Origin of the sequence: Streptomyces rubrogriseus (assembly GCF_027947575.1) — a bacterium.
In the GTDB taxonomy this organism is placed as follows: Bacteria; Actinomycetota; Actinomycetes; order Streptomycetales; family Streptomycetaceae; genus Streptomyces; species Streptomyces rubrogriseus.
Window position 1 is genome coordinate 7508385 of record NZ_CP116256.1, and the last position, 114489, is coordinate 7622873.

The window sequence follows — 114489 nt, forward strand, 5'->3', positions numbered from 1 at the left end:
GGGGGCGCACAGGAGCACAGAGGCCGCGAACGTGCACCGTCGCACGCCCACCGACCCGGGGTCCAGTGTCCCACCGGGGGTCCCGTGACCGGAACGGAACCCCCGAGAAGGCGGCGCGTAGCGGAGTAGCGGAACGGTCACTTCCGTGCCACAGCGCCCTGCCAGGCGTTGAACAGGGCGTTCGAAGTGCAGGAAGGTTGTTCCCGGCGGCGGCCCGTCCTTTCACGGGGGTGAGGACGGGCCGCCGCCCCGCGTCGCGGTCAGCTGACCGTGAAGTGCAGGGTGTCCTTGAGGAACGGGATCTCCAGCACCGGGTTCGGCTGGGCCATCAGCGCCAGCAGGGCGATGGAGAGGCCGAGGACGCCGTAGGTCGCGATGTCCGTGAAGCGCGAGCGCACGGCGAGCATGCCGACGCGGGGCATCGCCCAGCGGAGCGCGGCGCCAAGGAGCAAGGCGGCGCCGACGAGGACCAGCCCCCAGCGGAACACGTCCAGCGCGGTCAGCAGGAGCCCCACGCCGACCAGCAGTGTCACGGTGAGCACCGGCCACTGGCGGGCGGGCGCCGGGGCGTCGCCGGCCGCGGCCCGGCCGCCGCCCTCGGGCCGGGCGGTGTCACGGGTGAAGAGCGGGAACCGGCGCGTGGTGCGCCGTGGCCGCCCCTCGGCGTCGGGCGCGCTGACCGGATCGCGGACGGTGATGCCGTCCGGCTCCCCGGAGGCCTGTGCCGCCCGCGGGGCCCCGTCCTCCGGGGCCCGCGCGTCGCCCGGACGCTCGGCGTTGGTGTCCTCAGCCGGCACTGCGCTCCGCCGCCTCCACCACGTTGACGAGCAGCTGGGCCCGGGTCATCGGGCCGACGCCGCCGGGGTTCGGGGAGATCCAGGCGGCCACCTCGGCCACGCCGGGGTGCACGTCGCCCATGATCTTGCCCTCGGCGTTGCGGGAGACGCCGACGTCCAGGACGGCCGCGCCCGGCTTGACGTCCTCGGGCCGGACCAGGTGCGGGGAACCGGCCGCGGCGATCACGATGTCCGCGCGCTTGAGGTGCGCGGCCAGGTCCCGGGTGCCGGTGTGGCACTGGGTCACCGTGGCGTTCTCGCTGCGCCGGGTGAGCAGCAGCGGCATCGGGCGGCCGATGGTGACGCCGCGGCCGACGACCACGACCTCGGCGCCCTTGATCTCGACGCCGTAGCGGCGCAGGAGGGTGAGGATGCCGTTGGGGGTGCAGGGCAGCGGTGCCGGCTCGTTCAGGACGAGGCGGCCCAGGTTCATCGGGTGCAGGCCGTCCGCGTCCTTGTCCGGGTCCATCAGTTCGAGGATGCGGTTCTCGTCGATGCCCCTGGGCAGCGGCAGCTGGACGATGTACCCCGTGCAGGCCGGGTCCTCGTTCAGCTCGCGGACGACCGCCTCGATCTCCTCCTGCGTGGCCGTGGCGGGCAGTTCGCGCTGGATGGACGCGATGCCTACTTGGGCGCAGTCGCGGTGCTTGCCGGCGACGTACTTCTGGCTGCCTGGATCGTCGCCGACCAGGACGGTGCCGAGGCCGGGCGTGACGCCCCTCTCCTTCAGCGCCGCCACGCGGGCGGTCAGTTCGGACTTGATCGCGGCTGCGGTGGCCTTGCCATCGAGAATCTGGGCGGTCATGCCCCCATCCTCGCGGATGACCGGCCCCCGGTTCCAATCAGGTCGGCATGCGGGCACCGCGCGGGAACCTTCCGGACGCCGCGGGACACGTCCCGCCCTATCCGCTCATGATCGATGTTGTTGCACTTGCACAACGCCTTGCGGGCGGGCTGGACAAGTAAGAGTTCGGTCAAGAACGATTGGGCAGCACAGTGCCGCGGGGCCGTACCGGGGGGACGAACCGCTCAACAGAATCTCCTCCGAGTCGAGCCGCGCGTCGTCCCCGCACTTGACAGCGACGGAGGAAGACCCGCCATGAGTTTCGGCGATCCGAACAACCCCTACGGCCCCCCGCAGGGCGGCCAGCAGCCGAACTACGGCTACCCGCAGCAGCCCCAGGGCCAGCCCGGTTACGGGTACCCGGCGGCGCCTCCGGTGCAGCAGCCGTACGGCGGAGGCTACGGGCCGGGACCGACGGAGATGCCGGGCATCACGCGCGCGGCGCAGATCATGCTCGCCGTGATCGCCGCCGCCCACCTGATCGTCGCCGCGGTCTACGGCTACAACCTGTCCCAGTGGGACGAGGTGATGCTGGAGGCCGGCGTCACCGGGGACGCCGAAGCGGAACGTTTCCTCGAGCTGGGCAAGGGCATCGTCGTCTTCTTCCTCGCGCTGGCCGCCGTCTACGCCGTACTCGGTCTCGTCCTGGTGCTGCAGTACGCCAAGGGCAGCAACGCGGTCCGGGTCTGCTCGATCGTCTACGGTTCCCTCGCGATCGTGACCGGCATCTTCACCCTGGCCATCTACGGCCTCGGCCTGCTCATCATGATCGTCTCGATCCTGCTGATCGTGTTCGCCGCCAAGCGCGCCAGCGCCGAGTGGTTCAGGCGGCCCCGCTACTGACGGGCGCGGAGCGCTTTCTCGCCAATCACGTCACAGGGCCGTGTCTCACCCGTACGAGGGGGGCACGGCCCTGGTGCGTCGCCCTAGTCTGGCCCGGGTAGCCGTCAGGCACGGGGAGACGCACCTTGTACAGCATCATCGTGGTACCTCCGCCGACCACGGAGGTCGAAGACACCGGCACCCAGCACCGGCTCGCGCCCGGCGAACGGCTCGTCTTCGGGCGGTCCGTGCCCGGGGGCGGGCTGCGGATCGGGCACGACGGGGTGTCCCGCAGAGCGGGTGAGATCGCGGCGCACGGCACCTTCTGGACCCTGAGCAACCTCTCCGCCCACCAGACCTACGTGGTGGAGAACCCGGAGGGCGCGGGCGAGCACATCAAGGTGGCGCCCGGCCGCCTGGACGCCCCGGTGCCGTTCGAGTTCTCGCGGATCGTGCTGCCCGCCGCCGGTGACCTGCTGCCGGTCGAGGTGTGGGCGCCGCGCCACGACTACCTGCGCGGCGAGGACGGCGCCGACGGCGAGCCGACCGCCCCGGCCTTCTCCGTCGACCGCACCAAGCGGTACTTCGCGGTGCTGGCGGCGCTGTGCGAGCCGCGGCTGCGCGGGGCGCCGCACGCGCCGCTGCCCACCATGGACCAGGTCGTCGAACGGCTCCGCCCGGCCTGGCCGGCCGCCTCCCGTACGTCGGTGCAGTGGAACATCGACTACCTCGCCGTGAAGCTGCGGCTGAAGCCGGGCCCGGAGACCGCCGAGCCGGGCACCCGGCTGAACGGCAAGAAGGAGTCGCTGGTCTCGCTGGCGCTCCGCTTCGACCTGGTCCGCGAGGACGACCTGGCGGTCCTCGCGGCACCGTCCGGCCAGGCCCGGCGATGACCGAGCCGTACGCCGTCCCGGTCCCCAGGGGGTACCGGGTGGGCGTCTGGGAGGTGCACGCCCCGATCGCGACCGGCGCCTTCGGCAGCGTGTACGCGGCGCGCCGCACCAACGGGGACGACGACACGAAGGCCTCTCCGGCACGGCCCGGCGGGGACGGTACGGGGCACCGCCCTGGCAGGCCCGGCACGACCGGCGCGGACGGCACCGGCATCCACACCCCGAGCCGCGCACAGACCAGCGCGGCCCACCCGGCCGAGGGCGGCACGGACGGCCCGGGGCGTACGGGCGGGGACGGCATGACCCGCCACCCGGGCCGGCCCGGCGCGGACGGCACCGGCACCGGCACCCCCAGCCGCGCACAGACCGGTGCGGCCCACCCGGCCGAGGGCGGCACGGACGGCCCGGGGCGTACGGGCGGGGACGGCGCGACCCGCCGCCCGGGGGACCCGGTGCGGACGGCACCGGCGCCCGCACCCCGAGCCGCGCGCACAGCGGCGCGGTGCACCCGGCCGAGGGCGGCACGGACGGCACGGGGCGCATGGGCGGGGACGGCGCGACCCGCCCCGGTGCGGACGGCACCGGGCGCGGTGGCGGGGCGGGCGGGGAGGTTCCCGACACCGTCGCGCTGAAGTTCCTGCCCACCGGCACCGGCACCCCGCGGCAGCTGGCCCACCTGCGGGACCTGGTCGAGCGCGAGGTCGAGTTGCTGCGCCGGCTGCGGCAGCCCCGGCTGATCCGGATGTACGAGACCCTCACCGTCGACGACCCCGCCCACCCCCGGCTCGACGGCGCCACCGTCCTCGTCCTGGAGCGGGCCGAGGGCTCGCTGTCCGCCCTGCTCGCCGCCACGCCCCGCCCGCCGGCCGGACCCGCGCTGCTCACGCAGGTCTGCGAGGGCCTGCAGCAACTGCACCGCGCGGGCTGGGTGCACGGCGACCTCAAACCGGCCAACGTGCTGCTGATGGCGGACGATACGGCCCGGCTCGCCGACTTCAACATGGCCGCCGAGCTGGAGGGCACCCACGCCTACACGCCCGCCTTCTCCACCCCGGACTACACGCCCCCCGAGCTGCTGTGGTCCGAGATCGGCGAACGGGGCCGCCGGATCCGCCCCTCCGCCGACGTGTGGGCCTTCGGCGTCCTGGCCCACCTGGTGCTCACGGGTTCCTTCCCGCTGCCCGGCGGCACCCCCACGGCCCGCCGCGACGCCGCCGTCGCGTACGCCCGGGGCGGCCACGAGCTGCGCCTGTCCCCCGAACTCCCCCCGGGGTGGCGGGAGATCGTGCGGGCCTGCCTGACCCGTACGCACGCCGACCGGATCGGCACCGACGCCCTGCTGCGCCGCGTGACGGGTACGACGGGGGACGTGACCGGCAGGGCGGGGTTCTCGCTGCGGACCCGCGCACGCCCCCGGCGCAGGATCCTGACCGCCGTGGCCGCCGGCCTCCTCGCCCTCGCCGCGCTCGGCTACGGCGTCGCCCGCTGGGCCGGTGACGGCCGGGAGTCAGCCGCGGGCCCGCGCCCCGGCGGCACCGCGAGCGTCGCCGCCGCCTCCTACGGGGCGGCCGAACTGCGCACCGACCGGGACGTGCCGCCCGCCTACCGGCTGCTGATCGTGGAGACGGCGCACGACTGCGACCGCGAGGAGGTCAGCCCGGCCCTGATCGCGGCCATGCTGAAGGTCGAGAGCGACTTCGACCCGGATCTCGCCGACCCGGCCAAGGACGAGTACGGCATCGCCCGCTGGACGCCGAGCGTGCTGCGCTGGTGGATGAACGAGGACGGCACACCGGGCGAGACCGTGCCGCAGCCTCCGTTCCCGCCCGCCGAGTCCGTTCCGGCGATGGGCCGTTACCTGTGCTGGATCACACCCCGTCTCGACGCCGGCCTGCCGGGCGACCGCAGCGTGCTGGTCGCCGTGGCGTACCGGACGTCGTACCGGAAGGTGAACGACGCGGGCGGTGTTCCCCCGAAGTACCGCGACTACGCCGACCGCGTCGCTCACCACCTCAAGGAGTACACGCCCCGGCGGGGGAAGTGACCCTGGGAGTTCCCAGGTTCCGCACGGCGGGCCCCTGGGGGCACGGTGTGAGCACACCGCCTCGGCGGTACGACACCGACGTTCACGGGGGAACGACAATGAACATCGTCAAGCCCGCAGTACTCCTTCTCGCGGCCACCGCCCTGGCCGCCGGCTCCACGGCCGCGGCCACGGCCGCCGACAGCCCGGGCGGCACCCGGGTGACCAGCCTCCAGCAGACGGCCGACCGGGTACTGGCCGACAGCCCGAAGCCCCTGCGCGTGACCGCCGGCGCGGTCGAGTACGAGGGCCTCACCGTGACCGACGCGCCCGTGACCAAGGGCGCCCAGGACCTGGCCTGCGACTACGGCCACCTCTGCATGGTCGTCAAGGGCACGAAGTTCGACTTCTACAAGTGCCAGACCTGGAACCTCACCAACTGGACCGGCGACGGCCCGTTCACCAACAACCAGACGCGCGGCACGGTCGCCAAGTTCTTCAACAGGGACGGCAGCGTCCGCTGGACGTCGACGGCCTACCAGGCGGGCACCGCGTCCTGGGACCCGATCTGGTCGCTGCGCCCCTGCTGATCCCCCCACGGGTCCGCCACCGCGGCGGCTCCCGGTTCCCTCCGCGGAGGGGGCCGGGGGCCGCCGTTTCGCCGTCCGCACGGCCCCCGGACCGCCGACCCGCCGCGGCGTCGGAATGCTTGGGTTCCCCTCGCCTCTGCGCCGTAGGCTCCCCCCGTTGGACTGGGGAAGGTTGACCCCGAGGGGAATCGGGGGAGGGGGACGACTCCATGTACAGCATCATCGTCGTGCCGCCGTCGTGCGGCAGCGTCGCCGAACAGCTGAGGATCGGCACGGGCGAGCGCATCGAGTTCGGCCGGGCGGAATCCGGCGGCGGGCTCACCATCGCGCACGCGGGCGTGCCGAGGCTCGCCGGGGAGATCGCGGCGCACCGGACGTTCTGGCTGCTGAGCAACCTCAGCGAGGACCAGACCTACGTGGTGGAGAACCCGGAGGGCGCGGGCGAGCACGTCAAGGTCGCGCCGGGCCGGGTGGACGCGCCGGTGCCGTTCGAGCTGTCCCGGGTGACCCTGCCCGCCGCCGGGGACCTGCTCAGCTTCGACGTCTGGGCGCCGCGGCACGCCTTCCGCAGCGTCGACCGCCGGGCGCTGGACGGGGCCGGCACCGTACCGGCGTTCGCCCTGGACCGCACCAAGCGGTACTTCGCGGTCCTGGCCGCCCTGTGCGAACGGCGCCTGCGCGGGGAGCCCCGGGCGCCGCTGCCCGCGGTCGAGGAGATCGTGGAGCGACTGCGGCCGAGCTGGCCCAAGGTCAGCCGTTCCGCCGTGTACTGGAACATCGACTACCTGGCCGTGAAGCTGCGGCTGAGACCCGGTCCCGAGGCGGCCGGACCGGGGCAGCGCACGCACGGCAAGAAGGAGTCCCTGGCCTCCCTCGCCCTCCGCTTCGACCTGGTCCGCGAGGACGACCTGCTGGTGCTGGCGCCGGTGGCGAGCAGGGCGGAGCGGTGAGCGGGCGGCCGTACGCGGTCCCGGTGCCGAAGGGCTACCGGGTCGGGCCGTGGGAGGTGCGCGAGCCGGTCGCCTCCGGCGCCTTCGCCACCGTCTACGAGGCGGTCCGCGACGCCTCCGAGGGGCCGGACAGCACCTTGGACGCCGGTGAGCAGCCGAGGCGGGCGGCGCTGAAGTTCCTGCCCACCGGCACCCGCACCCCGCGCCAGCTGCATCACCTGCGCGATCTGGCCGAACGCGAGGTGCAGTTGCTGCGGCGGCTGCGCTCACCCCGGCTGATCCGGATGTACGACACGCTGACGGTCGACGACCCGGACCACCCGGAGCTGGACGGCGCGACCGTCCTGGTGCTGGAGCGGGCCGAGGGCTCCCTGGACGCGGTGCTGGCCAGGGAGCCGGCCCCGGAGTCCGGGCCGGCCCTGCTCGCCCAGATCTGCGAGGGCCTGCACCAGCTGCACCGCGCGGGCTGGGTGCACGGCGACCTCAAACCGGCCAACGTGCTGCTGATGGCGGACGGTACGGCCCGGCTCGCCGACTTCAACATGGCCGCCGAGCTGGAGGGCACCCACGCCTACACGCCCGCCTTCGCCACCCCGGACTACACCCCGCCCGAACTCCTGTGGCCCGAGGTCGACGAGCGCGGCACGCGCATCCGCCCGTCGGCCGACGTGTGGGCCTTCGGCGTCCTCGCGCACGTCGTCCTGACCGGTGCCTTCCCGCTGCCCGGCGGCACCTCGGAGGCACGCTCCGACGCGGCGATGCGCTACACCCGCGGCCGCGAGGAACTGCGCCTGTCCCCCGCCCTGTCCGACGCCTGGCGGGACATCCTGCGGGACTGCCTGGCCCCGACCCACGCGGAACGCACCACCGACACCGCCGCGCTGCTGCGCCGGGTGGAGGAGGCTGCGGGCGCCTCCCGCTCGCCCCGGCTGCCGAGGCTGCGGCCGCGCCGGTGGCGACGCCCGGTCCTGGCGGCGGCGCTGGCGGGGGCCGTGGTGGGCACGGCGAGCCTCGTCTACACCACCCCGTGGGAACCGGAACCCGCCGCCGCGGCCCCGCCCACCTGCGAGAAGCCGGTGGTGTACGAGGATGCCGACGGCCGCGGCTACCAGGCGGGCCACAGCGGCACCTGGGACTTCACCATCGCGCGGGGCGACGGCGGAAGCCAGGTCAGGGAGTTGCAGTGCCTGCTCCGGTACCTGCACGGCATCACGGCGGTGGGCGAGGTCGACGGCGACTTCGGCCCGATGACCCAGGGCGCGGTCGTCACCTTCCAGGAACGCGCGGGCCTGGACGCGGACGGGATCGTGGGTCCGGCCACCTGGCGGGCGCTGCGCGAGGCCGACGAGGCATGATGTCCGGCGCCGACGGCCGACCGCGGGCGCGGGCGCGGTGGCCGTAGCCCGACTGCCGCCGGTCGCCGGTCGCCGGTCGCCGGTCGCCGTCGGCGCGTCGAGGGCACCCTGCATCTTTCGAGGTTCCCGGTGTCCCCCTCCTGAGCGATGGTCTGGCAGCGGGGTCGTGGCGCCCCTCTGGTCTCGGACGAATCCAACGGGGGCATCTCGTATGAACGATCCCAATGTGCGGGCGGCGCAGGAATGGGTGAACGCGACGTACGACGGCGTGGCCCAGGGCTACGTCCGCTGCGCCGAGGACGGCAGCACCGGCTGGCAGACGGTGCTCAGCCTCACTCAGGGACTCCAGCACGAGCTGGGGATCTCGCCGACCGTGCAGAACTTCGGTCCCGGCACGTTCGACGCGCTGGTGGCGCGCGGCGGCATCCGTCCCACCGAGACCAACACCGACCTGATCCGCATCGTCAACTACGCGCTGTGGTGCAAGGGGTACTACGGCGCCGCCTCGGCAGGCCGGTGGACCTCCGTGACCACCGACTCCATGAACGACCTGATCGGCGACGCGGGTCTGGCGTCGGCCGCCGACGTGTCCAACATCCCCACCAGGTTGCTGGCGCAGATCGTCAAGGCGTTGCTGCGCATGGACCAGTTCCGGCGGGTGCCCGGCGGTACCACGGAGATCCAGGAGTTCCAGCGCCACCTGAACCTGACCTACGTGTACGGCGAGGACATCACCACCATGGACCTCAGTCCGTGCGACGGCGTCTACTCGCGCGACGTGCAGCAGGCCGTGATGAAGGCCCTCCAGTTCGAGATCGGCATCGAACGGTCGGAGATCGGCGGGTACTTCGGCTCCAACACCAAGGCGAGGCTCAAGGAGCAGCCCACCCTCGGCACGGGAAGCGACGGCGCCCTGGTCCACCTGTTCACGGCCCTGTGCGTCTTCAACTCGCCGGTCCTGGAGAACGGCGCCGCGATCCCGACGGCCGTCCGCAGCACCTACACCGACGCCACCGAGGAGTTCGTCCGCGCCTTCCAGAGGTTCAGCCAGCTCACCGTGACCGGCAAGTCGGACTACGACACCTGGGCCCAGCTCCTCGTCTCCACCGGCAACGAGTACCGCGACACCACCGCGTGCGACGAGGCGGCGCCGCTCACCTTCGCCCGCGCGCAGGCACTCGGCAACGCCGGGTACCGGATCGTGGGCCGTTACCTCGACGAGCACCTCGACCCGGGCGACGACGGCTATCTGGGCAAGGCGCTGACCAGTACCGAGCTGAGCGACATCGTCCGCGGCGGCCTGGGCGTGTACCCGATCTTCCAGTGGAACGGCACGACGAGGGCCAACTTCACCTACGACAAGGGCTTCGAGCAGGGCGGCGTGGCCGAGACGCGGGCACGGGAGTTCGGTTTCGGCCGTGGTACCTGCATCTACTTCGCCGTGGACTTCGACGCGACGCAGGCCGACATCGACGCGGCCGTCCTCGACTACTTCCGGGGCGTGCGCGCGGCCCTCGGCCGGACGAACCGCTACACCTTCGGTGTCTACGGTTCCCGGAACGTGTGCCGCAACGTCTCCAACCGCGTCGGAGCCACCTGGTCCTTCGTGTCCGGCCTCTCCTGGGGGTTCTCCGGCAACCTCGGGTTCCCGCTGCCCGCGAACTGGTCGTTCAACCAGATCCGCAACGGCACCTTCAGCTACGGCAGCGGAAGTTTCGGCGAGGCCTGGGAGATCGACCGGAACGTGTGGCGCCGCGGCTCCGATCCCGGCACGACCGTGCTCAATCCCGCCCGATCGCCCGCACAGGACTTCATCGACCTCGTCCAGCGCCTCTTCACGGCCGCCCTGGAGTACGACGCGGGGGCGGACCCCGCCAGACTCGTCTGCCAGTTCTTCCGGCAGGAGCAGTACAACGGCCCCGACTGGCGGCTGTCCCTCGGGGCGGTCGACCAGGGATGGACGGCGGCACTGGCGGAGCAGGGACTGACACTCACCGGACGGAGGAACCTCACCGATCCGGTGACCGGGACGTCCGTCGGTACGGAGCACCTCATGGCGACGCTGGAGATGTGCCTCGAGTACTCCTCGACGACCGATCTCGTGTCGCTGGGGGACGGTGGCGGCTGGGCCGGTGACCTCGTGACGTTCTACGGGGACTGGCGCGAGAACAAGGACCGGTACCCGAACCCCATGCTCTTCGCCCAGGACTACCTCGGAAAGCGTGACGCCGCGTCCCACTTCTCCAACGACCAGTGGATCCAGGACGCCGACGGGTTCAACATCATGCGGCTCATGCGGACGGAGTCGCTCGGTCTCCCCGCTGCCGTCGCCCGTTACTACGGCACCGACAGCCCGGGCGCCGGCGACCGGGTCTGCCAGCGGCGGTACACGCTCTTCTACGCCGACCGTTTCGACAGCAGCAGTTCGACGACGCAGACCCTGGCCAGGAACCTGCTGCTGGGGAGGAACTCCGACATCGCGGTGATCGCGGGAACGTGGTTCCTGATCAGCGGTGTCAGCCTCGATGCGGCGGACCGTCCGGAGAACATCGACCCGGCCCAGCTCAGCAACTTCGTGCTCGCGTACGCCTGGGAGCTCCAGGAACGCGTCGAGGCCGAGGAAGGCAAGTGACATGACACCGACCCGACGATCCGTACTGCTGTCCGTCGGCGCCGTGGGAGCGGGCACCGCGCTCGGTGGCGTCCTCACCGGCCCCGCGGCCGCGGCCGACGGCACATGGGACTCCCCACGCAGCGCCAACGGCTGGCCCATGGACCCCGACGCCGTCGGATCCTTCCGCGTCGAGGGATCCCCCGCGACCGTACGCCTGCACCGTGCCGCGGCCCCGGTCCTCCTGCACGTCGCCCGGCGCTGGCACTACGAGGTCATACCGTTGCGCGGCTCCCGGCACGTCCTGGGACACCGTACGGATCGAACCGTAGGGGCCGCGTACGAGTCGAACTACCTCTCCGGCAGCGCGATCGCCCTGCTCGGGGCGGGCGACGGCCTCTGGCCGCACCAGGAGGCGATCGTCCGCGACATCCTCGCCGACTGCGGCGGCGTGGTGCGCTGGGGCACGGACCTCTCCCCCGCCGACGCGTGCCACTTCCAGATCGACGTCGGCCCGGACGCGCGGGCTCTCAGGCGGCTCACGGAGATCCTCCACGCCCGCTCCGTGCACCACAACGGCCCGCGCCCCGGCGCCGTGGAGGACCCGGCCACACCGGAACGCCGCGCCGGGGCACGCCGCCTGGCCAAGGCCCAGGCCGAGAACCGACGGTGACGGTGCGACCGGCCCCGGGGCCGTGGGCGGCGTGCGCCCACGGCCCGGGGCCTGGTCCGGCTCAGTGGAAGAAGTGCCGTGTCCCCGTGAAGTACATCGTGACGCCGGCCTTCTTCGCCGCCTCGACGACCAGCTCGTCGCGGACCGAGCCGCCGGGCTGGACCACGGCCTTCACACCGGCCCCGGTGAGGATCTCCAGGCCGTCCGGGAAGGGGAAGAAGGCGTCGGAGGCCGCGTACGCCCCCTGCGCGCGCTCGGCGCCGGCGCGCTCCACCGCGAGCTTCGCGGAGTCGACCCGGTTGACCTGGCCCATGCCGACGCCGACGGAGGCGCCGTCCTTGGCCAGGAGGATCGCGTTGGACTTGACGGCCCGGCAGGCCCGCCAGGCGAAGGCCAGCTCGGCCAGCTCCGCCTCGGACAGCGCCTCGCCGGTGGCCAGGGTCCAGGTGGCGGGGTCGTCGCCCTCGGCCTGGAGGCGGTCGGTGACCTGGAGGAGGGCACCACCGTCGATCGGCTTGACCTCGACCGGGGCGGCGGGGGCCTCGGGGGCGCGCAGGACGCGGATGTTCTTCTTCTTGGTGAGGGCTTCGAGCGCGCCGTCCTCGTAGTCCGGCGCGACGATGACCTCGGTGAAGATCCCGGCGACCCGCTCGGCCATCTCCTTGGAGACCGGCCGGTTGACCGCGATCACACCGCCGTACGCGGAGACCGGGTCGCAGTCGTGCGCCTTGCGGTGCGCCTCGGCGACGTCCGCGCCGACCGCGATGCCGCACGGGTTGGCGTGCTTGATGATCGCGACGCAGGGCTCGGCGTGGTCGTACGCGGCCCGGCGGGCCGCGTCCGTGTCCGTGTAGTTGTTGTAGGACATCTCCTTGCCGTGCAGCTGCTCGGCCTGGGCGAGGCCGCCGCCTTCGGGGGAGGTGTAGAGCGCGGCGGGCTGGTGCGGGTTCTCGCCGTAGCGCAGGGTGTGGGCGCGCTCGTAGGTGGCGCCGAGGAAGTCGGGGAAGCCGGACTCGTCGACGGGGGCGTACTCGGCGGCGAACCAGGAGGCGACGGCCACGTCGTACGCGGCGGTGTGCTGGAAGGCCTCGGCGGCCAGGCGCTTGCGGGCGGCCAGGTCGAAGCCGCCGTCCTTGACCGCAGAGAGCACGTCGGCGTACCGGGCGGGGCTGGTGACGATGGCGACCGACGGGTGGTTCTTGGCGGCGGCGCGCACCATGGAGGGGCCGCCGATGTCGATCTGCTCGACGCACTCGTCCGGGGTGGCGCCGGAGGCGACGGTCTCGCGGAACGGGTACAGGTTGCTCACGACCAGGTCGAACGGGGCCACGCCCAGCTCGTCGAGCTGCTGCCGGTGGCTCTCCAGGCGCAGGTCGGCGAGGATGCCCGCGTGGACCTTGGGGTGCAGGGTCTTGACGCGGCCGTCCAGGCACTCGGGGAAGCCGGTCAGCTCCTCGACCTTGGTGACGGGGACGCCGGCCGCGGCGATCCGGCCGGCGGTGGACCCGGTGGAGACGAGTTCGACCCCGGCCTCGTGCAGCCCGCGGGCGAGGTCCTCGAGCCCGGTCTTGTCGTAGACGCTGACGAGTGCGCGACGGATGGCCCGCTTGTTGCTTCCGGCGGTGGCGGTCACTGGATAACTACCTTTCGTCCCTCAATGCGATAGCCGTTGCGGGCGAGCCGCCCCACGACATCGACGAGCAGCCTTCGCTCGACTTCCTTGATGCGCTCGTGCAGAGCGACACCTTCGTCTTCGTAGTCCTCGTCCCGGACCTCCACCACGCCCTGCGCGATGATCGGCCCGGTGTCGACGCCGTCGTCGACGAAGTGGACGGTGCAGCCGGTGACCCTGGCGCCGTACGCGAGCGCGTCCCGTACGCCGTGGGCCCCCGGAAAGCTGGGGAGGAGGGCGGGGTGGGTGTTGACGAACCGGCCGCCGAACCGCGCGAGGAACTCCTTCCCCACGATCTTCATGAACCCGGCCGAGACGACGAGGTCCGGCTCGTGGGCCGCGACGGCCCCGGCGAGCGCCGCGTCCCACTCCTCGCGGGTCCCGTAGTCCTTGACCCTGCGGACGAAGGTCGTCACCCCGGCCCGCTCGGCGCGGGCGAGCCCCTCGATGCCGTCGCGGTCGGCGCCGACCGCGACGATCTCGGCACCGTAGGCCTCGGCCCCGGTGGTGGCGATCTCGTCGAGGAGCGCCTGGAGGTTGGTGCCGGATCCGGAGACCAGCACGACGAGGCGCTTGGCTCGCCGGTCCGCGGGCTTGGCGGCCACGGTGGGGGCCTTTCTCGGGAAAGCGAATCTGTTTGTACGGTCGTACGAATGCTTCGTGCCCCGGGATACGGGGAAGTCTACGAAGCGGCCGACCGTCAGCAACGATACCGGCACACCGGACGGCCCCCTCGGGACGGGGGCGTGGCCGGAAGGTAGCGTCTGCGTGGAGCCGGAGCGGGAACGCGGCCTGTGCGTCGGGCGTTCACCAGACGTACCGACCCGTTCGCCCGTTCCACCAGCTCGCCCGTTCCACCAGCCGCCCGTTCATCGTCGCCAAGGGGAAGACGCTCAGTTGATGCCGGACCGCAGCCTGCGACTGCTCACGCTCCCCCAGCAGTCGGCGCAGCCAGGGGAGCGCAGCACCGTGTTGCTGCGGGAGCGCCCCTCGTCACCGCCCGACACGCCCTCGGACCGGAGGAACGGCGGCGAGCGGGACGGCTCCACCGACCAGGACAATCCGTTCGCACCGCCCCCGGAGGGCACGCCGGACAGCCCGTGGCAGCCGCGGCACCCGTCGGGCGACGGCGACTCCCAGGGCGCTTCCGGCTCCCAGGGCGAAGGCGGCCGTTCCCCGTGGGGCGGTCGGTGGAGCGACCGGCAGCCCGGCCGGTCCCCCGGCGGCTTCGGCGAGCGGCCCAGCGGCAGCGGCGGCCCCGAGGGTCGGGCGGCGGCCAGGGCCCGCGCTGGGACCCGACGGACCCCGCCCAGCGGCGTGCCCGCTACGCCCTGCTGAGCGGCATGTGGGCGCTGTTCTTCGCCCTCTTCACCTGGCCGTACGTGGCCCTGCTGCTCGGCGCCCTGGCCCTGTACTGGGGCATCAGCGCGCTGCGCGCCAAGCCGCGGTCCGCCGCCGACCCGGACACTCCCGCCCCGCCCGCCGAGCAGACCGGCCGCCCGCAGCGCACCGCCGCGATCAGCGGCCTGGTCACGTCGTCCCTGGCCATCCTCCTGGTCGCCGCGTCCTTCGGCGCCCAGCTGATCTACAGCGACTACTACACCTGCCGCGAGGACGCCCTGACCAACGCGGCGGAACAGTCCTGCGAGCGCCACCTGCCGGAGCAGCTCCGCCCGCTGCTGGGCTCGGAGGACTGAGCTCGCTTTTCAGCGCCGGACGCGCCTTCCAGCCCGTCCGGCGATTGAGGACAAGGCCCGTTCAGGGCCGTAAGCGGGGGTCTGGGGGCGGCAGCCCCGGGGTCGGGAACGGGAAGGGGCGGCGGGGGCGAAAAGGCCCCACCGGCACCGACGTCACTCCCCACCGCGAGGCGACGACTCCCCGGGCCCGTCGGCCGGCAACAGATCGTACGCACCCCCACCGTCGCCGTCGTACAACCCGAACGGCACCGCGCCCGGATCCTCCCCAACCCCCGCCCCCGCCTCGACGCCCTCAGCCCCCGCCTCCACCACCGCCCCCAGCCGGCACCGGCACCCGCACCCGCACCCACCAGCGCCGACGCCCCCTCCGTCGGCCGCCTCCCCGGCCCCGGCCGTCTCCTCGACCCCGGCCGCTGCCCCGACCCCGGACGCCTCCACCCCCGCCTCCCGCACGGCAGCACTCCGCCCCCGCCACGCCCGCGCCGCCACGGCCACCGGCACCGCCACCACCCCGATCCACGCCAGCGTCGCGCCCCCGGCCTGCCACCAGACAGGCCCGAACCGGGCGAGCGCGGCGCTGCCCAGCGGCCCGCCGGCGAACGCGGCCAGCAGGGCGACGAGGACCGCGCACAGAACGGCGGCCACCACGGCGGCGGCTGCGGTCCGCCGCCACGACCACACCCCGGCGGCCGGGCCCGCTCCGCGCTCCTTCGGCTCGCCCGCCGTGGCCGCCCGCGCCGTGAACCACCCCACCACCGCCCCCGCCAGCAACGGCACCGCCCCGGCCGCCCAGTGCAGCGGCGTACCGGGCCCCGCGTCCGGCACCGCCGCCAGCAGCGGGAACGGCGGCAGCAGCGGCGCGGGAGCGGAGGCGGTGGGGGCCACGACATGCCCCGACCCGAGTACGAAGCCGGGGCCGAGGGCGTAGACCGCCGCCCACACCGCCGCGTTCGGGACCAGCGTCAGACAGAGCAGCAGTACGGCGAGCCTCCCCGACCAGCCCTCGGTCAGCCGCAGGAACGCCTCACCCGCGGCGTGCGAGTGCCACACCAGCGACACGGCGAGCAGCAGCGCGCCGCCCCCGACGAGCACCGCCGCACCGGCGCCCGCGGCGCGCGTCGCGGCGCCCAGGCGCGCGTCCGGCTCGACCATCAGCTCCCGCAGCTTCCGGGGCAGCACGCGCAACGCCCGTCCCACCGGCCCGCCCGGCCGGCCGAACGCCGTCCACACCCCGGCGCCCGCGGCTCCCATGGCGACCAGCGGCAGACACACCGCCGCCCACCACGCCGAGGGCCGCAGCGCGCCGCCCTGCGCGTACAGGACGACGGGCGCGGCGACGGCGAGGTAGCCGAGCACGACCCCCGTCCAGGCCACGCGCGCGGAGACGGGCGGCGGCCCGGTGTCGGGGGCGCTCGCCATCCACGCCGGGCGCGCCCCGGGCCCCGCCTTCGGAGCCGCTCCGACGGCCACGCCCACGCCGTCCCCGGGGTCCGTGGCGTCCCGGGCGGCGCGGTGCAGCAGCCACACCGGCAGGAGGAGGAACAGCAACGGGGTGACGCCGACGGGCGCGGGGGTGCCGGAGAGCGTGTCGGCGCGCACCAGTTCGGCCCCGTGCGCCAGCACCCACAGCGCCGCGGCGACGTGGAGGGCGCCGCCGGGCCCGCTGTCCGGGTACGGCGAACTGATCCAGAGCAGCGTCACGAGCGCGGCGCACGCCGCCAGACCCAGCACGGCGGCGACCACACCGCCCAGCAGGCCGGCGGCCAGCCCGGGCGACCGGTCCCGCCACCGGGTGCGCAGCAGGGAGAGCGGGGCTGGACGAGCGGTGGTCTGGATCACGCCCGCCATGCTCCCAACGACACGCGCTTTCCGGGCGTAACGAGCCAAGCTCCGTTGTGTCGCTCAATATATGTTTATGTACTTTTTCGTACGAAGGGGTGTCCTGTGACGCGCGGCCCCGCAACTCCCCTCCCCCCTCCCAAGGAACGCCGACGTCTGCGTGAGTCCGCCGCACTGACACAGCCTCAGCTTGCGACACGGGTGGGCGTCGCCCCGGGGACGGTCCGTGCGTGGGAGAGCGGCCGCACGACTCCGCGAGGCCGGAAACGGGAGGCGTACGCGAAGTTGCTGAAGACGCTGGCCGAGGAAGCGGCGGTACAGGCACCGGAGCCGGAGCCTGAGCCGGAGCCGAAACCTGAACCGGAGTCGGAGCCCCAGCCCCAGTCTCAGCCGGAGCCGGAGCCGGAGCCGCAACCCCAGCCGCAGCCCGTCGCGGCGCCCGGGCCCGCGGCGCTGACCCCCGCTCAGGCCTTCGACGCGCTGTACGCCTTCGGCGCCCCCGCCCTCGTACGGCAGACGTTCCTGCTGACCGGCAGGCGCGAGCAGGCGCGCGAGTCGGTGGAGCGGGCCTTCCAGACGGCCTGGGAGCACTGGCCCGAGGTGGCCCGCGACCGGGACCCGGTGGGCTGGGTGCGGGCGACGGCGTACGAGTACGCGCTGTCGCCCTGGCAGCGGTTCCGGCCGCGGCACCGGCACCCGGAGCCGCCGCCCGCCGACCCCGGCGACCGCACGCTGCTCAACACCCTGCTCAGACTCCCGGCGAGGCACCGCCGCACGCTCGTGCTGTACGACGGTGTGGGCCTGGACCTGCCCGAGACGGCGGCGGAGACGGAGGCGAGCACCCCCGCGGCGGCGAACCGGCTGCTGCACGCCCGCCAGGCCGTCGCCGCCCGGCTGCCCGCGCTGGCCGACCCGCAGGTGCTGCACCGGAGGCTGGCCGAGCTGGCGTCGAACGAGCGACTGCGGGCGGCCGAGCCGCCGGCCGTACGCAGGGGCGGCGAACGCCGGGCGCGGTTGCGGACCCGGGCCGCGATCGCGTTCACGGTCGCCCTCATCGGGACCACGGCCCTGACCGTGCGCACGGCGCCCACGCACTACGAACCGCCCGTGTCACCCGGGCAGGCGGTGCGCGGTGTGCCGCACCGGGTGGCACCGGGAGCGCTGTCGGACGAGGAGCTGGAGCTGCGGCAGAAGCTGCGGGACCAGGTGCAGGACGGCCCGGAACGGCTGCTGCCGAGGCCCGAGTGAGGGAGTCCGACCGCCGGGCCGGCGCCCGGAACGCCGAGTGGCCCGCCCCCGGGAACAGGGGACGGGCCACTCGGCGTGCGACGGGCGCCGGGCCTTCGGTGCGAGGCGGTGTCAGCCGGCCAGGATGGCGCGTGCGAGCTTCGCCGTCTCGGTCGGCGTCTTGCCGACCTTGACGCCGGCGGCCTCCAGGGCCTCCTTCTTCGCCTGGGCGGTGCCGGACGAACCGGAGACGATGGCACCGGCGTGGCCCATGGTCTTGCCCTCGGGCGCGGTGAAGCCCGCGACGTAGCCGACGACCGGCTTGGTCACGTTCTTCGAGATGTACTCGGCCGCACGCTCCTCGGCGTCGCCGCCGATCTCGCCGATCATGACGATCAGGTCGGTCTCGGGGTCGGCCTCGAACGCGGCGAGCGCGTCGATGTGCGTGGTGCCGATGATCGGGTCGCCACCGATGCCGACGGCGGTCGAGAAGCCGATGTCACGCAGCTCGTACATCATCTGGTACGTCAGCGTGCCGGACTTCGAGACCAGGCCGATGCGGCCCGGCTTGGTGATGTCGCCCGGGATGATGCCGACGTTGGACTGGCCCGGGGTGATGATGCCGGGGCAGTTCGGGCCGATGATCCGGGTCTTGTTGCCCTTCTTGCCGGCGTATGACCAGAAGGCGGCCGAGTCGTGCACGGCGATGCCCTCGGTGATGACGACGGCCAGCGGGATCTCGGCGTCGATGGCCTCGACGACGGCGTCCTTGGTGAACTTCTCCGGCACGAAGATGACGGAGACGTTGGCGCCGGTCTTCTCGATGGCCTCCTTGACGGTGCCGAAGACCGGTACCTCGTTGCCGTCGAAGTCCACGGAGGTGCCCGCCTTGCGCGGGTTCACGCCGCCCACGACCTCGGTGCCGTCACCCAGCATGAGCTTGGTGTGCTTCATGCCGGTGGCACCGGTCATGCCCTGGACGATGACCTTGCTGTCCTTGTTGAGCCAGATAGCCATGGTGTGTTGGTGTCCTCGTCCTGAGTGCTTACTTGGCGGCGGCGTGAGCCAGCTCGGCGGCCTTGTCGGCCGCGCCGTCCATGGTGTCGACGCGCTGGACCAGCGGGTGGTTGGCGTCGGTGAGGATCTTGCGGCCCAGCTCGGCGTTGTTGCCGTCGAGACGGACGACGAGCGGCTTCTCGACCTTCTCGCCGCGGTCCTCCAGGAGCTTCAGCGCCTGGACGATGCCGTTGGCGACCTCGTCGCAGGCGGTGATGCCGCCGAAGACGTTGACGAACACGGAGCGGACGTCCGGGTCGCCGAGGATGATCTCCAGGCCGTTCGCCATGACCTGGGCGGAGGCGCCGCCACCGATGTCCAGGAAGTTGGCGGGCTTGACGTTGCCGTGCGCCTCACCGGCGTACGCGACGACGTCCAGGGTGCTCATGACGAGACCCGCGCCGTTGCCGATGATGCCGACCTCGCCGTCGAGCTTGACGTAGTTGAGGTTCTTCTCCTTGGCGGCGGCCTCGAGCGGGTTGGCCGCGGCCTTGTCGTGGAGGGCCTCGAAGTCGGGGTGACGGAACTCGGCGTTGTCGTCCAGCGACACCTTGCCGTCGAGGGCGATGACGTCCCCGGAGACGACCTTGGCCAGCGGGTTGACCTCGACCAGGAGGGCGTCCTCCTTGATGAAGGTGTCCCACAGCTTGACCAGGATGTCGGCGACCTTGTCGGCGACCTCGGCCGGGAACTTCGCGGCCTCGACGATCTCGCGCGCCTTCTCGGGCGTCACACCGTCGATCGCGTCGATCGGGGTCTTGGCGACGGCCTCCGGGCGGGTGGCCGCCACCTCCTCGATCTCCATGCCGCCCTCGACGGAGGCGATGGAGAGGAAGGTGCGGTTGGCACGGTCGAGGAGGAAGGAGACGTAGTACTCCTCGACGATCTCGGGGGCCGTCTCGGCGATCATCACCTTGTGGACCGTGTGGCCCTTGATGTCCATGCCGAGGATGTCCGTCGCGCGGGCGACGGCCTCGTCCGCCGAGGCGGCCAGCTTCACGCCACCGGCCTTGCCGCGGCCACCGACCTTCACCTGGGCCTTGACGACGGACTTGCCGCCCAGACGCTCGGTGATCTCGCGCGCCGCCTCAGGCGTGTCGATGACTTCACCGGCCAGCACCGGTACATCGTGCTTGGCGAAGAGGTCCCTCGCCTGGTACTCGAACAGGTCCACGCGCTTCCGTCCCTATCAGTGATCTCGCGGTTCGTTGGATGCGTGGGCGTGCCGCGAAGGGCAACGTGACGTCCGCTGTGAGTCACAAGGGGGGCGCACACGGTGTCCGAGCGCGCGGCATGTCCGTCTCGCAGGTTATCGCCGCTTGCGGGGGGTCTCTAAATCGTGGGTCACACCTGAGCGGTGATGCCTGTCACATGATGCCGCGCTCACTGGCACGCGGTGCCGTGCGTGAGGCGGATACGGGGTGTTCCGCACACCGGGTGAAGGGCCTCACCGGGCTGGGGTTGACCCGGTGAGGCCCGTGAGCTCCCGGCGGGCCGCACGGATGCGGTCCGCCGGGGTGCGGTCCGGCTGGTCCCCACCCCAATGGGGACCAGCCGGACCGGACCGCGGGGTTTCGGCCGGACGGAGGCCGACGGCTTTCGGCCGTCCGGGGCCTGCCGCCCCGCGGGGTCTGTACCCGCCGCGCAACGGGGCCACGAGGTGCCGGGGCCGGGCACCGGCCACGGAGCGACCCGCCTCGGCGCCGTCCTGTGGGGGCCGTCCCGTGGGAGCCGTCCCCGTGTGAGCCGTCCCCGAGTGAGCCGGACCGGGCACGTTCGGAACGCGGGGTCCGGGTCGCGGGGTCCGGAATGCCGGCTCCGGAACGCGGGGTCCGGGTCGGGGCCTCCGGATCGGGGGGGTCCGGACGGCGAGCGGGACCTGTCGCCCGGTGGGGCGGATGCGACGGGGCGGGCGACCGCAGGCGACTCGTGCGTCTGCCGGGGGAGCCGCGACGGTTCGGCGGAGGTGCGGCGGGGCGCGGCGGATGCGCGACGGAGGAAGCGGCCGCCCTAGGCGGGTGAGACGGGAACGTCCCGGTACGGCTCCCGGACCCCGGCCGCGTCGGTCCGCTCCGGGACGCCGGGCACCAGCCGGAACGTGATCCGGTGCAGCGGGGCGACCGCGCGGGTGTCACCATGCCGCGACGTTCCCTGGTCGGCGCCGGACGCGGTACCGAGCGCGCCGTCGGGGTCGCCGGTGGGCGCGGGGCGGGCGGGGGCGTACTCGGCGTGCGCGGTCCCGGCCGGGTGCGTGCGTGCGGGCGCGGCGGGCGCCGCTCCGGCGCCGGGCTCCGGCCCGTAGCCGACGACGCGTACCGGGACCGGGCTTGCGGCTCCTGCGACGGCTCGGGAGTCGGTGGCGTCGGACGGGGCCTCGCCGCCGGAGGCGCCCGCCACCGGCGGTGCGGGTTCGGCCCGCGGCTCCGGCACGGCCGATACCGACGCCGACGTCGACGCCGACGAATCACCGGGACCGTCGGCAAGGTCCGGGACATCGGTGAGGCCTGGCACGCCGTCGCTCGGCGCTGACGGGTCCGACGGGGCGGGGAGCGCCCGCAACGGCGGCACCTCCGTCCGAAGGGCCGCCTCGGCGTCCTCGACCCCCTCGGTCACCGTCTCCACCGCGGCACCGACCGGCCGCGCCACCCGGTCCCGCACGGCCCGGACGACTTCCTCGGCGACGGGCCGCAGGTCCGGAAGCACCGCGTCGGGACGCTCCTCCGACCGCACGGGGACGTCGAGCACTTGGCCGACCCTGCCCTTGGAACTCTCCGTCGCTCCGTCGGCCGCCTCTGCCCGCCCTCCGCAGAGCAGGCCGAGCAGGAACAGCCCGCCCGCCAGCAGTGCCACGTGCAGCGCACGCCGCCCGGCCGCCGTGCGCAGGACGCGCAGAGCGGCTCCGGGCAGGACTGCTGACCAGATCAAGAGGGGGAGCTTCCTCCCGTGCGGCGGAACGGGCCGCGTGTCGAGCAACGCCTCGACACGCCGCGCGATACTCGCACGGGAATCCGGAGGTCGCGCAAGCCCGACCCTCCGGACGGCCCGTCATATCCGTTTTGTACGCGGGAATCGGGTCACCTCGGATCGACAAATCGTCACCCGGCATCCGGTATCGGCAGGGGCCGCCCCTCGATCGCCGCCGCCATCACCTCCGGGAAGAGATCGGGCGTGCAGGCGAAGGCCGGTGCGCCGAGCGCCGCGAGGGCCGCCGCGTGATCCCGGTCGTACGCGGGCGTGCCCTCGTCGGACAGGGCCAGCAGGGTCACGAACCGCACCCCCGCGGCCTGCATCGCCGCGACCCGCTTGAGCATCTCCTCACGTATGCCGCCCTCGTACAGATCGCTGATCAGCACGACCACCGTGTCCGCGGGCCGGGTGATCCGCGACTGGCAGTACGCCAGCGCGCGGTTGATGTCCGTACCGCCGCCGAGTCGCGTGCCGAAGAGCACGTCGACCGGGTCGTCGAGCTGGTCGGTGAGGTCGGCGACCGCCGTGTCGAAGACGACGAGCCGGGTGTCGATCGAGCGCATGGACGCCAGCACCGCGCCGAACACGGCGGCGTACACGAGGGAAGCCGCCATCGACCCGGACTGGTCGACGCACAGGACGATCTCCTTCTTGACCGAACGGGACGCCCGCCCGTAGCCGACGAGCCGCTCCGGCACGACCGTGCGGTGCTCCGGCAGGTAGTGCTTGAGGTTGGCTCCGATCGTGCGGTTCCAGTCGATGTCATGGGGGCGGGGCCGGGCGGTGCGGGCACTGCGGTCCAGGGCGCCGGACAGGGTGCCGCGGGTGCGGGTGACGAGGCGCTTCTCCAGGTCCTCGACGACCTTGCGCACGACGGCCCGTGCCGTCTCCTTCGTCGTGTCCGGCATCGCCTCGTTCAGGGACAGCAGGGTGCCGACGAGGTGTACGTCGGCCTCCACGGCCTCGAGCATCTCCGGCTCCAGCAGGAGCGTGGCGAGCCCGAGCCGGTCGATCGCGTCCCGCTGCATCACCTGGACCACCGGGGACGGGAAATAGGTCCGGATGTCCCCCAGCCAGCGCGCCACCGCCGGCGCGGAGGCCCCGAGCCCCGCCGCGCGGTCCCGGCCCGCCCGGGGGGCGCCCCCTCTTCCGTACAGCGCGGTGAGTGCCCCGTCCATCGCGGCGTCCCGTCCGGAGAGCACGTGGCCGGTGCCGTCGGCCGGGTCACCGCCGAGTACGAGGCGCCAGCGCCGCAGCCGCTCCCGTGCCGCCTCGGCCTCCACCGGCTCGCTCACCGTCCCGCGTCCGGTCATGGGCTCCGTCATGGGCTCCGTCATGCGGCCGGTCATGTCTCCGGTCTTGCCTCCCGTCCTGTCTCCGGTCTTGCCTCCCGTCCTGTCTCCGGTCTTGCCTCCCGTCCTGTCTCCGGTCTTGTCTCCCGTCCTGTCTCCGGTCATGTGTCCGCCCCCACCAGGTCGTTGTCGTCCGGCGCCGGGTGCCGGCCCAGCAGCAGCCGGACCACCGGCAGCACCGCGTCGGCCCGCGCGGGGTCGAGGCCCGCCGCGAAACCCGGTACGCCGGAACCGGCCGTCGTCACCCTCCCCCGCGCCTCCGGCCCGCGTCTGACCAGCTCGCCGAGGCCGCGGCGCACTCCCGGCTCGTAGGCGGAGAACGTACGGCGCAGCAGGGGCAGTACGTCCGTGAACGCGTCGGCGGGCACGCCGGTCAGCCAGGCGTCGACCAGGGCCAGCAGCCGCTCGTCGTGCAGGAGGAGCAGGCCGCCGCCCGAGCCGCCGCCGACGAAGCCCTCGATCCAGGCCGCTGCGTCCGCCGGTGGCGTCCCCGGGGACAGCACCAGGCCCATGAGCCGGGCCGCCTCGTCCGGCGCCAGCTCGCCGTCGTCCAGCAGGAGCCGTACGGCCCGCCCGCGGACGACGCCGGGCACCGTGTCCCGCGCGGAAAGGGTGTGCAGCACGGCTCGCCAGCGGGGGTGCAGGTCGCCGCGGCCCGGCGCGGGGGCGTCACCGAGCAGGCCCACGGCCGTGTGCACGGCGTCCACGTGCCGGCGCATCTCCTCGGCCGCGTCGGCGTCCAGTGCGGCGCAGGCCGCGGGCAGGCCCACGAAGACGCGCTCGGCGAGCCCCTCGGCGACCTCCGCCAGGGCGCCGGTGTCCGTGCCGCGCACGTCGCCGTAGCGCAACGAGCGGACGAGAGCGGGCAGCGCCTGGGCGAGGTGGCCGACGTCCGTGTCGAGCGCGGCCCGGTCGGCGAGTATCCGCATCACCGGCGCGAGCGCGTCCGGCAGTTCGGCCAGCAGGCAGCGTTCGGCGAGCGCGGTGACCTCGGCGAGGCCCCGTGCGCTGACGGCGTCCGCCTGGGCCCTGGCGGTCGCGGCGGACAGCACGGTCGTGCCCCACACCCCGGCCTCGGCCACCCGCACCGACAGCTCCGGCTCCCACCGCAGCCGCCAGGTCTCCCGGAACGTGCCCGTGCTGCGCGACGCGACCGGCTCGCCCCAGCCGACGCCGAGCAGCCGCAGCCGGTGCAGCAGTCTGCTGCGCCCGGCGTCGGTCTCCTTGCGCAGGTCCAGCTCCAGCTCCCGCTCCGGCGCCTCGGGCCGCAGCCGCAGCCGCCGCTGGGCCCGGGTGAGGTCCCGCTGCAGCGGCACCGCGGGCGCCCCCACGGGCACCTCCCCCAGCACGTCCCCGACCACCAGGCGGTCGTGCACCAGCGCCAGCGGCACGTCCGAGCCGTCGCACATCACCGCCCGCACCGCGTCCGTCGCCTCGGTCAGCCCGGGCAGCGGGCGTCCGCGGATCACCGCGAGCGTTTCGGCCAGCCGCGTGGCCTCGATGACGTGGGCCGGGGAGACGATCCTGTCCTCCGCCCGCAGCAGACCGGCCACCTTGGTCAGCCAGCGCTCGACGGGCCGGTCGACCGCGGCGAACAGGTGCCCGTACCAGCCGGGTGACTCGATCCCCGCCCCGTACCCACCCGCCCGGGACAGTCTGCGATAGGTCCAGGGCACCCAGGTCATGTCCACCTTGGTCCTGGGCAGCCCCTTCAGCAGGGCCCGGTCGGCGGCGACGGTGGCCTTGCGGCGCAGCGCGGGCACGTGCCACGCCCCGCAGACCACGGCCACGCCCTCGGCGAACTCCCGGCGCGCCGCCCGGACCTGAAGCCGCATGTGGGCCTCCCGCACCAGGTCCCGTACGTCACCGTCACCCCCCTCGCGGCCCTCCCCGCCCTCCGCCCCGCCGTCCACCTCTGTCTCGCGCAGCGCCGTCATGGCCTCCTCCAGCGCAGTGAACGGTGCGAGCGCGTCCCCCGCTCCCCGGCCCCGGTGCTCGATCACGTCCTCCCACCAGCGCTCGGGGTCGTCGTGCCCGGCGGCCGCGGCGAGGGCGGCGAGCGGATCGCGGCGGACATCGGCGGGTGCGGTACCGGGTCGGCCCGGCGGGCCCTGGTCGTCCGCCTGGCCGTCCGCATCGACGTCCGCGTAGCCGTCCGCCGCCCGCCACGCCAGCGTGTGCGTGGCCGGGAGGTCGATGAAGCGGGCCGGGACGTCGTGCTCCAGGGCCCAGCGGACGGCCACCCACTCCGGGGAGAACTCGGCCAGCGGCCAGAAGGCCGAGCGGCCCGGCTCGTCCACGGCGTGGGCGAGGAGCGCGACCGGCGGCCGCATGTCCTCGTCGGCGGCCAGCGGGATCAGGGCGTCGGCCTCCGGAGGTCCCTCGATCAGCACGACCCCCGGCCGGGTCGCCTCCAGCGCGGCCCGCACCGCCCGGGCCGACCCCGGCCCGTGGTGGCGTACCCCGAGCAGCAGCGGCCGACCTCCGGGCTCACCGGCGCCGCCCTGCCCACCCGGACCGCCGCCCCCGGCCCGGTCAGTGCCCGTCACACCGTCCCCCTCGCCTGCGGCTCCAGCTCGAGTCCCCGTCGTCCCCCGTGGTGCGGGCCACCGCCGCCTCCGCCCGGCCTCGCGTCCGCACCCCCGTGCCGTTCACGCGGTCACCTCCCGGCAGGCCCGGTAGAAGTCCTGCCAGCCCTCGCGCTCGCGCACGACCGTCTCGAGGTACTCCTGCCAGACGACGCGGTCGGTGCCCGGGTCGCGGACGACCGCGCCGAGGATCCCGGCGGCGAGGTCGCCGGGCCGCAGCACCCCGTCGCCGAAGTGGGCGGACAGCGCGAGACCTCCGGTGACGACGGAGATGGCCTCGGCCGTGGACAGCGTGCCGCTGGGCGACTTGACCTTCGTACGGCCGTCGCTGGTCAGCCCGTCGCGCAGCTCGCGGAAGACGGTGACCACGCGCCGGATCTCGTCGGTGCCGTCGGGCGCCGACGGCAGGTCGAGGGAGCGGCCGATCTGGTCGACGCGGCGCGTGACGATGTCGACCTCGGCCTCGGCGCTCTCCGGCAGCGGCAGCACGACGGTGTTGAAGCGGCGGCGCAGGGCGCTGGACAGGTCGTTGACCCCGCGGTCGCGGTCGTTGGCGGTGGCGATCAGGTTGAAGCCGTGCACCGCCTGCACCTCCTCGCCGAGCTCCGGTATCGGCAGGGTCTTCTCCGACAGGAGCGTGATCAGGGAGTCCTGCACGTCGGCCGGGATGCGGGTCAGCTCCTCGACCCGGACGGTCGCGCCCTCCGTCATGGCCCGCATGACCGGGCTGGGCACGAGGGCGTCCCGGCCGGGGCCGTGGGCGAGGAGCCGCGCGTAGTTCCAGCCGTAGCGGATCGCTTCCTCGGGAGTGCCGGCCGTGCCCTGCACCAGCAGGGTCGAGTCGCCGCTGACGGCCGCGGCGAGGTGCTCGGACACCCAGGTCTTCGCGGTGCCGGGCACGCCGAGCAGGAGCAGGGCGCGGTCGGTGGCGAGCGTGGTGACGGCGACCTCGACGACGCGGCGCGGGCCCACGTACTTCGGGGTGATCACCGTGCCGTCGGGCAGGGTGCCGCCGAGCAGATAGGTGGCGACGGCCCACGGCGACAGCTTCCAGCGGGCCGGACGCGGACGGTCGTCCTGCCCGGCCAGCGAGGCCAGTTCGGCCGCGAACGCGTGCTCCGCGTGCGGCCGCAACACCTGTCGCGGCACTTCGGCCCCGGGCGTCCGTTCGACGAATGCAGGCATGGCTGATTCCCCCTCCAGCTAGGCCGGTCCGATCTGCCCTCCACGGTGCACCACGCCACTGACAATCGCTCTGACCTGCGCAAATGATCACGCACGGGCCATTGTCAGTGGGGGGATCTACCTTCGATGGCATGGCTCGGCACGGGGTGCGCCGGGGTGGGGGGCCGGGACGAGGGGGCGATGTGGGGACAGCAGTGCGAGGGCCGGGCGGGGAGGGTGGGCGCGGGTGCGCGGAGGAGGGGACCGCGGGTGCGTCCGCCCCCGCGGCCACGTCCGATCCCGAGGCGGCGCGGCGCCGGGCGGAGCGGCGGGCCGAGCGGGTCACCGCCGGTGCGACGGAGCTGGAGCAGCGGCTCGCGGACCTCCTGCGCACCGGCCTGGCCGGCGCCGAACAGGCGGGTTACGGGCTGTGGGAGGAGACGGCGGCCCGCATGGTCGACGCGCAGGCGCCGGGGCTGGCCTCGCGCGTGCGGGAGCTGGGCGCCATACCGTCGTCGGGTCCGGGCTGGCCGGTGCGGCTGCTCGAGGAGTGCGCCCTGCTCCACCTGCTCGACCGTGGCTGGCTGGGCCGCGAGCGGCTGCCGGACGGCCTGGCGGCGACGGTCCGTTCACGCGTGGGCCTGCCCACGTCCGCGGACGGACCTCCGGTGCGGGACCACTGGCTGGTCCTCGCCCAGTACGACACCGCGGACGCCCGGCTGACGACCCGTCGCATCTGGCTGTACGGCAAGGAGTCCGACCGCACGGCGCTGCTCCTCTCCTACGGCGCCGCGGGCCGGGCACCCGAGCTGACGCTGCCGGTGGGGGCGGCGCTGGACGCCGAGATCTCCGCGTATCCGGGTACGGGGCAACAACGGGCGGCCCTCGGCCGCCGGTTCGCACCGCCCGAACCCGCGCGGACACGCCCGCCCGGGGTGACGACGTCGCAGGCGGCCGTCCGGTACGGCGAGGCCCTCCGCGACGACCCGTGGCTGGACTCGGTGCCGGTGACCCTGGAGCGGGTGGTCCCCGTACCGGACGGCGACGGCTGGCAACTGGCGGACGCCGACGGGGACACGGCGCTGCCGCTCGCCGGGGCCGGGGGGAACGGACCGGGTCTGTGGCGCCTGGTCGCGCTGGCGGGCGGTGCGCCGGTCACGGTCTTCGGTGAGTGCGGCCACCGGGGCTTCACGCCGCTGACGGCCTGGCCGGCCGGGCCGGGTCCCGCGGTGCCGCTGTGCTGACCCGTCCCGAGCGTTACGAATCGGAGGCGAACGACATGACCAGGACGCCCGCACCGGCAGACCCGTCCGCACCGGCGCCGGCCACCGTGCCCGGGCCGACCGCCGAGCCCGGGTTCTCCCCGCCGGCCACCGCGCCGACGCACCCCACGGCCCCCGGGTCGGCCACCGGTCCCCCGATCGACGCCGAACCCGGCGCCGCTCCCCGGGCAACCGCCACCACCGGACCCGATCCCGGTCTCGGACCGGGTACCGCACCCGGTCCCGGTGTGTGGGAGGAACTGGTCACCTCGGCGCTGCTGGGTACGGACCGGCGTCCGCCATCGGGTGACGGGCGCGGTCCCGGGGCCGCGGCCGCGTTGCTGGACGCGGCGGCCGCGGAGACCGTCCGCCGCCGCGCCGGACTGCGACCGGCCCGCGCGGCCCGGCGCCCCGAGCCCGCGCCCGAGGACCCCCGCCCGCCGCTGCCGCCCGCCGCCGCCCGCCGGCTCACGGCGCTGCTCACCGACCGCCCCGGCGCGGCGGGCGGTGGCCGCAAAGGCAGCGCTCCCGATCTGATGGAACTGCTGCCCCAGTGGCTGGCGACGGCGAACGCCCGCGGTTTCGCGGCACCGCCCCAGGCGCTTCCCGCGCTGCTGGACGCGGCCCGGGGCCGTACGGACCTGCGGCCCGCGGCGCTGAGGTTCGCGGGGCCCCGCGCCCTGTGGCTGGCCCGGCTGAATCCGGACTGGCGGTTCGCCCTGCGCGCGACGCCCGGCGGAGGGACCGCGCTCCCGGGCTCCGATGCCACGGAGCGGGTGCGCGCGCTCTGGAACGAGGGCCTGTTCGCCGAACGGGTCACCCTCCTGGCGTCCCTGCGCGCCCGCGACCCGGCCCGCGCCCGCGAACTGCTGGCGTCGACCTGGGCGACCGAGCGGGCCGAGGACCGGCTGATGTTCCTCGACTCGCTGCGGACCGGGCTGGAGGCGGCGGACGAGCCGTTCCTGGAGCAGGCGCTGGCCGACCGCAGCCGCAACGTACGGGCCACGGCGGCGGAGTTGCTGTCCGCGCTGCCGCACTCGGCGCTGGCCGCGCGGATGGCGGCGCGGGCCGCGACGTGCGTGTCCCTCGACCGCACCCTCGCCCCGCCGGCGATCGCCGTCGAGGCGCCGCACGAGTGCGACGCGGGTATGGAGCGGGACGGCGTGGTGGCCAAGCCGCCGGCCGGGCGGGGCGAACGCTCGTGGTGGTTCGGCCAGTTGGTGGAGGCGGCCCCGCTGTCCACCTGGCCGGCCCGGCTGGCGGGACGCACGGCCGAGGAGATCGTCGCCCTGCCGGTGTCCGACGGCTGGCGGAACGAACTGCACGCGGCCTGGTGCCGCGCGGCCGTACGACAGCGCGACGGCGTGTGGGCGAGGGCACTGCTCGGCGCGCCCACGGCACCGGAGGCGGGCGGTCCGGGCGCGGTCTCGCTGGCCGAGCGGGCCAAACTGCTCGGCACGCTGGGCGCCGGTGAACGGGCCGAGTGGGTCGCCGGGTTCATCGCGACGCACGGGCTGTCCGAGGCGTTCCAGCTGCTCGGCATGTGCGGGGTGCCGTGGGCGACGCCGCTGGGCCGGGCGGTGGTCGACGCGCTCAACATCGCCCGGGACGCCGGGAGCTACCCCTGGAGCTTCAGCGGCGTCATGGGCCTGGCCGAACGCTGCCTCGACCCCTCGGAGGCGGGCCGGCTCGACGGCCTGCTGGCGATACCGGACGAGCCGGAGGACGCGTCGCCGGGGGCCGGCGGGTACTGGGCGGAGGCGTTCCAGCGGCTCGTCACCACGTTGCGCCTGCGCGCGGCGATGGCCGCGGAACTCGGGGCGGGGCCGTGAGCCCCGCCCTGTGACCGAGGCCTACGCTCCCGCGGGTTCCCGCACGTTCGCCCGGACCCAGTCCACGATGGATGCCGTGGTGGCGCCGGGCGTGAAGATCTCCGCGACGCCCTTCTCCTTCAGCGGGGCGATGTCCGCCTCGGGGATGATCCCGCCGCCGAAGACCAGGATGTCCGCGGCGTCCCGCTCCCGGAGCAGCTCGATCACGGCGGCGAAGAGCGTGTTGTGCGCACCGGAGAGGATGGACAGCCCGATCGCGTCGGCGTCCTCCTGGATCGCGGTGTCGACGATCTGCTCGGGCGTCTGGTGGAGCCCGGTGTAGATCACCTCCATACCGGCGTCACGCAGGGCCCGCGCGATCACCTTGGCCCCGCGATCGTGGCCGTCGAGCCCCGGCTTGGCCACCACCACGCGGATCGGACCGGCTGCCACACCCATCACTGCCTCCATGAAGCGACTACATCCATCCGTACCGACAAGTACCGCACACTTCACGTCCTCGCGGCGCGGATCCCCGCACCACAGCGTCCGGGGGAAGTGAACGAACGTTATCGCCAGCATCCCGCAACCGGCAGTTTCGCGGTGGATACAGAGGGGGAAATCACACGGTGGGACACGTTCGCCGGGCGCCACCCCAGGGCGCCGCGGCAACACGCGCACGGGGAGCCGTGAGCCACTCCGACCTCATCAGACGCACCGGTCTCTGATACGGCATGCCGTATCACGGGTAGGCATAAACCTCGCAAACAGCACCAGTCACTGGTGTCACGGCGCTCCACGAGGGCACACGGGGGACAGAGGCGTCCCTGCGTGCCGACAGGAGGTCGGCCCATGAAGGTCACCACGGCAGCACTGCCCCTTCTCCCGCTCTTCCAGCGTCTCCTGCCCGGGCTCCCGGGACTCCCCGGTCTGCAAGGGCTTCCCAGCCTTCCAGGGCTCCCCGCGGTCCCAGGACTGCCGGAGCTGGCAAGCCTCCCGGGCCGGCTGACCGGCCTCTCCCTGACCCTGCTCAAGGCCAGCGCCCTGGAGGCCGCGATCCTCGCCGGGCACCTCCTCCTCTACCCCTCCGGGATCATCCAGGAGCGCCACCCGGCCCAGGCCCTGCGCCCGACGGGCGCCCAGGACCCGCAGCCGTCGCCTCCGCCCCCGAGGCTCCCGGCCCCGGCCAGCCCCCCGGTCGTCCTGCTGCACGGCTTCATCGACAACCGCTCGGTCTTCCTGCTGCTGCGCCGCAGCCTGGCCCAGCACGGCAGGCACGAGATCGAGTCGCTGAACTACTCCCCCCTGACCTGCGACATCCGTACCGCGGCCGAGCTGCTCGGACGGCACATCGAGGAGATCTGCGAGCGGACCGGCAGCGAGAGGGTCGATGTCGTCGGGCACAGCCTGGGCGGGCTGATCGCGCGCTACTACGTGCAGCGTCTCGGCGGAGACCTCCGCGTGCGCACGCTGGTGACGCTCGGTACCCCGCACACCGGCACCAAGGTGGTCCCGCTGGCGAACGCGCACCCGATCGTGCGCCAGATGCGCCCCGGATCGGCCGTGATCGAGGAGCTGACCCGCCCGGCACCCGGCTGCCGCACCCGGTTCGTCAGCTTCTGGAGCGACCTGGACCGCGTGATGGACCCGCTGGAGACGGCCTGCCTCGACCACCCCGACCTGAGCGTGCAGAACGTACGGGTGAGCGGCATCGGCCACCTCGCCCTGCCCGTGCACCCCGCCGTGGCCACCGGGATCCGGCAGGCCCTCGACGCCGTCGGACCGGAGACAACCGGGCAAACAGACGTGGAACCGGGCAAACGATCCGGCGGGCTGACCGTCGCCTGAGAACGAAGCAACCCGTTCGGACTCGAACAATTCTCGAACACAAAGCCAAACCCGTGCCCGCCGTCCCCCAAAACACGGCCGATTGCCCGTTTCCTTCGCTCGCGAAACCTGACGAAGATTGTCGTGCCCGTATACCGCCGGGTACAGTCGCCGCACTGCTCTGGCAGCCCCTGTTGTCGAGGCGAAAGAGAAGTTGGTGAACGACCGTCACCCGTCGGGGCCAAGGACCGCCCCGGCTTCGGCTTCCGACGCCGCTTCGGCGCACTACGCGTCGTACGGCACGGGGGAAGCCCAGTACGGCAACCTCACCACGTACGGCGGCGGCGACGCCTCCGCCGGTTTCGCCACCGGCGGTGCCGACGGCTCCGCCTTCGACGCGGACCCCCTCTTCGGCAGCATGCCGGGCCACTACGCGGGGAGCCCCGAGGCGACGGGTTCGTACGACACCACCCAGTGGTCCACCGGCGGCGAGCAGTCCCCGCACTACGACGCGTACGCGGCCCAGCACCACGCCGCCTTCGACACCGGCGCCTACGACACGACGACGTGGACGGCCGGTTACCAGCATCCCGGCTCCGTGTCGCCGCAGGCCACGGGCGCAGAGGGGACCGGGCAGTGGGACACCGGCGCCTGGACCGGTGCCGACCACTCCGCCGCTCCGGCCGACGCGACCCAGCAGTGGGACTGGGGCACGCAGACCTGCGAAACGGGCACCTTCGACACCGGCGCCTTCGAAACCGGCGCCTTCGAAACGGGCACGACCGACACCGGCGCCTTCGACACCCGCGCGTTCGACACAAACGCCTTCCCGGCCGGCGCCTTCGAGACCAGTGGCTTCACGACCGGCACCTTCCACACCGGCGCGTTCGCGGGCGGGCCGGTGGACACCGGCGCCTACGACGCCACGCAGTGGAACGCGGACGCCGCGGTCACCGGCACGGCCGAGGATCCGGACCGACCGGCGGGGCACCCCGTACCGGACGACGTCGCCCCGGACGCCGCGCCGTCGGTCGAGGGCACCGAATCCTCCCCGTACGGGGACGAGTTGGCCGCCACGGGCGAACTCCCCGCCGTGACCGCCCTGCTGGACGACCAGGAGGAGGTCACGTCGGCCGCGCGGATCCCGGCCGCCCGCACCGGCTCCCGCGCCGGGTCGCGCTCCCGCCGCCGCCAGCCCGCCAAGCGCTCCGCACTGCTCACCATCGCCGTGCCGTCGGCCTGCGTGATGAGCGTCGCCGGTATCGCGGCCGCCTCCGTCGGCAGCCTGACCGGCGACGAGGGCACGGAGACCGCGGCGTCCGCGCCGGACCCGGGCAACGCCGAGGCCGCGCCGGTGAAACCGTCCGCCGCCAACAACAAGCTGGACACCCAGCTCACCAGCCTGGCCGCCGGGGCCGACGACTTCGCCGACCGGGCCAGCCGGACGCAGGAGCGCATCGACCTCAAGGCCCAGCAGGACGCCGAGAAGAAGCGGGCGGCGCAGGAAGCGGCCCGCAAGGAACGACTGCGCCCCAAGTTCGCGCTCCCGGTGGAGCAGCACGGCCTCAGCGCGTACTACGGTCAGGCCGGCATCAACTGGATGTCCGTCCACACCGGCATCGACTTCCCCGTGTCGTACGGGACGAAGGTGATGGCGGCGACCGACGGCACCGTGCGGACGCAGTACAACAGCGCCTACGGCAACATGATGATCGTGACCGCGAAGGACGGCACGGAGACGTGGTACTGCCACCTCTCCAGCTACCAGGTCCCCTCCGGTACGACCGTGAAGGCGGGCGACGCGATCGCGTTCTCCGGCAACTCGGGCAACTCCACCGGTCCGCACCTGCACTTCGAGGTGCGTCCCGCGGGCGGTTCGTCGATCGACCCGCTTCCCTGGCTGCGCAGCCACGGCATCAGCCCGACGTGACGCCGTAACGTCTCGGCAGCCCGAGCCGGGCCGGGCCCGGGCCGACGCCCGGGCCCGCCGTCCACACCGGGCCGCCCCGCGCCGGGCCGCTAGAGCTTCTCCACCGGCGCGTACCGCAGCAGCAGCCGCTTCGGCTTGGTGTCCCCGAAGTCGATCGTCGCCTCGGCGTTCGACCCGGTGCCCTTGACGCCGACCACCGTGCCGAGCCCGAACTGGTCGTGCGTGACGCGGTCGCCGACCGCCAGCGAGACCGTGGGCTGCTCGGCACCGGCCGACCTCCCCGTGGCGAAGCCGGACGCACCCGACGCCGAGGACCGGGACCTCGACCGGGACGACGACAGCGAGGCCGCCACGCCCGAGACCGGAGCGGAAGGCGCGGGACCGTTCGCCCCGGTCCGCTTCCATTCCAGGTGCGGGGCCGGGATCTCCTCCAGGAACCGCGAGGGCGGGTTGTACGACGGCTGGCCCCAGGCGCTGCGCAGCGTCGACCGGGTCAGGTACAGCCGCTCACGTGCGCGCGTGATGCCGACGTAGGCGAGGCGCCGCTCCTCCTCCAGCTCCTTGGCCTGGCCGAGGGCGCGCATGTGCGGGAAGACGCCGTCCTCCATGCCGGTGAGGAAGACGACCGGGAACTCCAGGCCCTTGGCGGTGTGCAGGGTCATCAGGGTGACGACGCCGTCGCCGTCCTCCTCGTCCGGGATCTGGTCGGAGTCCGCGACGAGCGCGACCTTCTCCAGGAAGTCGGCCAGCGTCCCGGCCTCCTCGCCCTCGGCCCGCTCCTGCTCGAACTCCAGGGCGACGGCCGCGAGTTCCTGGAGGTTCTCGATGCGGGTCTCGTCCTGGGGGTCGGTGGAGGCCTGCAACTCGGCGAGGTACCCGGTGCGTTCGAGGATCGCCTCCAGGACGGTCGCCGGTCCGGCGCCGGACTCGACGATCGTACGGAGGTCCTCCATGAGCGTGTTGAACCGCTTGACGGCGTTCGCGGAGCGCGCGGCCATCCCGTACGCCTCGTCGACGCGCCTCAGCGCCTGCGGGAAGCTGATCTTCTCGCGCTGGGAGAGGGCGTCGATCATCGCCTCCGCGCGGTCGCCGATGCCGCGCTTGGGGACGTTGAGGATGCGGCGCAGCGGCACCGAGTCCTCCGGGTTGGCCAGCACCCGCAGGTAGGCCAGGACGTCCCGGACCTCCTTGCGCTCGTAGAAGCGGACGCCGCCGACGACCTTGTAGGGCAGGCCGGTGCGGATGAAGACCTCTTCGAAGACACGGGACTGGGCGTTGGTCCGGTAGAAGACGGCGACGTCCCCGGCCTTGGCCTCGCCCGCGTCGGTGAGGCGGTCTATCTCGTCGGCGACGAACTGCGCCTCGTCGTGCTCGGTGTCGGCGACGTACCCGGTGATCCGGGCGCCGCTGCCCTGGTTGGTCCACAGGTTCTTGGGGCGGCGGGACTCGTTGCGCTCGATGACCGCGTTGGCGGCGCTGAGGATGGTCTGGGTGGAGCGGTAGTTCTGCTCGAGCAGGATCGTCGTCGCGTCCGGGTAGTCCTCCTCGAACTGGAGGATGTTGCGGATGGTGGCGCCGCGGAAGGCGTAGATCGACTGGTCGGCGTCGCCCACCACACACAGCTCGGCCGGCGGCACCTCGGCCTCCGGCGGCACGTCGACGGGGTGCTCCGAGGGCACGCCGACCAGCTCGCGCACCAGGGCGTACTGCGCGTGGTTGGTGTCCTGGTACTCGTCGACCAGGACGTGCCGGAAGCGGCGGCGGTAGTGCTCGGCGACGTCCGGGAAAGCGCGCAGCAGATTGACCGTCGTCATGATCAGGTCGTCGAAGTCGAGGGCGTTCGCCTCGCGCAGCCGCGACTGGTACATGGCGTAGGCCTGGGCGAGGGTCTTCTCGAAGCCGTCGGCCGCCTGGGCGGCGAAGTCCTCCTCGTCGATCAGCTCGTTCTTCAGGTTGCTGATCTTCGCGCTGAAGGACTTCGGCGGGAAGCGCTTGGGGTCCAAGTCCAGGTCGCGGCAGACCAGCGCCATGAGCCGCTTGGAGTCGGCGGCGTCGTAGATCGAGAACGACGAGGTGAAGCCGAGCTTCTTCGACTCGCGGCGCAGGATGCGCACGCACGCGCTGTGGAAGGTCATCACCCACATCGCGTTGGCGCGCGGGCCGACGAGCTGCTCGACGCGCTCCTTCATCTCGCCCGCGGCCTTGTTGGTGAAGGTGATCGCCAGGATCTGGCCCGGGTGGACGTTCCGCTCGGCCAGCAGGTGGGCGATGCGGTGGGTGAGCACGCGGGTCTTGCCGGAGCCGGCACCGGCCACGATGAGCAGCGGGGAGCCGGAGTGGACGACGGCGGCCCGCTGGTTCTCGTTCAGCCCCTCCAGGAGGGCCGCGGCGTCCAGGGCGGGGCGCGGGGCGCCGTCCCGGTAGTGGGTGTCCCGCTGCGGGGGCGCGTCGAACTTCCCGCCGAACAGATCGTGCGGAACCGGCTCCGGTCCGTGATCGTCCTCGGGCGGCGGCGGGGGTTCCTCCTCGTGACCGCGGGGGGTCTGGAGGCTCGCCAGGAAGTTGTCGTCAAAGAGGCTGCTCATCGCTCTCCGAGTCTAGGGCGCCCCACCGACAACCCGGTGCCACCCCGGAAAATGCCCACCGCCTCCCGGCGCGGACACGCCCCGCGACCAGCGGAACCACGAAGAGTGACGCCCGCGACCGGCCCGGAGACACCCGAGCAGAAGGTCACGAAAATGTATCGGGCATATCACCCACCAACCTTCACAGCGGCCACACGAGTTGGCTACGGTGCGGGGCAGGCCGCTCGACCCCCTCCGGCGAACCTCGCCGGGCCGCGCGGCCTCCGCCGAGTCCGGTACGCCGCACGGCAGCCGGAGCCGGGGACCCAACCGAGAACTTTGGGGTGAATCGGCGACACCGCCCTCCATGAGGGACGGACTCGCCGTAGGGCAACCCTTCCGCATCACACCGCCCGAACCCGACAGCTAACCCGGTAGGCGGAGCACTGGAAGGAGTCGCCTCCTTGGCGTCGCACCGCAAGTCGCGTCCCACCGGCCCCCGCGTCGCGGGCATACGGACCCCGGCCCTCGCCACCGCGGCCCTCACGTCCGTCGCCCTGCTGTCCCAGACGGCGAACGCCACGCCGTCGGACGACCGGCCGACCCTCGAAGAGGTCGAGAAGAAGGTCGACGACCTCTACCGCCAGGCCGGGTCGGCGACCGAGAAGTACAACGCGGCCAAGGAGAAGACCACCAAACAGCGCAAGAAGGTCGACACCCTCCTCGACGACGTCGCCCGGCGCACCCAGAAGCTCAACGACGCGCGCGAGGAGCTGGGTTCCTTCGCCTCCGCCCAGTACCGCACGGGCGCCTCGGTCCCGGAGACCGCGACGCTGCTGCTCGCGGACTCGCCGCAGGACTACTTCGACCAGAACCAGCTGATGAACCGGCTCACCGGCCGGCAGAAGACCGCCGTCGACGACTACGTCACACAGCAGTCCGAGACGATGAAGAAGCGCCGGGAGGCCACCGAGAGCCTCGAGACGCTCACCGACTCGCAGAAGGACCTCAAGACGGCCAAGTCGACCGTCCAGAGGAAACTCGCCACCGCGCGGGAGCTGCTCTCGGAGCTGACCGCCGAGGAGAAGGCCCGGCTGGCGGCGATCGAGAAGCAGAAGCAGCAGGAGGCCGCCCGCAAGGCCGCCGAGCTGGCGAAGCAGCAGGCGGCGCACGAGGAGGCCGAGCGCGAGCGCCGGGAGGAGGCCGCCCGGCAGCAGGAGAGCGGCTCCGGGTCCTCGGGGACCTCCGACGGCACCGGTTCGTCGGACTCCGGCTCGTCGACACCGGGCACCTCGACCGGCACCAAGGCCGAGAAGGCGATCGCCTTCGCCCGCGCCCAGATCGGCAAGCCGTACGTCTGGGGCGCCACGGGCCCCGGCTCCTACGACTGCTCGGGCCTCACCCAGGCCGCCTGGAAGGCCGCCGGCGTGACACTGCCGCGCGTCACCTACGACCAGGTCAACGTCGGCACGACCGTCTCCGTCTCCCAGGCACAACCCGGTGACCTGGTCTTCTTCTACGACGACATCAGCCACGTCGGCCTGTACATCGGCGACGGCATGATGATCCACGCCCCGAAGCCGGGCGCGTACGTCCGCGAGGAGTCGATCTTCTACGACGGCGAGTCCTCGATCTACAGCGTGGTGCGCCCGGCCTGATCGGCGAGGTACTTAGCATCGGGCGCATGTCATCGGCCACCCATCCCTCCGCGCTGCGCACCTGGTGGGCGCAGCGTCCACCGGCGGCCGGGGCCGCGGTGATGGCGACCGGCATCGTGTCGGTCGCCCTGCATCTGACGGGCCGCGAGGTCCTGTCGCGGATCGCCCTCGCCCTGGCCTGCGCCGCCTGGCTGATACTGGCGGCGAACTTCGTCTACCTGCTGCTGGCCGATCACGCCCAGTGGGTGAAGCGGGCGGGGACGCCGGGGGCGCTCACCGCCGTCGCCGCGACGACCGTGCTCGGCACGCGGTTCTCGCTGCTCGGCTGGACGCTCCTGGCGGCGGTGCTGCTGGCGCTCGCGGCCCTGCTGTGGCCGTGGCTGCTGTTCCTGGTGGTGCAGCACTGGGGGCGGCGGATGCCGGGGGCGGTGTTCCTGGGCTGCGTGGCCACGGAGGGGCTCACCGTGCTCGCCGCCACACTGGCCGCGGCCACCTCGACGCCGTGGCTGGCGCACGCGGCGCTGGTGCCGTTCTGGCTGGGGATCGTGCTCTACCTGATCGCGCTGTTCCGCTTCGACCTGCGGCAGGTGGCCCGGGGTTCCGGGGACCACTGGGTGGCGGGCGGCGCGCTCGCCATCTCCGCGCTCGCCGGTGCCAAGCTGCTCGCGGCGGCCGGGACCGGCATGTACCTGTGGAACGCCGACGACCAGGCCGTCCTGCACGACGTGACCGTCTTGCTGCTCACGCTCGACCTCGCCTGGTACGCCGTGCTCCTGGCCGCCGAGATCGCCTGGCCCCGTCTGCGCTACGACGTGCGCCGCTGGTCGACCGTCTTCCCGCTCGGCATGACGGCTGCGGCGACCCTGTCGGTGGCCGCCGCCGTCGACGTCCCGTGGCTGGACGCGCCCGGCCGGGCGCTGCTGTGGATCGCGGTGGCCGGATGGCTGGCGGTCGCGACGGGAGCGGTCCTCCGGGCCCGCTCCGGGCTGCGGTCCGCGGCAGCGGGCTCCGGGGCGGCGGTCAGGTCCACAGCACCGCGATGAAGACGTTCACCAGGGTCAGCCCGCCCACCAGGCCGAACAGCGGCTTCTCCACCTTCTCCTCGTCGCGCTTCACGTAGACCAGGCCGAGGATCACGATCAGTACGGCGAGCTTCACGCCGATCTTGACGTTGTCGACGGAGTAGTCCTGGGCCTGGTTGAGACCGACCAGGACGGCACCGGTGACCAGCATCGTCAGCGCGCCGTGCAGCATCGCGGGGGTGAACCGGGCCGCGCCCTGGCCCATCGCCTTCATCTGGGTCAGGAAGCCCCCGAGGAGCGAGGCGATACCGATGATGTGCAGGCCGACGAAGAGGTGGATGAGTACGTCCATGAGGCCGGAGCCTAATGAGGGGGCCGACACGCCCGGACACCGGCCCGCCCCGGCACTCCCATAACAGCTCACGTCCCCCACCCGCCCCCGGTCCGGCATATCGGTCATCACCCCGCGTGAAGCCGCCGGGCCTCGGAGGGCTTGCCGATCACATGCGGTCGCCGCCCGATCCCCTGCCGCCACTTCCGTGCATCCCGTCACCGGACCGTTACCGACGCGCCTAGCGTCCTGGCCCAGGCAGCCGGAACGGACCGGAGCCGACCCGGCGCCGCCGGAGTCGAGTCGTACGGAAGGACGTGGATCGCAGGTGGGAACGCACCGCAGGCCGCGACAGCGCGCGAAGGGCGGCGGCAGAGCCCGTACGGCGGCCACGATCACCCTCGCGGGTGCGGCCACCGCGACGGGCCTGGGCGGGACGACCGTGCACGCCGATCCGCAGCCGACGGCGGCGCAGGTCAGGGCCAAGGTGGACAAGCTCTACCAGGAGGCCGAGGTGGCCACGGAGAAGTACAACGGCGCGAAGGAGAAGGCGGACGCCGCCGAACGGCGCCTGGAGGACCTGCGCGACGAGGCCGCCCGCAAGGAGGACCGGCTGAACTCGGCGCGGGAGGCGCTGGGTTCGGTCGCGGCCGCGCAGTACCGCAGCGGCGGCCTCGACCCGGCCCTGCAACTGGCGCTCTCCTCCGAGCCGGACCGGTATCTCGACGGCGCCGCGTTGGCCGAGCGCGCGGGCAGCCGGCAGCAGGCCGAGGTGGGTCGCGTACGCAAGGAACTCCGCGGCATCGAGCAACTGCGCGGCGCCGCCCGCGTCGAGGCGGCCTCGCTGAAGTCGCGCCGGGCCGAGCTGAAACGTCACCGCGAGACCGTCACCGGCAAGCTGGAGAAGGCGCGCCGCCTGCTGTCCCGGCTGACCACCGAGGACCGCGCCGACGTCGGCGACCGGGCCTCCCGCTCGGCGCCGGGCCCCCGGGAGGACCTGTCCCCCTCGTCCCAGGCCCCCAACTCCCGCGCGGCAGCGGCCGTCGCCTACGCCTACCAGAAGCTCGGCAGCCCCTACGTGTGGGGCGCGACCGGCCCGAACGCCTTCGACTGCTCGGGCCTCACCCAGGCCGCCTACCGCGCCGCCGGCATCTCCCTCCCCCGCACCACCTACGCCCAGATCGACACGGGCCGCCGCGTCGCACGGTCCGAACTCCTCCCGGGCGACCTGGTCTTCTTCTACTCCGGCATCAGCCACGTCGGCATCTACGTCGGCGACGGCCGGATGATCCACGCCCCGAACCCGTCGGCCCCGGTCCGCGTCGCCCCGGTCGACGAGATGCCCTTCGCGGGGGCTGCGCGGGTGGCGTGACCCTCCGACCCGGGATGCCCGGAACCGCGGCAAGAGCTACGCCGACAGTCCGACGGCCTCGACACACCTCCGGGGGGAGGGAACCGCATGCGGTCGCCGCCGTCCGTCGGTCACACCAGCCGGCGTGCCGTCGCCCAGCGGGTCAGTTCGTGCCGGTTGGACAGCTGGAGTTTGCGGAGCACCGCGGAGACGTGGGACTCGACGGTCTTGACCGAGATGTAGAGCTGCTTGGCGATCTCCTTGTAGGCGTACCCGCGGGCGATCAGGCGCAGCACCTCGCGCTCGCGCTGGGTGAGGCGGTCGAGGTCCTCGTCGACCGGCGGGGCGTCGGTGGAGGCGAAGGCGTCGAGGACGAAGCCGGCCAGGCGCGGGGAGAAGACGGCGTCGCCCTCCTGGACCCGGAAGACGGAGTTGACCAGGTCCGTGCCGGTGATGGTCTTCGTGACGTAGCCCCGGGCGCCGCCGCGGATGACCCCGATCACGTCCTCCGCCGCGTCCGAGACGGAGAGGGCGAGGAAGCGGACGGGCCGCTCGGTGTCGCTCATCAGGGGGGCGCAGCGGCGCAGTACCTCGACCCCGCCGCCGCCGGGGAGGTGGACGTCGAGGAGGACGACCTCGGGGCGGGTCGCGGTGATGACGGTGACGGCCTGGTCGACGTCGGCGGCCTCGCCCACGACCTCGACCCCGGTCACGGCGGTCTGGCCGATCTCGGCCTGGACGCCGGTGCGGAACATGCGGTGGTCGTCGACGAGCACCACGCGTACGCGGCGCTCCCCCGCGCCGTCACCGGCCGGCTGCGCGGGCCCGGCCGCCTCGCCCGCCCCCGCCGTTCCCGCCGTTCCGTTCGCCTCGGTCGGGTCGCTCATGACGTCTTCTCCGCCCTCTCCATTTCCAGTTCGACCTCCGTGCCGCCGTCCGGCACCGCGCGCAGCCGCGCCGTGCCGCCGTTGCGCTCCATGCGGCCGATGATCGATTCTCTGACGCCCATGCGGTCGGCGGGTATCGAGTCGAAGTCGAAGCCGGGACCGCGGTCCCGGACGGACACGAAGACCGTCCTGCCCTCGACTTCGGCGTAGACCTGTACGGCGCCGCCCTCGCCACCGTACTTGGCCGCGTTCACCATCGCTTCGCGCGCGGCCTGCATCTGTGCGCTGATCCGCTCGTCGAGCGGGCAGTCGCCGACGACGACCACCTCGAGGGGGACGCCGTGCTTGTCCTCGACCTCCGCGGCGTTGCGCTTCACGGCCTCGGCGAGGGTGGTGGGCTCGTCGTCCTCGTCCTTGCCGTTGCCCTCGGGTTTGTAGAGCCAGGAGCGCAGGTCACGCTCCTGGGCCCGGGCCAGGCGGCGCACCTCGCCCGCGTTCTCCGCGTTGCGCTGGATCAGGGTCAGGGTGTGCAGCACCGAGTCGTGGACGTGGGCGGCGACCTCGGCGCGCTCCTGCGCGCGGATGCGCATCAGCCGCTCCTCGGAGAGGTCCTGCGTCATCCGCACCAGGTAGGGCCCGGCGAGGAGGGTTATGCCGACGAGGACGGCCAGGGCCGCCTGGAGGACGGAGCCGAGGTGGGCGGCGGATCCCTGGAGGACGAAGATGCCGGTGACACCGGCCGTCACCAACAGGACGCCGCCCACCGAGCGCAGCAGGGTGACCGTGCGGCGATGGCGACCCACCTCGGCCCAGCGGGCCCGGCGCGCGTTGTCCGCCTGGCGCCAGACGAGGGCGACGCCGGCGCCGACGAGCACGGTCGGCCAGAGGTAGGCCTTGGCGCCGCCGCCCAGGTCGACGTTGCCCACGAAGACCAGCGCGACGACGACCATGAGGAGCAGGGCGACTATCTGGCCCTTGTCCGGTTTGCGCGTGACGAGTCTGCGGCGGCCGTCGGGGCCGGTCTCGGAGGTGACGAGGGACGGCGGCTTCTGTGCCTCCACTCCCCCGACGCCCAGCGGCACGAAGAACCAGAAGGCGGCGTACAGCAGCGCGCCCAGGCCGTCGGCCATGAACAGGCCGACGAAGGCGAACCGGACCCAGACGACGGGCAGCCCGAGATGCCCGGCGAGCCCCCGCGCCACCCCACCGAGCCAGCGTCCGTCGCTGCTGCGGTAGAGCTTGCGCGGCGGCCGCGGTTCGACGACGGGTGCTGCTGCGGCTTCCGGCATGACACCGATATTCACACGGGTGCGGGAGCCGGGGCATCAGGGTCGTTCCCCCACTCGCCCCTGATCTTCGGGCCACGGAAGGCGGCGCGGGGCTCGAACGCTCCCCGGGCACGGAGTCAGGGCCGAAATCAGGGTCCGACCAGGGTCGAACCGGCTGCCGTCACGGCGCCGCGCCCGTCACCATGGACTCATGACCGATCACGAGCACGCCGCGACGGGTCCGGGACCCGGCTCCGGCCCGCGCCCCCCGCGGGGCGCCGGGCCGCAGGATGCCGCGCCCGCCGCGGATGCCGGTGCGGCTAGCCCGGGCGACGCCGGCGGCACGGATGCCCCCGCCCCGCCGCACCGGTTCCGGCGCGACCGGCGGCACAAGTCGCTGGCCGGAGTGTGCGCCGGCCTCGGGCGGCAGTGCGACCTGGACCCGGTGATCTTCCGGATCACACTCGCGGTCCTCTCCGCGACCGGCGGCATCGGCCTGATCTTCTACGGCTTCGCCTGGCTCTTCGTCCCCTACGAGGACGAGGAGGAGAACGAGGTGCGCAAGCTGCTGACCGGCCGGGTGGACGGCCACGCGCTGGCGGCGGTGCTCTTCGCCCTGGTCGGCTGCGGCGTCTTCCTCACCATGCTGCGCAACGGCGGGGTGCTGACCTTCGCCGTCGTCCTCTCCCTGCTCCTCGCGGGCGCCGGGTACTGGTCGCGGCACCGCAGGGCCCCCGAACCGGACCCGCTGTCGGCGCAGGCCGTGGCGGACGCCCCGCCGGAGGCCAAGGCACCGCCGATCATGTACACCTGGCCCTCCTGGTGGCGCGACCCCATCGTCAAGGACGGCACCCACGACGGCGGGACGGGCTACATGTGGGGCCCGCCGGACTCCGCGGAGCGCGACATCGCGGCGGCCGTCAACATCGGCCGCGGCATCCCGGGGCGCCGCGACCGCGCCACCGCGGGCGACCGGCACTCCTGGTCCCCGCAGACCCGCGGCCCCCGCGGCATCGGCGGCTGGGTCTTCCTCCTGGCCCTGCTCGCCGGTTTCCTCGGGACCCGGCTGACCTGGGACGACCACCCGCTCGGCACGAGTCTGCAGACCGGCCTGGCGTGCGCGCTGGCGGTCTTCGGCCTCGGAATCGCGGTCAGTTCCTTCCTCGGGCGCACGGGAGCCGGTTCGATCTTCCTGGCCGTCATCACGGCGGGCCTGCTGGCCGGGTCGGCCGCCGTCCCGGAGAACGTGGGCACCGAATGGGTGCGGACCACCTGGAAGCCCGTGGTGGCCGCCGACGTCCGCGACCAGTACGACCTCGGCACGGGCAGCGGCACCCTCGACCTGTCCCGCCTCGACCTGGCCGAGGGGCAGACGGTGACCACCAGGGCCGACGTGGGCATGGGCCGAATACGGGTCGTCGTGCCGCCGGACGTGACCGTGCGGCTGACGGTCGAGGTGGGGGTGGGCGACATCCAGCTGCCCGGCGACAACGAGAAGGACGTGGACGTGGCACCCGGCAAGCGCAAGGAGATCACCCTGCCCCCCGCCGAGGGCGCCGAGAACTCCGGCACGCTCGACCTCGACCTCCAGGTCGGCGTCGGGCAGGCGGAGGTGTCCCGTGCTGCGTCATAGGTTCCAGCCCGGACGTCTGGTGGCCGGTGTCTTCCTGATGCTGGCCGGCGTCATCTACGCGGGCGACGCGGGCGGTCTCTGGCAGACGCCGTGGTTCGTGGTGGTCCCCGTCGTCAACGGCGGGCTCTGCCTGGCGGCCGTGGTCGGGATGGTGGCCCGGTCCGCGCACCGGCGCCGCGCGGAGCTCCACACGGCGCCGCCGGACGGGACCTAGCGGTACCACCTAGCGGTATCCGCCCGTCCGCCGCCTGCGCCGGGTACGCAGCAGGGCGTCCAGGGACAGCAGCGGGGCGCCCGCGAGGACGAGAGGGAGCCAGGCCATCAGGTAGGCGAGGTCGTTGCCGTAGTAGTAGGGGTCGGAGGCCCAGCTGACGGTCAGCCACAGGCTGAGCGAGATCAGCGCACCGCCCAGCGCCGCCAGGCGCGTGAGCAGCCCGAGCAGGGTGCCGATGCCGACGGCCAGCTCGCCCAGCGCGATGGCGTAGCCGAAACCGGGCGGGTTCTTCAGGGCGAGGTCGACCAGGGCGGGGACGGCCGAGGAGTCCCGCACGGTGCGCATCATGTCGCCGACGGAACCGGCGCCGGAGTCCTTCATGAAGGCGCTGTCGGTCAGCTTGTCCAGTCCGGCGTAGACGAAGGTGACACCGAGGAAGATCCGCAGGGGCAGGAGGGCGTACCGGGCGGCGTGGTCCCGCCAGTCGCCCCCGCTCCCGGGTGAGATGTGCGCATCCGTCCGCATACCGTGCGTCATCACTGCCAGCCGCCTCTCGCCGCGCGTGCCCAGACCCCTCACCAGACCATACGTACGGCACGGCGGCCCGGCTCAACCCTCGGCGCCCGGATTCCCGACACCGGCCCCGACCGGTCGGCGACCGGGGGCGGGCGGGGTGTCAGGGGGTGTCAGTCCGTCACGTCGATCGCGTACCGGTTGGTCTCCACACCCGCGCCCGTGACCACCTGGACGTCCACCCGGCCCGGTTCCACGTCCGCCGGGACGGGGACCGTCAGCAGGTCGTCCGTGGGGTTGCTGAAGCCGCCCGTCACCGGCACCAGGGGGACGTGGACGTTGACCGCGCCGATGCGGACGACCATGCGGGACAGCCGGTCCGCCCGCTGCGCACCCGGCGGCACGAAGCCCGCCCCACGGATCTCGATGTCGTCACCCGTGCGGATCGGCGCGTCCAGGTCACCGGCCTCGCGCGCCCGGACCACGGAGAGGATCACCGGCCGGCCGCCCTCGGCGTACTTCCCAGCCACGTAGGTCGCCGCCGACACCAACACCACCACCGCGAGGCCCCAGGGCAGGTCCGGCAGTTGCTCCGGGCGCCGGGCCAGCCGTACCGCCGCGAACACCAGGGCCACGGTGCTGATCACGACGTACTGGATGTCGGCGAAGGTCCCGCGGCCCGCGTCGTCCGTCAGCAGGTCGGAGGCGCGCGGCCGGTCGGCCCGTACCTTCTGCAGCCGCTGTCCCAGCACCCTGAGGCCGACCACCCGCCGTACCAGGACCGCGATCCCGCAGACCACCGCGAGCACGGTCACCGCGCCGGTGCCGCGGCCGAGTTCGAGACCGGAGATCAGCGCGTCCCGCCGGTCGTGCCCCGAGGCGACGGCCAGTTGCCCGGCGAGCACCAGTACGGCGTAGGCGATGAAGAGGACCCAGGCGGCCGCCACGGCACGGGAGGTGGACAGGCGGTTGTCCTCGCCGATGACCGGCGCCAGCGCCCCGCCCCGGGCCCGGTGGAACCAGGACGCCGCCGTCAGCGCGCCGGCCACCACCAGCGCCGCCCCGAGTCCGGCGGTGCGCGCGGCGGACCAGCCGGTGCCGACCGCGGTGAGCGACTGCCCGAGCAGCAGCAGGACGACAGCGGCCCACACGACGGCCGCCGTACGGCGGCCCAGCGCCGCGAGCCACGCGTCGCCCTCGGCACGGCCGCGTTCGGCGACGGCCTCCGCGGACTGGGTCAGCTCCTCCGAGACCCACTGGCGCGAGGCGGAGGCCGAGTGGGCCACCGCGGCGGGCAGCCCCTGACCGGCCGCGAACTCGTCCCGCCGCAGCAGGAAGGCGGCGACCGCCCGGCGGTGCCCCTCGCGGGCGCCGTGCGGGCAGTCCCCGCAGGTGCAGCCACCGCCGTGCGCCGCCTCGTACGCGTCCCTGTCCGAGCCGCTCCCGCGTCTCGCCTCCTGCACCGCCACGCCCTACGCCCGCCTTCCCGCACCCGCTAAGTCCCTTGGAACGACAGCGAATTGTGCCGTATCCCGCCCCGCGCCCGCGCGCGGCCCCGCGCAACGTCTGCTCAGCGCCGGTGATGCGCGGATCGCCGTGTTGACGCCGCCCCGAGCCGCCTCGGACGCGGTCAGTCGAACAGGTCCGGTTCGCGTCGGGTGACCTCCTGCCACAAGGGCTGGTAGTTGATCCACGCCACCAGGTCGCCGCCGAGCTGCTCCCGGGTCGCCACGGCCTGCCGGTGGCCGATCGGCACCGGCCGCCCCGCCGCCTTCGCCAGCAGCTGCACCTGGCAGGACCGCTCCAGCGACAGGAACCACCAGGCCGCCGCGTCCACGGAGTCGCCGACCGTCAGCAGCCCGTGGTTGCGCAGCACGAGCGCCTTGCCGGAGCCGAGCACCCGTGCGATGCGCCGCCCCTCCTCGGCGTCGACGGCGACGCCCGAGTAGGAGTCGTACAGGGCGTGGTCCTCGTAGAAGGCGCAGCTCTCCTGGGTGATCGGTTCGAGCGGCTCGCCGAGGGCCGACAGGGCGCGCCCGTGCACCGAGTGGCAGTGGGCGACCGCGACCACGTCCGGACGGGCGGCGTGGACCTGGGAGTGCACCGTGAAGGCGGCCTGGTTGACGTGGTGGCCGCCCTCCACCACCTGGCCCTCGGAGTTGACCAGCACCAGATCGCTCACCGTGATGTGCGCGAAGGGCACGCCGAAGGGGTTGACCCAGAAGCAGTCGGTGTACAGGGGGTCGCGGACCGTGATGTGACCGGAGACCCCGTCCTCGAACCCGTGGCGCCCGAAGAGGCGCAGCGCGCCCGCGAGCCGCTCCTTGCGGTGCCGGCGTTCGTCCTCGACCGAGTCGTGCCTGGGCGGCATCGCGAACCGCAGCCGGTCGGTGGGCAGCGGCGGGGGCTCGGCGGCCCCGGGCGTCCCGTGCATGTGTTCTCTGTCCTTCGGCGCCGGTTGTGCCCTACGTGCCGGAAGTTACCGGCGGTGCGGCCGGGAGGACAGGTTCGGGGGCCAATACGCGACAGAGGATGTCGGTTTTGGCGTTCACACTCGGCGTATGACATCAGGCACCCCTGTGAACTGGGCCGGTTTCGCCGCCGCCGAACCGGGCCTGGCCGACACCGTCGAGGCGCGCTTCGGCGCGTACCCGCACCACGTGCTCGCCACCCTCCGCAAGGACGGTTCGCCCCGCACCGCCGGACTGGAGGTGCGGTTCCTCACCGGCGAGCTGTGGCTCGGCATGATGCCGGACTCGCTGAAGGCGCTCGACCTGCGCCGCGACCCGCGCTTCGCACTCCAGGCGAACCCGGGGGACGGCACCGGCATGGGCGGCGGGGACGTGCGGATCACCGGCCGGGCGATCGAGGTCGAGGACCCGCGGACAAAGGCCGGATACGTGCGAGAGGTGGAACCGCCGGAGCCGTTCCACCTCTTCCGCACCGAGCTGACGGAGGTCGTGCGCACCCGCGTCGAGGACGACGAGTACCTCGTCGTCGAGGTCTGGCAGCCCGGCAGACCCCTGCGCACCGTCAGGCGCGCCTGAGGGTCACTCCCACTCGATCGTGCCCGGGGGCTTCGAGGTCACGTCGAGGACGACGCGGTTGACGTCCGTGACCTCGTTGGTGATCCGGGTCGAGATCTTGGAGAGCACCTCGTACGGCAGCCGGGACCAGTCGGCCGTCATGGCGTCCTCGGAGGAGACCGGCCGCAGGACGATCGGGTGGCCGTAGGTGCGGCCGTCGCCCTGGACGCCGACGGAGCGGACGTCCGCGAGGAGCACCACCGGGCACTGCCAGATGTCGCGGTCCAGGCCGGCCGCGGTCAGCTCCTCGCGGGCGATGGCGTCGGCCTCGCGCAGCAGGTCGAGCCGCTCCTTGGTGACCTCGCCGACGATCCGGATGCCGAGGCCCGGGCCCGGGAAGGGCTGGCGCTGGACGATCTCGTCCGGCAGGCCCAGCTCCTGGCCGACCATCCGGACCTCGTCCTTGAACAGCTGGCGCAGCGGCTCGACCAGCTCGAACTCGATGTCGTCCGGGAGCCCGCCCACGTTGTGGTGGGACTTGATGTTGGCGGTGCCGGTACCGCCGCCGGACTCGACCACGTCCGGGTAGAGCGTGCCCTGCACCAGGAAGGCGACCTCGGGGCCCTCCTCCCGCATGATCTCCAGCTGGGCCTGCTCGAAGACCCGGATGAACTCGCGGCCGATGATCTTCCGCTTCTGCTCGGGGTCGGAGACCCCGGCCAGCGCGCCCAGGAACCGCTCGCTGGCGTCCACGACCTTCAGCTGCACGCCGGTCGCGGCGACGAAGTCCTTCTCGACCTGCTCGGTCTCGCCCTTGCGCATCAGGCCGTGGTCGACGTAGACGCAGGTCAGCTGGGAGCCGATGGCCTTCTGGACGAGCGCGGCGGCCACGGCGGAGTCCACGCCGCCGGACAGCCCGCAGATGGCGCGCTTGTCGCCGACCTGCGCGCGGATGGCCGCGACCTGCTCCTCGATGACGTTGCCCGTGGTCCAGTCGGGGCTCAGGCCCGCGCCCCGGTACAGGAAGTGCTCCAGCACCTGCTGCCCGTGCGTGGAGTGCATGACCTCGGGGTGGTACTGGACGCCGTAGAGCTTCTTCTCGTCGTTCTCGAAGGCGGCGACCGGGACGACGTCCGTGGAGCCGGTGACGGTGAAGCCCTCGGGGGCGGCGGAGCAGGCGTCGCCGTGCGACATCCACACCGACTGCTCGGCCGGGGTGCCCTCGAAGAGGGTGGAGGACGGCTTGGAGACGGCCAGCTCGGTGCGGCCGTACTCACGGGCGCCGGAGTTGTCGACGGTGCCGCCGAGGGTCTGCGCCATCAGCTGGAAGCCGTAGCACATGCCGAAGACGGGGACGCCGGCCTCGAACAGGGAGCGGTCCAGGGTGGGGGCGCCCGCCTCGTACACCGACGAGGGGCCGCCGGAGAGGATGATGGCCGCCGGGTTCTTGGCGAGGATCTCCTCGACCGGCATGGAGCTCGGCACGATCTCGCTGTAGACCCGCGCCTCGCGGACACGACGGGCGATGAGCTGGGCGTACTGCGCGCCGAAGTCGACGACCAGGACGGTGTCGGGGGCGGCGGCAGCGGGAGTCGCTGATGACACGGGGTGCCTTCCGGCGGTCGGGCGGGGGGCTTGTGCCCCCGATTCTACCGAGCTGGGCAGGTGGCCCCGACCCCGCCGTGGTCCCGCACCCGTCCACCGGGCGTCCCACCATGCGAACCGGCTCGGACACCGGCTTGGACACGGGCCGCCGCCGGGGCATACTGGGCCCATGCTCAAGCACCAGGCGTTCCTGTTTACCTATGGCAACCGGCCCACCGGCTGCCATGGTCGTGCTGCTTGAGCAACTGACAAGCGACTTCCCAGGCGCCCCGGGCCGACAAGGTCCGGGGCGCCTGGCGTTTGCGGACCGTGCCGGTCCGGGGTGCCGCCACCCTTCGGCGAGGAGCCACCGACATGACCGTCACCGCAGCAGACAAGACCGGCGCCCGCACCCCCGAGGCCGCCGACGTGATCACCGGCGCCCGGGAGCGGATCGACGCCCTGGACGACCGGATCATCGGGCTGATCCAGGAACGGATGGCCGTCTCCGCGGTCATCCAGGAGGCGCGGATCACCTCCGGCGGCCGACGCGTGAACCTCTCCCGCGAGATGGAGGTGCTGGACCACTACCGGGAGGCGCTGGGCAAGCCGGGCACGGCGCTGGCGATGACGATGCTGGAGCTGTGTCGCGGGCGGGTGTGAGGATCGCGACGCGGCCGGGGGGTCGCATCTGAGTTCGGGCCCCTTCTCACCCGTACGGCGCGTGACCGGCACGCGAGCGGCTTCGTTGGTCCCGGTGTCCGTGTCAGCCAGGGGCGGACCCGAAAGAACCACGCGTGGCTCGCTGGAGCGATGAGGCGTACGGATCATGCCGTGCGTCGTGGGACCTCGCTCCAGGAAGTGACCGGACGGCAGGGGACAGCAGCCCGGTCACCCATGAGAACGGCCGGCTCCGGGGACGCCCGGGGCCGGCCGACGGGACGAGTCCCTCATTCGACGCGAGCCCGTCTCCGACGGCGACGCCGCCTCCCCTTCCTGCCTCCCGCGCCCTCCCCCTTCCTGCCTCCCGCGCCCTCCCGAGTGGCACAGGCCACATAAGGATTCTGTGAATGTGGGGACAACCATTCACAGGCTTCGCCGATCAGAACAGGCATGGAGTGGGGACCCGCGCTCGGAGGGGGGTGCGGGTCCGCTACTTCTTCGGCGGCACCGTCGGCATCTCCAGGAACGGCAGGCGCAGCGCGCCGAAGGCCTGCTCCGGAACGGCCGGCGACCGGGGCGCGACGGCGGCCACCCGCTCGTACCCGGCGCCCTGCGCGGGGCGCGGGTCGCTCTCGCCCTTGTTGGGCCAGTACGACATCGCGCGCTCGGCCTGCGCGGTGATGGTCAGGGACGGATTGACGCCGAGGTTGGCCGAGACGGCGGCGCCGTCGACGACCGAGATGCCGGGGTGGCCGTAGAGGCGGTGGTAGGGGTCTATGACGCCGGTCTCGCGGGAGGCGCCTATCGGGCAGCCGCCGAGGAAGTGGGCGGTGAGCGGGGTGCCCATCAGCTCGCCGACGTTGGAGCCGGCGAAGCCGTTGATCTCGGCGGCGAGTGCGGAAGCACCGTCGGTGGCGGCCTTGATCTGCTTGGGGTTGGGCGAGCCGTGGCCCTGGCGCGCGGTGAGCAGGCCCTTGCCGACGCCCGTCGGTTTCAGGTGCGTGGTCAGGGAGTTGTCCAGGGACTGCATGACCAGGCCGATGATGGTCCGCTCGGACCACTTGCGGTTGGAGAGCGACCGCAGGACCAGCAGCGGGTGCTTGGCCGCGTGGCCGAGGAAGCCCAGGACGCGCGAGGCGCCCGAGGCGGTCTGCCCGGCGTAGGGGACCTGGAGGATGGACAGGCCGCCCATCGAGTTGGAGCCCTTGCCGTAACGGACCGGTTCGATGTGGGTGTTGGCGTCCGGGTGGATGGAGGACGTGATGGCGACGCCGCGCGTGAAGTCGGCCCGCGGCTCGCCGGTGGCGTTGCGGTAGCGCCGGTCGTCGGTCTGGGCGCCGACCAGTGCCTCGGAGTTGGTGCGGGTCAGCTCGCCGAGCGCGTCCGACAGGTACGGGAGCTGGCCGCCCGCCTTCATACGGTGCAGCAGGGTCTGGGTGCCGTAGGTGCCGGCGGCCAGGACGACGCGGCGGGCGGTGAAAGTGCGGCCCGCGTCCTTCCCGCGGTTCCCGCGCTTTCCACCCTTGCCGCGCTTCTTGTGGTCGGTGGGGAGCGTGGCGACCGCGAAGCCGCCGCGCGAGTCGTCCGTGACGGAGACGGCCGTGGTCATCGGGTGGACGACGGCACCGGCCTTCTCGGCGAGGTAGAGGTAGTTCTCGTTGAGGGTGTTCTTCGCGCCGTGCCGGCAGCCGGTCATGCACTCGCCGCACTCGTTGCAGGCCTTGCGGTCGGGGCCCGCGCCGCCGAAGTACGGGTCGGGCACCTGCTCGCCCGGCCCGGCCTTCGCCGTGCCGTCGGCGTCCTCGCCGTCGCCGAAGAAGACGCCGACCGGGGCCATGTGGAAGGTGTCGCCGCAGCCCATCCGCTCGGCGGCGGCCTTCAGGTGCACGTCGGAGGGGGTCATCGTCGGGTTGAGCCGGACCCCGAGCATGCGCCGGGCCTGGTCGTAGTACGGCGTCAGTTCCTCGTGCCAGTCGGTGATGCCGCGCCACTGGGGGTCGTCGAAGAAGGGCTTCGGCGGCACGTACAGGGTGTTGGCGTAGTTGAGCGAGCCGCCGCCGACCCCGGCGCCTGCCAGGACCATGACATTCCCGAGCAGGTGGATGCGCTGGATGCCGAACATGCCGAGCTTCGGCGCCCAGAGGTAGTTCTTCAGGTCCCAGGAGTTCTTGGGCAGCGACTCCCGGGTGAAGCGGCGGCCGGCCTCCAGGACGCCGACGCGGTAGCCCTTCTCGGTGAGGCGGAGGGCGGAGACGGAGCCGCCGAAGCCGGATCCCACGACGAGGACGTCGTAGTCGTACCCGTTCTCGTCCCGGGTCTGGACAGAGTTCTCCTGCGACACGTGCTCTCCTCGTTGAGAACGGGCGGTGGTGGGCGTTGGTCGGGCGGGTCAGCGGAAGCGGAACGCCTTCATCAGGCGCAGGCTGCGGCTCATGAACGCCGCGTACTTCTCGTCGTCCATGCCGAGCGAGGGCGCCATCGGCAGCAAGCGCTGGTGGGCGACGGTCTGGGCCTCGGTGTACTTGAGGATGCCCTCGGAGCCGTGCCGGCGGCCGAGGCCGGAGTCCTTCATGCCGCCCATCGGGGACTGCACGCTGCCGTAGGCGGGCGCGTACCCCTCGTTGATGTTGACGGTGCCGGTGCGCAGCCGGGCGGCGACGTCGCGGCCGCGTCGGGCGTCCTTCGTCCAGACCGAGGAGTTCAGGCCGTACGGCGTGGAGTTGGCGTGCTCGACGGCCTCGTCCTCGGTCGTGAAGCGGTAGACGGAGACGACCGGGCCGAAGGTCTCCTCGGCGCACACCGTCATGGGGGCCACGACGCCGTCGAGGATGGTCGGCTCGTAGAAGTACGGGCCTATGTCCGGGCGAGCGACACCACCGGCGACGAGCTTCGCGCCCCGCTCCACGGCGTCCGCCACGTGCGCCTGCACGGTCGCCAGCTGCCGCTCCCCCACCAGCGAGCCCATGTCGGCGCCGTAGGAGAGGGAGGTGCCGAGCCGCATCGCCCTGGTGCGGGCGGCGAAGCGCTCCAGGAAGGCGTCGGCGACGGACTCGTGGACGTAGAGCCGCTCGATGGAGATGCACAGCTGGCCGGCCGAGGAGAAGCAGGCGCGGACGGCGCCCGCCGCGGCCTTCTCGATGTCGGCGTCCTCCAGGACCAGCATGGCGTTCTTGCCGCCGAGTTCCAGGGAGACGCCGACCAGGCGGGCGGCGGCGCCCTGGGCGACCTCGCGGCCGGTGCGGGTGGAGCCGGTGAAGGAGACGTAGTCGGCGTGCTTGACCACCTCGGGGCCGACGACCGGGCCGTCGCCGAGGACGACCTGGAAGACCTCGGCGGGCAGCCCGGCCTCGACGAGCAGGTCACGGGCCCACAGGGCGGTCAGACAGGTCTCGGTGTCGGGCTTCATGACGACCGCGTTGCCCGCGACGAAGGCGGGGAGCGCGTCGCCGACGGACAGCTCCAGCGGGTAGTTCCAGGGGGCTATCTGGCCGACGACGCCGCGCGGGTGGCGCAGCTCGGTGACCTTGGTGAGGGTCGGTACGGCGCCGGTGTGCCGCTTGGGCCGCAGGTACGCCGGGGCCTTGCGGCCGTAGTGCCGGGCGGCGACCGCGACGGCCTGGACCTCCTCGTGGGCGTGCAGGCGGGCCTTGCCGGTCTCCAGCTGGATGAGGTCGAGGACCTCGGCCTGGCGCGCGAGGACCAGGTCGTGGAAGCGCAGCAGGACCGCGGCCCGCTGCCGCACCGGCACCCGCGCCCACACGGCCTGGGCGGCGCGGGCCCGCTCGAAGGCCGCGGCCACGTCCTCGGGCGTCGCCTCGGGCAGGTCGGCCAGCTTCTCGCCGGTGAACGGGGTGTGGTTGGCGGTGCGGCCGGAGCCGGCCACGCCCTTGGTGAGCTGGGCGACCAGCTCGGGCGTGACCACGTCGGCAGCCGTGCGGGCGCCCTCCGGGGTGGGGGCGAGGGGGTTCGTGCCGGTGAGTTCCGGGGCCTGCGCGTCCGTCATGAGCCGCAGGGTATGACGCCGGGCGGGCTTTGTGTACCCGTCGGTAATGGGGATTCACGGTGATTCACCGAGTGCTCACACACCGCCAGTGATCGCTGGCAACAAACCCGCTGATCAGGGCGTTGTGCGAGCGGAGCGCTCAGGTGCCGTCGATGTCCAGATTGGCGACGGCCGTACTGGCCACCTCGCGCCCCCGCGCGGTGAAGTCGCCCTTGCCCGGGTAGCTGACGGTGAGCTTGTACATGTCGCCCGCGGACGTGCGGTAGTAGAAGATCCGCACTTCGCGCGGGCGGGGGTTCTGGCTGTCGGTGGTGGTGTAGACGACCGTGTTCTCGGCGGACTTCCCGCCCCGGTACTCGGTCTCCCTGGGGTCGGTCTTCGGGTTCTCGGGCATGGAGAGGTCGTACGCCCCGCTCTCCTTGAACTTCCCGTCGTCGTCGTACATCTCGGCCGCGGCGGACCCGGCGATGTTGCCCAGGGTGTCCTCCGCCTTCTTGTCCAGGGTCAGGCCGATCCAGACGGCGCCGCTCTCGTCGGTGTAGGTGACCCAGTGCTGGTCGGCCTCCTCGGACACGGTGCGCTTGTAGTCCTCGGGCACCGCCAGGGTCGCGGCGAGCTGCTTCTCGTGCGGGGTGTCCCAACCGTCGGGCAGCGGTCCCGCGAAGGGCTCCGCGAGCAGCAGGTACGAGGCCACCGCCGCCGCGACGACCACCGAACCGAGGGCGATCCACGCGTTGCGGCCCAGCCGGACGCTCCAGCGGGACGCGGGCGCCGCGCCCGGCCCCTCGGGCCCGTCGAGCCGGACCACCTGGGTGGGCGGCGGCGCGGGCTGCGGCGCGGGCGGGTTCGCCGCGGCGTCCAGCAGGGCGCGGACCCGGGCGGCGTCCGGACGGCGCGCCGGGTCCTTGTCCAGCAGGCCCGTGATCACCTCGGCCAGCGGGCCCTGCGCGGAGGCGGGCGGCGCGGGCGTGGCGTTGAGCACCGACTGGAGCGTGGCGGGGGTGTTGCTGCGGCGGAACGGCGAGACGCCCTCCGTCGCGGCGTACAGCACCACGCCAAGGGACCACAGGTCGCTCGCCGGGCCGGGGCGCTGGCCCAGCACCCGCTCCGGGGCGATGTACTCGGGCGAGCCGACGAAGCCGCCGGTGTCGGTCAGGCTGGTCTCGCCCTCGATCTGGGCGATGCCGAAGTCGGTGAGGACGACCCGGTCGTGCCGGCCGAGCAGGACGTTGTCCGGCTTCACGTCCCGGTGCAGGACTCCGGCGGCGTGCGCGGCCTCCAGCGCGCCGAGCACCTCGAGGCCGATCCGGGCGGCCTCGCGGGCGCTCAGGGTGCCCTCCTGGAGGGCGTCGCCGAGCGAGCGTCCGCGCACGAGTTCCATCACGATCCACGGCTGGTCGTCCACGACCGCCACGTCGTGCACGTCGACCACCGCGGGGTGGTCGAGCCGGGCGGCGGCGCGCGCCTCGCGGCGCATCCGCTCGAAGGCGTTGGCGCGTTCGCGTTCGGTAAGGTGGTCGGGGACGCGGGGCTCCTTGACGGCGACCTCGCGGTCGACGGTCTCGTCCTTCGCCCGCCAGACGGTGCCCATGCCGCCGTGCCCGAGCTTCGCGATCAGCCGGTAGCGGCCGGCGATCAGCCGCCCGGCACCCGGCTCCGGGACCGCGGCCGCGGGAGTGGCCGCCGGGGCCGCCGGAGGTGCCGCCGCAGGAGTGGACGACGGGGACTGCGACCGCGACGGTACGACCTGGGTCGGTGTCGCGTACGGATTGCCGGGATGCGGCACCGCGGCCGGCCGGTTCGGCGGTTGCAGGTCAAAACTCGTCGGCTCGTCCGCCCCACTGCGGGGCCCCCCGTTGCTGCTCATGCGTCCATCCATATCGCGCCGGACGTGCCCCTTTCCACCGCGGATGCCCGGTGGTCACAGACCCGTGACGCACGATGCCGCTTATCTCCCGTTTAGGTGCCGTTGCCGGAACCGGAACCGGAGGCGGTCGGGGACCCGGGATCCGCCGTCGTCGGTGTCGTCGTCGGTGTCGGCGGTGTCGACGTCGGCGTGGCGGGCACCGAGCTGGTCGGCGTGCCGCCCCCGTCGTCGCCTCCGTCCGCGAACAGCGCGGCCGCGGACACGCCCGCGCCCGCCGCCGCGACGACCAGCAGCACCGCCAAAAGCACGCTCCGCTTCACGCTCCGCGGCGCGCGCAGGGGCTGGACGGTGGCGGCCTCCTCCGGTGTCGCGGGCGTTCGGCCGGTGCTCAGGAAGGCGCGCAGCATCCGCTGGGCCGACGCCGCGTCCAGCCGCCGCCGCGGATCGCGTTCCAGCAGGCCCCGTACGACCGGGAGGAGCGGCCCGGCCTGCGCCGGTGGGCGGATCTCCTCGGTGACCACGGCGTGCAGGACACCGCCCAGCGAGTCGCGGTGGAAGGGGGACGCGCCGCTGAGGACCGCGCACAGCAGCACGCCCAGCGACCACAGGTCGGACTCGGGGCCCGTCCCGGCCCCGGACATCCGCTCCGGCGCGGTGTACTCGGGGGAACCGACGAAGGAACCGCTCTCGGTGAGCGTGGTGGCGCCCGCGACCTGGGCCACCCCGAAGTCGGTGAGGACGACCCGGCCGTCGTCGGCGACCAGCACGTTCGACGGCTTCACGTCCCGGTGCAGGATCCCGGACGCGTGGGCCGTGTCCAGGGCGTCGAGCAGGGCGACGCCGATGCGGGCCGCCTCGACGGCGTCGACCGGACCACGCGCGAGGACGCGGTCGGCGAGCGAGCCGCCGTCGACCAGTTCCATGACCATGTACGCGCGTTCGTCGTCCTCGACCACGTCGTGCACGACGATGACGTGCGGGTGCCGCAACTGGGCGACGGCGCGGGCCTCGCGCAGGGTGCGCTCACGGCGCCGTCGGGCCTCGGTCGCGGAGAGGGTCTCGTCGAGCGGGAGGGCCTTCACGGCCACTTCGCGGGCGAGCAGTTGGTCGGTGGCCCGCCACACGATGCCCATGCCGCCGCGGCCGAGCCGCTCATGGAGCCGGTAACGGCCCGCGATGACACGCCCGCCCGCCCCCTCGGTCACCATGCGTCCCATCATGCCCCACCGGACGCACCGGCTCCGGGCCGCTGTCACACGGGTGGCCGACAACCGACGGGCGTGCGGACGGTGTCATGACGGGAGCACGGCTCAGCCGGTCTTCTCCTGCCAGCCCTGCAGCACCGCCTTGAACCGCCGTTGCGTGGCCGGCCAGTCGCCCGCCGGTCCCGTCATGTTGAGGGCGTACTCGACGCCGTCGCGGGACATGTACATCTGCGACACGGCGCGGCGCGGGCCGGGGAACTCGGTGTCCTTCGCCAGCGCGGTCCAGGTGTACTCCCACCGGGCGCTGTCGCGGTCGCGGTAGCCGGCGCGTTCGAGCTTGACGCGCTGGTAGTCGACGAGCCGCTGGAGCAGTTGGGCGTCCAGGTCCTGCTGGTGCGCGTACGGGTCGTTGTAGTCGGGTGCGGTGTCGATGGATATGCGCAGGACGTGGTTGCCGCCGTCGGGGGTGTAGTCGATCTGCCGGAGTTCGCCGCTGTCGCCGTCGAAGTCGCTGCGCTGCCAGTTCTCGGGCAGGTAGAGGCTGAAACCCAGCGGGTCGTCGCGGCGTGTCCAGTCGGCCGGGACGGATCCACCGGGGCCCTTGCCGGTCGTGGCGGAGGCGGAGGGGGAGGGAGCGGCCGAACCGGTCGGCCCCTGGGTGGGGTCGGGCGCCGCAGACGAGCCGCCGTCGTCGCGCTGTTGCAGCACCACGGCGGTACCCGCGCCGATCAGCGCGGCGACGGCGACGACCAGGGCGAGCGTGCGCATGCGGACCCGCCGTGCCCGCCCGGGAACGGCCCCGCCCGCCGCCGGGGCCGTCGCGTAGCCCGGCGCGGTGTACCCGCCCGGGGCGTGTCCGCCGTGGGCCTGTCCGCCGTGGGCCTGTCCGCCGTGGGTGTGTCCGCCTTGGGTGTGTCCGCCCTGGGTGTGTCCGGTCGGCGCGGGCCCGACCGCCGTGGGACCGGTCGCCGGCGGGTACGGCGTGGCGCCGGTTCCTCCGGCCTGCGGGTACGGCGTGGCGCCGGTCCCGCCGGCCGGCATCCCCTGGACGGCCGTGTCGCCCGCCCGCGGCGGCCCCGCGTACTGGGTGGTCGGCACGTAGGCCTGGGCCGCGTCCGGGCGTCGGCCCTCGGCCGCCTGGGCGAGCAGGTGCTCGGCCTCGGTCGCGTCGGGCCGCTCGGCCGGGTCCTTGCGCAGCAGGGCGCTGATGACGGGCGCGAGCGCACCGGCGTACCGGGGCTCGGTGGCCTCCTCCTCGACGACCGCCTGCATGGTGGTCAGCGGTGAGGTGCGGCGGAACGGCGACCTGCCCTCCACCGCCGTGTACAGCGTCGCGCCGAGCGCCCACAGGTCGGAGGACGGGCCGGGATCGTGGCCGCGCACGCGCTCGGGCGCGAGGTAGTCGACTGAGCCGACGACCTCGCCGGTCCGGGTGATGGTGGAGTCGCCCTCGATCTGCGCGATGCCGAAGTCGGTGAGCAGCACCCGGCCGTCGTCGGCGAGCAGCACGTTGCCCGGCTTGACGTCGCGGTGCAGGACTCCGGCGGTGTGCGCGGCGCGCAGGGCCCGCAGCACCCACAGACCGACGCGGGCCGCCTCCCGCGGCTCGACCCGCTCCTCCTCCTTGACGGCGTCGGCCAGCGAGCGGCCCTCGACCAACTCCATCACGATCCACGGCCGGCCGTCGTGTTCGAGTACGTCGTGCACGGTGACGACGGCCGAGTGGTTGATCCGTGCCGCCGCGCGCGCCTCGCCCCGGGTGCGTGCCAGGAGGATGGCCTGGTCGCTCTCGGAGACGTAGAGCGCGGCGGTCAACTCCTTGATGGCGACGGTCCGGTGCAGCACCTCGTCGTGTGCGCGCCACACCCGGCCCATGCCGCCGCTGCCGATGGCTTCCCCGAGCCGGTAGCGTCCCGCGACGAGCCGGCCCTGCATCTGATTCACGTTGCCCCGCAATGGTCTTGTCAGGGTCAGACTAGGGACCGGCCCCCGCTCGGGGAACGGGTGGGGTGGCATGGAAACCGCTCTGTGACGGTTGTCGCTTTCCGTGACGGGAGGCAACCATCGGGCCGAACTGCGTTCAGCGCGTGTACTGGTAGGTGGCCGAGGCCTGCTCGAACAGCCGGGTCACCTGGTCACGCTCCGCCTCCGGACCGCGGACCTGCACCACGTGGTAGCGGCCGTCGATGAGGATGGCGACGTTGCGCACGTACAGCTCGCCACCGGCTCCGGTCCAGGTGAACTGCCCCTCCGCCATGGTCCGTCCGCCGACCTCGATGGTCTTCAGGCCGCTGGAGGTGGCCCAGCTGGAGGCGCGGTACGAGGCCAACTCGGGTTCGCTGTCGCGCTGGTAGGTCATCGGGTCGTCGCCGAACTCCGAGGCGCGGTCGCGGCCCGGCACGACGATCAGCTCGAAGTCGCCCTTGCCGTAGACGACCTGACCGCTGCCGTTGCGGGGCGTGCGGTTCCAGCCCTCGGCGACGGCGACGCGGAAGCCCTCGGCGTCCTTGCGCAGGGTGAATCCGTCGGCGACGTTGGACTGGGGCTCGGTGGAGCCGCCCGCCGTCCGCGAGGCGCCGGGGTCGGGCTCCGGGGAGCTGCGGTCCGGCCGGGGTTCGCCGCCGGCGTCCGGTGACTTCGCGGGCGGTGCCTGGCTCGCCTCGCCGGCGGCGCCGGTGCGGTCGGCGGTCCCGGCCCCGCTCGTGTCGCTCTTGGGCATGAAGAACATGGCGTAGGCGACCGCTCCGGCCATCGCGAGCAGTATCAGCAGGAGCAGGGTCCGGCCGAGGCTGCGTGGCGAGCGGTCGGTCTCCGCCCTGCCCCGCTTGTGCCGTCCGTGGTGCGCGGGCAGTCCGGCGCGCCGCCTGCGCACCAGCTCGCCGCGGCGGCGCACGATGGGCAGCCGGCCGGTCTCGACGGGGGGCGCCGAGATGACGTGCAGACCGGCCTCCGGCTCGGGCGCGGACCGGACGAGGGAGCGCAGCCAGCCGCTCAGTTCCTCGAAGTCGATGCGTTCGGTGGGGTCCTGACGCAGCAGCGACTCCACGACCGGCCGGAGCGGCCCGCACTCCTCGGCGAAGGCGGGCGGCTCCGCGCACACGATCTGCACCAGCTCGGCGGTCGACTCCTCCGGGTAGGGCGCGTGCCCCTGCACGGCACGGAAGAGCAGCGCGCCGAGGGCCCACAGGTCGGTGGCGGGGCCGATGGGCGCGGCCAGCTGCCAGTTCTCGTGCACGGGACCGGCCTGTTCCGGCGCCCAGCGCTCGGTCACGGGGCCGACCACGGCCATCCGTGTCTGGCGGGCCCGCTCGGCGGCGAGCGCGGTGGCCGGATTTCGCTGCCCGGGCGTACGCCCGGCCAGGTCGTCCCAGCCCGCGGCGGGCCGGGACCCGCCCTCGCGCTCCGGGTCGGCCGCCCCGGAGGGTGCTGCCCGCCACGGCCCGGCGGCGGCCTCGGAGGCGCCCTCCCTCGACCGTGCGGCGGGCCCGGCGGCGGTCTCCCGCCACGGGGCGGCGGGCCCCGCGGTGTCCTCCGGCCGCGCGCCGGGCAGGGCCCGCCCTGCCGCCGGGCGGGGGGCGGGGAACGCCGGGTCGTCCGTGGGATGTGCGGCGGAGGACGCAGGATCAGGGGTACGGGGTGTGGCGCCGTGCCAGGCGGTGGTGCGTACGCCGTAGGGGTCCGTGATCTGCCCCGGCGGCACGGCGGCACCGGACGGGGCGGGGTCGCCGACGCTCTCCTCGTCCCACGGTGCGCCGGATGCGCTGTCGGGCCCTATGGCGTACGGAGCCTGGCCGGAACCGGCGGCGAAGGCGGCCCGGACGCTTCCCTGGCCGGGCCGGGCGTCCGGCGCGCCGCCGCCCGCCTCGACGCCGTGGCCGGTCCGTGCCCCGCCGGGCGCGGTGCCGTGCGGCGACCGGCCGTCGCCGTCGTACGAGGAGCCGGGACCCGTGGCGAGGCCCGGGCGTCCGCCGCTCGTGCCGGGGCCGCCGGCCTGCGTGGCGCCGTCGGGGGCGGAACGGGCGCCCGGCAGGGCCGCGCGGCCGTTCTGGGCCTCCTGGACGCGGGCCGCGGCCCTGGCTCCGGCGCGGTAGGCGGCGATCGCGCTAGCCCGGGCGGCGCGGGCGTCCGCGGCGGCGTCGAGCGAGGCGGGTGCGAGGCCCGCGGGGGCGGTGCCGGGAACCGGAGTCCCGGGCACCGGGAGCCCGCCGACGCCCCGCGCCTCGATGGCGGCCCGCCGGGCGGCCTCCGGGTCGGCGTCCCCGGACCGAAGACCCCGGCGCGCGGGACGCCGCCGCCCGCACCGGGGATCGCGTCGGGCTCGGGCGCGGCGTCCGGTTCCCCGTCGGGCGGCGGGGGCACCGGGTCGTACCCGCACAGCGCCTCCTCCGCCGCCCCGACCGCCAGGCCGGTCAGCATGACCCGCCCGTCGTCGCAGACGAGCACGGTGCGCGCGGTGATGTTGCGGTGCACCCAGCCGTACGAGTGCAGCACCCGCAGGGCCAGGAGGACGTCGGAGGCCACCTCGGCCGCCCGGTAGGGCGTCAGGGTCTGTTCGGTGAGCAGCGCGGCCAGCGGCCTCGCGGCCACCAGCTCGCTGACGATCCACAGCGAGCCGCCCTCGGCGAAGACGTCGAAGACCTGGTCCAGGCGCGGATGGTCGGGCACCGCCGCCGCGGCCTGCGCGGCCTCGACGGCGCGCCGCACCACCGGGTCGGCCGGACGCCTGGGCCCGCCGCCCGCGGCCGGGGGCCGCCTGCCGGGGTGCCGGACACCGCCGTCCCGGGCGGTGAAGCCGTCGGGCAGACCGTCCGCGTCGAGCACCTCGGCCTCGACGACCTCCGGCAACGGCACCTGCCGGACCAGGACTTCCTGGCCGCTGTAGGTGTCGAAGGCCCGGGTCTCGGTGAGTTCGTACTCGTCGGACGGCGGCAGGGGCAGGCGGTAGCGGTCGGCGAGCACCCGTCCCGCGTAGTCGTCCACGTCGCCACCCCCGGCAGCCGTCGGTCAATTCCGTTCGTCCGGCGGGCCGTTCCGGCTGCGTACGGTCCGCAACCACTCACGATACGTGCCGGAGGCAACCCGCAATGAGCTGATGCCAGATCTCGGGCGCCTCAAACCCGGGTCCCCTCGCGCCGGGGCCCGGGTCCCTCCGCTCAGGACTTGGGTTCGAAGGTCTTCGACAGGGTCCGCCAGGTGTCCCGGCGCAGGTCGTCGCCCCAGTCGGCGGCCTTCGCGGTGTACATGAGCGCGTAGCCCTGGTGGTCGTTGACGACGAACCCGCGGTCGACGGTGCGGTACTTGGTGCCGCCGTCGGTGTAGGTGAACTCCCAGTCGGCCGCGTTCCAGCCCCGGTAGCCCACCTTCTCTATGCGGACCTTCTGGTAGTTCGAGCGGACCATGTACTGCTCCTGGCTCTTCCAGTCCGCGACGGGGTCGCCCTTGGGCGTGGAGGTCCAGGCGACCAGCAACTTCTGTCCGCGGGGCCCGGTGAACCGGTCGCCGGAGGAGCCCGTGGAGGCGAACTTCCAGCCCTCGGGCAGTCCGATGCGGTAGCCCTGGCCGCCCTGGTGGGTGGTGGCCACGTCCTCGTCGTCGGACTTCCCGGCGTCGTCCGACTCGCCGTCGGTCGTGCCGGACGCGCTCGCCCCGGCGTCCGGGGCTCCGGTCGGGTCCCCGTCCGTCGCCGGGTCGGAGGCGGAGCCGTCGGTTCCGGTGCCGCTCTCCTCGTCCTGCTTGGTGTCGCCGCTCGCGCCGGCGGAGGCGACCGCCTTGCCGCCGTTGCCGCCCTCGGCGCCCTTGTCGTCGTCGCCACCGCCGAGCGTGAGCGCCAGCACGGTGCCGAGCACGGCCAGCGCCACGACCACGGCGATGATGATCAGCGTCCGGCGCGGCACCACGTCGGTGAGCGGGGCCCGGGGCACGGGCCGGGCGGGCAGGTCCGGCGGCGGTACGACGGGCCAGCCGGAGCTGCGCGCTCCCCGGCCGCGTTCGCCGCACCGGCCCCCGGGCCGACGGCACCTGGACGCGCGCCCGCACCCGCGCCAGGTCCCGCGACCGATCCCGCCCTCGGCGCCGAGCGGGGCGGCGGCCGTCCCGCCGGATCCGTGGGGCGCGGCCCTGTGGGCCGTGCTCCCCTGGACTGCGGTCCCGTGGGCGGTAGACGTCCCAGCGGCTCCAGCCGCGCTCCGGCCGCCGTCGCCCGGCTTGGCCCGCGAGGCGGCCGCGGCGCCCGCCGCACCGGCCCCGACCGCGGCCTTGCGCACCGAACGCAGCGCTCCGCGGAGCTTCTCCCCGGCCTCCTCGCCCAGCTTGCCGCCGGAGCCCTGGGAACCGCCGCCGCGGCGCCTGCGCCCGTCCGGCTGCGGGGGCAGCGGCACAACCTTGGTGGCGTCGACCGGCTCGGTCCCGGCCGTCTGCTCGGGCGCGTGGATGACCTTGTTCAGCATCGCGCGGGCGCCCGCGTCGTCGAGCCGCTGGTCGGGGTCCTTGGTGAGCAGCCCGTAGATGACGTCCCGCAGCGGGCCGGCGTTCTTCGGCTCCTCCAGGTTCTCCGTCATCACCGCGGTGAGCGTCGCGATCGCCGAGCCCCGGTCGTAGGGCGGGGTGCCCTCGACGGCGGCGTACAGCAGCCCGCCCAGCGACCACAGGTCGGCGGCCGGTCCGGGCTTGTGGCCGCGGGCGCGCTCGGGGGAGATGTAGGAGGGTGCGCCGACGAGCATGCCGGTGGAGGTGATGGAGGGGTCGCCCTCGACCTGGGCGATGCCGAAGTCGGTGAGCACGACCCGGCCGTCCTCCGCGATCAACACGTTCGACGGCTTCACGTCGCGGTGCAGGATGCCCTCGCGGTGCGCCGAGCGCAGCACGTCCAGGACCGCGAGACCGACCTCGGCGGCGCGCCGGGGCTCCAGCAGTCCGTCCTCACGGATAGCCTCGGCGAGCGACTTGCCCTCGACGAGTTCCATCACGATCCACGGCCGGTCGTCCTCCTCGACCACGTCGTAGACCGTGACGGCGCTGTTGTTGCGGATCCGCGCGATCGCCTTGGCCTCGCGCAGCGTGCGCGTGATCAGGCGCCGCTTCTCCTCCTCGTCGATGTTCCCCGGGAACCGCAGCTCCTTGACGGCGACCGTGCGTCCGAGGGTCTCGTCCTCGGCGCGCCACACCGTCCCCATGCCGCCGCGGCCGAGCACGTCTCCCAGCCGGTACCGCCCGGCGAGGAGACGTGCGCTCTTGTCCGTACGGGATGTCCCCGCCCGCTCCGCCTCCGACATGCGTCCCCTCATGCAACCCGCCCTGACAGAGCCTTCATTGTCCCTCACCCGACAAGTGCTCTACGCCCAGGGTGCCCGCAGGGTTCCCTCCCCGCCCTCCTCACCGCGCCGCGATGTCCGGCGCCCCCAGCCGCGCCGCGTCGGCCGTCAGGTCGTCGGGCTGGCGCTGCGACTCCCGCTCGGCCTCGACCCGCTTCTCGTAGTGCTGGATCTCCCGGTCGACCTGGCCCTTGTCCCAGCCGAGGACCGGCGCCATCAGCTCGGCGACCTCGCGGGCGCAGCGCGTGCCCCGGTCGAAGGTCTCGATGGAGATACGGGTGCGCCGGGTGAGTACGTCGTCCAGGTGCCGCGCGCCCTCGTGCGAGGCGGCGTAGACGACTTCGGCGCGCAGGTAGTCGTCGGCGCCGGTGAGCGGCTCGCCCAGGGAGGGGTCGGCGGCGACGAGTTCGAGCAGTTCCTCCGTCAGCGAGCCGTAGCGGTTGAGCAGATGCTCGACGCGTACGACGTGCAGCCCGGTGCGCGCGGCGATCCGGGCCCGCGCGTTCCACTGCGCGTGGTAGCCCTCGGCGCCGAGCAGCGGGGTCTCCTCGGTGACGCAGTCGGCGACCCGCAGGTCGAGCCCGTGCACCGCCTCGTCCACGGCGTCCTTGGCCATCACCCGGTACGTCGTGTACTTGCCGCCCGCCACGACGACCAGGCCGGGCACCGGGTGGGCGACGGTGTGCTCGCGCGACAGCTTGCTGGTGGCGTCCGACTCGCCGGCCAGCAGCGGGCGCAGCCCGGCGTACACGCCCTCGACGTCGTCGCGCGTGAGGGGCACCGACAGCACCGAGTTGACGTGTTCCAGCAGGTAATCGATGTCGGCGCTGGAGGCGGCCGGGTGGGCCTTGTCCAGGTCCCAGTCGGTGTCCGTGGTGCCGATGATCCAGTGCCGGCCCCAGGGGATGACGAACAGCACGGACTTCTCGGTGCGCAGGATCAGACCGGTGCTGGAGTGGATGCGGTCCTTGGGCACCACCAGGTGGATGCCCTTGGAGGCCCGGACGTGGAACTGGCCGCGCTCGCCCACCATCGCCTGGGTGTCGTCGGTCCACACCCCGGTCGCGTTCACCACCTGCTTGGCGCGGACCTCGTACTCGCCGCCCGCCTCGACGTCCTGCACCCGCGCGCCGACCACCCGTTCGCCCTCGCGCAGGAAGGAGGTGACCCGCGCACGGTTGGCGACCTTGGCGCCGTACGCCGCCGCGGTGCGCACCAGCGTGGCCACGAAGCGGGCGTCGTCCATCTGGGCGTCGTAGTACTGCAAGGCGCCGACCAGCGCGTCCTTCTTCAGGGCCGGCGCCACGCGCAGGGCGTGACGGCGGCTCAGGTGCCGGTGCAGCGGCAGGCCGCGCCCGTGACCGCGGGCCATCGACATGGCGTCGTAGAGCGCGACGCCCGAGCCCGCGTACAGCCGCTCCCACCCCTTGTGCTGGAGCGGGTACAGGAAGGGCACCGGCTTCACCAGGTGCGGCGCCAGCCGTTCGAGCAGCAGCCCGCGCTCCTTGAGCGCCTCCCGCACGAGGACGAAGTCGAGCATCTCCAGATAGCGCAGCCCGCCGTGGATCAGCTTGCTGGACCTGCTGGAGGTGCCCGAGGCCCAGTCCCGCGCCTCGACCAGGCCGACGGACAGGCCGCGCGTCACGGCGTCGAGCGCCGTACCCGCGCCGACCACGCCGGCACCCACCACCAGCACGTCGAGCTCGCGCTCGGCCATGGCCGCGAGCGACTCGGCGCGCTGCGCCGGCCCAAGGGTCGCTGTCCTCACTGCTGCCTCCCGCTGTCGGTCGCGTCGGCCGCACCCGTCGGGCGAGCCCGGTTCCTGGTACCCACCATGCCCAGATTCTGACCGGCCTGCCCGACTTCGGCAGCCGCAGGCCCGAACCTGTGGACAAGCCCGGGACCCGATGAGCCCCAGCCTGTGGACGACTTCCCCGCGGGCCCGCACCGGCGGGCACCGCACCGTCGACACTCGCCGAAACTCCGCAGATCAATACCGCAAATCGGTCATATTTACTCCTAGTCTGACGTTGTGCTCGCCCGTCCTGTCCACCGGGCTTGCGCACCTGTCCCGCTTCGGCTACTGGGAAGGACGGCCCACGCCATGCCCGCAGATCTCGCCGTCATCGGACTCGGCCCGTACGGCCTGCCGCTGGCCCAGGCCGCCGTCGCCGCCGGCATCCCCACCCTCGGCTACCGCACCGGCCCCGAGGCCGACCCGCTCACCCCCGCCGAGGTGCGCCGGATGCTCGCCACGGGCTTCCGCACCCCGACCGGACCGGCCGGACCGGCCGAGCTGGGCCGGGTCCGCACCGCCGTCATCTGCGCGCCCACCCCGCCGGGCGCGGACGGCGGCCTCGACCTCACCCAGATGGAGGCCGCGGCCCGCACCCTCGCCGCCCACATGCGCCCGCACACCACCGTCATCCTGGAGTCGCCGGTGCGGCCCGGGACGACGGAGGACTTCCTGCGTCCGCTCCTGGAGCAGGGCTCCGGGCTGCGCGCCGGCCGCGACTTCCACCTCGCCTACTCCCCCAGCCGCGTCGACCCCGGCAACCGCGACTTCACCCCGGCCAACACCCCGAAGGTCATCGGCGGCCTCACCCCCGCCTGCACCGAGTCGGCGGCCGCGTTCTACAGCCGCCTCACCGACAAGGTGGTCCGCGCCCGGGGCCCGCGGGAGGCGGAGACGGTGCAGCTCCTGGAGACCAACTTCCGGCACGTGAACATCGCCCTGGTCAACGAGATGGCGGTGCTCTGCGACGACCTCGGCGTCGACCTGTGGGACGTCCTGCGCTGCGCGGAGACCAAGCCCTTCGGCTTCCAGGCCTTCCGCCCGGGCCCCGGCGTCGGCGGCCACTCCGTCGCCCAGGACCTCACCGGCCGGGCCCCGCACAGCCTGCGCATGGTGGAGCTGGCCCAGCAGGTCAACGCCCAGATGCCCCGTTACGTCGTCCAGCGCGCCGCCGCCCTGCTCAACGAGCACGGCAAGTCCGCGCGCGGCGCCCGCATCCTCCTGCTCGGCGTCACCTACAAGGCCGACCTCGCCGACCAGCAGGCCACCCCGGCCGAGGAGATCGCGACCCGCCTGATGTCGATGGGCGCCGCCGTGAGCTACCACGACCCGCACATCCCGTCCTGGAACGTCGCCGACCGCCCCGTCCCCCGCGCCGACTCCCTCTACGAGGCCGCTGCCGACGCCGACCTCACGATCCTCCTCCAGCAGCACCGCACGTACGACCTCCAGGGCCTGTCGGTCAAGGCCCAGCTGCTCCTGGACACGCGGGGCGCCACACCCACGGGGGCGGCGCACCGGTTGTGAGACGGGGGCGCACGGGGGTGACCGTGCCACGGGGCTGGTGGTGGGAGGGCGGCTGCGCCGGTACGGTGGGGAGCGGATGGCGCCCTCCGCAGTGGGCCTGTGGCCGGGTAACGGGTGTCCGCCCCTGATTCTCGTAGGGACGGCCACTCACCGTCCGAAAGGGTGGAGCCCACCGCAGGGGATTTGCGGCAGGCTCCAGAAAAGTGAACGGAGTGTCCACCCCTACGTCTTATAGGGGTGGCCGCTCACTTCCCGTGAATCCGCAGGATCCACCTCCTCCGGAACTTCACCATCCGCAGACGGATCCGGTCCCAGCGGGTGGGCTTGCGGTGACGGCCCATGGCGCGCCCCCTTCCACGATGCCGCCCATATCCCGGTGAGGCGGTCCGTCTGGATTCGGGCCGGGCCCCGAGGAGCGGGGTCCGGAACGGTTCCTTGGAAGGGGGCGCCCCAAAGAACGGGGTCGCCGAGCAGGGACATTACCGATCCGGCACGGCCCTCCCCGGCGTATTCGTCCCGAACACCACCGCACGCCCCCGCGCCGCGTCGCGCGCCCCCTCAAGAACCCCCGAGCACGCGAAAGGGGCCGGTCACCCATCAGGTGACCGGCCCCTTCACATGCCGTGGCGACTACCGCCGGTGCTGCGAGTCCGCGACCGTCACCTCGACGCGCTGGAACTCCTTCAGCTCGCTGTAGCCGGTGGTGGCCATGGCGCGGCGCAGGGCGCCGAAGAAGTTCATCGAGCCGTCGGGGTTGCGCGACGGGCCGGTGAGGATCTCCTCGATGGTGCCGACCGTGCCGAGGTCGACCTTCTTGCCGCGCGGCAGCTCCTCGTTGACGGCCTCCATGCCCCAGTGGTTGCCCTTGCCCGGCGCGTCGGTGGCGCGGGCCAGCGGGGAGCCCATCATCACGGAGTCGGCGCCGCAGGCGATGGCCTTGGGCAGGTCGCCGGACCAGCCGACGCCGCCGTCGGCGATGACGTGGACGTACCGGCCGCCGGACTCGTCCATGTAGTCCCGGCGGGCCGCCGCCACGTCGGCGACCGCGGTGGCCATGGGCACCTGGATGCCCAGCACGTTGCGCGTGGTGTGGGCGGCGCCGCCGCCGAAGCCGACGAGGACGCCCGCGGCGCCGGTGCGCATCAGGTGAAGGGCGGCGGTGTAGGTGGCGCAGCCGCCGACGATCACCGGGACGTCGAGCTCGTAGATGAACTGCTTCAGGTTCAGCGGCTCGTGCGAGCCGGAGACGTGCTCCGCGGAGACGGTGGTGCCCCGGATGACGAAGATGTCGACGCCCGCGTCCACGACGGCCTTGGAGAACTGGGCGGTGCGCTGCGGGGAGAGCGCGGCGGCGGTGACCACGCCCGAGTCGCGCACCTCCTTGATGCGCTGCCCGATCAGCTCTTCCTTGATGGGAGCGGCGTAAATCTCCTGGAGGCGGCGGGTCGCGTTGTCGGTGTCCAGCTCGGCGATCTCGTCGAGCAGCGGCTGCGGGTCCTCGTGCCGGGTCCAGAGCCCTTCCAGGTTGAGGACGCCGAGGCCGCCCAGCTCACCGATGCGGATGGCGGTGGCCGGGGAGACGACCGAGTCCATGGGAGCGGCCAGGAACGGCAGCTCGAATCGGTAGGCGTCGATCTGCCAGGCGATCGAGACCTCCTTCGGGTCCCGCGTACGGCGGCTGGGGACGACGGCGATGTCGTCGAAGGCGTACGCCCGGCGGCCGCGCTTGCCGCGCCCGATCTCGATCTCAGTCACGTCTGTGGCCTTTCCCTGATGCGTTGCAGCGCCTTCCAGTATCCCCGACGGGCTCGCCGGGGCACCGCAGAGGGCGGCCCCGGATGCTCCGGAGCCGCCCTCGGGAGGCTGCTGCCCGTGTACTTGCCTGCTGCGGCCGCTTACTTGCTGCGGCTGTAGTTCGGTGCCTCGACCGTCATCTGGATGTCGTGCGGGTGGCTCTCCTTGAGGCCCGCGGAGGTGATCCGGACGAAGCGGCCCTTGGACTCCATCTCCTCGATGGTGGCCGCGCCCACGTAGCCCATGGTCTGCCGCAGGCCGCCGACGAGCTGGTGCAGGACGTTGGCCAGCGGGCCCCGGTAGGGGACCTGGCCCTCGATGCCCTCGGGCACGAGCTTGTCGTCGGAGGCGACCTCGGCCTGGAAGTACCGGTCCTTCGAGTACGACCGGCCCTGGCCGCGGGACTGCATGGCGCCCAGCGAGCCCATGCCGCGGTACGACTTGAACTGCTTGCCGTTGATGAACTGCAGCTCACCCGGCGACTCCTCGCAGCCCGCCAGCAGGCTGCCCAGCATCACGGTGTCGGCGCCGGCCGCCAGCGCCTTGCCGATGTCGCCGGAGTACTGGAGGCCGCCGTCGCCGATGAGGGGCACCCCGGCCGCGCGGGCGGCGAGGGAGGCCTCGTAGATCGCGGTGACCTGCGGGACGCCGATGCCGGCGACGACGCGGGTCGTACAGATGGAGCCGGGGCCGACGCCGACCTTGATGCCGTCGACACCGGCGTCGATCAGCGCCTGGGCGCCGTCGCGGGTGGCGACGTTGCCGCCGACGACGTCGATGCCGACGCTCGACTTGATCTTCGACATCCAGCTCAGCGCGTTGCTGTTGTGGCCGTGCGAGGTGTCGACGACGAGGAAGTCCACCCCGGCCTCGGCGAGCGCCTGGGCGCGGTCGAGGGCCTCGGGGCTGGCGCCCACGGCGGCGCCGACGAGCAGGCGGCCCTTGGCGTCCTTGGCGGCGTGCGGGTACTGCTCGGCCTTGACGAAGTCCTTGACCGTGATCAGGCCCTTGAGGATGCCGTCGCCGTCGACCAGCGGAAGCTTCTCGATCTTGTGGCGGCGCAGCAGCTCCATGGCGTCCACACCCGAGATGCCGACCTGGCCGGTGACCAGCGGCATCGGCGTCATGACCTCGCGCACCTGCCGGGTGCGGTCGGTCTCGAAGGCCATGTCGCGGTTGGTGACGATGCCGAGCAGCTTGCCCGCGCCGTCGGTGACCGGGACGCCGCTGATGCGGAACTTGGCGCACAGGGCGTCGGCCTCGCCGAGGGTGGCGTCCGGGTGGATGGTGATGGGGTTGGCCACCATGCCCGACTCGGAGCGCTTCACCAGGTCGACCTGGTTGGCCTGGTCCTCGATGGACAGGTTGCGGTGCAGGACGCCGACGCCGCCCTGGCGGGCCATGGAGATGGCCATCCGGGACTCGGTCACCTTGTCCATGGCCGCGGAGAGCAGCGGGATGTTGACCCGCACGTTGCGGGAGATGCGGGACGAGGTGTCGACCGCGTTCGGAAGCACCGCGGAGGCGCCCGGCAGCAGCAGCACGTCGTCGTAGGTCAGCCCGAGTGTCGCGAATTTCTCGGGCACTCCGTCGACGTTGGCAGTCATGACACCTTCCCCAAATGGCCTTGATCGGTGCGGATGTCCATGCTAACGGGAAGTGGACGTGGCTCATTCCACGATCAAGGAAGCGTGCGACCTTCGTGCTTTTGTACGAGAGGGGCCGCCGCGCGGGTCGTCGCCCCGACTACTGCTCCGCCAGCGCCCGCAGCCGGCTCAGCGCCCGGTGCTGAGCGACCCGCACGGCCCCCGGTGACATTCCCAACATCTGTCCGGTCTCCTCGGCCGTGAGCCCGACCGCGATGCGCAGCAGGAGCAGCTCGCGCTGGTTCTCGGGCAGGTTGGCCAGCAGCTTCTTGGCCCAGGCGGCGTCGCTGTTGAGCAGCGCCCGCTCCTCGGGGCCCAGCGAGTCGTCCGGCCGCTCGGGCATCTCGTCGGACGGGACGGCCGTGGAGCCGGGGTGGCGCATCGCGGCGCGCTGGAGGTCGGCGACCTTGTGGGCGGCGATGGCGAAGACGAACGCCTCGAAGGGGCGTCCGGTGTCCTTGTAGCGGGGCAGCGCGAGCAGCACCGCGACGCAGACCTCCTGGGCGAGGTCCTCGACGAAGTGCCGGGCGTCGCCGGGCAGCCGGGACAGACGCGTGCGGCAGTAGCGCAGCGCCAGGGGGTGGACATGGGCGAGCAGGTCGTGCGTGGCCTGCTCGTCCCCGTCCACGGCGCGGTGGACGAGCCCACCGACCGTCCCCTGGTCCGGGGGCGCATCGTCGTCACGCATCGGTCCATGGTGCCTTGCGGCCGTCCGATCCGTGGCTCCGTGCCCGTTGTTGTGCACCGAAGCGTTATGAGCAGGTGCGCCGGCACTCATCCCCTGCGCCCTCCCCTTCCGCTCGACCGACTCGTCCCCGAGGAACTCCACACCTCAAGGATGCGTCATCCGCGGCGAAACGAGCAGCGGGCGTCCGGCGGGTCGTCTTGTCACCCCCGCTCACCTCGCGATAAGCGGGGATCGTCACGTCCCCGACGGGCCCTTTCGGACTCCCTCGCACGGGGGCGCTCCCTAGGGGGTGTCGTCTGGATCTTGCCGGAGTCGCGAGGTGTGGCACGCACTCCCCCACTGCCTTAAGGGCGTGGGAGGTACCCCCAGCGGCGTCGTCGTCGGTTGCCAGGGCTCCGCCCTGGCAACCCTCCTCCGCCTTGCAGCTGCACGCACCACACCCCGCTCGGGTCAGCGACAAGGCACCGTCGCCCGGAGCCGGCCTGATCCAAACGGCACCCCCTAGCGGACCAGGCCCCACCGGAAGCCGAGCGCCACGGCGTGTGCCCGGTCCGAGGCGCCGAGCTTCTTGAAGAGCCGACGGGCGTGGGTCTTGACGGTGTCCTCGGAGAGGAACAGCTCGCGGCCGATCTCCGCGTTGGAGCGGCCGTGGCTCATGCCCTCCAGGACCTGGATCTCCCGCGCGGTGAGCGTGGGCGCGGCGCCCATCTCGGCCGAGCGCAGCCGGCGCGGGGCGAGCCGCCAGGTCGGGTCGGCGAGTGCCTGGGTCACGGTGGCGCGCAGCTCGGCGCGCGAGGCGTCCTTGTGCAGATAGCCACGGGCACCGGCGGCGACCGCCAGGGCCACGCCGTCCAGGTCCTCGGCGACGGTGAGCATGATGATGCGCGCGCCGGGGTCGGCGGACAGCAGCCGCCGTACGGTCTCGACGCCGCCCAGACCGGGCATGCGCACGTCCATCAGAATCAGGTCCGAGCGGTCGGCACCCCAGCGGCGGAGGACTTCCTCGCCGTTGGCGGCCGTCGTCACGCGCTCGACGCCGGGCACGGTCGCGACCGCGCGGCGGAGCGCCTCTCGGGCAAGCGGGGAGTCGTCGCAGACGAGGACGGAAGTCATGGCCGTCCTCCGCAGCTCTTGCGCGTCACGTTGAGCCTCCAGGCTGGTACGAAATCGTCACCTGTGCGGTCGACCGTCCCGGACGCCCGCCCGAGCACTTGTTCCTTCAACCGCCTCCGCACTCTCAACGATGGTCACTCGAAAGAGTTACGGGGCTGTGTGTCGTCTTCGGCACTCTACGTGAGGGGGCGGCCACGCAGCAGACATGCGGGTGGGACCCGCGCCGTTTCATCACAAGCGGTGCCCCATTCAGCCGCTTTTCTTCCACTTCGCTGGTGTCTGCGGCTAGATTCGCAATGAGTCATATTTTCATCTCCTTAGATCGTAGTTGTACGGTCGTGGACACCGTATCCACCCAGAACGGCTACAAGGGGTCACGCAATGGCAGATTTCTCCCGCCTTCCCGGACCGAACGCGGACCTGTGGGACTGGCAGCTCCTGGCTGCGTGCCGCGGGGTGGACAGCTCGCTCTTCTTCCATCCGGAAGGCGAACGCGGTGCGGCACGGAGTGCTCGCGAGAACTCGGCCAAGGAGGTCTGCATGAGGTGCCCGGTCCGCGCCGAGTGCGCGGCGCACGCGCTGGCGGTGCGTGAGCCGTACGGCGTCTGGGGCGGGCTGACCGAGGACGAGCGCGAAGAACTCATGGGACGGGCCCGCAACCGCCTGGTGGCGGCGACGGCCTCGGCGTCGGCCGGCGGGGAGACGGCCGCCCCTCACTGAAGGAACGTTTCTCTGGACGAACGCGAAGCAAGGCTCCCCGACGCGGTCAGCGCGTCGCCGACTGGCGCGCCCCCGCCCGGGCCAGCTCGTCCAGGGTGGCCGTCACCGCCGGCACCTGCGCCAGGTCGGGCAGCGTGAGCGCGACGATCTCCCGCCGCACGGCCGGCTCCAGTGTGACCGTACGCACGCCCCGCGGCCGTACGGAGTCGACGGCGAGCTGGGGCAGCACGGCCACGCCGAGACCCGCGCCGACCAGGCCGACCACCGCCGGGTAGTCGTCGGTCGCGAAGTCGATGCGCGGGGTGAAACCGGCCCCCTCGCACACCTCGACCAACTGGCCGCGGCAGCGCGGGCAGCCCGCGATCCAGGACTCCCGGGCCAGCTCCCCGATCGCCACGGATCCGACCCCTTCCGACCGGGCGAGCCGGTGCCCCTCGGGGACCAGCGCCACCAGCCGGTCGGTCAGCAGCGGCCGTACGACGAGGTCGTCCCACTCCTCGGCGCCGGCCGCGCCCTCGTAGCGGAAGGCGAGCGCCACGTCGCAGTCGCCCTCGCGCAGCAGCTCGACGGAGTTCGGCGGCTCGGCCTCCTCCAGGGAGACCCGGGTGCCGGGGTGCGCGGCGCGCAGCGCGGCCAGGGCGGTCGGTACGAGGGTGGAGCTGCCGCTGGGGAAGGAGACCAGCCGGACCCGCCCGGCGCGCAGCCCGGCGATCGCGGCGACCTCCTCCTCGGCCGCGGTGAGCCCGGCGATGATCCCGGCGGCGTGCCGCACCAGCGCCTCTCCGGCCTGGGTGAGCCGCATCTCACGCCCGGTGCGCACGAGCAGCGGGGTGCCGACGGAGGACTCCAGCGCCTTCATCTGCTGGCTGACGGCCGGCTGGGTGCAGCCCAGCTCGCGCCCCGCGGCGGAGAAGGAACCGGTGGATGCCACGGCGCGCAGCACGCGGAGATGACGGGCCTCGATCACACCCCCGAGGATAAGCGACCCTTTGACCGGACGCCGAATAATGCGTAGCCGCTTTGATCGCGCATGACCTACCGTTTCGGCATGCACCCTTCCGCCATGAGGCTCCTGTCCGTCAACCTGGGACGCGCGAAGGCGGTGCCGTACACGGACCAGCCCGAGGGCGTCACCGGCATCGACAAGCGGCCGGCCGACGGGCCGGTGCGGGTGGCGGCGCCCGGCTCCGAGGGCATCGGGGCGAGCGGTCTGGCCGGCGACGCCGTCTGCGACACGCGGCACCACGGCGGCACCGACCAGGCGGTGTACGCGATGGCGCGCGAGGACATGGACGCCTGGGGACGCGAACTGGGCCGCGAGCTGCCGAACGGCGCGTTCGGAGAGAACCTCACCACCACGGGCCTGGACCTCACCGGCGCCCTGATCGGCGAGCGCTGGCGGGTCGGCCCGGAGCTGCTCCTCGAGGTGACGTCCGGACGCATCCCGTGCCGCACCTTCCAGGGCCACATGGGTGAGCCGCGCTGGGTGAAGCGGTTCATGGAGAAGGGTGCGCCGGGCGCCTACTTCCGCGTCCTCGAGCCCGGTGAGATCCGCGCGGGCGACCCGGTGCGGATCGTGCACCGCCCCTCCCACGAGGTGACGGTGGCCCTGCAGTTCCGCGCCGTGACGACCCAGCGCGAGCTGCTCCCCCGGCTGCTCGCGGCGGGCGAGGCGCTGCACCCGGAGGCGCTCGCGACGGCGCGGAAGTACGTGGCGGAGTACGGCGCCTGAGCGAAGCGGACGCGCTCGGTCCGCACCGGTGATCGCGCGCCCTAACCTTGCGCCATGACAACGGCATTGATTACGGGATCGACAGCGGGCCTCGGGGCGGCGTTCGCGCGGCGGCTGGCGGCCGACGGACACGACCTGGTGCTGGTGGCCCGTGACACCGAGCGGCTGCGCGGGCAGGCCACGGAGCTGCACGACCGGCACGGCATCGAGGCGGAGGTGCTGACGGCGGACCTGTCGGCGGACCCCGGCATCGACGCGGTGGCGGCCCGGCTGTCCGACCGCAGGAACCCCGTCGACCTGCTGGTCAACAACGCCGGGTTCGGCAACAAGGGCCGTTTCCTCGACGTCCCCATGGCCGACGAGCTGACCATGCTCAAGGTGCACTGCGAGGCGGTGCTCCGGCTGACCTCGGCGGCGGTGGAGGCGATGCGGGAGCGGGGCCGCGGCGGCGTCGTCAACGTGGCCTCGGTCGCCGCCTTCGTCCCGCGCGGCACCTACGGCGCCTCCAAGGCGTGGGTCGTCCAGTTCACCCAGGGCGTGGCGAAGGACCTGGCCGGCAGCGGCGTCCGCCTGATGGCCCTGGCCCCCGGCTTCGTGCGCACGGAGTTCCACGAGCGGGCCGGCATGGGCACGGACAACATCCCGAACTGGATGTGGCTCGACGCGGACAACGTCGTCGCGGCGGCCCTCGCCGACCTGTCCCGCGGCAAGTCCCTGTCGATCCCCGACCCCCGCTACAAGACCCTGATGGGCGCGGCGAAGCTGGTGCCGCGGGGGCTGCTGGGCGGCATCACGTCGCGGACGGGGCGCAAGTACGGGCCGCAGTAGGGGGCGCCGACCCGCTCGTCACCCGAACGTGTGGTCCGACCCGGACCCCTCCTGGCGGGCCGCCGGCGCGACGTAGCGTCGGGTCGCTGCGCCCGCGGCGGGCGGGAGGTCGCAGGTTCGGCGAGGGAGAGGGCGGCATCGCGTGAACGCGGGCACTGGTGACCGGGGCGAACTGTTCGTCGACGGCATCAACAGCGGGCGGACGGACGGGGTGAGGTCGGGCCGGGGGGCGGTGACCGGGGGCGGGACGGTGTTGTTCTCCGACGCTCCCGGCGGTGGGTCGCCGTCGGCGGCCCCGGCCTCGGCCCGCCCCGGTACGGCCGGCACTGCCAATACCGCCAGTACCGCCAGTACTGCCAGTACGGCCGATGCCGTCTCCGTCCCGCATGCCCGGCCCGCCCCGCGCCCCCAGCCCGGCGGTGCCCCCGCCCGGGCCCGGAAGGCGGGCCGGTGGGCGAAGGTCGCGCAGCGGATCGTGCCGGACGACCTCCAGCCCGAGGTGCTGCGCGTGGAGCTGACCGAGCTCGGGAACGCGTTCCGCGCGTACCAGCGGCGCCCGGAACCGGACCTCGCCGTCCTCGCCGAACTGCACGACCGCAAGGCCCGCGCCTTCGCCCTGTGGGCGGACGTCACCGCCGACGCGTCCCTGCGGGAGGAGGCGGACCGGGCCGCGGCGGCCGCGCGGACCACCCGCGAGATGGACGCCAACCGCCGCGGCGTCCCGGTGGACGGGGAGGGGCCGGTGGTCGAGCGGTTGCTGACCCGGGGCCAGGGCGTCCATGCCCGCAACGTGCTGGAGCACGTCCGGGTCGGCGCCCCGTTCCCCGAGGCCGAGGCGCGGCTCGCGGTGTTGATGCTCACCCTGCGGGCCGCGCGCTCCGGTACCGGGAACGTCACCGGGCAGGACCTCGGCGGCTGGTTGCAGGGCGACGCCGAGCGGGTGCTCCAGGAGCTCGTCGACGTGGGCTGGCTGCTGCTGCCGGAGGACGTCACCGCCGACGAGGCGCTGATGTCCCGGCCCGAGGAACCCGCGCAGATCACGGTGCCCACGCTGATCCCCACGCAGCCCCGCCCGTTCTTCTTCGGCAAGGTCACCCGGGCCCGGCTCTCGGGGTGGGCGCAGAAGGTGGTGGGCGACCGGAAGCTGCGGAAGAAGAAGGCGGGGGCTGCCACCAGGCTCCTCGCGGTGTACACCGCGGCCCACAGCCGTCCCGACGGGTGCCTGGGAGGCGTCGGCGAGGACGCCGGTCTGGCGCTGGACGAGGTCGCCCAGTTCTGCGGCCTGCGGCCCGAGGAGGTCGCCGAGCACGCCGGGCTGCTGGTCGCCGCCGGCTGGCTCGCGGAGGAGGCGGACACCACGGACGGCCGGCTGCGGGCCCGGCTGGCCGAGCGCGTACTACCGCTGAGCGGCCTGCTGTGACGGCTCGTCACTGAGCAACGTCAGGGCAAGGGTCCCCAAGGGGCGCGGGGAACTGCGCGACCGGCCACAACGGCGCCGCACCCGGCAACGAACCCGACGGGGCAGACGCGCCCCCGGCACGGCGCCCGGAAGCAACGGTGCCCGGCCCCCCGCAGGGGACCGGGCACCGTTCGCTCAGCTCAGCTCAGCGCAGCGCTCAGTGGGCGTGGCCGTGGCCCGCCGCGGCCGGCTCTTCCTCTTCCTTCTTCTCGACGACCAGGGTCTCGGTCGTCAGCAGGAGGGAGGCGATGGAGGCGGCGTTCTCCAGGGCGGAGCGGGTGACCTTCACCGGGTCGATGACGCCGGCCTTGACCAGGTCGCCGTACTCGCCGGTGGCGGCGTTGAAGCCCTGGCCCTTGTCGAGGTCGGCGACCTTGGAGGTGATGACGTAACCCTCCAGGCCGGCGTTCTCGGCGATCCAGCGCAGCGGCTCGACCGCGGCGCGGCGGACGACCGCGACACCGGTGGCCTCGTCGCCGGTCTTGCCGAGGTTGCCCTCGAGCACCTTGACGGCGTGGACCAGCGCGGAGCCACCACCGGAGACGATGCCCTCCTCGACCGCGGCGCGGGTCGCGGAGATGGCGTCCTCCAGACGGTGCTTGCGCTCCTTCAGCTCCACCTCGGTGGCGGCGCCGACCTTGATCACGCACACGCCGCCGGCCAGCTTCGCGAGGCGCTCCTGGAGCTTCTCGCGGTCCCAGTCGGAGTCCGTGTTCTCGATCTCGGCCTTGATCTGGGCGATCCGGCCCTGGACCTCGTCGCGCTTGCCGGCACCGTCGACGATCGTGGTGTCGTCCTTGGTGACGGTGATGCGGCGGGCGGTGCCGAGCACCTCGAGGCCGACCTGGTCGAGCTTGAGGCCGACCTCCTCGGAGATGACCGTGGCGCCCGTGAGGACCGCCATGTCCTGCAGCATCGCCTTGCGGCGGTCGCCGAAGCCGGGGGCCTTGACGGCCACCGCGTTGAAGGTGCCGCGGATCTTGTTGACGACGAGGGTGGAGAGCGCCTCGCCCTCCAGGTCCTCGGCGATGATCAGCAGCGGCTTGGAGGCGTTGGCCTGGATGACCTTCTCCAGCAGCGGCAGCAGGTCCGCGATGGAGGAGATCTTGCCCTGGTTGATCAGGATGTACGGGTCGTCGAGGACGGCCTCCATGCGCTCCTGGTCCGTCACGAAGTACGGCGACAGGTAGCCCTTGTCGAAGGCCATGCCCTCGGTGAAGTCCAGCTCCAGACCGAAGGTGTTGGACTCCTCGACGGTGATGACACCGTCCTTGCCGACCTTGTCCATCGCCTCGGCGATCAGCTCGCCGACCTGCTGGTCCTGGGCGGACAGCGCGGCCACGGCGGCGATGTCGGACTTCTCGTCGATCGGGCGGGCGGTGGCGAGAAGGTCTTCCGACACGGCGGCGACGGCCGCGTCGATGCCCTTCTTCAGCAGCGCCGGGGAGGCACCGGCGGCGACGTTCTTCAGGCCCTCGCGCACGAGCGCCTGGGCGAGCACGGTGGCGGTGGTGGTGCCGTCACCCGCGATGTCGTTGGTCTTGGTCGCCACCTCCTTCACCAGCTGGGCGCCGAGGTTCTCGTACGGGTCCTCGACCTCGACCTCGCGGGCGATGGTGACGCCGTCGTTGGTGATGGTGGGGGCGCCGAACTTCTTGTCGATGACGACGTTGCGGCCCTTGGGGCCGATCGTCACCTTCACGGTGTCGGCGAGCTTGTTGACGCCGCGCTCGAGGGCGCGACGGGCGTCCTCGTCGAACTTCAGGATCTTCGCCATGGGAGCGTGAGCCCTCTTCCGGAAATCTTGGGGTTATACGGCAACTGCGCCCCCGACGCCCGGCTTTTTAAGGTCGCGGGAGCCAGGGGCGCAGCTGGAAAGCAAGGTGCTTCGGTGAAGTGAAGAGCTACTTCTACTTCTCGACGATCGCGAGCACGTCGCGGGCCGAGAGGACGAGGTACTCCTCGCCGTTGTACTTCACCTCGGTGCCGCCGTACTTGCTGTACAGCACGACGTCGCCGACGCTGACGTCGAGCGGAAGGCGGTTGCCGTCCTCGAAGCGGCCCGGGCCGACGGCCAGGACGACGCCCTCCTGGGGCTTCTCCTTGGCGGTGTCCGGAATGACCAGGCCCGAAGCCGTGGTCTGCTCGGCGTCGAGCGGCTGGACCACGATGCGGTCCTCGAGCGGCTTGATGGCAACCTTGGAGCTGGTGGTCGTCACGATCCGACCTCCCCCTTCGGAGATCTCACGGGGTTAACTGTCTGAGGTGGCGACCAGGTGGATCCGTCGTCGCGGGTGCCGGACCTGCCCGTCGCGTAGTTGGCACTCTCCAGTGGGGAGTGCCAGGTCCGAGACTATGACTGCGATTAGCACTCGGTCAAGCGGAGTGCCAATGCCGGCGGCGCGTCGGCGGGGTTTTCCGGTGAACGCGGGCAATGGATGACGCCGGTCGGCGTCAAGAGGTCAGGCGTAGTCCTCAAGGTTGCCCACCCTCAGCCGCTGCTCCTCGATCGTCTCCAGCAGACGTTCCGTGCGGGTCGTCAGGTTCGTGGCCGTCGGGTGGTCCGGGTCCACGGCCACGATGTCGCCGGGGTGGAGGCGGCGGTCGCCGCGGGTGTAGGTGAGGGTGCCGTCGGCGTCGAGGGTGGCGCGCCACAGGACCAGGGCCGTGATGCCGCAGTCGGCGGCGGCGCGCAGGGTCGTGGTGTCGTACGTGCCGTGCGGCGGGCGGAAGAGGTGGGCGCGGGCGCCGAAGCGGGACCTGAGCTTGGTCTGCTGGCCGCAGATCTCGGCGCGCTGGCCGGCGTAGGGCAGGCCGCGCAGGGAGCGGTGGTCGAGGGTGTGGTTCTGCAGGCTCGCGCCGTACGGGCGCAGCCGGGCGAGGTCGCCGTAGGCCGGTCCGGCGACGGCGTCGGTGAGGAACAGGGTGACCGGGAGCCGCCGTTCGCGGATCAGGCCGGCGAAGGCGGGGTCGCGCTCGGCGCTGTCGTCGTAGGTGAGGAAGACGACCGGGTCGTCGGTGCGGACGTGGTCCACGACGGGCGGCAGGCGACGGCCCCGGTCGGCGTCCTGGGCGGGGTCCCCGGCCGCCGCCGCGTGTTCGGCGGGGGCGGCGGCGAGCCGGTCGCAGCCGGTGACCGGGAGCAGCAGGAGCAGCGGGAGCAGGAGGGCGGCCGGGGCGGCGCCGGCCGGGCGGGACCGCCCTCGCCTCACAGGTAGTCCTCCAGGCGGGCCACCGCGTATCCGTCGGCGGTGATCCGGTCCAGGAAGCGGCGGACCATGTCGGTCATCGTGCCGTCCCAGTCGTCGGTGCCCCGGAAGTGGGTGAGGACGATGTCGCCGGGGTGCAGGTCCTGGTCCCACTCGCGGTACTCCCAGTGGTCGACGTACACCTCCTCGCTCCAGATCGGGGCGTACTCGATCCCGCAGGACTTGGCGGCGCGCAGGGTGTCGCGGTTGTAGTTGCCGTACGGCGGGCGGAAGAGGGCGGGGCGCTTGCCGTAGTGCTTCTCCATCACGTCCTGCATGCCGCAGATCTCCCGCTTCTGGTCCTCGTAGGAGAGGCCGGGGAGGTAGGGGTGGCTCAGGGTGTGGTTGTTGAGGGTGATGCCGCGGGCCTGCATCTTCTTGAAGTAGCCGTAGTCGTCCTTGATCTCCTCGTCGGTGAGGAAGACGGTGTACGGGATCTTCAGCTCGCTCATCATCCGCAGGAACGCCGGGTCCTTCTCGGCGCCGTCGTCGATGGTGAGGAAGACGACCTTCTCCTTGGTGGGGACCGTGGTGAAGACCGGCGGGAGGCCGTCCTCCTCCTGGCCGTCGACCTCGAAGCCCTCGCGGGCCTCGATCTCCGGCTTCTTCGCGGGGGGCGCGGGAGCCGTCAGCGGGACCTTGTCGAGTTTCCAGCGCTTGGCCGCGGCGGCCAGGGCCGCCCGGGCCTCGCGAGCCTTCGCCGCGCCGTCGACCGCGCGGGCCGGGGGTGCCTGCTGACCGGGGGCGCCCCGCACGCTTTGGTCCTCTGCCTGCGCACAGCCGGCGGCGAGGGCGGCGACGGCGAGGACGGTGGTGGCACGAGAGGCCCGGGACACGCGACGCGATGCCCGACTTTTGTCATTTTGTACGACTGCTCGCATGGTGCCGGATCCTCGCAGTCCCCCGCGGCCGAACCCGGCCCGACACCGCGCCGGAGGCACACCATCCACCGACTGGCCCACAATGACCCGGTGAACGACCTCGACTTCCTCCTCACTCCCGAAGGCCGCGCGCTCCTCGACGAGGTGCGCGACACCGACCCCGTGCGCGAGTTGGCGGTCGCGACCCGGCTGCGGCGCACGCATCCCGCCGAGCTGGTGTCGGCGGCGCTCGGGCAGGCGCGGCTGCGGCAGCGCGCGGTGGCGAAGTTCGGGGCCGAGGACGCCGGGCGGATGTTCTTCACGCCCAACGGGGTCGAGCAGTCGACGCGGGCGAGTGTGGCGGCGTACCGGGCGGAGTGCCTCCAGGCGCTCGGGGTGCGGTCCGTCGCCGACCTGTGCTGCGGGATCGGCGGTGACGCGGTCGCGTTCGCCCGGGCCGGGATCCGGGTCCTCGCCGTCGACCACGACCCGGTCACCGCCGCCGCGGCCCGTGCCAACGCCGACGCGCTCGGGCTCGCCGACCTGATCGAGGTGCGCGAGGCCGACGTGACGGAGGTGGACACGGCCGGGTACGACGCCGTGTTCGTCGACCCCGCCCGGCGTTCCTCCAAGCGCGGCCGGATCTTCGATCCGGAGGCGTACTCACCGCCCCTGTCCTGGGCCGTGTCCGCCGCGCTCGGGGCGCCGCTCGGCCTGCTGAAGATCGCGCCCGGCATTCCCCACGAGGCGATCCCCCCGGAGGCGACGGCCGAGTGGGTCTCGGACGGCGGGGACGTCAAGGAGGCCGTGCTGTGGTTCGGCCCGGACGTGACGCCGGGCGCGCGGCGGGCGACGCTGCTGCCCGCCGGGGCGGGGATCTACGCGTCGCCCGCGACCATGCTGCCGGACCCCGAGGCCCGTCCGGTCGGGAGGTACCTGTACGAGCCGGACGGCGCCGTCATCCGGGCCCACCTGGTCGCCGAGGTGGCCGAGGACCTGGACGGCGGGCTGATCGACCCGACCATCGCCTACGTCACCGCCGACGAGGCGCACCGCACGCCGTACGCCACCGCCTACGAGATCACCGACCAGCTCCCGTTCAACGTCAAGAAGCTGAAGGCGCTGCTGCGGGAGCGCGGGGTCGGCACGCTGACGGTGAAGAAGCGGGGCTCGGCGGTCGAGCCGGAGGAGCTGCGGAGGAAGGTCAAACCGCAGGGGCCGAACTCCGCGACGGTGTTCCTGACCCGGGTGGCGGGGGCACCGACGATGCTGATCGGGCACCCGGCGCGCTAACCGGCCGTCTCCCGGGCCCGGCGCAGCAGCAGGGCGCGTTCGCGGGCGTTGCGGGTCAGGGAGGCGGCCCGTTCGAACTCCTCGCGGGCCTCCGCCGTGCGGTCCAGGCGGAGCAGGAGGTCGCCCCGGACGCTGGGGAGCAGGTGGTAGTCGCGCAGGGCGGGTTCGGCGGCGAGGGCGTCGACCAGGGCCAGGGCGGGGGCGGGGCCCTCGGCCATGGAGACGGCGACCGCGCGGTTGAGTTCGACGACCGGGGACGGGGCGCGGGCCGCGAGCAGGCCGTAGAGCGTCGCGATGCGCGGCCAGTCGGTCTCCTCGTAGGTGCGGGCCGTGGCGTGGCAGGCGGCGATCGCGGCCTGGAGGGCGTAGGGGCCCGGCCCGTTGGCGCCGGTGGTGGCGTGGGCGTGGCCGAGGGCGGTGACGCCGCGGGTGATGAGCAGGCGGTTCCAGCGGTGGCGGTTCTGGTCCCGAAGCAGCACCGGCTCGCCGTCGGGGGCGGTGCGGGCGGCGGTGCGGGAGGACTGGAACTCCAGCAGCGCGGTCAGGCCGTGGACCTCGGGCTCCTTCGGCATCAGGGCGGACAGGACGCGGGCCAGCCGCAGGGCGTCCTCGCACAGGGCGGGGCGGAGCCAGTCGTCGCCGGCGGTGGCCGCGTAGCCCTCGTTGAAGATCAGGTAGATGACCTCCAGGACCGAGTCGAGGCGGGCCGCCCGGTCCGGTCCGTACGGCACCTCGAAGGGTACGTTCTTCCTGGCCAGGGTGCGTTTCGCGCGGACGATGCGCTGCGCGACCGTCGGTTCGGGGACGAGGCGGGCGCGGGCGATCTCCGGTGTGGTCAGGCCGCCGAGCAGGCGCAGGGTGAGGGCGATGCGGGCCTCGGCGGAGAGCACCGGGTGGCAGGCGGTGAAGACCAGCCGCAGCAGGTCGTCGTCGATGTCCTCGGGGTCGGCGGGCTCCTCGGGCGGGGGCGCCGCCACGGGCAGGTCCCGGCCGATCTCGGCGAGCTTGCGGGCGTAGGTCTCCCGGCGCCGGATCAGGTCGACGGCGCGGCGGCGGGCGGTGGTCATGAGCCAGGCGCCCGGGTTGTCCGGCACGCCGTCCCTCGGCCACTGCTCCAGGGCGGCGACCAGGGCGTCCTGGGTGAGTTCCTCGGCGATGCCGACGTCCCGGACGAGCCGGGCGACCCCGGCGATCACGCGGGGCGACTCGAGCCGGAAGACGGTTTCGAAGGCCGCGGTGGGCTGTGCTTCCACAGCCCACCATGCAACACCCTCGGGGCGCCGGGACAAAGCGGGAACCGGTGCCCCGCGTCGGCTCAGCCCTCCATCAGCTCGCGTACCTCGCAGGTCACCGTCCAGTACTCCTCGTGCACCTTCAGGAACCGCTTGGTCCACTCGACCGCCTCGGCCCGGTCCTTGGCCTGGAGGAGGGAGTAGCCGCCGATGACCTCCTTGGTCTCGGTGAAGGGCCCGTCGGTGACGGAGATCTGCCCGCCCTCGTAGTGGACGCGGGTGCCCTGGCTGGTCGGGGTCAGGCCGGCGGTGTCCAGCAGGACGCCGGCCTTGGTCATCTCCTCCATCAGCTGCTCCATCCGCTGGATCAGCTCGGGGCTGGGGCCGCCGGCGAGGGCGTCGGACTCCTCGATGCGGATGAGGGACAGGTAGCGGGGCATGGTGGCTCCTCGGGTGGTCGTGCTGCCGGGCTTCTCCCGGCCTCTCACCCTTGCGTCGAACGGGCCGGCCGCGGATCGACACGCGCCGGGAAGTTTTCCGGGGACTTCTCTCAGCGCAGCGATTCCCACAGCTCGGCGGCGTCCGGCTGGTCGGCCACGACCCGGTTGGGGTCCGAGGGGGCGGGCAGCACCGGCATCGTCAGTGTGCGTACGTCGTCCGCGGCGAGGTCCCCGAGGCTGCGGCCCAGGTTCGTCAGCTCGCCCAGCGAGTCCAGGCCGGTGTCGGTGGTGAGGCTGCCGGTGAGCGCGTCGGCGACCTGGTAGAGCTGTGCGGGGTCGGTGAGCAGGTCGGTGGCGGAGACCTGTTCGAGGAGCGCCTTGACGAGCTTGTGCTGGAGCTCTATCCGGGCGAGGTCGCTGCCGCCGGCCAGTCCGTACCGGGTGCGGGCCAGGCCGAGGGCCTCGGTGCCGTCGAGGTGGTGGGTGCCCGCGTCCAGGTGCAGGTGGCTCTTGTCGTCGTCGATGTCCACGTCCGTGGTGACGGTGACCCCGCCGAGCGCGTCCACCAGGTCGGCGAAGCCGGAGAAGTCGACCTCGACGTAGTGGTCCATGCGCACGCCGGTGAGCGTCTCGACGGTCTTCACGGCGCAGACCGGCCCGCCCAGTTCGTAGGCGGTGTTGAACATCGCGCCGCTCGCCGCCCTGGTCGTACCGCCGGACGGCAATGGGCAGGAGGGCCGCTCGACGAGGGTGTCGCGCGGGATGCTGACGACGGTGGCGGCGGTGCGGCCGGCGTCCAGGTGGACGACCATGGCCGTGTCCGAGCGGGCTCCGCCGCTGTCGCCGCCGCCCAGCTCCTGGTTCTCCTCGCCGGTGCGCGAGTCGGAGCCGAGGACCAGGATGTTCAGGGCGCCGGTGGGCACCGGGGAGGCGGAGGGCGAGGCGGAGGGGACGGTGACCGGTCGCGCGGGGCGGTCGTCTCCGAGCGCGCCGTTGATGTCGACGCTCCTGATGTTGCCGTTCAGGTGCCAGTAGGCCCAGCCCGCCGCCCCGGCGCCGAGCAGCAGGGAGCCGGCCAGGGCCAGACCGGCCACCCTCAACGCCTTCCGGCGGCCGCCCCGCCCGTCCTGTCCGCCCCGCGCCGCCATGCGTCAGCCCCCGCCCCGCCCGTCCCGTCCGCGTCCCCACCCGGATGCCCCACCGGAAGGAACATAAGTCCGAATTATTGAAACTGGAACAGGTGGGTCGGGCTTCTGCGGAAATTCTCAGACTGGGGGCTTATCCGCTCATCCCGCGACGGCCTGGCCCTCCCGGGGCGGCGCCGTGCTGCTGCGCACCTCCAGGCTGGTGGCCAGCTCCACGCGGGTCGCCGTCGAGGAGCGGTCCTCCCGCCCGAGGTCCAGGACCAGCCGCGCCGCCGCCTCGGCCATCTCCATCAGCGGCTGCCGTACGGTCGTCAGCGGCGGTCCCACCCAGCGGGCCACCGGCAGGTCGTCGAACCCGACCACGCTCAGGTCGTGCGGGATGCGCAGCCCCAGCTCACGCGCCGCCTCGTACAGGCCGAGCGCCTGGAGGTCGTTGCCGGCGAAGACGGCGGTCGGGCGGTCCGGGCGGCGCAGCAGTTCGAGACCCTGCCGGTAGCCGGCCTCGTGGTGGAAGTCGCCGGTCACGATCAGGCCGGGGTCGACCGGCAGCCCCGCCGTCTCCAGGGCGGCCCGGTAGCCGTCGACGCGGGCGCGGCTGCACATCATGCGGGTGGGGCCGCTGATGGCGCCGATGCGGGTGTGCCCGAGGTCGACCAGGTGCCGGGTGGCGGCGAGGCCGCCCTGCCAGTTGGTGGCGCCGATGGACGGCACGTCGGCGCCCGGGTCGCCGGCCGGGTCCATCACCACGAACGGGATGGAGCGGCTGGTGAGCAGGGCACGCTGGGACTCGTCGAGGCCGGACAGGACCAGGATCACGCCGTGCGGGCGGCGGGCGGCGACCTGGTCGGCCCAGGTCCGGCCGGGCGTGAGGCGGCCCGCGCTCTCGGAGAGCACGACGCTGAGCCCGGCGTCCCTGGCCACGTTCTCCACGCCGCGGATGACCTCCATCGCCCAGGCGCTCTCCAGCTCGTGGAAGACCAGGTCGATCAGGGGCGAGCGGGTGGACTCGGCCCGCCTGCGGCGGTAACCGTGGGCGCGCAGCAGCTCCTCGACGCGGGCGCGGGTCGACGGGGCGACGTCGGCGCGGCCGTTGAGCACCTTCGAAACAGTCGGCGCCGACACACCGGCCTCGCGCGCGATCTCGGCGAGGGTCGCGGTCTGGGCGGACCGCTTTTGCGTCCGGGTTTCAGCGGGCTGCGGGGATGTCATGGCGGCGATCGTAACCCCATGAGGCCACCTGACGAAGGGGTCGGCGAACCGAGACCCCTCGGAACATTCGGCGTCAGTGCCGAATCATTCGATCCGGCGGCCGCCGCCATCGCCGCTCCGGCCCGACTCGGCCGGCTCGACCGGCTGGACCGGCTCCACCGACTCGACCGGCTCCACCGACTCGAACCGCCAGCGGTGCACCGCCCGCGTCACCAGGTCCCCGTCCGGTTCGGGCAGTTCCGGGAGTGCGGCGTCGTACGCGGCGTCCCACCAGGTGATGACGAGGACACGGTCCTGCGGGGCGCGCAGGGTCTCCCGGCGCAGCGGCCGCCGGGGCAGTTCCTGCCGCCGCGCCCAGGCCAGCAGCTCCCCGCCCCGGCCGGGCACGGCCCGCGCCTCCCACATCAGCGCGACGGTCACGAGTAGAGGTTCTCCTTGCTGACCTCGTGCACGTGGTCGTGGTCGTGACCGTGCGGGTGACCCTGTCCCGGCACGTGCGGCTCCGTCACCGGCAGGGAGGAGTCCGCGGAGAGGTCCCAGTCGGAGGCGGCCCGGTTCCGGGCGACCATCTCGGCGCCGAGCGCGGCGACCATCGCGCCGTTGTCCGTGCACAGCTTGGGGCGCGGCACCCGCAGCCGGATCCCGGCCGCCTCGCACCGCTCCTGGGCCAGCGCCCGCAGCCGCGAGTTGGCGGCCACGCCGCCGCCGATCATCAGGTGGTCCACGCCCTCGTCCTTGCAGGCCCGCACCGCCTTGCGGGTCAGCACGTCCACGACCGCCTCCTGGAAGGACGCCGACACGTCACGCACCGGCACCTCCTCCCCCGCCGCCCGCTTCGCCTCGATCCAGCGGGCCACGGCCGTCTTCAGACCGGAGAAGGAGAAGTCGTACGCCGCGTCGCGCGGGCCGGTCAGCCCGCGCGGGAAGGCGATCGCGTTCGGGTCGCCCTCGCGCGCGTACCGGTCGATGACCGGGCCGCCGGGGAAGCCCAGGTTCAGCACTCGGGCGATCTTGTCGAAGGCCTCGCCGGCCGCGTCGTCGATGGTGGCGCCGAGGGGGCGGACGTCCGAGGTGATGTCCGTGGACAGGAGCAGCGAGGAGTGCCCGCCCGAGACCAGCAGTGCCATCGTCGGCTCGGGCAGCGCGCCGTGTTCGAGCTGGTCGACGCAGATGTGCGAGGCGAGGTGGTTCACGCCGTAGAGCGGCTTGCCCAGCGCGTAGGCGTACGCCTTGGCCGCCGAGACGCCGACCAGCAGGGCACCCGCGAGGCCGGGCCCGGCGGTGACGGCGATGCCGTCGAGGTCGCGGGCGCTCACCCCCGCCTCCTTGAGGGCGCGGTCGATGGTCGGCACCATCGCCTCCAGGTGGGCGCGGCTGGCCACCTCCGGGACGACGCCGCCGAAGCGGGCGTGCTCGTCGACGCTGGACGCGACGGCGTCGGCCAGCAGGGTGGTGCCGCGCACGACACCGACGCCGGTCTCGTCGCAGGAGGTCTCGATCCCCAGGACGAGAGGCTCGTCGCGTGAGTCAGCCATGGTTCTCGGTTCCTCGTTCGGTTCCCGGTACGGAGGTGGACGGGTCGGTCAGGCGCATCACCAGGGCGTCCACGTTCCCCGGCTGGTAGTAGCCGCGTCTGAAGCCGATGGGCTCGAAGCCGAAGCGCTCGTACAGCCGCTGGGCGCGGGTGTTGTCCACCCGGCACTCGAGCAGCACCTCGGCGCACTCGAAGTCGGTCGCCGCGCGCAGCAGCTCGGTCAGCAGCCGCGCGCCGAGGCCGGTGCCCCAGTGGTCGCGGGCGACGGCGATGGTCTGCACGTCGGCCTGCTCGCCGGAGGTGACCAGGCCCGCGTAGCCGACGACGTGGCCGTCCTCCTCGGCGACCAGGTAGCGCCTGGTCGCGCCGGGCCCGCGCGCGTGCGCCAGCTCGGACCAGAACATCCCCCGCGACCAGGCGTCCTCGGGGAACAGCTCCCGCTCCATGCGCAGCACGGGGTCGATGTCCCACCAGCGCATCTCGCGCAGCGCGGCGGGTACGGACTCGGCAGTGGCTGGCTCGGTCACTTCGGGGTGACCACCTTGTAGTTCTTGGGGACCTGGGCATCCGGACGGCGCAGGTACAGCGGCCGGGGCGCGGGCAGCTCCTCCCCCGCCGCCAGCTTCTCGGCGGCCAGCCGGGCCAGCGCGGCGGCGGACACGTGCTCCGGCTCGTGCGCCCGGGGGAAGGTGTCCGGGTAGAGCAGCGCGCCCGCGCCGACGGCCGGGAGCCCGGCCACCTGCCCGGCGATGTCGGCGGGCCGGTCCACGGCAGGGTCGGTGAGCCGGGTGCGGGAGTCGGCGTACCGCGCCCAGTAGACCTCCTTGCGGCGGGCGTCGGTCGCCACCACGAAGGGGCCCTCCAGGTCGGCGGCGAACGCGAGGCCGTCCAGTGTGCACACGCCGTGCACGGGCACGCCGAGCGCGAGCCCGAAGGCGTCCGCGGTCATCAGGCCGACCCGCAGCCCCGTGTACGGGCCGGGGCCGATGCCTGCGACGACGGCGGTGACGGCGTCGAGCCGCAGACCGGCCTCCGCGAGCACCCGGTCCACGGCGGGCAGCAGCAGCTCACCGTGCCGGCGCGCGTCGACCTGGCTCGACGAGGCGATGACGTCCGTACCGTCGTGCAGCGCGACGGTCACGGCGGGCGTGGCGGTATCCAGAGCGAGCAAGAGCACGCAAACAGCCTAGGGCCTGTCCGGCCATTCCCGTCGTTCGCCCGCGGGGCAGACGGGAATGGCCGGACAGGCCCTGTGGGCGCCGCGGGGCCCGCGTCGGACGCCCTGTGGACAACCCGGGGACACCTGCCGGGCCCGGCACGGCCGCCCCGTGTCGCACAGTGCGATCACATGCTCACGTACTGCTACCGTCGGCCGGGGTGCGGCACGCAGGACGCACACGCAGGACGCACGCGTACGACGACGAGGTGGTCGGCAGTGGCAAGCAGAAGCGCCGGTATCGTCACCGGCCTCACCACGGCGGCCCTCGTGACCATCGGCGCGCTGGCCCACCAGGCCTCCGTCAGCGCCCCCGCCGACCTCGGCCGGACCCACGCGACCACCAGCCCCGCCCCGGGCGCCGCCAAGGCACCGCGCGACCGGCGGCACCCGGACGCGCTGCCCGCCATGTCCGGGCAGGGTGAACGGGTGGTGTACTCGGTGGACGACGACCGCGTGTGGCTGGTCGGCCCGGGGAACAAGGTGCGGCGTACCTTCGAGGTCACGCCCAGCACGGTCGATCCGGCACCGGGCGCCTACACGGTCACGTCCAGGTCCAACCGGATCACCGGGTCCGACGGCATCCCGGTCGAGCACGTGGTGCGCTTCACCGGCGCCCAGGGCGTGGCCGTCGGGTTCAGCGCGGCGGTCGACGGCTCGACGGCCGCGCCCGACCCGGACCGGCCCACCGGCGGCATCCGCGAGTCGCGCGCGGACGGCGACGCGATGTGGAAGTTCGCGACGATCGGACGGCAGGTCGTCGTCGTCCCCTGAGACGCCGCACGCGTCCCCCGACGACGCCGCGCGGTACGTGCGGGCTCCCCGCAGGGCGTCAGGCGGCCTCTCGGTGGCTCTGCGGGTCCTGCCGGCTCTGCTGGTCCTGCCGGCTCTGCCGGTTCTGCTGGTCGCGGACCGGCCCGCGCGCCTCCGGCTCGGGGGCGCGGGGCGGCGTCGAGACCGCCGTCGCGGCGGCGCAGGAGGCGAGCAGGTCACGCATCGACACCCCGGCGGGCGCGGGCGGCTGGTGGCTCGGACGGCCCTGCGGCTGGGCCTGGGACACGGACGACATGGACGCCTCCTGAAGCTCGGGGGCGGGCGCAGTAAGGCATGCCTAACTACGAGCCGAGTACCATGTGACCACGCGCAAGACCCGGAACGCAATCTTTTGCCGACGCTTTGTCGGAAAATCCGGCGGGAGGGCCGCGCCGGGGCGGTTCAGCCGGCGAGGACGCTCACGTCGGCCCTGGCCCACCGCTCGCCCAGGCCGGTCACCGTCACGTGCCGCACCTCGTCCGTGGTGTCGCCGACGGCCCGCTCGATCCGGAGCCGCAGCCGGTCCTCGGTCAGCTCCTCGACCTTGCCCTCGCCCCACTCGACCACGATCACCGAGTCGGGCAGGGACACGTCGAGGTCGAGGTCCTCCATCTCGTCGAGGCCGCCGGAGAGCCGGTAGGCGTCCACGTGGACGAGCGGCGGACCGTCACCGAGCGAGGGGTGCACGCGGGCGATCACGAAGGTCGGGGAGGTCACGGCGCCCCGCACGCCGAGCCCTTCGCCGAGTCCGCGGGTCAGCGTCGTCTTGCCCGCGCCCAGCTCCCCGCTGAGCATCACCAGGTCACCGGCGCGCAGCAGCTTCGCGAGCCTGCGGCCCAGTTCCCGCATCTGCTCGGGCGAGGTGACGGTGATCTCGACGTCGGCGGGCCCTGAGGCTCCGGAGGGTCCGGACGGCTCAGCCGGGCCCTGTGCTGCTGGTGCTTCCATAACCGTCCACGGTAGCCGCTGTGGGCACGGCGCCCGCGCGGGCGAGCAGGTCGGCGAGGCGGTCGGTGACCAGCTCCGGGTGCTCCAGCATCACCAGGTGCCCCGCGTCGGGGACCAGCACCAGCTCGGCGTCCGGCAGCAGGTCGGCGATCGCCTCGCTGTGCTCGCTCGGCGTCACCAGGTCCCGCACCCCGGCCAGGACCAGGACCGGAAGGCCCGCGAAGTGGGCGAGGGCCTCGGTCTTGTCGTGGTCGTTGAAGGCCGGGTAGTACTCGGCGACGACGTCGATCGGCGTCGACTCGATCATCCGCTCGGCGAACCGGGCCACGGCCGGGTCGACGTCCCGGGACGCGAACGAGTACCGCTTGATGATCCCGGCGAACAGGTCCGCCGTCGCCCGCCGCCCCCGCTCCACCAGCTCGGCCCGCTGCCCCAGCGCCCTGAGCACGCCCGGCAGCACCCGCCGCACCGCGTTGACGCCGGCCACCGGCAGCCCGAAGTTGACCTCGCCGAGCCGCCCGGACGACGTACCGACGAGGGCGACGCCGACGACGCGCTCGCGGACCAGGTCGGGGAAGGCGTCGGCCAGCGCCATCACGGTCATGCCGCCCATGGAGTGGCCGACCAGCACGATCGGGCCCTCGGGCGCGGCCGCGTCGATGACGGCCTTGAGGTCGCGGCCCAGTTCCTCGATGCTGACCGGCCGGTCGTCCCGCGTCTGGGCCACGCCCCGCCCGGACCGGCCGTGGCTGCGCTGGTCCCAGTAGACGGCGCGGACGACGCCCCTGAGGGCCGCCCGCTGGAAGTGCCAGGAGTCCTGGTTGAGGCAGTAGCCGTGGCTGAAGACGACGGTGACGGGTGCGGGCGCCTTGCGGCCGAACAGCCGCCTGCGGCGCGGGGCGGGGTCGGCCCCGGCCTCCGGGTCGAGGTCGTCGACCTCGTAGTACAGCTCGGTGCCGTCCTCGGCGTACGCCTTGCCGGGCGTGCCGCGCAGTCCGCCGTAGGGGCCCGTCGAGTCGAGGGCGAGGCGGGCCTTCTGGCGCATCCCGCGGCCGACGGTGAGCCGTTCTATCGCGACGCCGGCCGCGGCGCCGGCCGCGACCACGCCTATCGCGACCCCGGCTATGCCGGTCGCCCGGCGCCAGCCGCCGGCGGCGGCCTCGGTGGCGGCCTCCGTGGCGGAGGCGACGGCCGCCGCGACGGCCTCCGCGTTGCTCTCGCTCACGTGCACCGCTCCTCTTCGCCGGGCCGTGCGGACGCCCGCCGGCCACTGATTCACCTGAACGCGCGGCCCCCGCGCGTCACGCCGCCGACGGGCGCGTCACTCGTCGACCGCTATGCGTTGACCGTCATTCGTTGACGTAGACGCGCGGGACTCGGCTTCCGATCCGGGTGACGATCTCGTACCCGATGGTGCCCGCCGCCTGGGCCCAGTCCTCGGCGGTGGGCTCGCCGCGGTCGCCCGGTCCGAACAGCACCGCCTCGGCGCCCGGCTCGGGCCGGTCCCCGCCCAGGTCGACGACGAACTGGTCCATCGCGATCCGCCCCGCGACCGTGCGCCACTTGCCGTCGACCAGGACGGGGCCGCTGGAGGAGGCGTGCCGGGGGATGCCGTCCGCGTAGCCGAGCGGGACGAGGCCGAGGGTGGTCTCGCCGGGGGTGGTGTAGTGGTGCCCGTAGCTGACGCCGTGGCCGCCGGGGACCTGCTTGACCAGGGCCAGCGAGGCGGCCAGCGTCATCACGGGGCGCAGCCCGAAGTCGGCCGGGGTGCCGATCTCGGGGCTCGGTGAGACGCCGTACATCGCGATGCCGGGCCGTACGAGGTCGAAGTGGGCGTCGGGGAGGGTGAGGGTGGCCGGCGAGTTGGCGATGTGCCGCACCTCGGGGCGCAGGCCCCGCTGCTCGGCGTAGGCCGTCATCTCCCGGAAACGGGTGAGCTGGGCGGCGATGGAGGGGTGGCCGGGCTCGTCGGCGCAGGCGAAGTGGGACCAGAGCCCGGTGACCCTCAGCAGCCCCTCCTCCTCGGCCCGCAGCGCGGCCCCGACCAGCCGCTCCCAGTCCGCGCCGGGCTGGCAGCCGCCCCGCCCGAGCCCGGTGTCGGCCTTGAGCTGCACGCGCGCGGGCACCCCGGCCGCCCGTGCCGCCCCGGTGACCTCCTCCATGGCCCACATCGCGCTGACGGACACGTCGAGACGGGCCTCGACCGCCTCCCGCCAGGGCCCGCCGGGCGTCCACAGCCAGCACATGATCCGTACGTCGTCCGGCAGTCCGGGCTCCGCCGCGCGCAGGGCGAGGGCCTCCTGCGGGGTGGCGGTGCCGAGCCAGGTCGCACCGGCCGCGACGGCCGCGCGGGCGCAGGGGATCGCGCCGTGGCCGTAGGCGTCCGCCTTGACGACGGCCATGAGAGCCGCCCCGGGGGCCCGTTCGCGCAGTGCGCGTACGTTGGCCCGCAGGGCGGCCAGGTCGATCTCGGCCCGGGCGCGCAGTACCGCGTCCGCGTCCCGCCGAGCAGTTGTCTCGCTCATCGTGCCCCCAGTCTCTCAGAGCACCCGGCCACCCCGGCCGCACGGCGCCCGGCAGTGGCTGTGGCCTGCGTCAGTGGCAGTGGCAGTGGCAGTGGCAGTGGCAGTGGCTGTGGCTGTGGCCTGCGGCAGTGGCCGTGGCTGTGGCTGTGGCTGTGGCTGTGGCCTGCGGCAGTGGCCGTGGCTGTGGCTGTGGCTGTGGCTGTGGCCTGCGGCAGTGGCCGTGGCTGTGGCTGTGGCTGTGGCTGTGGCTGTGGCTAGGGTTTCCGGCATGAGCATCATCGGGGTCGGGATCGACGTGGCCGAGGTCGAGCGGTTCGGGGCAGCGCTGGAGCGCACACCGGCCCTGGCGGGGCGGCTGTTCCTGGAGAGCGAGTTGCTGCTGCCCGGCGGGGAGCGCCGGGGCGTGGCCTCGCTCGCCGCCCGGTTCGCGGCGAAGGAGGCGCTGGCCAAGGCGCTGGGCGCACCGGCGGGACTGCTGTGGACGGACGCCGAGGTGTGGGTCGAGACCGGTGGGCGGCCGCGGCTGCGGGTCACGGGGACGGTGGCGGCGCGGGCGGCGGAGCTGGGCGTGGCGTCGTGGCACGTGTCGCTGAGCCACGACGCGGGGATCGCGTCGGCGGTGGTGATCGCGGAGGGATAGCGGCCGGACAGGTCCTGGCCCGCGGGGGTCAGTCGGCGGTCGGCCGGACCCGGATGTGCATGCGTTCGCCCTGCGCGCCGTACAGGGCGATCCACTCGACGGGCTGGTCCCCGGCGTTCGCGATGCCGTGCGGGACGCGGGTGTCGAACTCCGCCGTCTCCCCGGCCGTCAGGACCAGATCGTGCTCGCCGAGGGCGAGGAGCAGACGGCCGGAGAGGACGTAGAGCCACTCGTGGCCCTCGTGCGACCCCTGCTCGGGGCGCGGTGTCCACTCGGTGCGCGGAGTGGCCGGGGCGGGGAGGATCTGCTTGTAGGCGTGCAGCCCGTCGTTGGGGTTCCGGGTGAGCGGGACCCAGGTCTGTCCGTGCCGGGTGAAGGGGCGGGGATGGACGCGGGGGTCGCCGGTGCGCGAACCGACGAGTTCGTCCAGGGGCAGCCGGTGCGCGCGGGCCAGCGGCAGCAGGTGCCGCAGCCCGGGCTCGCGCTGCCCCGACTCCAGCCGGGACAGGGTGCTCACGGAGATGCCGGTGACGGCGGCGAGCTGGGCCAGCGTGAGCCCGCGGGCCTGCCGGATGGCGCGCAGGCGGGCCCCGAGCGAGGTCATCACCTGTGCCGTCTCGTCGTCACCGCCGGTCATGGGACCACTGTCCCCCATCGCGGATTCCGGGGAGCGGCGGGCCGTGCGTGTTCCCGGCGTACGGGGAAGACTCGACGGCATGCGGACTGCGTACAGCGTGGAGACGGTCAGGAACGCCGAGCGGGAACTGATGGCACGGCTGCCGGAGGGGGCGCTGATGCAACGGGCCGCGGCCGGACTGGCCGCCGCCTGCGCCCAGGTGCTGGCCCGGGTGGCCGGGCGGGTCTACGGCAGCCGGGTGGTGCTGCTGGTCGGCAGCGGCGACAACGGCGGCGACGCCCTGTACGCGGGCGCGCGGCTGGCCCGCCGGGGCGCGGGCGTGGCGGCGGTGCTGCTCGCGCCGGAGCGGGCGCACGGCGGCGGCCTGACGGCGCTGCGGCGCGCGGGCGGACGGGTCGCCGAGGGCGGGGCCTCCGGTTCCGCCGAGGAGTTGATCGCGCGGGCCGATCTGGTCCTCGACGGCATCGTCGGGATCGGCGGCGCGGGCGGGCTGCGGAAGGAGGCCGTTCCGCTGGCCGACGCGGCCGCGCGGTCCCGGGCCGCCGTCGTCGCCGTCGACCTGCCGAGCGGGGTCGACGCGGACACGGGCCGGGTGCGGGGGGACGTGGTCAGGGCCGACCTGACGGTGACGTTCGGGACGCACAAGCCGGGGCTGCTGATCGATCCGGCGCGGGAGTACGCGGGTTCGGTGCGGCTGGTGGACATCGGTCTGCCGCTGCCCGGCGAGGCGGCCGAGCTGGAGGCGTTGCAGCACCCGGACGTGGCCCGCCTGCTGCCGGTCCCGGCGGGCGAGAGCGACAAGTACCGGCGCGGAGTGGTGGGCATCGCCGCCGGGTCGGCCCGCTACCCCGGCGCGGCCGTACTCGCCGTCGCGGGCGCGCTGCGGGGCGGGGCCGGGGCGGTGCGGTACGTCGGTCCGGCGGGGGACGCGGTGATCGCCCGCTTCCCGGAGACGCTCGTGTCCGACCGGGGGCCGGAGCGGGCCGGGCGGGTGCAGGCGTGGGTGGTCGGACCGGGTGCCGGTGACGACGCGGCGACGGTGGCTCAGGTGCTGGCCGCGCAGGTACCGGTGCTGATCGACGCGGACGGCCTGCGGCTGGCCGACGCGGACGCGGTACGGGCGCGCACGGCGCCGACGCTGATGACCCCGCACGCCGGGGAGGCGGCGGCGCTGCTCGGGGTGGCCCGGGAGGAGGTCGAGGCGGCCCGGCTGGCCTCGGTGCGCGAGCTGGCGGCGCGGTACGGGGCGACGGTGCTGCTGAAGGGCTCGACGACGCTGGTGGCCAGTGCGAAGGGCGGCCCCGTCCGGGTCAACGCGACGGGGACGTCGTGGCTCGCCACGGCCGGGAGCGGGGACGTGCTGTCCGGCCTGGCGGGGTCACTGCTGGCGGCGGGCCTGTCGGCGGTGGACGCGGGGAGCGTGGGCGCGTACCTGCACGGTCTGGCGGGCCGCTTCGCGTCGGAGGGGGCCCCGACGGGGGCGCACGACGTGGCGGCGGCGATCCCGCGGGCCTGGCGGGACGTGCGGGGAGAATGAAACCGCGGGCCGGGGCGCGGGCCTGGCGGGACGTGCGGGGCAATGAAACCGCGGGCCCGGGCGCGGGCCTCGCCGGTACGGTGCGAACATGACCGCCGCACCGGCCCCGGACCCGGCCCTCCCGGACCTCGACGCGCTCCCCAGGGCGGAGTTCGCGTTCCCCGGTCCGCTGCGGGACCGGCTCGTCGCCGCGATCCTCGACGGTTCGAAGACCTCGACGACGGGTCTGGTCGCCGACTACGAGCACGACGGCGATCCGCTGCCGCGGCCCGGGCGCCGTGAGGTGGTCGTCGACTCGTCCGGCCGCCCGGTCGCAGTCATCGAGGTGACACAGGTGCGCGTCGTCCCGCTGGCCGAGGTGGACCTCGCCCACGCGGTCGGCGAGGGCGAGGGACACACGAGCGTGGCCGAGTGGCGCGCGGACCACGAGCGGTTCTGGCACGGCGAGGAGATGCGCGCGGCGCTGGGCGACCCGGGGTTCACGGTGGACGACGCGACGCCGGCGGTCCTGGAACGCTTCCGGGTCGTCACCGTGCTGCCCGGTACCGCCGGCTGAGGATCCCTCCGGGGCTACTCCACCGTCACCGACTTCGCCAGGTTGCGCGGCTGGTCCACCTCGTTGCCGCGGGCGGTGGCCAGTTCGCAGGCGAAGACCTGCAACGGCACCGTGGCCACCAGGGGTTGCAGCAGCGTCGGGGTGGCCGGGATCCGGACGAGGTGGTCGGCGTAGGGGACGACCGCCTCGTCGCCCTCCTCGGCGATGACGATGGTGCGGGCGCCGCGGGCGCGGATCTCCTGGATGTTGGACACGATCTTGTCGTGCAGGACCGAGCGGCCGCGCGGGGACGGCACCACGACCACGACCGGCAGGTCCTCCTCGATCAGCGCGATCGGCCCGTGCTTCAGCTCGCCCGCCGCGAAGCCCTCGGCGTGCATGTACGCCAGCTCCTTGAGCTTGAGGGCGCCTTCGAGGGCGACGGGGTGGCCGACGTGCCGGCCGAGGAAGAGCACCGTGTTCTTGTGGGCGAGGGAGCGGGCCAGTTCGCGCACCGGGTCCATGGTCCCCAGGACCCGTTCGACCGCGCCGGAGATGCCGGACAGGTCGCGGACGACGTCGCCGATCTCGTCGCCGTACTTCGTGCCGCGCACCTGGCCGAGGTAGAGGGCGACCAGGTAGCAGGCCACGAGCTGGGTGAGGAATGCCTTGGTGGAGGCGACGGCGACCTCGGGGCCCGCGTGGGTGTAGAGCACGGCGTCGGACTCGCGGGGGATCGTCGAGCCGTTGGTGTTGCAGATGGCGAGGACCCTGGCGCCCTGTTCGCGGGCGTGGCGCAGGGCCATCAGGGTGTCCATGGTCTCGCCGGACTGGGAGATCGCGACGACCAGGGTCTGCTGGTCGAGGATCGGGTCGCGGTAGCGGAACTCGCTGGCCAGCTCCACCTCGCAGGGGATCCGCGTCCAGTGCTCGATGGCGTACTTGGCGATCAGCCCGGCGTGGAAGGCCGTACCGCAGGCGACGACGACGACCTTGTCGACCTCCCGGAGTACCTCCGGCGGAATACGCACCTCGTCCAGGCTCAGCGTGCCGGAGCCGTCGATGCGGCCGAGGAGGGTGTCGGCGACGGCCTTCGGCTGCTCGGCGATCTCCTTGAGCATGAAGGAGGCGTAGCCGGACTTCTCGGCGGCGGAGGCGTCCCAGTCGACGTGGTAGGAGCGGACGTCCGCCGGGGTGCCGTCGAAGCCGGTGACCCGCACGCCGTCCCGGCGCAGCTCGACGACCTGGTCCTGGCCCAGCTCGACGGCGTTACGGGTGTGAGCGATGAAGGCCGCGACGTCCGAGGCGAGGAAGTACTCGCCCTCCCCCACCCCCACCACGAGCGGCGAGTTGCGGCGCGCGCCCACCACCACGTCCGGCGCGTCCGCGTGCACCGCGACCAGCGTGAACGCGCCCTCCAGCCGCCCGCACACCAGCCGCATCGCCTCGGCGAGGTCGGCGCAGGCCGAGTACTCCTCGGCGAGCAGGTGGGCGACGACCTCGGTGTCGGTCTCGGAGGGCAGTTCGTGGCCGCGCTCCGCCAGCTCGGCCCGCAGCGGCGCGAAGTTCTCGATGATGCCGTTGTGGACGACGGCCACCCGGCCCGCGTTGTCGAGGTGCGGGTGGGCGTTGGCGTCGGTGGGGCCGCCGTGGGTGGCCCAGCGGGTGTGGCCGATGCCGGTGGCGGCGGCCGGCAGCGGGTGTTCGGACAGTTCCTTGTCGAGGTTGACGAGCTTGCCGGCCCGCTTGGCGGTGGCGAGGCCGCCGTCCGCGAGCACGGCGACGCCCGCCGAGTCGTACCCCCGGTATTCGAGCCGCTTCAGTCCGGCCATCACGACATCGAGTGCCGACTGAGGCCCTACGTATCCCACGATTCCGCACATAAGCGGCAGCCTACGAGCAGGATCGGCCGCGTGGCGGCCGCAAAGCGGGCATCCTGTGCCCGATATCGGAAATTCCCACCGGGGTACGAACGCCGTCCGTGGCCCGGACGTCAGCCGAGCTTGGCGACCTGCGCGTCGACGACCTCGGCGGGGACCTCGAATTCCGCGCCGGTCATCATCGAGGAGAGGTTGACGGCGCCGAAGGTGGCGAGGGTGGCGCCCTTGCGGACCACGACGAGCTTCATGAGCCCGCTGCTGTCCCCGCCGGTGGCCACACCGATGTTGACGGTGAGCCCCTCGTCCCCGCCCTTGGGGGCGTCCGCCCCGCTCACCTCGGTGATCTGCATCTTGTCACTGCCCACGGTGGCGACGAAGCCGCCCGCGCACTTCTCGACGGCCGCCTTCAGACCCGCCACCGCCTGCTCGGCGCCGCCGTCCGGGTAGGAGGCGACGTTCAGCAGGATCTTGTTCACGTCGACATCGGTCATGTCCTGGCCGTCCGGGCCCTTGCTCTCGGAGGGCGACTCCGACTGGCCCTGCCAGGAGCGCTGCACGTCCGCCGCCGGCTCGCCCTGGGCCACCGCGCCCTGGACGTAGACGAGCGGCAGGCAGGCCTTGTCGTCCGTCGAGATCTTGTCCTTGGCCACCTGGTCGTCCGCCGACAGTTCGGTGGTGACCTCGCCGTTCTTGACGTCGGCCTGGGCCAGGGCGACCTTCTCCAGTTCGGCGGCGGTCAGCGCCTTGCCCGCCGGTGCGGACTCTCCGGCACCTCCCGCCGGGGCGGACTGCTCCGTCTTGGCCGTCTCCTCCCCGGCCGCGCCGTCGTCGTCGGACGACCCGCCGCAGGCGGTGGCGAACAGGGCCAGGGCGGCGGCGGAGGCCACCAGGGCGGTACGGCGGACAGCGGTCGAACTCACGGCGGCACTCTTTCGTCGGTTCACTTCGGGAAATGTCGACTCGCGCCGGAATCCGTCGAGTCGTGTCGGGTCCGGTGATGAGATCCGGCCGACTTTGCCCGCACCTTACCCAGGCATTCGTACGTACGATCGATAACCGGCCATCCGAGATCCGACCGTGATCTCGTCGGGCCCCGCCGGAGCCCGACGGGCCGCGGCGGACCGGCCGACGTGACACAGCCCACCTGCCGCCCCGTTCGTACTCCGTTAACAATGGACTGTGATCTCTCCGGTCCCCTCGATCCCCCGGAGCGCCCACCGGCAGCGGCCGGAGGCGACTCCCTACGTCGACCTCACCCGCCCCGAGTGGAGCGCACTGCGCGACAAGACGCCGCTGCCGCTGACCGCCGAGGAGGTCGAGAAACTGCGCGGCCTCGGCGACGTCATCGACCTCGACGAGGTGCGGGACATCTACCTCCCGCTGTCCCGGCTCCTCAACCTCTACGTCGGCGCCACCGACGGCCTGCGCGGCGCGCTGAACACCTTCCTCGGCGAGCAGGGCTCCCAGTCCGGCACCCCCTTCGTCATAGGGGTCGCCGGCTCGGTCGCGGTCGGCAAGTCCACCGTCGCCCGCCTGCTCCAGGCGCTGCTGTCCCGCTGGCCCGAGCACCCGCGCGTCGAGCTGGTCACCACCGACGGCTTCCTGCTGCCGACGCGGGAGCTGGAGGCGCGCGGGCTGATGTCGCGGAAAGGTTTCCCCGAGTCGTACGACCGCCGGGCGCTGACCCGGTTCGTCGCCGACATCAAGGCGGGCAAGGCGGAGGTGACCGCCCCGGTCTACTCCCACCTCATCTACGACATCGTCCCGGACCAGCGGCTCGTCGTCCGCCGCCCCGACATCCTGATCGTCGAGGGCCTCAACGTGCTCCAGCCCGCGCTGCCCGGCAAGGACGGCCGCACCAGGGTCGGACTCGCCGACTACTTCGACTTCAGCGTGTACGTCGACGCGCGTACCGAGGACATCGAGCACTGGTACCTCAACCGCTTCCGCAAGCTGCGCGCGACCGCCTTCCAGAACCCCTCCTCGTACTTCCGCAAGTACACGCAGGTGTCGGAGGAGGAGGCCCTCGACTACGCCCGCACCACCTGGCGCACCATCAACAAGCCCAACCTGGTGGAGAACGTGGCCCCCACCCGGGGCCGGGCCACCCTGGTGCTGCGCAAGGGCCCCGACCACAAGGTCCAGCGCCTGAGCCTGCGCAAGCTGTGAGGCGGGCGGGGCGGGCGGCGCGATAGAAATACCGGATGCTGCATCTGCGCCTGATCACTCCGGCCGACCGCACCGACGAGGTGGTCCGCCTGATCGACCGTACGGTCGGCACCACCCACCTCGTCGTCCTGCCGGGCGCCGCCCGCGAACCCGAGGGCGACGTCGTCATGTGCGACGTGGCCCGCGAGGCCGGGGACGAACTCATCAACGGCCTGCGGGCGTTGGGCATCGACAGCTGCGGCGCCATCACCGCCGAGAACATCGACCTGTCGTTGTCCGAGCGCGCCGACCAGGCGGAACGGGACGCGCCGGGCGAGGCCGCCGACGCGGTGCTGTGGGAGCAGTTGGAGGAGGCGACGCACGAGGAGTCGACGCTCTCCATCACCTACGTCGCCTTCATCACGCTCGCCACGATGATCGCGGCCTGCGGTGTCGTCCTCGACAACGCGATCCTGATCGTGGGCGCGATGGCGGTCGGCCCGGAGTTCGGCCCGCTGGCCGGCATCTGCACGGCGATCGTCCAGCGGGCCCCGCGGCTCGCCCTGCGCTCGGCGATCGCCCTGCTGGTGGGCTTCGCCGTGGCGATGGCGGTGACGGTGGGCTTCAGCTGGATCATGACCGAGTTCGGCCAGTTCAGCGAGGGCAAGCTGGAGGGCGACCGCCCCAACACCGGCTTCGTCTACGCCCCCGACGCCTTCTCCTTCGTGGTGGCGGTCCTCGCCGGCATCGCGGGCACGCTGTCCCTCACCTCGGCGAAGTCCGGCGCCCTGGTGGGCGTCGCCATCTCCGTCACCACGGTCCCGGCGGCCGCGAACGCCGCCGTCGCCCTGAGCTTCGGCGACACCAACCAGACGGTGGGCTCCACCGAACAGCTCCTGCTCAACCTGGCAGGCATCGTGGTCGCCGGAACCCTCACGCTCCTGGCCCAGAAGGCCCTGTGGTCAACCCAACGAGGCCGGATGAGCAAGCCAACCTAGGGGCGCGGGGAACCGCGCGACAAGCCACGACGGCGCCGCAGCCCGCAACGCACAGCACCCCCACCCCCAACCCGGCGCAGGAAACTACCCCAGCGCAGACTTCACCGAATCGGCCAACCGCCCCGCCACAGACCGAGCCTGCTCAATATCCGCCGCTTCCACCATCACCCGCACCAGCGGCTCGGTCCCCGACGGACGCAGCAACACCCGCCCGGTGCTGCCAAGCTCCCGCTCGGCCTCGGCCACGGCGGTCGCCAGCTCGGCAGAGCTCGTCACCCGCGACTTGTCCACGTCCGGCACATTGACCAGCACCTGCGGCAGCCGCTCCATCACGGACGCGAGGTCCCGCAGCGTACGCCCGGTCTGCGCGACCCGCGCCGCCAGCATCAGGCCGGTCAGCGTGCCGTCACCCGTGGTGGCGTGGTCGAGGATGATGACGTGGCCGGACTGCTCGCCGCCGAGGGCGTAGCCGTGCTCCTTCATCTCCTCCAGCACGTACCGGTCGCCGACCCCGGTCTGCACGAACCGGATGCCCTCGCGCTCCATGGCCAGCTTGAAGCCCAGGTTGGACATGACGGTCGCGACGACGGTGTCCGAGCGCAGCGCCTCGCGCTCCCGCATCGCCAGGGACAGCACGGCGAGGATCTGGTCGCCGTCGACCTCCGCACCGGTGTGGTCCACGGCCAGGCAGCGGTCCGCGTCGCCGTCGTGGGCGATGCCCAGGTCGGCACCGTGCTCGACGACGGCGGCCTTGAGCAGGTCGAGGTGGGTGGAGCCGCAGCCGTCGTTGATGTTGAGGCCGTCGGGCACCGCGCCGATGGTGACCAGTTCGGCACCGGCCCGCGCGAACGCCTCCGGCGAGACCCGGGAGGCCGCGCCGTGCGCCTCGTCGAGGACGATCTTCAGTCCGTCGAGGCGGTTCGGGAGGACGCCGACGAGGTGGGCGACGTACTGGTCGAGCCCCTCGTCGTAGTCCCGGACGCGGCCGACCCCGGCACCGGTCGGGCGGTCCCAGGGGGCGCCGGTGCGGTGGTCGGCGTAGACGGACTCGATGCGGTCCTCCAGCTCGTCGGCGAGCTTGTGGCCGCCGCGGGCGAAGAACTTGATGCCGTTGTCGGGCATGGCGTTGTGGCTGGCGGACAGCATCACGCCGAGGTCGGCGCCGAGCGCGCCGGTGAGGTGGGCCACCGCGGGCGTCGGCAGCACGCCGACCCGCAGCACGTCCACACCGGCGCTGGCGAGGCCCGCGACCACCGCGGCCTCCAGGAACTCCCCGGAGGCACGTGGGTCCCGGCCGACCACCGCGGTCGCCCGGTGCCCGGCGAAGGTGCCCGCCTCGGCCAGTACGTGCGCCGCGGCGACGGAGAGGCCCAGCGCCAGCTCGGCCGTCAGATCCGCGTTGGCGACGCCGCGCACGCCGTCCGTGCCGAAGAGTCGTCCCACTTGTCCTCCTGAGGAAACGTCAATTCCGGAAGCGGCTGCCGATGAGTCGGCCCACGCAGTCGGCTCCCGAAGACTCGGGCACGCATCGCCCGGCCAACGATCACATAAGCCTTAGAACGTCTTGTGCCGTTATACGCCCAACGGCAGGGATAAACGAATGCCCCGGCAGCACAGTGGCGTGCCGCCGGGGCGTTCGGAGTACAGCCTGTACCAGCCGGTACGACTTAGCGCTTGCTGTACTGCGGGGCCTTGCGGGCCTTCTTCAGACCGGCCTTCTTGCGCTCGACCGCACGGTCGTCACGCTTGAGGTAACCGGCCTTCTTGAGGGCGCCGCGGTTGTTGTCCACGTCGGCCTCGTTCAGCGCGCGGGCGACACCGAGACGGAGCGCACCGGCCTGACCGGAGACGCCGCCGCCGGAGATGCGGGCGATGACGTCGTAGCGGTTGTCCAGCTCGAGCACCTTGAAGGGCTCGTTGACTTCCTGCTGGTGCACCTTGTTCGGGAAGTAGTCCTCGAGCGTGCGCCCGTTGACCTTCCACTTGCCGGTGCCCGGGACGATCCGGACGCGGGCGATGGCGTTCTTGCGACGGCCCAGGCCGGCGGCCGGCTGCGGCTCGCCGAACGCGGAGGCCATGGACTCCGAGGTGTACTCGCCCTCGACGGGCACCTCGGACTCGGTGGTGTAGCTGTCGATGTCGATCTCTTCGAGCGGCTGCTCGGGAGTGGTCTCGGCCACGATGCTCCTCAGATTCTCTTCAGTCTTAAAGGGTGGCCGGAACTACTGCGCGACCTGGGTGATCTCGAACGGCTGCGGCTGCTGCGCGCCGTGCGGGTGCTGGTCACCCTTGTAGACCTTCAGCTTCGAGAGCATCTGACGGCCCAGGGAGTTCTTCGGGAGCATGCCCTTGATGGCCTTCTCGACGGCCTTCTCCGGGTTCTTGTCCAGGAGCTCGTCGTAGCGCACGGAGCGCAGACCGCCCGGGTAGCCGGAGTGGCGGTACGCCATCTTCTGGGTCCGCTTGTTGCCGGAGAGGTGCACCTTGTCGGCGTTGATGATGATGACGAAGTCACCGGTGTCGACGTGGGGCGCGTAGATCGGCTTGTGCTTGCCGCGCAGGATGGAGGCCGCAGTGGTGGCCAGACGACCCAGGACTACGTCCTGGGCGTCGATGACGTGCCACTGGCGCGTCACATCGCCGGGCTTGGGGCTGTACGTACGCACGGTTCGTAGCCTTCGCTTCTTCAGTGAGTGGTCCTGACATGGTCACCGAAGACGATCACGACAGCCCTGACCGCACCGCGGTGACGCATACCGCGTGCAGGTCGCTGGTCATCGGTCCCGGTGGACCGGTGTAAGGGCCCCTCACGTGAGAATGAGCAAGCCAATACACATACGACTGTGCAGAATACCCGGGCCCCGGCGGCCGGGTCAAAACGGGGCCGCGGGAGCGCGCTCCGGTTCCGGCGCACGCCCCGGGGGGACCCGCTCTCCGGCGCCCGTCGGACCGGTCCTGGCCTGCCGAGCGACCGTCACCGCGAGGACGCACAGCGTGAACGCGTCCCGGAAGGCACGCCGCCGCTCCCCCTCCAGCCAGGGCCAGGTCAGCCCGGGTGCCTGGGGCACCAGGGCGATCCAGAACCACACCCCGCGGGCCACCGACCCGGCGTACGGCAGCCCGGCGAGCAGCAGCGGCAGGGCGACCAGGAGGTAGTGGTCGTAGGACGGCCGGGAGACGAGGAACGCCGACAGCATCAGCCCCGCGCCGGTCTCCGCGAGCCGCAGCGGACCGGGGTCGGCACGGCGCCAGCGCCGGTACGCGCAGAGCACCCCGGCCGAGGCCGCCGCCACCGCGAGCCCCTGCGCGAGCGCCGGCGGCACCCCGAGCCGGGGCAGTACGGCCGCCGGGGAGGCCTCGTAGAGCCGTACGAAGCCGTCGTCGCCGTGCAGCAGGAAGGGCAGGGTGCGGGTGAAGAAGCCCGCCGGGTCGGGCATCGCCAGCGCCGCCGCGGCCGAGGCCAGGGCGGGCACCAGGACGGCCGCGGCCAGCGCCCGCCACCGCCCGGCGAAGAGGAAGAGCAGGACGACGGGCGCGAGCAGCGGCTTGAGCGCCACGGCCGCCCCGATGACGACCCCCGCCCCCGTCCAGCGCCCCCGGCTCGCCAGCAGCAGGGCCAGCGGCAGCGCCACCGTCGCGGTCACCGTCCAGTTGCCGAGCCGCACCAGGTGCCCGAACGGCGCGAAACCCAGCGCTAGCCCGGTCAGCCCGAGGACCGCGAGCCTGCTGCCCAGCGGTACCCGGTGCAGGCGCAGCGCGCAGGCCCAGGCCAGCGCCAGCAGGACGGTCACCGCGCAGGGCACCAGGACCCGCAGCACGGCCCCGGGCAGCAGCGCCTGCGGGACGGCGGCCAGAACGGCGCTCGGCAGGTACAGGAAGTGCGGATCGTCGTACGGGGAGCCACCGGCCAGCCAGGTGCGGGCGGCCCGCACGACGATCGCGTTGTCCATCCCGCCGTCCGAGGTCGTCCGTGCCGCGTGCGCGGCGGACGCCGCCAGCACCGTCACCAGCACCGCCCACGGATGCCGTCCCGCCGGCCGCACCAACCACCCGGAGATGTCGCTTTTGCCCGTCCGCATGCACGGAACGCTAGGCCCTGCGGGCCCCAAGTCCCGGCACCAGCACGCCCCTCGGCCCGTCTAAGATGCGGCCCATGAGCTTTGGGCAGGGGGGACCTCAGTCGCAGTGGGATCCCTGGACACCGCAATCGCAGCAGCCGCAGCAGCAACCGCAGTCGCAGCAGCCCTGGAACAGCCGGAACAGTGACGACACGCCGGACTGGGCTGCCCTCGCCGAGGCCTCCGAGGCCCGTGCCAAGCGGCGCCGGCTGTTCTTCATCGGCGGCGGCGCGCTGGCCACCGTGGCGATAGCCAGTGCCGTCGCGGTGGCCGTGGTCTCGGCCAACGGCTCCGACCAGGCGTCCGACGGCGGTTCCTCCCAGCTCCCCACGACCGCGGAGATACCCAGCGCGACGGCCACCGAGCCGTCCTTCGCCCCGACCAGCGCCCCGCCGCCGCTGGACCCGAAGGACTTCGTCTCCAGCGTCAAGAAGGACAAGGCCCCGCTCAGCCCGGACCTGCTCTTCCCCGGGACCCAGCTGACCATGGGTGAGACGGTCTACAAGAAGGGCCCGACGGCCGACACCCGCACCTGCGGCTCCGCCGCCCAGGGCACCCTGCCGAAGGTCCTCGACACCAACAAGTGCACGCGCCTGATCCGCGTCACCTACACCCAGGGCGACACCGCCGTGACGGTCGGCGTGGCCGTCTTCGACACCGAGGCGCAGGCCGCGAAGGCCAAGAAGGACGCCGACAAGAAGAGCATCGTGCGCTCCCTGTCCGGCGGCGGCGTCAAGTCCTTCTGCACCGGCGCCGTCTGCCGCTCCACCACCAACTCCTACGGCCGTTACGCCTACTTCACGGTGGCCGGCTTCACCGGCGCCAAGGACGTCACGGAGAAGTCCACCGGCGTGTTCCGGGCCGGTGACGACCTGGCCGAGTTCGCCTTCCGGCAGATCCGCCGGCGCGGTGAGGCCCAGGCGTCGGCGGCGGCGGAGGCGGGCTGACGGCCCACCGCCCGCCCCGTCAGCAGCAGCCGGTTCCCGGCAGCGACCGCTTGTTGCGCGCCTCCTTGTTCCGGGCGGCCAGCAGCTCGTCGGCCGGGTAACCGACCTCCTCAAGCGTCAGCCCGTGCGGCCGTACGACGTGCACGGCCGAGTCCCGTACCCCCGCGGCGAGCACCTTGGCCGGCCACTCGGGCCCGCGGTGCCCGTCGCCGACGAACAGCAGCGCCCCGATCAGCGAGCGCACCATGTTGTGGCAGAAGGCGTCGGCCCGCACGGTGGCGGTGACGATCCCGTCCTCACCCCGCACGAGACTCAGCTCCTGCAACGTCCGGATGGTGGTCGCCCCCTCCCGCTTCTTGCAGTAGGCGGCGAAGTCGTGCTCGCCCAGCAGCCCCCGGGCGGCCGCGTTCATGGCATCGACGTCGAGCGGCCAGTCGTGCCACAGCACGTGCCCGCGCAGCAGCGGGTCGACGCCGCCCGGGTTGTCGGTGACCCGGTAGGCGTAGCGCCGCCAGACCGCCGAGAACCGCGCGTTGAAGCCGCTCGGCGCCTCCCTGAGCGCCCAGACCCGCACGTCCCTGGGCAGCCGCCCCGCGAGCCGCTTGAGCAGCTTCACGTGGTGCTCGGCCCACACCTCGCGCGGCAGATCGACATGGGCGACCTGCCCCCGCGCGTGCACCCCGGCGTCGGTCCGCCCCGCCACCGTCAGCTCGTACGTCTCCCGCGACCGGGTGACCGTCCGCAACGCGTCCTCGATCTCCCCCTGCACGGTCCGCCGCCCCCCGGCCTGCTTGGCCCACCCGGAGAACTCGCTCCCGTCGTAGGAGAGATCCAGCCGCACCCGCACGAACCCGGCCTCAACTTCGTCACTCACCCAGAGATCCTCTCAGCCAAACGAAAGCGGGCCCGCCCCTGAAAAGGAACGGACCCGCAAACGCCCCGAAGGGGCGCGGGGAACTGCGCGACCAGCCACGACGAAAGCCGCAGCCGCAATCACACAGCCCCCGGCAGACGCTTACGCGTCCTTCGACTCCTCGGCCGCAGCCTCGTCGTCGGCCTTGGTCGTGTCGACCTTGGTCTCCTCGGCAGCCGGAGCGGCCTCGGCGTCCTTGGCCGCACGCTTCGTCGCCGCCTCGGCCTCACCCGTGGCCTGCTGCGCCACGGTCAGCGCCTCGACCAGCTCGATGACGGCCATGGGCGCGTTGTCGCCACGGCGGTTACCGATCTTGGTGATCCGGGTGTAGCCACCGGGACGGTTCTCGTAGCGCGGGCCGATCTCGGTGAAGAGCGTGTGGACGATGCTCTTGTCCGTGATCACCTGGAGCACCTGACGGCGGTTGTGAAGGTCGCCCTTCTTCGCCTTGGTGACCAGACGCTCGGCGTACGGACGCAGCTTGCGCGCCTTCGCCTCGGTGGTCGTGATCTTGCCGTGCTCGAAGAGCGACTTCGCGAGGTTCGCGAGGAGCAGCTTCTCGTGCGCGGCGCTGCCGCCCAGACGGGCACCCTTGGTGGGCTTCGGCATGATGTCTCTCCTAGGTGTCTGCCCCGGCCGTATCAGGTACCGAAGTCAGTATCCGAGCAGGCGGTCGCCTGTCGGAGATCCGGGGCGCCTTCGCAAGCGCCCCGGAGGGTCCGCGCCCCAAAGGGGCGCGGGGCTGTACTCATGTGCGGCTCCGCCGCGTGGGCGCGACCAGCCACGACGGACCGGCAGCCGAATCAGTACTGCTCGGTCTCCACGAAACCGGCGTCCGCGTCGTCGTCGGCGCCGAAGGCGTCCGCGGCGGCGGTCGGGTCGAATCCGGGCGGGCTGTCCTTGAGCGCCAGGCCCATGCCGGCCAGCTTCGCCTTGACCTCGTCGATCGACTTCGCACCGAAGTTGCGGATGTCGAGCAGGTCGGCCTCGGAGCGAGCAACCAGCTCGCCCACGGAGTGGATGCCCTCGCGCTTGAGGCAGTTGTACGACCGAACGGTGAGCTCCAGCTCCTCGATCGGCAGCGCCAGGTCGGCGGCGAGCGCGGCGTCCGTCGGGGACGGACCCATGTCGATGCCCTCGGCGTCGATGTTCAGCTCGCGGGCGAGACCGAACAGCTCGACCAGGGTCTTACCGGCCGACGCCATGGCGTCGCGCGGACGCATGGCCTGCTTGGTCTCGACGTCGACGATCAGCTTGTCGAAGTCGGTGCGCTGCTCGACACGCGTGGCCTCGACCTTGTACGTGACCTTGAGAACCGGCGAGTAGATCGAGTCGACCGGGATGCGCCCGATCTCCTGACCGACCTGCTTGTTCTGCACGGCGGAGACGTAGCCGCGACCGCGCTCGACGGTCAGCTCCATCTCCAGCTTGCCCTTGCCGTTGAGCGTGGCGAGGACGAGGTCGGGGTTGTGCACCTCGACACCGGCCGGGGGCGCGATGTCGGCGGCGGTGACCAGACCCGGGCCCTGCTTGCGCAGGTACATCACGACCGGCTCGTCGTGCTCCGAGGAGACGACCAGCTGCTTGATGTTGAGGATCAGGTCGGTGACGTCCTCCTTGACGCCCGGCACGGTGGTGAACTCGTGCAGGACACCGTCGATGCGGATGCTGGTGACAGCAGCGCCGGGGATCGACGAGAGGAGGGTGCGGCGGAGGGAGTTGCCGAGGGTGTAGCCGAAGCCCGGCTCCAGCGGCTCGATGACGAACCGGGAGCGGAACTCGTCGACGACCTCTTCGGTCAACGAGGGACGCTGAGCGATCAGCATGTGGTGATCCTTCAGTCAGGGGCGCCCGCTATTTGACGCCCGACTAGTACTGCAAGGGTACGGGCGATACGACCCGAAAGAGCCGTACCGCCCGGAAACCCTGGTGAAGCGTTGAAGCGATGCCGCGGTGAAGCGGGATCAGACGCGACGACGCTTCGGCGGACGGCAGCCGTTGTGCGGGGTGGGCGTGACGTCCTGGATGGAGCCGACCTCGAGGCCGGTCGCCTGCAGGGAGCGGATGGCGGTCTCACGACCGGAACCCGGGCCCTTGACGAAGACGTCGACCTTGCGCATGCCGTGCTCCTGCGCGCGACGGGCAGCCGACTCGGCGGCCATCTGCGCGGCGAACGGCGTGGACTTCCGGGAGCCCTTGAAGCCGACGTGGCCGGCGGAGGCCCAGGAGATCACGTTGCCGGTCGGGTCCGTGATGGACACGATCGTGTTGTTGAACGTGCTCTTGATGTGCGCGTGGCCGTGAGCGACGTTCTTCTTTTCCTTGCGGCGCACCTTCTTGGCAGCGCCCTGACGTCCCTTGGGGGGCATGTCGTTCTCCTACGGGAGGTGGTCGGTCCTACAGCGAAGACCGCTGGACGGCGAAGTCCGCTGCGGACTACTTCTTGCCCGGCTTCTTCTTGCCGGCGATGGCGCGACGCGGGCCCTTGCGGGTGCGGGCGTTGGTGCTGGTGCGCTGACCGCGGACGGGCAGACCGCGACGGTGGCGCAGACCCTGGTAGGTGCCGATCTCGACCTTGCGGCGGATGTCGGCCTGCACCTCGCGACGGAGGTCACCCTCGGTCTTGATGTTGTTGTCGACGTACTCGCGGATCGCGACGAGCTGCTCCTCGGAGAGGTCCCGAACACGGGTGTTCGGGTCCACGCCGGTGGCGGCGAGCGTCTGCTGCGAGAGGGTCCGGCCGATGCCGAACACGTAGGTGAGGGCGATCTCGACGCGCTTTTCGCGCGGGATGTCAACACCGGAAACGCGTGCCATTCAATGGCTCCAGTTGATTGTCGGAGGTCTTCCACAGAACCGGTCCCCGGCCGCCGTATGAGGTACGTATCGGGTCCCCGGCCTCCGAACCGGGGGTGTCGGACGCCTGGGCGCCCGGGTCCTGCGTATGAACATGTTCAGCTCGCGTCGCGCGAAGTCATGCGAATCGCGGAGGGAACGGTCAGGCTTCAGCCCTGGCGCTGCTTGTGGCGCGGGTTGTCGCAGATGACCATGACCCGACCGTGACGGCGGATCACCCTGCACTTGTCGCAGATCTTCTTGACGCTCGGCTTGACCTTCATGGGTGTGAGGTTCTCCGGGTCAGTTGCCGGCGGACCCGCGCGCGGAGCACGCGGGACGTGGGCAAGATCTACTTGTACCGGTAGACGATCCGGCCACGCGTCAGGTCGTACGGAGACAGCTCCACCACGACCCGGTCGTCAGGGAGGATGCGGATGTAGTGCATACGCATCTTGCCGCTGATGTGTGCCAGGACCTGGTGGCCGTTCTGGAGCTCGACCTTGAACATGGCGTTCGGAAGAGACTCGACGACAGTGCCCTCGATCTCGATGGCACCTTGCTTCTTGGCCACGCTTCGCCCTTCGAATCGACTACCTTGATCGACTCATCGTGCAATCCTCCAGACATGGGGGTGCACGGGAGCCGACGAGTCAGTCTACGTCAGCGAACCCGGAAAGGCGAAACGAGGAAGTCTGCCCCGGATGCGAGATCGTTATGCAAGGGGGTCCGGCGCCGCCGTGATCCCCAGCTCCGCCAGCTTCGCCCTGCCGCCGTCGGGGGACGTCAGGACCAGCGGGCCCTGTTCCGTCAGGGCCACCGAGTGCTCCCAGTGGGAGGACCAGGTGCCGTCGGTCGTGATGACCGTCCACTCGTCCGACAGCACCTCGGTGCGGGGGGTGCCGAGGGAGACCATCGGCTCGATGGCGAGGCAGAAGCCGGGGACGAGCTTCGGGCCCTTGCCGCGGCGGCGGTCGACGTAGTTCAGCAGGTGCGGGTCCATGTGCATCTCGGTGCCGATGCCGTGGCCGCCGTAGTCCTCGATGATCCCGTACTTGCCGCCGCCGGGCTTGGGCTGGCGGCGGATGTAGGTCTCGATGGCGCGGGAGACGTCCACCAGGCGGTTGCCCTGCTTCATGGCCGCGATGCCCGCCCACATCGACTCCTCGGTCACCCGGGACAGCTCGACCAGCTCCGGGGAGTGACCGGAGCCGACGAAGGCCGTGTAGGCGGCGTCGCCGTGCCAGCCGTCGATGATCGCGCCGCAGTCGATGGAGATGACGTCGCCGTCCTTGAGCACCACGTCGTCGGACGGGATGCCGTGGACGACGACCTCGTTCACCGAGGTGCAGATGGTGGCGGGGAAGCCGCCGTACCCGAGGAAGTTCGGCTTGGCGTCGTGCTCCGCGAGGACCTTGCGGGCGACCTGGTCCAGGTCCTTGGTCGTCGCGCCGGGCACGGCGGCCTCGCGGGTGGCCGCGTGGATGGCGGCGACGACCAGCCCCGCCTCGCGCATCTTGGCGATCTGCTCGGGGTTCTTGATCTGCACCATGGGGGCTGCGGCCTTTCTGGACTGGACCGGAGGAGGGAGGGACGGGGAGGGAATGAGGAACGGGGACGCGGTTCCACGATACGGCCCGCGGCCGTCCCACCCCACAGCACAGCCGCGGCCCCCTGAGCGAGGGACCGCGGCTGCAGCCGGGCGGAGTACTACTGGTCGCGCTTGAGCGCCTCCAGCGCACGGCGGGTGACCTCGTCCACGGGGCCCGTCGCGGCGATGGTGGCGACCAGGCCCTGCGACTTGTAGTAGTCGATGATCGGCTCGGTCTGCGTGTGGTAGACCTCGAGCCGCTTGCGGACCGTCTCCTCGGAGTCGTCGTCCCGCTGGTACAGCTCGCCGCCGCAGACGTCGCAGACGCCTTCCTTCTTCGGCGGGGTGTACGTCACGTGGAAGACGTGGGCCGAGTCGTTGCGGCAGACGCGCCGGCCGGCGATCCGCTTGACGACCTCGTCCTCCGGGGCCTCCAGGTCCAGCACCGCGTCGAGCTTCATGTCCTCGGTCTCGAGCAGCTCGTCCAGCGCCTCGGCCTGGGAGACGTTCCGCGGGAAGCCGTCCAGCAGGAAGCCGCCCTCGGCGTCGGGCTGCTCCATGCGGTCCTTCGCCATGGCGATGGTGACCTCGTCCGGCACGAGATTGCCGGCGTCCATGTAGGACTTCGCGAGCTTGCCCAGTTCGGTCTGCTGGCTGATGTTCGCGCGGAACAGGTCGCCCGTGGAGATGTGCGGAATGTGCAGCGTCTCGGCAAGGCGGGTGGCCTGCGTTCCCTTTCCGGCACCCGGAGGCCCGACGAGGACGATTCGCATCAGCGGAGGAACCCTTCGTAATTGCGCTGCTGGAGCTGGCTCTCGATCTGCTTCACCGTCTCGAGACCGACACCCACGATGATC

Annotated in this window: 98 protein-coding genes, 3 pseudogenes and 1 riboswitch (1 of these 102 cut by a window edge); of the genes and pseudogenes, 35 read left to right on the plus strand and 66 right to left on the minus strand. The window is 73.0% G+C overall.

What is annotated here, in order from left to right; all coding sequences use genetic code 11:
- Positions 1-260: 260 nt before the first annotated feature.
- Together Sru02f_RS33660 and Sru02f_RS33665 are read right to left on the minus strand one after the other, a co-directional pair.
- The gene (locus tag Sru02f_RS33660) at positions 261-797 is read right to left on the minus strand and encodes a DUF3017 domain-containing protein (protein WP_109034358.1); all 537 of its coding nucleotides are present in this window, start codon (positions 795-797) and stop codon (positions 261-263) included.
- Positions 787-1641, minus strand: a complete 855-nt coding sequence (locus Sru02f_RS33665) for a bifunctional methylenetetrahydrofolate dehydrogenase/methenyltetrahydrofolate cyclohydrolase (protein WP_003974148.1) — start codon at positions 1639-1641, stop codon at positions 787-789. The genes Sru02f_RS33660 and Sru02f_RS33665 overlap by 11 nt, the downstream gene beginning before the upstream one ends.
- 294 nt (positions 1642-1935) lie before the next feature.
- Between Sru02f_RS33665 and Sru02f_RS33670 the strand changes: the two genes are divergently transcribed.
- From Sru02f_RS33670 to Sru02f_RS33710, 9 genes are all read left to right on the plus strand, one after another.
- Complete coding sequence (locus Sru02f_RS33670; RefSeq protein WP_109034355.1) at positions 1936-2523, plus strand: single stranded DNA-binding domain-containing protein; 588 nt, start codon at positions 1936-1938, stop codon at positions 2521-2523.
- Positions 2524-2648: 125 nt separating this feature from the next.
- Positions 2649-3395, plus strand: coding sequence for an FHA domain-containing protein (locus Sru02f_RS33675; RefSeq protein ID WP_164276746.1), 747 nt, complete (start codon positions 2649-2651; stop codon positions 3393-3395).
- The gene (locus tag Sru02f_RS33680) at positions 3392-4027 is read left to right on the plus strand and encodes a hypothetical protein (RefSeq protein ID WP_373103641.1); all 636 of its coding nucleotides are present in this window, start codon (positions 3392-3394) and stop codon (positions 4025-4027) included. Before Sru02f_RS33675 ends, Sru02f_RS33680 begins: the two co-directional genes overlap by 4 nt.
- Positions 3937-5439, plus strand: a complete 1503-nt coding sequence (locus tag Sru02f_RS33685; RefSeq protein ID WP_373103644.1) for a serine/threonine protein kinase — start codon at positions 3937-3939, stop codon at positions 5437-5439. The genes Sru02f_RS33680 and Sru02f_RS33685 overlap by 91 nt, the downstream gene beginning before the upstream one ends.
- Before the next feature lie 98 nt (positions 5440-5537).
- Positions 5538-6008, plus strand: a complete 471-nt coding sequence (locus Sru02f_RS33690) for a hypothetical protein (protein WP_109034351.1) — start codon at positions 5538-5540, stop codon at positions 6006-6008.
- A gap of 209 nt (positions 6009-6217) precedes the next feature.
- Positions 6218-6958, plus strand: a complete 741-nt coding sequence (locus tag Sru02f_RS33695; RefSeq protein WP_109034350.1) for a hypothetical protein — start codon at positions 6218-6220, stop codon at positions 6956-6958.
- Positions 6955-8313: a protein kinase domain-containing protein gene (locus Sru02f_RS33700; RefSeq protein ID WP_109034348.1), complete on the plus strand. Its 1359-nt coding sequence runs from the start codon at positions 6955-6957 to the stop codon at positions 8311-8313. The genes Sru02f_RS33695 and Sru02f_RS33700 overlap by 4 nt, the downstream gene beginning before the upstream one ends.
- 211 nt (positions 8314-8524) lie before the next feature.
- On the plus strand, positions 8525-10945 hold the full coding sequence (locus tag Sru02f_RS33705; protein WP_109034347.1) for a glycoside hydrolase domain-containing protein: 2421 nt from the start codon (positions 8525-8527) through the stop codon (positions 10943-10945).
- A 1-nt stretch (position 10946) separates the two neighbouring features.
- Positions 10947-11597 carry a hypothetical protein gene (locus Sru02f_RS33710; RefSeq protein ID WP_109034345.1) on the plus strand — a complete coding sequence of 217 codons (651 nt, stop codon included), beginning with the start codon at positions 10947-10949 and terminating at the stop codon, positions 11595-11597.
- Positions 11598-11658: 61 nt separating this feature from the next.
- On the opposite strand, the gene purH is transcribed toward Sru02f_RS33710, so the two are convergent.
- Positions 11659-13230, minus strand: a complete 1572-nt coding sequence (purH, locus tag Sru02f_RS33715; protein WP_109034343.1) for a bifunctional phosphoribosylaminoimidazolecarboxamide formyltransferase/IMP cyclohydrolase — start codon at positions 13228-13230, stop codon at positions 11659-11661.
- Positions 13227-13874, minus strand: a complete 648-nt coding sequence (gene purN, locus Sru02f_RS33720) for a phosphoribosylglycinamide formyltransferase (protein WP_109034342.1) — start codon at positions 13872-13874, stop codon at positions 13227-13229. The genes purH and purN overlap by 4 nt, the downstream gene beginning before the upstream one ends.
- Positions 13875-14169: 295 nt before the next feature.
- Between purN and Sru02f_RS33725 the strand changes: the two are divergent.
- Positions 14170-14966 (plus strand): annotated as a pseudogene (locus Sru02f_RS33725) (hypothetical protein).
- A 153-nt stretch (positions 14967-15119) separates the two neighbouring features.
- Here Sru02f_RS33725 and Sru02f_RS33730 read toward each other — a convergent pair.
- A complete protein-coding gene (locus tag Sru02f_RS33730; RefSeq protein ID WP_373103646.1) occupies positions 15120-16814 on the minus strand; it encodes a cell division protein PerM in 1695 nt (564 codons plus the stop codon).
- A gap of 96 nt (positions 16815-16910) precedes the next feature.
- On the opposite strand from Sru02f_RS33730, the gene Sru02f_RS33735 reads away from it, so the two are divergent.
- Positions 16911-18053, plus strand: a complete 1143-nt coding sequence (locus Sru02f_RS33735) for a helix-turn-helix domain-containing protein (protein WP_167469747.1) — start codon at positions 16911-16913, stop codon at positions 18051-18053.
- Between the two features lie 111 nt (positions 18054-18164).
- Here Sru02f_RS33735 and sucD read toward each other — a convergent pair whose 3' ends face one another.
- The 6 genes from sucD to Sru02f_RS33765 form a co-directional block, all read right to left on the minus strand.
- Positions 18165-19049 (minus strand): succinate--CoA ligase subunit alpha, encoded by an 885-nt coding sequence (sucD, locus tag Sru02f_RS33740; RefSeq protein ID WP_003974163.1) that lies wholly within the window; start codon positions 19047-19049, stop codon positions 18165-18167.
- 28 nt (positions 19050-19077) lie between these two features.
- Positions 19078-20262, minus strand: a complete 1185-nt coding sequence (sucC, locus tag Sru02f_RS33745; RefSeq protein WP_030145559.1) for an ADP-forming succinate--CoA ligase subunit beta — start codon at positions 20260-20262, stop codon at positions 19078-19080.
- An 836-nt stretch (positions 20263-21098) separates the two neighbouring features.
- Positions 21099-22013, minus strand: a complete 915-nt coding sequence (locus Sru02f_RS33750; protein ID WP_109034337.1) for a hypothetical protein — start codon at positions 22011-22013, stop codon at positions 21099-21101.
- Between the two features lie 170 nt (positions 22014-22183).
- Positions 22184-23368 (minus strand): VWA domain-containing protein, encoded by a 1185-nt coding sequence (locus Sru02f_RS33755; RefSeq protein ID WP_174855184.1) that lies wholly within the window; start codon positions 23366-23368, stop codon positions 22184-22186.
- A 140-nt stretch (positions 23369-23508) separates the two neighbouring features.
- Positions 23509-25956, minus strand: coding sequence for a DUF5682 family protein (locus Sru02f_RS33760; RefSeq protein WP_109034335.1), 2448 nt, complete (start codon positions 25954-25956; stop codon positions 23509-23511).
- Positions 25957-26058: 102 nt separating this feature from the next.
- A complete protein-coding gene (locus Sru02f_RS33765) occupies positions 26059-27180 on the minus strand; it encodes an ATP-binding protein (protein ID WP_109034334.1) in 1122 nt (373 codons plus the stop codon).
- A gap of 83 nt (positions 27181-27263) precedes the next feature.
- Between Sru02f_RS33765 and Sru02f_RS33770 the strand changes: the two genes are divergently transcribed.
- Both Sru02f_RS33770 and Sru02f_RS33775 read left to right on the plus strand, forming a co-directional pair.
- Positions 27264-28403 (plus strand): hypothetical protein, encoded by a 1140-nt coding sequence (locus Sru02f_RS33770; RefSeq protein ID WP_109034332.1) that lies wholly within the window; start codon positions 27264-27266, stop codon positions 28401-28403.
- A gap of 35 nt (positions 28404-28438) precedes the next feature.
- Entirely contained in the window at positions 28439-30253 is a 1815-nt protein-coding gene (locus Sru02f_RS33775; protein ID WP_109034507.1) for a DUF5691 domain-containing protein, read from the plus strand.
- A 21-nt stretch (positions 30254-30274) separates the two neighbouring features.
- On the opposite strand, the gene Sru02f_RS33780 is transcribed toward Sru02f_RS33775, so the two are convergent.
- Positions 30275-30691 carry a cobalamin B12-binding domain-containing protein gene (locus Sru02f_RS33780; protein ID WP_003974171.1) on the minus strand — a complete coding sequence of 139 codons (417 nt, stop codon included), beginning with the start codon at positions 30689-30691 and terminating at the stop codon, positions 30275-30277.
- Between the two features lie 393 nt (positions 30692-31084).
- On the opposite strand from Sru02f_RS33780, the gene Sru02f_RS33785 reads away from it, so the two are divergent.
- Complete coding sequence (locus tag Sru02f_RS33785; protein ID WP_109034331.1) at positions 31085-32080, plus strand: esterase/lipase family protein; 996 nt, start codon at positions 31085-31087, stop codon at positions 32078-32080.
- Between the two features lie 196 nt (positions 32081-32276).
- Positions 32277-33989: a M23 family metallopeptidase gene (locus Sru02f_RS33790; protein WP_109034329.1), complete on the plus strand. Its 1713-nt coding sequence runs from the start codon at positions 32277-32279 to the stop codon at positions 33987-33989.
- An 89-nt stretch (positions 33990-34078) separates the two neighbouring features.
- Here Sru02f_RS33790 and pcrA read toward each other — a convergent pair whose 3' ends face one another.
- Positions 34079-36574, minus strand: coding sequence for a DNA helicase PcrA (gene pcrA / locus Sru02f_RS33795; RefSeq protein ID WP_109034327.1), 2496 nt, complete (start codon positions 36572-36574; stop codon positions 34079-34081).
- A gap of 254 nt (positions 36575-36828) precedes the next feature.
- A riboswitch (cyclic di-AMP (ydaO/yuaA leader) is annotated at positions 36829-37011 on the plus strand.
- A 6-nt stretch (positions 37012-37017) separates the two neighbouring features.
- On the opposite strand from pcrA, the gene Sru02f_RS33800 reads away from it, so the two are divergent.
- Positions 37018-38211: a C40 family peptidase gene (locus Sru02f_RS33800; RefSeq protein WP_109034325.1), complete on the plus strand. Its 1194-nt coding sequence runs from the start codon at positions 37018-37020 to the stop codon at positions 38209-38211.
- Positions 38212-38237: 26 nt separating this feature from the next.
- Positions 38238-39254 carry a tellurite resistance/C4-dicarboxylate transporter family protein gene (locus tag Sru02f_RS33805; protein WP_109034324.1) on the plus strand — a complete coding sequence of 339 codons (1017 nt, stop codon included), beginning with the start codon at positions 38238-38240 and terminating at the stop codon, positions 39252-39254.
- Here Sru02f_RS33805 and Sru02f_RS33810 read toward each other — a convergent pair.
- Positions 39232-39585: a hypothetical protein gene (locus Sru02f_RS33810; protein ID WP_109034322.1), complete on the minus strand. Its 354-nt coding sequence runs from the start codon at positions 39583-39585 to the stop codon at positions 39232-39234. The two genes, Sru02f_RS33805 and Sru02f_RS33810, sit on opposite strands and share 23 nt — an antisense overlap.
- A 307-nt stretch (positions 39586-39892) precedes the next feature.
- Here Sru02f_RS33810 and Sru02f_RS33815 point away from each other — a divergent pair, with 307 nt between their 5' ends.
- Positions 39893-40936 (plus strand): C40 family peptidase, encoded by a 1044-nt coding sequence (locus Sru02f_RS33815; protein WP_109034320.1) that lies wholly within the window; start codon positions 39893-39895, stop codon positions 40934-40936.
- Positions 40937-41046: 110 nt separating this feature from the next.
- On the opposite strand, the gene Sru02f_RS33820 is transcribed toward Sru02f_RS33815, so the two are convergent.
- Together Sru02f_RS33820 and Sru02f_RS33825 are read right to left on the minus strand one after the other, a co-directional pair.
- The gene (locus tag Sru02f_RS33820) at positions 41047-41802 is read right to left on the minus strand and encodes a LuxR C-terminal-related transcriptional regulator (protein WP_109034319.1); all 756 of its coding nucleotides are present in this window, start codon (positions 41800-41802) and stop codon (positions 41047-41049) included.
- Positions 41799-43091, minus strand: a complete 1293-nt coding sequence (locus Sru02f_RS33825) for an ATP-binding protein (RefSeq protein WP_003974180.1) — start codon at positions 43089-43091, stop codon at positions 41799-41801. Before Sru02f_RS33825 ends, Sru02f_RS33820 begins: the two co-directional genes overlap by 4 nt.
- A 190-nt stretch (positions 43092-43281) precedes the next feature.
- Here Sru02f_RS33825 and Sru02f_RS33830 point away from each other — a divergent pair, with 190 nt between their 5' ends.
- Together Sru02f_RS33830 and Sru02f_RS33835 are read left to right on the plus strand one after the other, a co-directional pair.
- On the plus strand, positions 43282-44703 hold the full coding sequence (locus Sru02f_RS33830; RefSeq protein WP_373103648.1) for a PspC domain-containing protein: 1422 nt from the start codon (positions 43282-43284) through the stop codon (positions 44701-44703).
- On the plus strand, positions 44690-44917 hold the full coding sequence (locus Sru02f_RS33835; RefSeq protein ID WP_109034316.1) for a hypothetical protein: 228 nt from the start codon (positions 44690-44692) through the stop codon (positions 44915-44917). Before Sru02f_RS33830 ends, Sru02f_RS33835 begins: the two co-directional genes overlap by 14 nt.
- A gap of 9 nt (positions 44918-44926) precedes the next feature.
- Here Sru02f_RS33835 and Sru02f_RS33840 read toward each other — a convergent pair whose 3' ends face one another.
- From Sru02f_RS33840 to Sru02f_RS33850, 3 genes are all read right to left on the minus strand, one after another.
- Positions 44927-45454 carry a DoxX family membrane protein gene (locus Sru02f_RS33840; protein ID WP_164272174.1) on the minus strand — a complete coding sequence of 176 codons (528 nt, stop codon included), beginning with the start codon at positions 45452-45454 and terminating at the stop codon, positions 44927-44929.
- 149 nt (positions 45455-45603) lie between these two features.
- On the minus strand, positions 45604-46899 hold the full coding sequence (locus Sru02f_RS33845) for a hypothetical protein (RefSeq protein ID WP_109034313.1): 1296 nt from the start codon (positions 46897-46899) through the stop codon (positions 45604-45606).
- 161 nt (positions 46900-47060) lie between these two features.
- Positions 47061-47864, minus strand: coding sequence for a class II aldolase/adducin family protein (locus Sru02f_RS33850; protein WP_109034311.1), 804 nt, complete (start codon positions 47862-47864; stop codon positions 47061-47063).
- A gap of 127 nt (positions 47865-47991) precedes the next feature.
- Between Sru02f_RS33850 and Sru02f_RS33855 the strand changes: the two genes are divergently transcribed.
- Positions 47992-48477: a pyridoxamine 5'-phosphate oxidase family protein gene (locus tag Sru02f_RS33855; protein WP_174855182.1), complete on the plus strand. Its 486-nt coding sequence runs from the start codon at positions 47992-47994 to the stop codon at positions 48475-48477.
- A 3-nt stretch (positions 48478-48480) separates the two neighbouring features.
- Here the strand turns inward: Sru02f_RS33855 and guaA are convergent, their stop codons facing one another.
- Positions 48481-50061, minus strand: coding sequence for a glutamine-hydrolyzing GMP synthase (guaA, locus tag Sru02f_RS33860; RefSeq protein ID WP_109034307.1), 1581 nt, complete (start codon positions 50059-50061; stop codon positions 48481-48483).
- A 354-nt stretch (positions 50062-50415) separates the two neighbouring features.
- Between guaA and Sru02f_RS33865 the strand changes: the two genes are divergently transcribed.
- Entirely contained in the window at positions 50416-50703 is a 288-nt protein-coding gene (locus tag Sru02f_RS33865) for a chorismate mutase (RefSeq protein ID WP_162495231.1), read from the plus strand.
- A 490-nt stretch (positions 50704-51193) separates the two neighbouring features.
- On the opposite strand, the gene Sru02f_RS33870 is transcribed toward Sru02f_RS33865, so the two are convergent.
- The 8 genes and pseudogenes from Sru02f_RS33870 to Sru02f_RS33905 form a co-directional block, all read right to left on the minus strand.
- Positions 51194-53044 carry a GMC oxidoreductase gene (locus Sru02f_RS33870; protein WP_109034306.1) on the minus strand — a complete coding sequence of 617 codons (1851 nt, stop codon included), beginning with the start codon at positions 53042-53044 and terminating at the stop codon, positions 51194-51196.
- 48 nt (positions 53045-53092) lie between these two features.
- Positions 53093-54706, minus strand: a complete 1614-nt coding sequence (locus tag Sru02f_RS33875) for a succinic semialdehyde dehydrogenase (protein WP_109034304.1) — start codon at positions 54704-54706, stop codon at positions 53093-53095.
- Between the two features lie 139 nt (positions 54707-54845).
- On the minus strand, positions 54846-56573 hold the full coding sequence (locus Sru02f_RS33880; RefSeq protein WP_244941923.1) for a serine/threonine-protein kinase: 1728 nt from the start codon (positions 56571-56573) through the stop codon (positions 54846-54848).
- Between the two features lie 92 nt (positions 56574-56665).
- A complete protein-coding gene (locus Sru02f_RS33885; RefSeq protein WP_109034505.1) occupies positions 56666-57790 on the minus strand; it encodes a serine/threonine-protein kinase in 1125 nt (374 codons plus the stop codon).
- A 93-nt stretch (positions 57791-57883) separates the two neighbouring features.
- Complete coding sequence (locus tag Sru02f_RS33890) at positions 57884-59713, minus strand: serine/threonine-protein kinase (RefSeq protein ID WP_167469757.1); 1830 nt, start codon at positions 59711-59713, stop codon at positions 57884-57886.
- Between the two features lie 145 nt (positions 59714-59858).
- A pseudogene (locus Sru02f_RS33895) lies at positions 59859-62758 on the minus strand (protein kinase).
- 173 nt (positions 62759-62931) lie between these two features.
- Positions 62932-65049 carry a serine/threonine-protein kinase gene (locus Sru02f_RS33900; protein WP_373103755.1) on the minus strand — a complete coding sequence of 706 codons (2118 nt, stop codon included), beginning with the start codon at positions 65047-65049 and terminating at the stop codon, positions 62932-62934.
- Positions 65050-65149: 100 nt separating this feature from the next.
- Positions 65150-66856 (minus strand): glycerol-3-phosphate dehydrogenase/oxidase, encoded by a 1707-nt coding sequence (locus Sru02f_RS33905; RefSeq protein ID WP_109034296.1) that lies wholly within the window; start codon positions 66854-66856, stop codon positions 65150-65152.
- Between the two features lie 336 nt (positions 66857-67192).
- On the opposite strand from Sru02f_RS33905, the gene Sru02f_RS33910 reads away from it, so the two are divergent.
- Positions 67193-68410, plus strand: coding sequence for a nucleotide sugar dehydrogenase (locus tag Sru02f_RS33910; RefSeq protein ID WP_109034294.1), 1218 nt, complete (start codon positions 67193-67195; stop codon positions 68408-68410).
- 630 nt (positions 68411-69040) lie between these two features.
- Here Sru02f_RS33910 and Sru02f_RS33915 read toward each other — a convergent pair.
- The 4 genes from Sru02f_RS33915 to Sru02f_RS33930 all read right to left on the minus strand — a co-directional run bounded on the left by Sru02f_RS33915 (position 69041) and on the right by Sru02f_RS33930 (position 73651).
- On the minus strand, positions 69041-70165 hold the full coding sequence (locus Sru02f_RS33915) for a GuaB3 family IMP dehydrogenase-related protein (protein ID WP_052839813.1): 1125 nt from the start codon (positions 70163-70165) through the stop codon (positions 69041-69043).
- A gap of 140 nt (positions 70166-70305) precedes the next feature.
- On the minus strand, positions 70306-71811 hold the full coding sequence (gene guaB, locus Sru02f_RS33920; protein WP_109034292.1) for an IMP dehydrogenase: 1506 nt from the start codon (positions 71809-71811) through the stop codon (positions 70306-70308).
- 139 nt (positions 71812-71950) lie between these two features.
- Entirely contained in the window at positions 71951-72538 is a 588-nt protein-coding gene (locus Sru02f_RS33925) for a sigma-70 family RNA polymerase sigma factor (protein ID WP_003974204.1), read from the minus strand.
- A 501-nt stretch (positions 72539-73039) separates the two neighbouring features.
- Positions 73040-73651 (minus strand): response regulator transcription factor, encoded by a 612-nt coding sequence (locus Sru02f_RS33930; protein WP_003948568.1) that lies wholly within the window; start codon positions 73649-73651, stop codon positions 73040-73042.
- Between the two features lie 381 nt (positions 73652-74032).
- Between Sru02f_RS33930 and Sru02f_RS33935 the strand changes: the two genes are divergently transcribed.
- Positions 74033-74371 (plus strand): WhiB family transcriptional regulator, encoded by a 339-nt coding sequence (locus tag Sru02f_RS33935; RefSeq protein ID WP_007444023.1) that lies wholly within the window; start codon positions 74033-74035, stop codon positions 74369-74371.
- A gap of 46 nt (positions 74372-74417) precedes the next feature.
- On the opposite strand, the gene Sru02f_RS33940 is transcribed toward Sru02f_RS33935, so the two are convergent.
- Positions 74418-75338, minus strand: a complete 921-nt coding sequence (locus tag Sru02f_RS33940) for a LysR family transcriptional regulator (protein ID WP_109034290.1) — start codon at positions 75336-75338, stop codon at positions 74418-74420.
- Positions 75339-75434: 96 nt separating this feature from the next.
- On the opposite strand from Sru02f_RS33940, the gene Sru02f_RS33945 reads away from it, so the two are divergent.
- From Sru02f_RS33945 to Sru02f_RS33955, 3 genes are all read left to right on the plus strand, one after another.
- Positions 75435-76103 carry an MOSC domain-containing protein gene (locus tag Sru02f_RS33945; protein ID WP_174855181.1) on the plus strand — a complete coding sequence of 223 codons (669 nt, stop codon included), beginning with the start codon at positions 75435-75437 and terminating at the stop codon, positions 76101-76103.
- A gap of 54 nt (positions 76104-76157) precedes the next feature.
- Positions 76158-76931, plus strand: coding sequence for an SDR family NAD(P)-dependent oxidoreductase (locus tag Sru02f_RS33950; protein WP_003974208.1), 774 nt, complete (start codon positions 76158-76160; stop codon positions 76929-76931).
- A gap of 142 nt (positions 76932-77073) precedes the next feature.
- Positions 77074-78351, plus strand: coding sequence for a hypothetical protein (locus Sru02f_RS33955; RefSeq protein WP_109034286.1), 1278 nt, complete (start codon positions 77074-77076; stop codon positions 78349-78351).
- Positions 78352-78547: 196 nt separating this feature from the next.
- Here Sru02f_RS33955 and groL read toward each other — a convergent pair whose 3' ends face one another.
- The 4 genes from groL to Sru02f_RS33975 all read right to left on the minus strand — a co-directional run bounded on the left by groL (position 78548) and on the right by Sru02f_RS33975 (position 82519).
- Positions 78548-80167 (minus strand): chaperonin GroEL, encoded by a 1620-nt coding sequence (gene groL, locus Sru02f_RS33960; RefSeq protein WP_109034284.1) that lies wholly within the window; start codon positions 80165-80167, stop codon positions 78548-78550.
- A gap of 133 nt (positions 80168-80300) precedes the next feature.
- On the minus strand, positions 80301-80609 hold the full coding sequence (gene groES, locus Sru02f_RS33965; RefSeq protein WP_003974211.1) for a co-chaperone GroES: 309 nt from the start codon (positions 80607-80609) through the stop codon (positions 80301-80303).
- Positions 80610-80852: 243 nt separating this feature from the next.
- Complete coding sequence (locus tag Sru02f_RS33970; protein WP_109034283.1) at positions 80853-81602, minus strand: polysaccharide deacetylase family protein; 750 nt, start codon at positions 81600-81602, stop codon at positions 80853-80855.
- Positions 81599-82519 carry a polysaccharide deacetylase family protein gene (locus tag Sru02f_RS33975; RefSeq protein WP_174855180.1) on the minus strand — a complete coding sequence of 307 codons (921 nt, stop codon included), beginning with the start codon at positions 82517-82519 and terminating at the stop codon, positions 81599-81601. Before Sru02f_RS33975 ends, Sru02f_RS33970 begins: the two co-directional genes overlap by 4 nt.
- A 90-nt stretch (positions 82520-82609) precedes the next feature.
- Between Sru02f_RS33975 and Sru02f_RS33980 the strand changes: the two genes are divergently transcribed.
- Complete coding sequence (locus Sru02f_RS33980) at positions 82610-83791, plus strand: class I SAM-dependent methyltransferase (RefSeq protein WP_174855179.1); 1182 nt, start codon at positions 82610-82612, stop codon at positions 83789-83791.
- Here the strand turns inward: Sru02f_RS33980 and Sru02f_RS33985 are convergent.
- The 8 genes and pseudogenes from Sru02f_RS33985 to tsaB form a co-directional block, all read right to left on the minus strand.
- Positions 83788-85044 (minus strand): RNA polymerase sigma factor, encoded by a 1257-nt coding sequence (locus tag Sru02f_RS33985; RefSeq protein ID WP_109034277.1) that lies wholly within the window; start codon positions 85042-85044, stop codon positions 83788-83790. The two genes, Sru02f_RS33980 and Sru02f_RS33985, sit on opposite strands and share 4 nt — an antisense overlap.
- Before the next feature lie 62 nt (positions 85045-85106).
- Positions 85107-85463 (minus strand): YciI family protein, encoded by a 357-nt coding sequence (locus Sru02f_RS33990; protein ID WP_109034275.1) that lies wholly within the window; start codon positions 85461-85463, stop codon positions 85107-85109.
- A 110-nt stretch (positions 85464-85573) separates the two neighbouring features.
- A complete protein-coding gene (locus Sru02f_RS33995; RefSeq protein ID WP_109034273.1) occupies positions 85574-86611 on the minus strand; it encodes an LCP family protein in 1038 nt (345 codons plus the stop codon).
- Positions 86612-86749: 138 nt separating this feature from the next.
- Positions 86750-87817 carry a LacI family DNA-binding transcriptional regulator gene (locus tag Sru02f_RS34000; RefSeq protein WP_109034271.1) on the minus strand — a complete coding sequence of 356 codons (1068 nt, stop codon included), beginning with the start codon at positions 87815-87817 and terminating at the stop codon, positions 86750-86752.
- Positions 87818-87988: 171 nt separating this feature from the next.
- A pseudogene (locus Sru02f_RS34005) lies at positions 87989-88237 on the minus strand (hypothetical protein); the annotation flags it as partial.
- Positions 88234-89352 carry a tRNA (adenosine(37)-N6)-threonylcarbamoyltransferase complex transferase subunit TsaD gene (gene tsaD, locus Sru02f_RS34010; protein ID WP_109034269.1) on the minus strand — a complete coding sequence of 373 codons (1119 nt, stop codon included), beginning with the start codon at positions 89350-89352 and terminating at the stop codon, positions 88234-88236. The gene tsaD and the pseudogene Sru02f_RS34005, both read right to left, overlap by 4 nt.
- The gene (gene rimI, locus Sru02f_RS34015; protein WP_109034268.1) at positions 89345-89878 is read right to left on the minus strand and encodes a ribosomal protein S18-alanine N-acetyltransferase; all 534 of its coding nucleotides are present in this window, start codon (positions 89876-89878) and stop codon (positions 89345-89347) included. Before rimI ends, tsaD begins: the two co-directional genes overlap by 8 nt.
- A complete protein-coding gene (gene tsaB, locus Sru02f_RS34020; protein ID WP_011029839.1) occupies positions 89875-90528 on the minus strand; it encodes a tRNA (adenosine(37)-N6)-threonylcarbamoyltransferase complex dimerization subunit type 1 TsaB in 654 nt (217 codons plus the stop codon). Before tsaB ends, rimI begins: the two co-directional genes overlap by 4 nt.
- Positions 90529-90786: 258 nt before the next feature.
- Here tsaB and Sru02f_RS34025 point away from each other — a divergent pair, with 258 nt between their 5' ends.
- Positions 90787-91341 carry a hypothetical protein gene (locus Sru02f_RS34025; RefSeq protein ID WP_109034266.1) on the plus strand — a complete coding sequence of 185 codons (555 nt, stop codon included), beginning with the start codon at positions 90787-90789 and terminating at the stop codon, positions 91339-91341.
- Between the two features lie 58 nt (positions 91342-91399).
- Here Sru02f_RS34025 and Sru02f_RS34030 read toward each other — a convergent pair whose 3' ends face one another.
- From Sru02f_RS34030 to alr, 4 genes are all read right to left on the minus strand, one after another.
- On the minus strand, positions 91400-91636 hold the full coding sequence (locus Sru02f_RS34030) for a hypothetical protein (protein ID WP_109034264.1): 237 nt from the start codon (positions 91634-91636) through the stop codon (positions 91400-91402).
- 146 nt (positions 91637-91782) lie between these two features.
- Positions 91783-92328 (minus strand): tRNA (adenosine(37)-N6)-threonylcarbamoyltransferase complex ATPase subunit type 1 TsaE, encoded by a 546-nt coding sequence (gene tsaE / locus Sru02f_RS34035; RefSeq protein WP_167469746.1) that lies wholly within the window; start codon positions 92326-92328, stop codon positions 91783-91785.
- Positions 92297-93553, minus strand: a complete 1257-nt coding sequence (locus Sru02f_RS34040) for an alpha/beta fold hydrolase (RefSeq protein ID WP_164278915.1) — start codon at positions 93551-93553, stop codon at positions 92297-92299. Before Sru02f_RS34040 ends, tsaE begins: the two co-directional genes overlap by 32 nt.
- Before the next feature lie 124 nt (positions 93554-93677).
- Complete coding sequence (alr, locus tag Sru02f_RS34045; protein WP_109034259.1) at positions 93678-94853, minus strand: alanine racemase; 1176 nt, start codon at positions 94851-94853, stop codon at positions 93678-93680.
- Between the two features lie 268 nt (positions 94854-95121).
- On the opposite strand from alr, the gene Sru02f_RS34050 reads away from it, so the two are divergent.
- On the plus strand, positions 95122-95493 hold the full coding sequence (locus Sru02f_RS34050) for a holo-ACP synthase (RefSeq protein ID WP_109034258.1): 372 nt from the start codon (positions 95122-95124) through the stop codon (positions 95491-95493).
- A 28-nt stretch (positions 95494-95521) separates the two neighbouring features.
- Here the strand turns inward: Sru02f_RS34050 and Sru02f_RS34055 are convergent, their stop codons facing one another.
- The gene (locus tag Sru02f_RS34055) at positions 95522-96130 is read right to left on the minus strand and encodes a helix-turn-helix domain-containing protein (RefSeq protein WP_109034256.1); all 609 of its coding nucleotides are present in this window, start codon (positions 96128-96130) and stop codon (positions 95522-95524) included.
- Positions 96131-96209: 79 nt separating this feature from the next.
- Between Sru02f_RS34055 and Sru02f_RS34060 the strand changes: the two genes are divergently transcribed.
- The gene (locus tag Sru02f_RS34060; protein ID WP_109034254.1) at positions 96210-97667 is read left to right on the plus strand and encodes an NAD(P)H-hydrate dehydratase; all 1458 of its coding nucleotides are present in this window, start codon (positions 96210-96212) and stop codon (positions 97665-97667) included.
- 88 nt (positions 97668-97755) lie between these two features.
- On the plus strand, positions 97756-98223 hold the full coding sequence (locus Sru02f_RS34065; protein WP_109034253.1) for an ASCH domain-containing protein: 468 nt from the start codon (positions 97756-97758) through the stop codon (positions 98221-98223).
- Between the two features lie 14 nt (positions 98224-98237).
- Here Sru02f_RS34065 and glmS read toward each other — a convergent pair whose 3' ends face one another.
- Both glmS and Sru02f_RS34075 read right to left on the minus strand, forming a co-directional pair.
- Positions 98238-100085, minus strand: a complete 1848-nt coding sequence (gene glmS / locus Sru02f_RS34070) for a glutamine--fructose-6-phosphate transaminase (isomerizing) (RefSeq protein ID WP_109034251.1) — start codon at positions 100083-100085, stop codon at positions 98238-98240.
- A gap of 110 nt (positions 100086-100195) precedes the next feature.
- Positions 100196-101002, minus strand: coding sequence for a hypothetical protein (locus tag Sru02f_RS34075; RefSeq protein WP_109034250.1), 807 nt, complete (start codon positions 101000-101002; stop codon positions 100196-100198).
- 259 nt (positions 101003-101261) lie between these two features.
- Between Sru02f_RS34075 and coaA the strand changes: the two genes are divergently transcribed.
- Together coaA and Sru02f_RS34085 are read left to right on the plus strand one after the other, a co-directional pair.
- Positions 101262-102251, plus strand: a complete 990-nt coding sequence (coaA, locus tag Sru02f_RS34080; protein WP_109034248.1) for a type I pantothenate kinase — start codon at positions 101262-101264, stop codon at positions 102249-102251.
- Between the two features lie 35 nt (positions 102252-102286).
- Positions 102287-103228 (plus strand): DUF389 domain-containing protein, encoded by a 942-nt coding sequence (locus Sru02f_RS34085; RefSeq protein WP_109034247.1) that lies wholly within the window; start codon positions 102287-102289, stop codon positions 103226-103228.
- Between the two features lie 84 nt (positions 103229-103312).
- Here the strand turns inward: Sru02f_RS34085 and glmM are convergent, their stop codons facing one another.
- The 4 genes from glmM to Sru02f_RS34105 all read right to left on the minus strand — a co-directional run bounded on the left by glmM (position 103313) and on the right by Sru02f_RS34105 (position 107307).
- Positions 103313-104671, minus strand: a complete 1359-nt coding sequence (gene glmM / locus Sru02f_RS34090; protein WP_109034245.1) for a phosphoglucosamine mutase — start codon at positions 104669-104671, stop codon at positions 103313-103315.
- Between the two features lie 224 nt (positions 104672-104895).
- Complete coding sequence (gene rpsI, locus Sru02f_RS34095) at positions 104896-105408, minus strand: 30S ribosomal protein S9 (protein ID WP_003974238.1); 513 nt, start codon at positions 105406-105408, stop codon at positions 104896-104898.
- A gap of 42 nt (positions 105409-105450) precedes the next feature.
- Positions 105451-105894: a 50S ribosomal protein L13 gene (rplM, locus tag Sru02f_RS34100; RefSeq protein WP_003974239.1), complete on the minus strand. Its 444-nt coding sequence runs from the start codon at positions 105892-105894 to the stop codon at positions 105451-105453.
- A gap of 207 nt (positions 105895-106101) precedes the next feature.
- Positions 106102-107307 (minus strand): glycosyltransferase family 87 protein, encoded by a 1206-nt coding sequence (locus Sru02f_RS34105; protein WP_203697143.1) that lies wholly within the window; start codon positions 107305-107307, stop codon positions 106102-106104.
- Positions 107308-107381: 74 nt separating this feature from the next.
- Here Sru02f_RS34105 and Sru02f_RS34110 point away from each other — a divergent pair, with 74 nt between their 5' ends.
- Positions 107382-108293 carry a hypothetical protein gene (locus tag Sru02f_RS34110; protein ID WP_109034242.1) on the plus strand — a complete coding sequence of 304 codons (912 nt, stop codon included), beginning with the start codon at positions 107382-107384 and terminating at the stop codon, positions 108291-108293.
- A gap of 19 nt (positions 108294-108312) precedes the next feature.
- Here the strand turns inward: Sru02f_RS34110 and truA are convergent, their stop codons facing one another.
- From truA to secY, 10 genes are all read right to left on the minus strand, one after another.
- Positions 108313-109167, minus strand: a complete 855-nt coding sequence (gene truA, locus Sru02f_RS34115; RefSeq protein WP_109034240.1) for a tRNA pseudouridine(38-40) synthase TruA — start codon at positions 109165-109167, stop codon at positions 108313-108315.
- Between the two features lie 141 nt (positions 109168-109308).
- A complete protein-coding gene (gene rplQ / locus Sru02f_RS34120; RefSeq protein WP_109034239.1) occupies positions 109309-109815 on the minus strand; it encodes a 50S ribosomal protein L17 in 507 nt (168 codons plus the stop codon).
- Positions 109816-110009: 194 nt separating this feature from the next.
- Positions 110010-111032 carry a DNA-directed RNA polymerase subunit alpha gene (locus Sru02f_RS34125; RefSeq protein ID WP_003966937.1) on the minus strand — a complete coding sequence of 341 codons (1023 nt, stop codon included), beginning with the start codon at positions 111030-111032 and terminating at the stop codon, positions 110010-110012.
- 138 nt (positions 111033-111170) lie between these two features.
- Positions 111171-111575, minus strand: coding sequence for a 30S ribosomal protein S11 (rpsK, locus tag Sru02f_RS34130; protein WP_003948617.1), 405 nt, complete (start codon positions 111573-111575; stop codon positions 111171-111173).
- A gap of 67 nt (positions 111576-111642) precedes the next feature.
- Complete coding sequence (gene rpsM, locus Sru02f_RS34135; protein ID WP_003974244.1) at positions 111643-112023, minus strand: 30S ribosomal protein S13; 381 nt, start codon at positions 112021-112023, stop codon at positions 111643-111645.
- A gap of 188 nt (positions 112024-112211) precedes the next feature.
- On the minus strand, positions 112212-112325 hold the full coding sequence (rpmJ, locus tag Sru02f_RS34140) for a 50S ribosomal protein L36 (protein ID WP_003974245.1): 114 nt from the start codon (positions 112323-112325) through the stop codon (positions 112212-112214).
- Positions 112326-112393: 68 nt separating this feature from the next.
- Complete coding sequence (gene infA / locus Sru02f_RS34145; protein ID WP_003948620.1) at positions 112394-112615, minus strand: translation initiation factor IF-1; 222 nt, start codon at positions 112613-112615, stop codon at positions 112394-112396.
- Between the two features lie 141 nt (positions 112616-112756).
- Positions 112757-113593 carry a type I methionyl aminopeptidase gene (gene map, locus Sru02f_RS34150; protein ID WP_003974246.1) on the minus strand — a complete coding sequence of 279 codons (837 nt, stop codon included), beginning with the start codon at positions 113591-113593 and terminating at the stop codon, positions 112757-112759.
- Between the two features lie 158 nt (positions 113594-113751).
- The gene (locus Sru02f_RS34155; protein WP_003974247.1) at positions 113752-114405 is read right to left on the minus strand and encodes an adenylate kinase; all 654 of its coding nucleotides are present in this window, start codon (positions 114403-114405) and stop codon (positions 113752-113754) included.
- Positions 114405-114489: the 3' end of a preprotein translocase subunit SecY gene (gene secY, locus Sru02f_RS34160; RefSeq protein ID WP_003974248.1), read on the minus strand. The gene runs 1229 nt beyond the window's last position; only the last 85 of its 1314 coding nucleotides appear in the window; the start codon falls outside the window, past its right edge; it ends in the stop codon at positions 114405-114407. Before secY ends, Sru02f_RS34155 begins: the two co-directional genes overlap by 1 nt.

Bases quoted from the DNA above. Each gene is read 5' to 3' on its own strand.
- Sru02f_RS33730 (WP_373103646.1), bottom strand. From the start codon at position 16,814: ATGGCGGGCGTGATCCAGACCACCGCTCGTCCAGCCCCGCTCTCCCTG.
- Sru02f_RS34085 (WP_109034247.1), top strand. From the start codon at position 102,287: ATGCTGCATCTGCGCCTGATCACTCCGGCCGACCGCACCGACGAGGTG.
- Sru02f_RS33710 (WP_109034345.1), top strand. From the start codon at position 10,947: ATGACACCGACCCGACGATCCGTACTGCTGTCCGTCGGCGCCGTGGGA.
- Sru02f_RS33695 (WP_109034350.1), top strand. From the start codon at position 6,218: ATGTACAGCATCATCGTCGTGCCGCCGTCGTGCGGCAGCGTCGCCGAA.
- rpsM (WP_003974244.1), bottom strand. From the start codon at position 112,023: ATGGCACGCGTTTCCGGTGTTGACATCCCGCGCGAAAAGCGCGTCGAG.
- Sru02f_RS33975 (WP_174855180.1), bottom strand. From the start codon at position 82,519: ATGCGAGCAGTCGTACAAAATGACAAAAGTCGGGCATCGCGTCGCGTG.
- Sru02f_RS33930 (WP_003948568.1), bottom strand. From the start codon at position 73,651: ATGACTTCCGTCCTCGTCTGCGACGACTCCCCGCTTGCCCGAGAGGCG.
- rplQ (WP_109034239.1), bottom strand. From the start codon at position 109,815: ATGCCGAAGCCCACCAAGGGTGCCCGTCTGGGCGGCAGCGCCGCGCAC.
- Sru02f_RS33950 (WP_003974208.1), top strand. From the start codon at position 76,158: ATGACAACGGCATTGATTACGGGATCGACAGCGGGCCTCGGGGCGGCG.
- rpsK (WP_003948617.1), bottom strand. From the start codon at position 111,575: ATGCCCCCCAAGGGACGTCAGGGCGCTGCCAAGAAGGTGCGCCGCAAG.
- Sru02f_RS33855 (WP_174855182.1), top strand. From the start codon at position 47,992: ATGACATCAGGCACCCCTGTGAACTGGGCCGGTTTCGCCGCCGCCGAA.
- Sru02f_RS33840 (WP_164272174.1), bottom strand. From the start codon at position 45,454: ATGACGCACGGTATGCGGACGGATGCGCACATCTCACCCGGGAGCGGG.
- Sru02f_RS33990 (WP_109034275.1), bottom strand. From the start codon at position 85,463: ATGCCCCGCTACCTGTCCCTCATCCGCATCGAGGAGTCCGACGCCCTC.
- Sru02f_RS34060 (WP_109034254.1), top strand. From the start codon at position 96,210: ATGCGGACTGCGTACAGCGTGGAGACGGTCAGGAACGCCGAGCGGGAA.
- sucD (WP_003974163.1), bottom strand. From the start codon at position 19,049: ATGGCTATCTGGCTCAACAAGGACAGCAAGGTCATCGTCCAGGGCATG.
- Sru02f_RS34065 (WP_109034253.1), top strand. From the start codon at position 97,756: ATGACCGCCGCACCGGCCCCGGACCCGGCCCTCCCGGACCTCGACGCG.
- guaB (WP_109034292.1), bottom strand. From the start codon at position 71,811: ATGACTGCCAACGTCGACGGAGTGCCCGAGAAATTCGCGACACTCGGG.
- Sru02f_RS33995 (WP_109034273.1), bottom strand. From the start codon at position 86,611: ATGGCGGCGCGGGGCGGACAGGACGGGCGGGGCGGCCGCCGGAAGGCG.
- Sru02f_RS33885 (WP_109034505.1), bottom strand. From the start codon at position 57,790: ATGGGACGCATGGTGACCGAGGGGGCGGGCGGGCGTGTCATCGCGGGC.
- Sru02f_RS33890 (WP_167469757.1), bottom strand. From the start codon at position 59,713: ATGCAGGGCCGGCTCGTCGCGGGACGCTACCGGCTCGGGGAAGCCATC.
- rpmJ (WP_003974245.1), bottom strand. From the start codon at position 112,325: ATGAAGGTCAAGCCGAGCGTCAAGAAGATCTGCGACAAGTGCAGGGTG.
- Sru02f_RS33945 (WP_174855181.1), top strand. From the start codon at position 75,435: ATGAGGCTCCTGTCCGTCAACCTGGGACGCGCGAAGGCGGTGCCGTAC.
- Sru02f_RS33925 (WP_003974204.1), bottom strand. From the start codon at position 72,538: ATGCGTGACGACGATGCGCCCCCGGACCAGGGGACGGTCGGTGGGCTC.
- Sru02f_RS33765 (WP_109034334.1), bottom strand. From the start codon at position 27,180: ATGCCTGCATTCGTCGAACGGACGCCCGGGGCCGAAGTGCCGCGACAG.
- Sru02f_RS33865 (WP_162495231.1), top strand. From the start codon at position 50,416: ATGACCGTCACCGCAGCAGACAAGACCGGCGCCCGCACCCCCGAGGCC.
- Sru02f_RS33670 (WP_109034355.1), top strand. From the start codon at position 1,936: ATGAGTTTCGGCGATCCGAACAACCCCTACGGCCCCCCGCAGGGCGGC.
- Sru02f_RS33875 (WP_109034304.1), bottom strand. From the start codon at position 54,706: ATGACGGACGCGCAGGCCCCGGAACTCACCGGCACGAACCCCCTCGCC.
- Sru02f_RS34105 (WP_203697143.1), bottom strand. From the start codon at position 107,307: ATGCGGACGGGCAAAAGCGACATCTCCGGGTGGTTGGTGCGGCCGGCG.
- Sru02f_RS33705 (WP_109034347.1), top strand. From the start codon at position 8,525: ATGAACGATCCCAATGTGCGGGCGGCGCAGGAATGGGTGAACGCGACG.
- Sru02f_RS33755 (WP_174855184.1), bottom strand. From the start codon at position 23,368: ATGACCGGACGCGGGACGGTGAGCGAGCCGGTGGAGGCCGAGGCGGCA.
- Sru02f_RS34000 (WP_109034271.1), bottom strand. From the start codon at position 87,817: ATGACATCCCCGCAGCCCGCTGAAACCCGGACGCAAAAGCGGTCCGCC.
- Sru02f_RS33935 (WP_007444023.1), top strand. From the start codon at position 74,033: ATGGCAGATTTCTCCCGCCTTCCCGGACCGAACGCGGACCTGTGGGAC.
- Sru02f_RS33680 (WP_373103641.1), top strand. From the start codon at position 3,392: ATGACCGAGCCGTACGCCGTCCCGGTCCCCAGGGGGTACCGGGTGGGC.
- tsaE (WP_167469746.1), bottom strand. From the start codon at position 92,328: ATGGAAGCACCAGCAGCACAGGGCCCGGCTGAGCCGTCCGGACCCTCC.
- map (WP_003974246.1), bottom strand. From the start codon at position 113,593: ATGGTGCAGATCAAGAACCCCGAGCAGATCGCCAAGATGCGCGAGGCG.
- alr (WP_109034259.1), bottom strand. From the start codon at position 94,853: ATGAGCGAGACAACTGCTCGGCGGGACGCGGACGCGGTACTGCGCGCC.
- Sru02f_RS33825 (WP_003974180.1), bottom strand. From the start codon at position 43,091: ATGCCGGAAGCCGCAGCAGCACCCGTCGTCGAACCGCGGCCGCCGCGC.
- Sru02f_RS33850 (WP_109034311.1), bottom strand. From the start codon at position 47,864: ATGCACGGGACGCCCGGGGCCGCCGAGCCCCCGCCGCTGCCCACCGAC.
- Sru02f_RS33880 (WP_244941923.1), bottom strand. From the start codon at position 56,573: ATGAGCAGCAACGGGGGGCCCCGCAGTGGGGCGGACGAGCCGACGAGT.
- pcrA (WP_109034327.1), bottom strand. From the start codon at position 36,574: ATGAGCAGCCTCTTTGACGACAACTTCCTGGCGAGCCTCCAGACCCCC.
- Sru02f_RS33810 (WP_109034322.1), bottom strand. From the start codon at position 39,585: ATGGACGTACTCATCCACCTCTTCGTCGGCCTGCACATCATCGGTATC.
- Sru02f_RS33690 (WP_109034351.1), top strand. From the start codon at position 5,538: ATGAACATCGTCAAGCCCGCAGTACTCCTTCTCGCGGCCACCGCCCTG.
- Sru02f_RS33770 (WP_109034332.1), top strand. From the start codon at position 27,264: ATGATCACGCACGGGCCATTGTCAGTGGGGGGATCTACCTTCGATGGC.
- Sru02f_RS34055 (WP_109034256.1), bottom strand. From the start codon at position 96,130: ATGACCGGCGGTGACGACGAGACGGCACAGGTGATGACCTCGCTCGGG.
- Sru02f_RS33785 (WP_109034331.1), top strand. From the start codon at position 31,085: ATGAAGGTCACCACGGCAGCACTGCCCCTTCTCCCGCTCTTCCAGCGT.
- Sru02f_RS33900 (WP_373103755.1), bottom strand. From the start codon at position 65,049: ATGTCGGAGGCGGAGCGGGCGGGGACATCCCGTACGGACAAGAGCGCA.
- glmS (WP_109034251.1), bottom strand. From the start codon at position 100,085: ATGTGCGGAATCGTGGGATACGTAGGGCCTCAGTCGGCACTCGATGTC.
- Sru02f_RS34155 (WP_003974247.1), bottom strand. From the start codon at position 114,405: ATGCGAATCGTCCTCGTCGGGCCTCCGGGTGCCGGAAAGGGAACGCAG.
- Sru02f_RS33775 (WP_109034507.1), top strand. From the start codon at position 28,439: ATGACCAGGACGCCCGCACCGGCAGACCCGTCCGCACCGGCGCCGGCC.
- Sru02f_RS34110 (WP_109034242.1), top strand. From the start codon at position 107,382: ATGAGCTTTGGGCAGGGGGGACCTCAGTCGCAGTGGGATCCCTGGACA.
- Sru02f_RS33685 (WP_373103644.1), top strand. From the start codon at position 3,937: ATGGGCGGGGACGGCGCGACCCGCCCCGGTGCGGACGGCACCGGGCGC.
- Sru02f_RS33780 (WP_003974171.1), bottom strand. From the start codon at position 30,691: ATGGGTGTGGCAGCCGGTCCGATCCGCGTGGTGGTGGCCAAGCCGGGG.
- Sru02f_RS34125 (WP_003966937.1), bottom strand. From the start codon at position 111,032: ATGCTGATCGCTCAGCGTCCCTCGTTGACCGAAGAGGTCGTCGACGAG.
- Sru02f_RS33805 (WP_109034324.1), top strand. From the start codon at position 38,238: ATGTCATCGGCCACCCATCCCTCCGCGCTGCGCACCTGGTGGGCGCAG.
- Sru02f_RS33910 (WP_109034294.1), top strand. From the start codon at position 67,193: ATGCCCGCAGATCTCGCCGTCATCGGACTCGGCCCGTACGGCCTGCCG.
- Sru02f_RS34050 (WP_109034258.1), top strand. From the start codon at position 95,122: ATGAGCATCATCGGGGTCGGGATCGACGTGGCCGAGGTCGAGCGGTTC.
- Sru02f_RS33820 (WP_109034319.1), bottom strand. From the start codon at position 41,802: ATGAGCGACCCGACCGAGGCGAACGGAACGGCGGGAACGGCGGGGGCG.
- groL (WP_109034284.1), bottom strand. From the start codon at position 80,167: ATGGCGAAGATCCTGAAGTTCGACGAGGACGCCCGTCGCGCCCTCGAG.
- tsaD (WP_109034269.1), bottom strand. From the start codon at position 89,352: ATGGCTGACTCACGCGACGAGCCTCTCGTCCTGGGGATCGAGACCTCC.
- Sru02f_RS34030 (WP_109034264.1), bottom strand. From the start codon at position 91,636: ATGTCGTCCGTGTCCCAGGCCCAGCCGCAGGGCCGTCCGAGCCACCAG.
- Sru02f_RS33830 (WP_373103648.1), top strand. From the start codon at position 43,282: ATGACCGATCACGAGCACGCCGCGACGGGTCCGGGACCCGGCTCCGGC.
- Sru02f_RS33665 (WP_003974148.1), bottom strand. From the start codon at position 1,641: ATGACCGCCCAGATTCTCGATGGCAAGGCCACCGCAGCCGCGATCAAG.